This is a genomic window from Arcticibacterium sp. GJ41-1, from assembly GCF_055808875.1.
Genome location: NZ_CM147888.1, coordinates 2716984 through 2832326, shown reverse-complemented (window position 1 = coordinate 2832326; position 115343 = coordinate 2716984). Strand labels below are relative to the sequence as shown.

Genomic DNA, 115343 nt, shown 5'->3' with positions numbered 1-115343 from the left:
AATTCAAGATTTGAACTACATTTTTATGTCGGACGAAGGTCTTCATAAAATTAATCTGGAATACCTCAATCATGATACCTATACAGATATCATCACTTTTGATAATTCTGAAGAAGAGGGAATCATAGAAAGTGATATTTTCATCAGCATCGACAGAGTTAAAGAAAACGCCGAAAGCTTCAAAACCAATTTTGACAATGAATTAAGACGAGTTTTAGCTCACGGCGTACTTCATCTTTGCGGATATAAAGACAAATCTGGCGAAGATGCGAAACTAATGCGTGAGATGGAGGATACCTCTCTAAAGTTATGGAACACGCCTGCCAGTCGGTAGACAGGGACTTCACGGATTAGACATGGATTTAAGGATACTCAATCCGGTAAAAACCTATTATCATTCTTAATTTCTCCCATCACAAAAATGCTTTGAGTACTTCCTATATTTTCTAGGGATGCCAGTTTGTTCATAATGAAGCTTTGATATTCTCTCATGTCGTTAACTACAACTTTTATAAGAAAATCATAATCTCCGGAAATATTGAGACATTCTACCACTTCTGGTAATTCGGTAATTTGTTTGACAAACCTCGCTCCTGCCATTTGCTCATGCTCTTTCAGACGGATATTGCAAAGCACCATAAGGTCTTTTCCTACTTTCTCTCTATCTACCACAGCCACGTATCGCTTAATAACACCATCGTTTTCAAGACGTTTTACACGCTCATAAACTGGTGTTGGTGAAAGGTTCAATCTACCTGCTAGCTCCTTTGTAGTAAGTTTTGCATCTTCTTGAAGATACATCAATATGTCTTTATCTGTCTGGTCAAATTTCATCTGCTACTCTATTTTGACCCAATTTTAGAGAATTCAACAAGAAAAACCTACCTTTTGCAGATAATTTATCTATTCCTAAGAATATTCACCTCGTTTTTTATCTTTTCTTCTATCTTTGCAGGCAGATTTAAAACTAAGTAGGGCTAGCTGGTTTTTACTGGCAGAAGATAGTTCGCAAAATTCGCGACTAAATCTCTCCTATTTTTTGACAAAACCGATAGAATTTCAATAGTATGCCGAATATCAAAGACGAAATCGCGAAAAGAATCCTCATTTTAGATGGTGCCATGGGTACTATGATTCAGCGATATCAACTATCTGACGAAGATTACAGAGGCGAAAGATTTAAAGACTTTCCACATGATGTTAAAGGAAACAATGATTTACTTTCTTTAACAAGACCTGATGTCATTTTGGCTATTCATAAAGAATACTTAGAAGCCGGTGCTGATATTATAGAAACCAACACGTTTAGTGCTAACTGGGTTTCTATGGAAGATTATAAAATGGAGCACCTAGTTAAAGAAATTAACTACGAAAGTGCTGTTTTGGCAAGAAAGGCTTGTGATGAATACACAGCTAAGAATCCAAGTAAACCGCGTTTTGTGGGAGGTTCTATGGGGCCAACAACTAAGCTGGCTTCCCTATCTCCAGATGTAAATAATCCTGGTTTTAGAGCCATTACTTTTGACCAACTGGTAGATTGTTTTAAAGAGCAAGCGGAAGCATTGATTGACGGCGGAGCCGATGTCTTAATTATGGAGACCTCTACTGACACACTGAACAGTAAAGCATCTATTTATGCGGCTAAATTGGTGATTGCCGAAAGGAAAAAAACAGAACCTGATTTTGATATACCTATCATGATTTCAGGAACCATCACTGACCAGTCTGGAAGAACATTGACCGGGCAAACCACAGAAGCCTTTTATAACTCGCTAAAACACGGCGACCTCCTTTCTATAGGACTTAACTGTGCTTTAGGAGCTAGAGCTATGAAACCTTATTTGGCAGAGATGTCAAGAATTGCTTCCTGTTACGTGAGTGTTTATCCTAATGCAGGTTTACCAAACGAAATGGGTGCTTACGACGAATCTCCAGAGTTTATGGGAGAGCAAGTTCGTGAGTTTTTAGAAGAAGGCTATGTCAATATTTTAGGTGGTTGCTGTGGAACTACACCAGAGCATATTGCAGAATTTGCTAGAATAGCTGCCGAATATGAGCCCCGTCAAAAAGCTACGCCTGAAAAACTATTAAGGTTAAGTGGTTTAGAACCAATGACACTGACCAAAGAATTGGGCTTTGTGAATGTAGGTGAAAGAACAAACGTAACTGGGTCAAAGAAGTTCTTACGTCTTATTAAAACAGAGAAGTTTGAAGAAGCTCTTTCTGTAGCCTTAGACCAAGTAGAAGGTGGTGCCAATGTGATTGACGTCAATATGGACGAAGGGATGTTAGACGGCGTAGAAAGTATGACTACTTTCTTAAACCTAATGGCGTCAGAACCTGATATTTCAAGAATTCCAGTTATGGTAGATTCCTCTAAATGGGAAATTATAGAGGCTGGTTTGAAATGTATACAAGGAAAAGGAATTGTCAATTCTATCTCCCTAAAAGGTGGAGAAGAAGAGTTCATACGTCAAGCCACCATTTGCAAAAACTTTGGTGCGGCAGTCATAGTCATGGCTTTTGACGAAGACGGACAAGCCGATACCACGGAAAGAAGGATAGAAATAGCCAAAAGGTCTTATGATGTTTTGGTAGACCAAGTCGGTTTCCCTGCAGAAGACATCATTTTTGATTTAAATATCTTCCCTGTTGCCACGGGAATAGAAGAGCATAGAATTAACGCCATTTCGTTTTTTGAAGGCACAAAATGGGTAACAGAAAATTTGCCACACGCTCACGTAAGTGGTGGCGTAAGTAATGTTTCTTTCTCTTTTAGAGGAAATAATAAGGTTAGAGAAGCCATTCACTCCGCTTTCCTTTACCATGCTACCAAAGTGGGGATGGATATGGGTATTGTAAACCCTGCCATGCTGGATGTTTATGATAACATTCCGAAGGATTTATTAGAGGCTGTGGAAGACGTGCTACTAAATAGAAAAGATGATGCTACAGAAAGATTATTGGACATAGCAGAATCACTTAAAGGTACCAATGTAGAAACCGAAAAAGCTATTCAGGAATGGCGTGGTTTACCTGTTGCAAAACGTATAGAGCACGCTCTGGTTCGTGGTGTGGTAGAATTTATAGAAGCCGACACGGAGGAAGCAAGAGCTTCGTTCCCTTCTCCCCTACAGGTGATTGAAGGTCCATTAATGGATGGAATGAATGTGGTGGGTGACTTGTTCGGTTCTGGTAAAATGTTTTTGCCGCAAGTGGTAAAATCAGCACGAGTAATGAAAAAGGCAGTTGCCTACCTGCTACCATTCTTGGAAGAAGAAAAACTAAGAACTGGAAACACTGCCAAAAATAATGGTAAAATACTCATGGCCACTGTAAAGGGTGATGTGCATGATATTGGTAAAAATATTGTAGGTGTAGTATTGGCATGTAATAATTTTGAAATCATTGACCTTGGCGTTATGGTGGCGGCAGATAAAATATTAGATGCTGCTGTAGAACACAACGTTGACATAATAGGACTGAGTGGCTTAATTACGCCATCACTTGATGAGATGGTTTATGTGGCCAAGGAAATGGAGAAAAGAGGCATGACCATTCCTCTTTTGATAGGAGGTGCTACTACTTCAAGGGTACATACTGCTGTAAAAATAGACCCATATTATTCTGGACCTGCTATACATGTATTAGATGCATCTAAGTCTGTTCCTGTAGCAAGTAGCCTTTTAAGCAAAGGACAAGAAGAACTTTTTAAGGCTAAATACAAAGAGGATTATGCCAGATTTAGAGAAGAATATCTGAGCAGACAAACCGCTAAAACATATATTTCTATTAAAGAAGCCAGAGCCAACAAAATGGCAATAGACTGGTCAAATACTGAAATAAAGAAACCTACTTTCTTGGGTAGGAAAGTATTTGAAAGCTATAATTTAAGTGAAATAGTAGATTATATAGACTGGACACCATTTTTCCAATCATGGGATTTGCATGGCAGGTACCCAAAAATTTTGGAAGATAAAGTAGTTGGCACAGAGGCAAAGAAACTCTTGGCAGATGCCCAAGCAATGCTTAAGAAAATCATTTCTGAGAAATGGTTAACGGCAAAAGCTGTTATTGGTTTTTGGCCATCAAATACCGATGGAGCTGACGCTCAAATAGTTTACGACTTTACAGTCAATGACGAAGGGCACAACAGCTCTTGCTCGCCTCTAACGCACGACCATAAAGTTTACATTCCGAATACCGAAAAGGAATTGGCAACCTTCCATCACTTGCGTCAGCAAGGTAAAAAAGGGAAAAGTATCCCAAATTTATCTCTAGCAGATTTTGTGGCTCCTAAAGAGAGTGGAAAACAAGATTATTTCGGTGGTTTTGCCGTTGGAATTTTCGGTGCGGATGAGAAATCTAAAGAATTCGATGCCGACTTTGACGACTATAACAGCATCATGGTTAAAGCCTTAGCTGATAGATTTGCAGAAGCATTCACAGAATTATTACATGAGAAAGTAAGAAAGCAATTCTGGGGTTATGCAGCGGAAGAAAGCCTAGCGAGTGAGGAACTTATCAAAGAGAAATATGCAGGTATAAGACCAGCACCAGGATATCCAGCTTGCCCAGACCATACCCTTAAAAGGCCTCTATTTGAGCTTTTAGACGTAGAAAACAGCATTGGCCTTACGTTAACGGATAGCTTAGCTATGTGGCCAGCTTCTGCCGTGAGTGGCATGTATTACAGCCACCCTCAAAGTAAATACTTCGGTTTAGGTAAAATCACCAAAGACCAAATAGAAGATTATGTGGCTAAGAAGGGCGTGACTATTGAGGAAGCTGAGAAGTGGTTATCACCTGCTTTGAATTATTAGAGAATGAGTCAAAAGATTCATTATTAAATTTTAAAAGGATTGATTCATATATTATTTGATGGCCTTTGGGCTTCTTATTTCAAGAAATCAATCCTTTTTCTATTCATATTCAAGCCCATTCGGGCTTGCTTAAGACATTGAAAACATTCGAAGTAAACGAACCCCAAAGGGGTTAAAGGTAAATAGAAATTGTTATGTAGGCACCGAATCCGAAACCCTGAAGGGGTTCAACACCACAAACAAAACCCTTTTCATTTAAAGCAAATTAGGCTTCCCTGTTCTATCTAGATTCACTTTCTATTCATTTTCAAGCCCATTCGGGCTTGCTTAAGACATTGATAACATTCGAAGTAAACGAATCCCGAAGGGGTTTAAGGTAAATAGAAAATATAGTCTGGGTAGAGAGCCAACAACCCTGAAGGGGTTGAACACCACAAACAAACTTCTTTTCATTTGAAGCCCGTTAGGCTTCCTTGTTCTCTCTAAATTCTCTTTCTATTCATTTTCAAGCCCATTCGGGCTTGCTTAAGAGATTGAACACATTCGAAGTAAACGAACCCCAAAGGGGTTTAAGGTGAATAGAAAATGTTATGGAGGCACAGAATACGCAACCCTGAAGGGGGTTGACTCTCTATACAAATTTCTTCTTATTTGAAGCCCGCTAGGCTTCTCTAATTCTACGCTAATTCTTTTTCTATTCAACTTCAAGCCTATTCGGGCTTGCTTAAGACATTGAAAACATTCGAAACAAACGAACCCCGAAGGGGTTTAAGGTGAATAGAAAATATTATGGAGGCACAGAATACACAACCCTGAAGGGGGTTGACTCTCTAGACAAATTTCTTCTTATTTGAAGCCCGTTAGGCTTCCCTGTACTCTCTGCAAATTCCTTTTCTATTCAACTTCAAGCCCATTCGGGCTTGCTTAAGACATTGAAAACATTCGAAACAAACGAACCCCGAAGGGGTTTAAGGTGAATAGAAAAATTTGTAATCGCAAGAGCACAACCCTGAAGGGGTTGAAGAACAAATAAAAACCCTATTCATTTGAAGCACATTAGGCCTCCCTGTTCTATCTACTTTCTCTTTCTATTCATTTTCAAGCCCATTCAGGCTTGCCAATAACCAAAGAAACAATCTCCTAAAAGACATTAATCAAAACAAATATTCCTCTTTATATTCAATCTGAAACTCATCTAAAAGCGAAATCAATTCGTCTTTAAAGGATACCTTCTTATGATGCTCTTCTTGATTTTTGACATATTCTATCAAATTATCTTTGGCATCAAGAGAATAGGTAAATGCAGAATAGCCCTCTTGCCAAGATGTAAAAGGAAACAGCTTTTCTTCCTTTATCATTAAAGAGGAAGCCAGTTTTATATCTTTCACCAAAGCAGCTAATGAAATAGTAGGATGTAAGGAGAAAACAATATGAATATGGTCTTCTACACCATTAATTCTATATAAATGACACTTTTTCTCTTTTAGAATACCCCAAATATATTTGAACAAAATAGGTCTACCCTCAGCTTTCAAACTCCTTTCTCTGTTTGTTGTTGAAAACACAAGGTGATATAATATTTGGGTATATGTGCTCATCTCACTTTTCTAAAAGTCGTTTAATCTTATCTCTTAAAACCTCATTTATTTTAACATAAGACTCTGTACTCCAACCAGCTACATGGGGTGTAAGAATTACATTATTTTGACTAGCTAAATAGTCAAAACTGTTTTTTTGCCCTTCTGTCAGCGTTTTAAGCTTTTCGTTTTCTAACACATCCAAACATGCACCTTTGACTTTTCCTGACTTCATGGCATCTACCAAATCTTTCAGGACGGCTATTTCTCCACGAGCTATGTTACAGAATATAAAAGGCTTCTGAAATTTATCAAAAAAGTCAGCATTGACCCATTTGTCAGACTCTTTGGTGAGTGGAATATGTAAACTCACAATGTCTGCCTTTTCATATATTTCGGGCATATCGCACTCTTTAATCACATGAGTGCCAAAACCATATTTATAGCGGTCGTAAGCCAAAATTTTGCAGCCAAAAGCGGCTAACCTTTCAGCAGTAGCTTGGCCATTATTCCCGTAGCCAATGATACCCACTGTTTTACCAAAAAGCTCCTCTCCTCTATTGGCTTCCCTATTCCACTTTCCTTCTTTAACCTCTCTACTTCCCGTATTAATTTTATGCAGTAAAGAAAGTAACATTCCTATCAAATGTTCTGCTACAGCTACTTTGTTAGCTTCATTGGCACCAAAAACTGTTACGCCAGCCTTTTTGCAGGCAGTTAAATCAATCAAGTCTAAACCAGCCCCTGCTCTACCAATAAACTTCAAGTTTGAAGCATGCGATAAAAATGCCTCATTTATGGAAAACTTACTTCTAATAATTAAGCCTTCATAAATCCCCACACGCTCTAATACTTCTTCGAAAGCAATATTTGGATAATAATCTACCTCCAAACCTAAGGCTTTTGGCATCTCCACTATGGAAGGATGCATCTCATCTACTATTAAAATTCTCATTTCTATGGAATAGCCCTTAGGCTAATTTGCTGATGTATCCGTCTAGATTTTCTTCCTAAACGTCACTTTTTATCTTAACTTTGGCAATTTAGACATAACCGCAAAATTTTGCCCTATGGAAGGCGACAACATTCCCAGAATTGGAATTAGTATTGGAGATATTAACGGCATTGGCCCGGAAGTTATAATAAAGGCTTTATCAAGCAGCTCTATTAATAAAATCTGTACACCAGTTATTTATGGTTCAGGAAAACATTTAAGCAAATATAAAAGCTTGCTTGGCTATAATGATTGGCTTTTTTCTACTGTCCAAAACACCCGACAGCTTAACAAGAAGCAGATTAACCTAGTTAACTGTTATAACGGGCCTAATTTCGAGGTAGCCCTTGGTACAGTTCAAAAAGAAGCTGGCCAATTAGCTTTTCAAGCTTTAGATAGAGCTACGCAAGACTTAAAAAGTGGTTATATAGAAGCTTTAGTTACTGCCCCAATATCAAAGGATAATACGCAAGGAGAAGGTTTCAAATTTCCTGGGCATACAGAATACTTGGCTAATGAATTTCAGGCGGAAGAGGTTTTGATGTTTTTAGTAAGCGAAGAGTTACGTTTAGGTGTGGTTACTGGCCATATTCCAATTGAACAAGTCAAAAAGAACATCAATAAAAAGCAAATCAAGACTAAATTAGACTTGATGCTTAATAGTCTAAAAGTTGATTTTAAGATTCAGAAACCTAAAATTGCTGTACTAGGACTTAATCCACATGCTGGCGAAAATGGTTTGCTTGGAAAAGAAGAGGTTGAGATAATTGAGCCATTGATAAATGAGTACCGTAAAAAAGGAACTTTGGTTTTCGGCCCCTTCCCTAGTGATGGGTTCTTTGCTACGCAACAATGGAAACAATATGATGCCGTATTAGCGATGTATCATGACCAAGGTTTAACACCTTTCAAAATGCTCGCTTTTGACTCTGGAGTTAACTTTACAGCCGGTCTATCTGCAGTTAGAACTTCACCAGACCACGGAACAGCTTTTGACTTAGCAGGAAAAGGGGAAGCAGATTCTGGGTCTATGTTACAAGCGATATTCTCTGCTGTTGAAATTTATAAAAACAGAGCTGAATATAAAGATTTGACTGAGAATGCTATTTCGCCTGTAAAAATTCATCGAATCATTAAGTCTAATAAAGAGAAAAAGTAAATTCTCCTTCGTTTAGATTAATATCTTGAATAGGATTTCTAAGCTTACTCACATCTACATTGGCCATTTGATTATAAACAGATGTAGTTTGAAGAAACCTATGGCCTAAGATATATTGCAGTAAGTGGATATCCATTCCCGCCTCTAAAGCATGTACAGCATAACTGTGTCTCAATGTATGCACGGTAGCATTTTTATCTATTCCAGACTTCTTTAAAGCAGCCTGAAAAAACAATTGCACATTTCTAGAGCTATATGGTTTTCCTTTCTCTCCGGGAAAAAGCACAGTCTCTGGTTTACTTTTGACAAAGTACCTTTTCAGATAATCTATAATATTGGGAGCTAGAGATAATACACGACTGCTATCCTCATTTTTATCTACCACCCTAATGGTGCATTTCTCCATATCTAAATCGTCTACCATTAAGTTAATGGCTTCACTGATTCTTAGACCAGAATTATAAATAAGAAGTAAAAGGGATTTGTGCTTGATATTAGTAACCGTGTAAAGAATCTTCTTAACCTCTTCTTTACTTAAAATTTCTGGTAACTTCTGGTCTTTAGACTCTCCAGTAGATTTGATGCCTAGTTTTCTTCCGAAAATAACGTCATAAAAAAGCTTTAATGCTTTCCCCGCTTGAATGGTTTCAGCCTTATCTTTTTTCTCCCCTAAATCCTTTAAATAATCACCTATAAATTCGTCCGTAATTTTGCTTTGCGGCAGGTCTCTCACCTCGTTGTAAAAAACGAAGATGGCTTTTCTATAAGCCGCCACAGTCATACTATTATATTTACCGGATTTCATGTGCTCGGTAAATCGCTCTATCAGGTGGGTCATTTCAGTTTTATCTCGCTATAATTCTAAAACAAAGATAATAGAAGGTTTGACCTTATTAAAATATATGGATTGATAATTTAATGCGAATGTTTACATTTTACCACTCAATCAAGCTTTTGTCTTAGAAATACCCTTTGCTACGTGCCATCCGCCAGTCCAAGCCGCTTGAAAATTGAAACCACCAGTAACAGCGTCAATATTTAAAACCTCTCCTGCCATAAATAAAGTAGGGTGTTTTGTCACTTCAAATGTATCTGGATTTATTTCAGAAAGGTCTACACCGCCAGCAGTAACAAACTCTTCTTTAAAAGTACTTTTTCCGGTAACATCAAACACCATTTTCTTAAGATTATCTTGAAAAAGTTTGAAATGCTTTTTTCCCGTTTCACTCCAATTTTGAAATTCACCTACATTGCTTCTTTTGCACAAAAATTCCCAAAATCGTTTTGACAAATCAAAGAGTGGCGTATTTAAAACCTTCTTTTTAGGGTTCTCTGTTTGATAGTTTTTTAAGGTTTCTAAAACCATTTTATCAGAGAGCTCTGGCAAGAAGTCCATCTTCAATTTGAAAACATAATTCTTCTTTTCTAATTCTCTGGCAGCAAAAGCCGATAACTTCAATATAGATGGACCTGACATTCCCCAGTGTGTTATCAATGCAGGGCCGGTAGTTTCTATGTCTGGAATACTCGCTTTACTATTCAGAAAGCTATTGCCAGCCAAAGCTCTTAATTCTTCGTCTTCTATTTTAAATGTAAATAAAGACGGTACTGGAGCTACCACTTGTAAATCTAGTTTCTTTAAAGTTTCCCAAATGGTTCTATCGCTACCTGTGGCTAGCATCAAATTCCCTGTTCTGAGGCTTCTCCCTTTTTGAAGGTCAATCTTCCAACCGCTTTCGTCCTTTTCAAAATTGCTAACACGGGCTAAGCAGCGTAATTCTATTCCTAATCGCTTTATTTCGTCATGAAACAAATCTAGAATGGTTTGAGAAGTATTTGATGCCGGAAACATCCTGCCATCTGCTTCTTTCTTTATTCCTACTCCCCTATTATTAAACCAAGCTATGGTTTCATTTGGACCAAATCTTTCAAATGGTTTTAAGAGAAACTCTTTACCTCGAGGATAGTTTTTGACAAGTTCCGAAGCTTGAAAACAATCATGAGTCACATTACATCTGCCACCGCCAGATACTTTGACCTTTTGTAGTGCTTCTTTATTTTTTTCAATGATTAAAACACGAAAGTCAGGATTATTAGAAACCGTATTTATAGCAGCAAAAAAGCCAGCGGCTCCGCCACCAACCACCACTAGGTCATAATCTAAATCGGAGATAGGTATTTCTTTGATAAGGCGTTTCTTTGATTGCGTAGCAAAATTATCAAATTTTCAATGCCTTTCACTTCTTGTCCGTATTCAAATGTAACCTTATGTGTACCCGAGCTGTCAGACATTTCAATCCATTCGGCACCACCATCTGCACAGTCTGGACAGCCATGTACATCTTTAAGGCTTCTAAACGTCTTTGTATTGATTTCAGATAGTATCTCTTGCCAGTCTGTTTTTGCTAGCGTGCCTTTAAATATCTTCTTCTCATTCACATTGTCAACATGATATGGCTGCGAAACAAACGATACACTATCATTTTGAGTATTTAGCTCAAAATACTGCGTACACTCCCCTTCACACTCGCCAAAACTTTGCCCGCTAACAATTACCAAATCAGATTCAAGTTTTGGAGAAACTGAGTCACAAGAACTTAAGTAGAATGTGGAAAATAATGTAAAAATGAGGATGACTTTCTTCATGATAATTGACACTTTTGCTATTACAATATCAAATAATATTTCTTCCTAAAAGGTTGTACGCCTCGTAAAGAAATTAAGAACTATGCTTAACAATTCTCAGACTACTTATATAACGCAGACACTTAACGTTTCTTCTAATTCTGTTAACCAAACTATCCAGCTTTTGGAAGAAGGTGCTACCGTACCTTTTATAGCCCGATACCGTAAAGAAAAGACAGGAGGTTTGGACGAAGTAGCTATTGCCGATATTAAAAAGCAGTTTGAAAAGTTTCAAGAAGCCGATAAACGCAGACTTGCCATTATTTCTTCTATTGAGGAACAAGGCAAAATGACACCCGATTTGTTGGCGAAGCTAAACAAAGCATTACACCTTAAAGAGCTGGAAGACCTTTACTTGCCTTATAAGCAGAAACGTAAAACGAAGGGCGTAATTGCTATTGAAAAAGGTTTAGAGCCTTTGGCAAAACGTATTTTTGCACAAAGAGAAAGTAGCCTTGAACAGCTTACCGCTCAATTCTTAAACAAAGATGTCAAATCTAAAGAAGAAGCTCTTCAAGGAGCCAGAGACATCATGGCGGAGTGGATTAATGAAAACCTAGAATCTAGAAATAGGCTTAGAACCATTTTTGAGAGAGAAGCCATTATCTCTGCCAAAGTCAAAAAAGGAAAAGAGACCGAAGGAATTAAATATAAAGACTATTTCGATTTTTCTCAAAGTTTAAGAAACGTACCCTCTCATAGGTTACTGGCTTTAAGAAGAGGTGAAAAAGAAGGTTTCCTTAAAGTGAGTATTGATATTGATACCGATAAAGCACTCAATATATTAGACAGGCAATATGTGCAAGGCATGCCTGCCTGCAAAGAACAAGTAGAACTGGCGATAGAAGATGCTTTCAAAAGACTTCTGAACCCATCTATTGAAAATGAGTTTAATAGTTTAAGCAAAGAAAAAGCCGACGAAGCTGCCATTCAGATATTCGCAACCAACCTAAGGCAGCTGCTTTTATCTGCTCCTTTGGGACAAAAACGCGTTTTGGCTTTAGACCCTGGTTTTAGAACTGGCTGTAAAACTGTGGTGCTGAATGAGTTGGGAGACTTGCTTTACGACACCGTGGTATACCCTACTTTCAAAAAGAATGAAGCGGAAATCGCGATAAAAAAACTGGTAGCTGATTATAAAATTGATGCCATAGCTATAGGAAACGGAACTGCCAGTAGAGAAACAGAAGACTTTGTTAAATCAATAAATACTGGCGTAAAAGGTGTTTATGTGGTTTCTGAGCAAGGAGCATCCATTTATTCGGCATCCACAGTGGCAAGAGAAGAGTTTCCTGACAAAGACATTACGGTAAGAGGTGCCGTTTCTATAGGTCGCCGCTTAAAAGACCCTTTAGCTGAACTGGTTAAACTTGACCCAAAATCAATAGGCGTAGGTCAGTACCAACATGATGTCAATCCGAAATTCCTGAAAGAGAGTTTAGATAGCACTGTAGAGAGTTGTGTAAACTCGGTAGGTGTAGAATTAAATACCGCTTCGAAGCATCTATTGGCTTATGTTTCTGGTCTAGGACCTAGTTTAGCTCAAAATGTGGTTGACTATAGAATGAAGAACGGAAAATTCACTTCTAGAAAGCAGCTTTTAAAAGTGCCGCGATTAGGTGGAAAAGCTTATGAACAAGCCGCAGGTTTTTTAAGAATTCATGGAGCAAAAGACCCTTTGGACAATTCTGCAGTGCATCCAGAACGATATGACTTGCTCAAAAAAATATCAAAAGACAAAGGTGTTACCATCAATACTTTAATAGAAGACGAAGCCATTAGAAAGTCAATTAACCTGAAGGAATATGTTTCTGCAGAAGTTGGGCTTCCTACGCTAACCGATATTATGGCAGAATTAGCAAAACCAGGAAGAGACCCAAGAGAGCAATTAGAGGCTTTTGAATTCGGAAATGTTCATACCATTGAAGACTTAAAAGAAGGCATGGTATTACCGGGTATTGTAACCAATATAACGGCTTTTGGTTGTTTTGTGGATGTGGGCGTTCATCAAGATGGATTAGTGCATGTATCACAACTTGCCAATAAATTTATCAAAGACCCTAATGAAGTTGTAAGCGTTCACCAGAAGGTTCAGGTTAAAGTTATGGAGGTGGATGCAGCCCGCAAACGTATAGCCTTGAGTATTAAGGAGGTTTAGAAATAGTGATAAAAAACTCTTAATCTCGGTCTGATAGCCGGATTCACCTCACTACTAGAAGTCAAGCAAGTTATTTTATAAGGTGTCTCATATTTATGTACTATAGAAAATCCATAGTTCACACCTAACATATCTTGAACAAGATTTTTAACACTAATTCCAGGATAGTCCTGATTACTAGTTATTGCAGCCCCAACTTCAACTCTATTTATTTCTGTTACTGATGGTTGGTTATTCCAAGTAAATGTAGTTTGCTGCCAAGGCGATAGAATTCTTTTAATTAGTAAATCATTTTGCCCGTAATGACCTTGAAATATACTGTATTGCTCAGTTAAACTTTTACTAAAATATAAATCAAGAAAAGCCGAATCGATTATTGCGTTAATTGGAATTGTAGACAAATCGAATTCTATAAAAACCCTTTTAATATTTGAAGAACCATTTTGAGTCCATGCGTACGGGTCGATAAAGTCGTTATTGTAGTGAGCAACTACTTCAGGGCTTATCGAATTTACATCAAGGTCTTTTCCATCAGCAGGTCCGGGTTGGATAACTAATGACCCAAATTTAGGTGAACGTTCACACCCTTCTATTTCTCCTTTAAAAATAGAATTTGCCTTAACCTCAAAGCCAGGTTCAAGTTCAATTAAATTCCCTGCAGAATATAAAATTTTACCATTTTCAATAGTTTCATCCGAACTTATTCTATTAGCACTTTTATAAGTATTATCTCCAGTAATATTCCCAGCTCGATTCAAATTTTCAGGACATAAGTATTTAAAATAAACATTATCTCTAGGACTTTGACTTAGTGTTATCTCGGTATTTACATTTGAATAATTAGTAATCAATAAAATATAAAGTTCTCCAACTTTAGCGTTAGGAATAATGATTAGAGGATTACTCGCCGAATAATCACAAGCTATTGGTACGGTAGAAAGTGCCTGTTGAAAATTATTCAAATCTCCATTTAAAACCTTTCCCCAAATAGCTGCATCTAAATCATAAGCACTTGAGTTACTAAAAGAAATACTGACATCTCCATTTTTTACTATCTCTATCACAAACCAAGATTGATTATCGCTTGATGATAAACAACCTAAGTTTATTGTGGATGCCGAACTATGACAAGCTTCGTTATTGATAACTGAATTAAAACTATATTCATAAGTTTCAACTAAATTACCATGAAATAAACTGGATAATGAAGTACAAGTTGTGCTTAAATTATTCGAAACGATTTTTTGCTCTCTTTTTTTGTTAACCTCTTGCCCTATTGCCATTAAACTGGCAAGACTTAGGAAAAATGCTAGAAACGAAAATTTTACCAATACTTTTAAAGCTTTCATAAAATGAAGAAAACCAAAAGTAAGACTATCTAGCAAATCCTAATCAAAAAATCACCATATTATTTATCAACACAAACTACCAATCAAATTAAAAAAGCAATAAACACGATTTTTGAATTATCCGGAAACAACTATATACTTTAGGAATGAAGTATTAAGGAGGTTTAGATATACTCCAAATCCTCCGAATAGGCTGCTTCATCGATTAATTATCTCTTAAGTAATATTTATTCCTACTTTCGTCCCACTATTCAACCCTATTTTTAATGAATCTGAATCATAAATGCCTCTTGGTATTACTTGCTGGTCTAATTACGGCATGTAATTCCACAGAAACGACTGAAGAAAAACTGGAAATTGCCGAAAAAGAATGGACTATTCTTTTTGATGGCAGCAACACCAATTCTCTTAGAGGTTATGGTTTAGACATCTTCCCTGAGGGTGTTTGGACGGTAGAAGATGGAGCTTTAGTAGCAAATCCTGATACGGCCAATAGAGACTTAGTTTCCAAAAGTAGATACGAGAATTTTGAATTAGAATATCAATGGGCTGTGGATACAGCGGCCAACAGTGGTGTGTTTTTTCATGTACAGGAAATAGCAGCCATGGAGTCTGGAAATGGAAATAGCCCAAACTGGCTTAACAATTTTGAAATACAGGTACTAGACGATTTACATTTTAATGACACGGCTGCCATTCGCTCTGCTGGTTCGCTATATGACGTAATTCCGCCCGTAAACAAAACATTGAAACCTATCGGTGAATATAATCAAGCCAAACTAACCCATAAAAACGGACATGTGGAGCACTGGCTTAATGGTCAGAAGGTCTTAGATTTTCAGATTGGAAGCCCTGAATTAAACGCTCTTTTAGAAAAAGGTAAATTTAAAGAAAACCCTAACTATCACTCCGACAAAGAAGGCCACCTGATGTTTCAGCATCACGGACAAAGAGCTTATTATAAAAACATTAGGGTAAGAGAGATTTAGAGTTATTGACCTGTTCAAATAAAAAACTCCCACCAAATTCATATTTAGTGGGAGTTTTACTTTTATATAAACTTCCTCAGCAGCTCATAAACAGATTTCGTGTTGTTAATTCTGAATTTCGCTACGGTCTTTTTATTTCCTACTTTAATGGTTGTACTAGAATCTGGTAAGTCTTTAAACATAAATTCGTCTGTCCAGTCGTCACCCATCGCTATAATAAAATCAGGTTCCAGATTTGCCAAAAACTTGGTAGACGCTTTTCCTTTATTTACACCACTCACTTTAACTTCAAGTACCTTATCACCTTCCATTATTTCTAAGCTATGGTTTCCTATTAATGGCTGAATGGTGTTTTTAAGCTCATTAGCCCTTGCCTCTCCCAATACTGGGTCTACCCTTCTAAAATGCCAAGCTATAGAATAGTTCTTAATTTCAATTTGTGAACCAGGCGTACGGTCAGTGAAACGCTCCAGAATAGGAAAAATAACAGAGAACCATCTATTATTTACCTGCTCTAGTTGATTCCATTCCGCACCCGCACCATCTTTTTGCCATAAACCATGCTCCGTAATTAAGGTATAAGGCTTACTACCAAACCATCTATCAAAGGTTTCTCTATCTCTTCCAGTGATTAAAACAAGATTATTTTTAGGGTTGGCATGAATTCCATCCAAAATCTCAAATAGTTCATCCCCCGGATAAGCATCTTCTGGTCTATTTTTAAAGGCCGCCAGTGTTCCGTCATAATCTAAGAATAACACCCTAGATTTAGCATCTCTAAAAGACTTAACTATACTTTCCTCTACCTTACCTTTAACTGCCCTAGCCGCCGTTTCTGGCTTCTTAGAAACCACATCTTCTAAACTAACCAAAAACTCATTTGCCCATCGCTCCACATTATATCGCTGAACACGGTCTTTCATAATGATGTTGCCCTTAATCTGGTCTTTTTCAGGCATCACTAATGCCGTTTTAATAGCGTCTGCTATCTGGTCAAGGTTATTCGGATTTATGATTAAAGCCTCATTTAGCTCTTTTGCAGCACCTGCCATCTCGCTCAAAATAAGTACCCCTGTATTATCTACTCGGCTGGCTATGTATTCTTTTGCCACCAAATTCATTCCGTCTCTTACTGGCGTAAGCAATGCTATTTTACAGCTACAGTATAAATCAATAAGGTTTTCAAAAGGCATAGACCTATAGAAATACCAAATTGGCGTCCAGTTAACTTCTGAGAATTTACCATTGACCCTGCCTACCAATTGGTCAATTTCATTTTTCAAATCTTGATACTGCGGCACGTTTGACCTGCTAGGCACGGCCAACATTACTAACCTCACTTTGCCCAGATATTCAGGGTATTTCTCTAGAAAATGCTCAAAAGCCATAATTCTTTGAGCTATACCTTTGGTATAGTCTAACCTGTCAATACTTAAGATAAACTGTGTATCTCCTTTTATTAATTTATGCTTATCTATGCTTTCCTGAACTTCGGATTTCACTTTGGCTTTTGAGTGCTCAATAGCCGCATTATGAAATTTATTAAAATCAATACCCATTGGGAAGGAATCTACCTTCACATTTCTGGTATCATAAAGCACATTATTAAAATCAAGGTCACAAATTAAAAGACGCTGCACCGAGCTCAAAAAGTGTCGCTCATAATCATAGGTATGAAAACCTATTAAGTCGGCACCCATCATTCCTTGTAAAATTTCTTCACGCCAAGGTAAGGTTCTAAAAACCTCATAAGACGGAAAAGGAATATGCAGGAAAAAGCCAATTTTGACATCAGGCCTTTTCTCTTTTACCATTTGAGGAACTAACAAAAGTTGGTAATCGTGTACCCAAACTCGGTCATTGTCTTCAATATTTTCTACAACCAAATCAGCAAACTTCTGATTTACTCTTTTGTATGTCTCCCAATCCTCATTATTAAATTCGGAATATTCCGTGAAATAATGGAACAATGGCCATAATGTTCTATTGCTAAAACCGTAATAGAAACCATCTACCTCTTTTTCTGATAAAGAAACCGATCTGCACTTTTGATTTTCCAGTGCTTTTTCTACATTAGGAGCTAGAGAAGGATTAATCTCTTCTTCTGTGAGTCCGCTCCATCCAATCCAGATTCCGTTACCATCGGCATGAACAGATTTAAGACCAGTGGCAAGTCCTCCAACACTAGGAGTTGCTTCTACCTCGTTTTGGTTTATGTTTAAAGAAAGTGGGAGTCTGTTAGAGACAATGATGGTTTTACTCATAGGAAATTTTTAAGTATTAATAAAAACGCGTTAATGAGAAATTTAGATTACGGAATGATTGGTAATTGTCAAAGTGCCGCTTTGATAAGTAAAAGTGGAAGTATTGACTGGTGTTGTTTACCAAAATTTGATTCACCTTCTATGTTTGCCAAATTATTGGACAAAAACAAAGGAGGAGCTTTTGAAGTAAATGTCGATTCCTCATATGTTATTAGTCAAAAATACATATATAAAACCAATATTCTGGTCACAGAATTCAATAATGGCGAAGATGCTTTTGAATTTATTGACTTCATGCCTAGGTATACTACTGATAATAACATTCTTCAATATCCGGCAGAAATAGTAAGATACATCAAACTTTTAAAAGGTAAACCGAAATTTTCGGTCAATTATAACCCTAAACTGGGCTATGCCAAAGAAGAACAATTGACTCAAGATAAAGGCGAGTACATCAAAACCAAAACCACTTCTGGAAGTTATGATTCGGTATATCTCTACTCTTCTTTTTCGCATAGCGATATTCTAGAAGGTAAAGAACTGACCTTAGAGGAGAACCAATATTTTCTTTTTAGTTATTTCGAAAAGCTACTTCATCAAGATGTGGAGCGTCAGTACCTAAAAATGCAACGAACCAGAGTGTATTGGCTAAACTGGGCTGAAAACACCACCACTTATGATTTATACAATGACGAAATTCTACGCTCGGCATTGACATTAAAAATGCTAACCTATGAGCGTAGTGGTGCCGTTTTGGCCGCTGCCACCACCTCTTTACCCGAAACCATAGGCGAAGTAAGAAATTGGGATTATAGATTCTGCTGGATAAGAGATGCCAGTATGGTAATCAAAGTAGTTTCTGGGCTTGGTCATGAAAAAATTGCAAAAAACTTCTTAGAATTTATTGTCAAAATCATCCCTCAGAAAGATGAGAAAATGCAGATAATGTATGGTATAGATGGGCAAAAGAAACTTACTGAAGAGATTTTAGAGCATCTAGAAGGTTATGAAGGCAGTAAACCGGTAAGAATAGGTAATGCAGCTTATCATCAAACCCAACATGACATTTATGGTATTTTGATGGATGTTTTATATCAACAGTATCTAAGGTTTCAAAACACGCTGTTTTATAGTGAAGAGCTTTGGACTATTACCAAATCAACCATTGACATTGTAAAAAAGAACTGGAAAAATGCAGATAAGGGTATTTGGGAATTTAGAACGGAAGAGAGGCATTTTACATTCTCAAAACTCCTTTGTTGGGTAGCCATTGATAGAGGTGTGAAAATAGCTGAGCTACTTCACAGAACAGACAAGCTAAAAAAATGGAAGGAGTTAAGAGCAGAGATAGAGCAAGACATTAAAACGAATGCTTGGAATGAAGAGAAACAGGCATACGCCCAATCTTACCATTCTTCAGATTTGGATGCATCTACCCTACTCATGGAAAGTTATGGTTTTATTGATGCTAAAGACCCTCGTTACGTCAGTACGGTATTGGCAACAGAAAAAGAACTTTGCCAAGACGGATTGATGTACCGTTACATAAATAAAGATGATTTTGGTACGCCATCTTCTTCGTTTACTATTTGCTCTTTTTGGTTTATCAATAGTCTATTTAAAATTGGAAAGAAAAAAGAAGCCAAGAGACTTTTTGACCAAATCCTTACTTATAGCAATCATCTTGGGCTATTTAGCGAAGATATTGACTTTAAAACCAAAAGGCTTTTAGGTAATTTCCCTCAGGCATATTCTCATTTAGCATTAATAGAAACAGCCGTTAATTTCTCAGGTCAAAGTGACGAAGACCAAGTTATATCTGCTTTATCGCACGAGGCCGAAACCGACGATTCCTTGAATCCCTTATAGGGCAAATGGAACTTAGCTTTAAAATGAAAAAATCCGCTCTAGGCGGATTTTTTCATTTATAAAACTCTAAGATTAAAGCTTATTTCTTTGGCGTAATAATTTTCATCCAAGTCAACATTTTAATTACTGGATAAGTAGGGTCTAGTTCAAACCACTTCTTAGCAAAGTTAATTGACATTGGATGCTTATGATGATTGTTTTGGAACAACTCACCCATCATCAAAAAGTCAAAAAGAAGACTATTTTTTGATTCATCTTTATTGTCAAAGTTTTGATAGCCGTATTTGTGACCACTCCAGTTTACAATAGCACCATGGATAGGGCCCATTAAAAAATGAATAGGTAAAAGGAAAAAGAATCCCCAGTGAACATCAAAGTATAAGAAACCAACCACATAAAAAGCAATGTAACCTATTCCCCAAATGGCTCTTGAAATCCAAGATTCACCAAATTTATCTAGTGCAGTCCACTGCGGAAAGTTTCTATCAAAACGCTCTTCAATTTTTACTTTATAATCCACCAAGCCTGTGTAAAGGTCTTTGGTTTTCCACATCATTGTAAAAAGATTTTTGGTATGATGCGGAGAATGTGGGTCTTTATCAGTATCTGAAAACGCGTGGTGCATTCTGTGCATTACTGCATAAGCACGTGGATTCAAATAAGAAGAACCCTGTGTTACGTAAGTGAAAATATAAAAGAACTTCTCCCAAAATTTGTTCATCGTGAACATTTTATGAGCGGAGTATCTGTGTAAAAAGAAAGTCTGACTAAAAAGGGACAAATACCAATGTCCTATAAAAAAAGAAAGGGCTGCAACCATTAAGTGATTTTTAAATAATAATACTATTTCTACTGCAAGAACGCCCGTTTACGTCAAAAGTTCAATGGAAACTTCCATAATTAATGCAAATGAGCAATTATCTTAAAATAATACCAAGATGGACATTAAGAAAATACAAAACTTAATACGTAGTAAAAGCGAAAGAAACGATGTTTGCACCCATTTGAAGGGCAGAAACCCGTACTGACTCTGGGTCGCCATAAACAGATTGGTCTTCCCAGCCATTTCCTAAATCCGACTCATAAGTAAAGAAACAAACAAGTCTGCCTTCATGAAACAATCCAAAACCCTGTGGGGCTTTATTATCATGCTCATGTACTTTAGGAAGGCCATTCGGAAACTTATATTTCTGGTGATATATAGGATGACTAAAAGGCACCTCTACAAACTCAGACCCAGGAAACACTTTCAGCATTTCTCTCCTTATATATTTGCTTAGTCCGTAATTATCATCCACATGAAGAAAACCTCCTGAAATCAGGTATTTACGCAAATTATCAGCCTCAGCATCTGAAAATATCACATTTCCATGACCCGTCATGTGCACAAAAGGATATTGAAAAATTTCGGAATTACTGGCATCCACAATATCCTCTTCACTGAAAATATTCATCTTCAAATTGGTATTGCAATAAGATATAAGGTTAGGAAGCGAGGTTTTATTGGAATACCAGTCGCCACCGCCACCATATTTCAATCTTGCTATTTTTATAGTAGGAGATTGAGCTGAAACTTCAGCAAACCCTAGTAAACAAAACATTATGAATAACTTTCTCATGCTTTCTTAAATCATATTTAATAAAGTAACCGCCACCAAACCCGCCGTTTCTGTACGCAGCCTTGAATACCCCATACTCACCATTTCAAAACCTGCTGCTTCTGCCATTGCTATTTCTGAAGGGTCAAAATCACCTTCTGGGCCTACCATAATACAAACGCTATCTCCTATATCATTCGTAGTTAGGTCTGTTGATTTTTCGTTTAAATGAGCTACAAACTTCTGTTTTGCAGTTTCAGTTTGCCCGAGATACTCCTTTATAGTGACCAAATCAGATAATTTAGGAAGGTAAGCTTTCAATGACTGCTTCATGGCCGAAACTGCAATTCGGTTTAGTCTGTCTAATTTCAGGTGTTTTCTTTCTGAGTTTTTAGTTAGAATAAAAGATATTTCTGAGATACCTATTTCCACCGATTTCTCCACAAAATACTCCATACGGTCAATATTCTTAGTAGGAGCTATCACCACTTTGATATGCCTTTTCGGCTTTTCAAATTCTCTTTGAGTAGCTAAAATATCGAGCTTAGTTTTCTTTTGATTAGCGTCAGCTATTTGACAGGTGAACAGATTTCCTATTCCATCCGTCACCATTACCTCATCACCTTCTTTTTTTCTTAAAACCCGTATGCAGTGTTTTGAATCTATTTCATCCAAAACAGCATCCTCTTCAAAATTAGCTTTATAAAAAAGTTGCATTTACTCGCCGGCTATATCCTGCTTAAAACTGTAGCGGTCTTTATCTAATTCAAAAGTACCTGCGTTAAATTCCTTTATGAAGTCTTCTATAACCTCTGGGAAAATTTCTTCCACATTGATAGCCACCTCTAGTCCTATTCCGAATTCGAAGTCTTTGTCAATATTTAAAAACTCGCTCACCTTCATTTCATCATCATCTTCCATTTCCATGATGAATTCCTCAATAAGCTCATCAGCTTTAGGATTAATTACATAATCGCCTCCACGCTGCTCTATAGGCACAAAATCTTTATGAATAGCTCCTACTCTTTTTTCCGCCTCGTCTAGAATCATACTGTTATAATGAAGCTCTAAAGTAAAAATAGCGGCATCATAAATCACCTCTTTTCCGTCCTCTGTTTTACCTATAAACTGAAACTGGAAGTACTCTCCACTATCAGAAAGCTCTTGCTCATCTAATACCAAAACATAATTTTGGCCTTCTTCTTCACACTCTTTTTTTAATTGGGCTATTTCGCCTGCGTCAAATCCTGGATTCATCAACATGTAAGTTTATTTCTATCTTTGCCTCAAAGATCACAATTTACTATTGAATGAAAGAAAGAATACAGTTTTTGTTTATATATTTTGGATTTTGGGTAGCGTTTTTTCTTACGGCTAGACTCATTTTCCTAGGTTATCATATCAATGAAACCAAACTATTAACTTTAGAAACACTCTTCGGTATCTTCTGGAATGGCATCCGAATGGATATGTCCATGGCGGGCTACTTCAGTATTTTCCCATTCTTTTGGGTTGCTTTCTCTAATTGGATAAAGAAAAGCATCTTTGAAAGAGGACTTTATGGCTATACTTTAATCTTGGTTTTTGTGGTAACATTAATCATCGTTATAGACCTAGAGGTATATAATGTATGGGATTATAGGCTAGATGCTACACCTTTACAGTATTTAAGTACGCCTAATGAAGCATGGGCATCGGTAAAATCGTCTCCAGTTGTAAGGTTATTCTTGAGCTACATTTTATTAATAATAGTAGCGAGTTTCTTTGTTTACAGAATCATTGGTAAAAAGATTAACACTTGGAAGAGCATTAAAAAATGGCCTTTTATGCCCATTGCTATTTTTATGGCATTTGCTCTAATCATTCCAATTAGAGGTGGTTTTGGCATAGCTCCTATGAATCAAAGCACTGTTTATTTCTCTGATAATAATTTTGCAAACATATCTGCTGTTAACGCCTCATGGAACTTCCTCAGCTCCATTGTCAATAAGAGAAACTTGAAAGTAAACCCATACACTTACCTCCCTAAAGAAGAGATATCGCAAGCCATGGAGCAGCTATATCCAGAAAGTGGACCCTTAGAACAACTCATCAATCCAAAATTAAAGAAGCCTAATGTGCTTTTAATTATTTGGGAAAGCTTTACCGAAAAAGTGGTAGATGAAGCCAGAGATAGTCAAGAGATAACACCTAACTTCAATAGACTAAAAAAAGAAGGTGTTTATTTCTCAAATGTTTATGCCTCAGGAGATAGAACAGACAAAGGCATAATAGCGGTTTTAAGCGGCTATCCTGCCCAGCCAACCAAGTCTATTATCAAAGAACCTAAGAAAACGGCAAGACTCCCAATTCTTACCAAAGACTTTCAAAATGATGGCTATAGAACCGCCTTCTATTATGGTGGCGAAACGGAATTTGCTAACATGAAAAGCTACCTATATGCGGGTGACTTTGAAAAGATTGTAGATTTAAATGATTTCCCAGAAGACCTTTATGTCACTAAATGGGGTGTTCATGATAATGTCATATTTGATAAATATTTAAAAGACCATAGTTACCCTAAGAAGGACCCGTTTTTTGAAACGCTGCTTACATTAAGCAGTCATGAGCCCTTTGATGTTCCTTTAGATTCAGCATTATTTGCAGGTGATGATGAAGAAAGTTTATACCTAAATTCTCTTTATTATACCGACCAAGAATTTGGACGATTCATAGATTCTGCCAAAACACAATCATGGTGGAATGAAACTGTGGTTATAGTGATAGGCGACCATGGGCACCGATTGCCAGACACTGGTAAAAAATCTGACAACTTTAGAACACCAATGCTCTGGACTGGTGGTGCTATTTTAAAACCAAAGACTATTGATGAAATAACATCCCAAATTGACCTTCCAAAACTTCTTTTAGAAAACTTAAATCTACCTTCTGTTAATTATGTATGGAGCAAAAATGTGCTTTTAAAACAAAATAAACCAGAGTGGGCCTACTTCAGTTTCTCTGATGGATTTGGATTTGTACAAAAAGAGAAAGAACTCCTATTTGATAATATAGGGCGAAAAATCATCTCAAAAGAGGGTGATATTAATGAAAATGATAAGAGAAATGCCAAAGCAATGCAGCAAAAGACCTTCCAAGACTATATAGACAAATAGGCCATTTAGAACATACCTATACTTTATTGTATTATTTTAATTTTTTAGAATAAAAAACTACAAAAAAACAGTTTCAGGTATATAATCTATCGACTATTCATATATATTTGTTCTAATATTTTATGATTCATATCATTTACAACAATTAATCACAATCATGGCAAAAATTAAATTAGAGTACATTTGGCTAGACGGTTACTTCCCTACTCAAAACTTAAGAAGTAAAACTAAAGTAGAAGAACACGAAAACTTTAAAGGCACCTTAGAGGAAATAGGAAACTGGTCTTTTGATGGTTCTTCAACGCGTCAAGCTGAAGGTGGCTCATCTGACTGTTTATTGGTTCCTGTTGCAATTTATCCAGATCCAGACCGTATCAACGGATATTTGGTAATGACAGAGGTTATGAATGCTGACGGAACACCTCACGTGTCTAACGGTAGAGCAACGATTGATGATGATGATAATGATTTCTGGTTCGGATTTGAGCAAGAGTATTTTATAATGGATACTGCTACTCAGCTTCCTTTAGGTTTCCCTATTGGAGGATATCCTGCTCCTCAAGGAATGTACTACTGCTCAGTAGGTGGAAAAAACACACACGGAAGAGATTTAGTAGAAAGACATGCAGACCTTTGTATTGAAGCTGGTCTTAACTTTGAAGGAATTAACCAAGAAGTGGCTAGCGGACAGTGGGAATTTCAATTGTTTGCAAAAGGTGCTAAACTTGCCGGTGACGAGCTTTGGATAGCGAGATATCTTTTAGACAGATTGACTGAGCAATATGGTTACTATATAGAGTATCACCCAAAACCATTAGGAAAAGACATGGATTGGAATGGTTCTGGTATGCATGCTAACTTCTCTAATACTACTTTGAGAACATGTGGCGACAAAGAAGTTTATGCAGCTATCTGTGAAGCTTTCAGACCAGTAGTGAAAGAGCATATCGCGGTATACGGTGAGTTTAACGACCAACGTTTAACTGGATTACACGAAACTGCAGCTATCACAGATTTCTCTTGGGGAATTTCTGATAGAGGAGCATCTATTCGTATCCCTCTAATTGCGGTTGAGAAAGGATGGAAAGGTTGGTTAGAAGACAGAAGACCTGCATCTAACGGAGATCCTTACAAAATTGCTGGTAGAATTATCAAAACGGTAAAAAGTGCTAATATTTAATTAGCCTACTACTATATTCTAAACCTCTCAGACTAGCTCTGGGAGGTTTTTTTTGTTTATAGGAAACCAAAAGCGTAAAAATTAACTTCTTACCTTTGTGAAAGAAATGAAGAAAGTAGCATTTTATACATTAGGCTGTAAGTTGAATTACTCAGAGACCTCTACCATCGGTAGAATGTTTGAGGATAAGGGCTACGCCAAAGTTGACTTCTCAGAGAAGCCAGATATATTTATTATCAATACCTGTTCTGTTACAGACAATGCCGATAAGAAATGTAGGAAGATAGTGCGAGAGGCTAACGCCATTAACCCTGACGGTTATGTAGCCATAATTGGATGCTACGCACAACTGAAACCAACAGAAATTTCTGAAATACCTGGTGTGGATGCCGTGTTAGGTGCTGCTGAGAAATTTAGGCTGCTAGACCTTCTTGGAGATTTTGTGAAAGAGCCTTCGGCCTCAAATGCCACTTCTACTGGTAAGGTTTTCGCTTCTGAAATTGACGAGCATGACCTAGATTACCATACCTCCTACTCTTTAAATGACCGTACTCGTACTTTTCTAAAGGTGCAAGACGGTTGTGATTACCCTTGCACGTACTGTACTATACCGTTAGCACGAGGAAAGAGCCGTTCTGACACTGTTGCTAACATTGTAAAGGCAGCTGAGGATATCGCCTCTAATGGCGTAAAAGAAATTGTTTTAACGGGTGTCAATATTGGAGACTTTGGATTAAGAAACGGAATTAGAGAAGAAACATTTTTAGACTTAATAAAGGCTTTAGACCAAGTAGAGGGAATTGAAAGGTTCCGTATTTCTAGCATAGAGCCAAACCTTCTCAGTAATGAGGCCATAGAATTTGTAGCTAAATCAAAACGTTTTGTTCCTCATTTTCACATCCCGCTTCAATCTGGTAGCCCAGAGGTTTTAAGGCTCATGAAGCGACGATATAAGAAAGACCTATACATTGACCGAGTAAAACAAATCAAGTCGCTAATGCCTAACTGCTGCATTGGTGTGGACGTAATAGTAGGGCACCCTGGTGAAACAGAGGAAAGATTCTTAGAAACGTATAATTATATAAACGAATTAGATCTAAGCTACCTCCATGTTTTTTCTTATTCAGAAAGAGCAAATACGGAAGCCGTAGCTATTCACCCTAAAGTGAGCAAGCAAGACAAATCTAAACGTTCCAAAATGCTCCATATCCTATCGGAGAAAAAGAAAAGAGCATTTTACGAAAGCCAACTAGGCAAGACCAAAAATGTCTTGTTTGAAGATGATGTAGAAGAAGGACAAATGCACGGCTGGACGGAAAACTATGTAAGAATTACCGCCAAATATGACCCACTTCTTATCAATACTACCAAAGAGGTTTCTTTAACAGGTTTTAATGATAAAGGACTGGTTGAAGTGTCTGAAACAGACTTAGTTTTTGAGAAGCATTAATTGCCTCTCAAAAACGCTATCTATTCTATTTTATCTGAATACGTCACAAATACTAGTGACTTGCCATCAGCACTCCAAGCATATTTTTCAAAACTTCCTTTACCGCCAAAAAATAAGTTAGGTTTAGTTATCTGTTTTAACAGAGAAGCAAAGAGCTATTTGGCAAATTCTAAAGCTATGTCCTAGCTTTACTTATATAATACTTTAAACGAGCTTACATTTATAGATAGACCGAACGTCTCAAGATAAAAGAATACATTCTTTATGAAAATCAAATAGAGGAATACGCCAATGAAACAAAAACACTTTCCAAAGAACTGGCAAGTTCTGAATAGCTATATAATAAGAAACTACTCACCAAAGGTGAGTAGTTTGCTTTCGGAGTACAACAAAACCACAATAAATTGTGTTTTTGACGCACCGCATACATCAACCTAATTATATTTTACAAATTTTACATTAATCAATATTTTATACCGAACCCTAATTCGATAATTAATAATGCAAATATAGGATTACCCCTTATTAAGCTTAAATAAATAGCTAACTTATAGCTATACAAGGGCACATTTCATCATTTATTAATATATATCTATCAAATAATCAAAACAGGAAGACAATAAAGGATAGAATTAATATTTGGCAATTTATCTAAAACACAAAAGAAACGCAAACAAATAACTCGTATAAACCAAATCTATAATGAGAAAACAAGGCATAAAAAAACCTCACCAAAATGGTGAGGTTTCAATTCCTATAAAATCTATCTATTAAGCTTCAGCGTGTAACCACGACTTCTTAGCTAAAAGTGTTTCTTCATCTTCTACTTTATCAGGGTCTGGCACACAGCAATCTACTGGGCAAACCGCAGCACACTGAGGCTCCTCATGGAAACCCATACATTCAGTACACTTATCTGAAACTATATAGTAAAATTCGTCTGAAACTGGCTCTTGGTCATCTTTGGCATCAATTACGGTGCCATCACCAAAATCTACTTCTTCCAAAGCAGTTCCACCAGCCCAAGTCCATTCTATTCCTCCTTCATAAATTGCAGTATTAGGGCATTCAGGCTCGCAAGCCCCACAGTTTATGCATTCGTCTGTTATAATAATTGCCATAGCAGTTCTGTTGTTATTTCAAATAAAGAACAAATATAAGACTACAAAGTTTCAAGAGCTTAGTAATTTTACAGCGAATATTAAAAAAGGCATTACTGCATATAAAAAATGACATTAGAGAACAGAATAATACTATTTTCTAAATTGGGTGAATTCCTGAACGCGGAGAGTTCTAAAGAAGATTTAAAATATTGGGCCTCTCTATGTAAGGGCGAAAATGGCTGGTTTACGGAAGATAATGTCCTGCTCGCTTTGAAAAACATTGGCCAAGAGTTCCTTAAAAAAGAAGACCTAGTAGCCTTTAGTAAGCATATTAAGGATAATGAACATCCTAAAAAAATTGGTGTAATAGCAGCAGGAAATATCCCCTTGGTAGGCTTTCATGATTTAATGTGCATTCTACTTACTGGGAATATAGCTTTAATAAAGCTTAGCAGCTCAGATAGCGTTTTAATGCAGAAAGTCATTGCTAAACTGATTGAAATTGACCCTGAAATTAGTTCTCAAATAGAAATTGCCGATAGGCTGAATGCAGCAGATGCATTTATTGCCACTGGAAGTGATAATTCGTCACGATACTTTGAATACTATTTTGGTAAGAAACCAAACATAATCAGAAAAAACAGAAGCTCTGTAGCTGTTTTGACGGGAACCGAAAGCCGCGAAGAATTACGAAACTTAGGTTATGACATTTTTCAGTTTTTTGGTCTAGGCTGCAGAAACGTCTCCAAGTTCTTTGTGCCGAAAGGCTATAAGTTCGACACGTTTTTTGAATCTATTGAATATTGGAACACCATACATATTCATCATAAATACAGTAATAATTACGATTATAATAAATCTATATACTTGGTAAATAGAAATCATCATTATGATAATGGATTTCTTCTGGTAACCCAAAGTGAGAATTTGGTTAGCCCTATCAGTGTGGTTTTCTATGAGGAATATGCGGATGAGAATGCTTTAGAAAAGAAGCTAAATGCTCATCAAGAGAAGATTCAGTGCATTGTCGGCAAAAACTATACTCCATTTGGAAAAAGTCAATCTCCCGTTTTGGACGAATTTGCCGACAATGTTAACACTATCGATTTTCTAAATAATCTTTAAATCGGATTGAAGATTATATCTCTATAATCTTTCATAGCTAATTTAATAACCTCTTTGGCCTCGTCTACACCATAATCGTGAGCTATTTCACAGTGTTTAGGCTCGTCAGGGAGGTTTTTATATGTTAAAAAGTAATGCTTAAGACGCTCTACTACGTCTTTAGGCATATCTTTCAAATCTTGGTATTCTCCATAAATATGGTCACCTACCAAGACCGCAATAATCTTATCATCTGCCTCACCTTTATCTACTAAACACAAGCCACCAATAGGTCTTGCCTGAAGTAAAATATCGCCATGAGGAATATGGTGAGAAGAAAGTACACAAATATCAAGTGGGTCGCCGTCTCCTTCTTTGACATTCTCCGCTCCATTTTTTCTTGCAAAGTCTGCTACTCTATCGCCACAGTAAGTTCTTGGTATAAAACCATAAAGAGAAGGAACAATGTTAGAGTACTTTTGAGGTCTATCAATAGACAAGTAACCAGTCTCTTTGTCTATCTCATACTTAATAGTATCAGACGGTACAATCTCTATAAATGTGGTAACAATATTGGGTGCATCTTCGCCGATGGAGATTCCATGCCAAGGATGGGCTTTATAAACAGGTTTCATTTCTTTCATGATGTTATAGCTGCAAAGATAATTAAATACCTTAATCATATTTCAATATTGACCAATCAGCAGATTAGAATAAGGGTATAAAAAAACATAGTTCCCTTATTTTCAAACCTCTAATCAATATCATTTTTTATTAATCTATGAACTTTTCAAAATTTATTCAACTACAAAAGATTCGGCATAAAATGCAGCCCAAGCAAAGGCATAACCTATATAGTTTTCAGGAATTTGTAGCTTTTGACCTTTTTTTTCACCCTCTGTGGCTTCACCAAAAATACTCCAGACATTTCCTTCAGTATCTCTAAATAGTGCTCCTGAAGCTGTTCCGAGCAGTACTTCATCAATTTCTACCTTTACACCGTCGAGAGTTTTGGCTTTAAAAGCAAACATATAGTTGTCTATTATAGAACCAAAGACATAAATATCATCGCCCCCTACAGACCTAGTTCTGAAACCAGTTTCCTCAGCAAAAGCATTAAATCTACTATAAGCAACAACTCCATTATTTCGTATACCCAAAATACGCTCTTTGTTGGGAATATTTTTCAATTTAGCAGGTACCGAATACAATAGATAATCATCATTTGTTTTATAGTTCCCGTATGGGTATCTGTCATAATTTCGACCCACATCTTGGCTTACACTCATCACTTTAGAATCAGGATACCATTTTTTCCATGTAGCCCATGTGGTTTCTATTAATTGATGAAACTCATTTTTTTTGCCCCTTTGTACTCCATTCACAGATTTCAACATCATTTGTGGCCAATTAGAGTCTGTTTCTCTATCGTATAGAATTAAATTAGAGTTAAATAAGAGGCCTGACACTCCAAAAGTGGTCAATTTACTATCAATGTTTCTGTTAAATAAAATGCCAGTTCCTGTTAAAGGGCAATAGGAAATGGAATAACTAAAATCTTCAATGCCATGATTTACAATTTCATGATAATCAAGAATTTTATGAGGGTAAGCAATAGCCGTGTTCCCATATTTAATTCCTAAAACTAATTCTTCATCTTTAAGAAAAGTAGCGGCGTCTCCTTCTACCACCACTGGTGCATCAATAGACCGAATACCGTCCTTCCCTACTCCACCATCTTTTACTTGAGCAAACGGAATATCCCATTCCTCATTTAAAACATTGCCCGTGTTTCCTGCTCTAGCTTTAGGTTCTACATTCTTATTGCAAGCCGAAACAAGTACAACCAAGCCAATGAAAAACACTTTATTTTTGCTCATCATTCTTTCTTTTTTAAATCTAAGACACTATAAAAACTAAGGTTTATTCTATACGTCGGTACATTTTGAAGACCAGAAACCGAGACTAATAAAGGTATGTCTGTAGTTAAATTGATAGATGTTTTGTTAGGCAAAATCCAGTGTGACAAATTTGCTGTTCCTAATACCCAATGACCACCCGTACTACCAACAATCTGCTTATTTATTTGATTTGAATTTACATTCCTTAACCTAGCACCTAGACCTATATTCCAAAGACTTTTAAACGCCAATCCTTGAGCATTAACACCAATCGTAACTTGCTGCTCGTCACCAAATTTATATCCCAAATCTGGTTGGTAATCTTGATTAACCCCTTTATGACTAAGGATTACATTGGAATAGAAATTAATGTTTTTTCGACTGCCAAAGGGGCTAACAAATCGCAATAAAGAAAAAACATCCCATGCACCTGTGCCCGGTTGCATATCAGCATTAAGAACAATTCCTTGATTGTTTTTATTATTAATGCTTCCCGTGGGTGCTTTCAGCCCAATTCCCCCAGAAAACGAAACGGTTGACAATGGTTTCAGAAAACTATAGCTAATCAAAGTGCTTACATCCCCTAATCCACTTGTGGATACAAAATCCTCATTTACCAATTGAACAATTCTCCTTGATTGCTTTATGTAAGGAACAAGCATTTCTATAGACCATTTTGGGGATAAACCAATACCCAATTGCAACATCGTTGTCTGTGTAACACGTGTTCGCGAATCATCATCAATTCTCTCCTTGTCCTGAACTAAAGTGCTTAGATTATTATAATCATAAGACACATTAAACTGAATTGCATTTTTGTTAATAATTGGCAAACCCAGAGAATTTGAAATAGGCACTCCGCCCGAACAGCAGGTTTGAGCATTCGTTTGAAACGAACACAAAAATAGACCAACAATAAAACAGTAAAATACCTGCATTCAAATGATGATTTAAATGAGTTACGAAATCGGTGGCACAAGGGTTTGATTGATAATGCTTAAGCTTATTAACCCTGCCAGGGTCTGTGTATTACTGACCTTTCCAAGCTTAGTCGCCCCTTTAATCGGTATTTATAAAGAAAAACCTTGTAGACAACCCTTAAATAAACCACTATGGACTGAAAGTCCATAGTTTTGAGTCCAGACTGAAAGTCTGCCTATTCGACGATAAAATTAGTATTATTACTCTCATTTGGATTTCTATGATGCTCCAAATACTCGTTAACCATTTCATCGGTAATATTTCCAGTACTCCAACAACCAAAGCCTATTGCCCAGAAATGGCGACCCCAGTAACGCTTCTTCAATTCAGGAAACTCCATTTGCAATTTCCTCGATGAACGTCCTTTTAGCAGTTTAACCAATTGACTTATCGACTGAGAGGGACGGTATTCCAGGTGCATGTGTACATGATCTTTTGAAACGACTCCCTTCAATATTTGAACTCCTTCTGCCTCACAAATCTGTATCAACAAGGTACGACAACGAAGCTTGATATCCCCACTTAGAACTGCATGGCGATATTTTGTTGACCACACTATGTGAACTGTAAGTCTGGAAATACTATGCCCGTTTGATCTTTGAAAATCCATATACCAAAATAGCACATTTTTAGAAGCTGAAAGCGAAATGCAATAAATTGCATAGTTTTAACTATTTCTGAGACCAATAAAAGGTCTACACGGATTTACTAGAGTTTCTTAAATTTTGATTCGAAAGTCTTGTGTCTAAGTATTTTACTTAAGACCCTCCCTGATTTTTAATTGACCGGAAACTAATCGTTTACTACTCCATTTGATTTATCCAGTCTTTAATTAGTTTTAGAGACTCTTCATGAACTGTTTTACGACCTAACTCTGGCATCATAACACCTGGGTCGGTAGAAGCCAAACGACGAACTAAAATGGACTCATCGGCCTTTCCCGGAGTAATATCGGCCACTAAATCTCCTGATGCTCTTCCAGTTGCTACTGGTGCTTTTAAAATACCAAGGCTAGTTGCATCTGTATTATGAATACTAAGATTAAGGCCTGAGGTATTTGCAGGGCCGTCTGGCCTATGGCAGTGAGCACAGTTAATATCTAACCATGCTCGTGCTCTTTCGTTCAAACTGTCATCCGTATCTTGCCAATTTGCTATTTCAGGAAAATTATGATTCTCAGGAATATTCTCTAAAATACCTTTGTCAATAAGCATCTTTAATTGATTCCCTTTTTGATAGGTTTTCAAGGCATTTGAACTTAAGTATGCAGGAATATCTAGTTCTGAATTTAACTGCCTGGCACTAGGACCAATGGGCATTAAAACTTCATCTCTGTTATGACAGCCCTTACATTGATTTAGGTTAGGCACACCGTAAAGGTGCTTTTTCTTTTTACCGTTAATATCCACATACTTCACTTCAAAAGTCTCCCCTGCCACCTCTAAATAGGCTTCAGTCTGCTCTTCATTCCATACATATGGCAGTGCTCGCCAACCTTTTTCATCTCTTATCAAAAGCCTAGTCTCTAAAAGCCTTCTTCCTTTTTTCGGTTTAGTAAAATCATTCGGATAATAAAAAGTTTTGATAAGCGTAGTCCCTATGGGAAAGTCTAAAACCTCGGTAGCGTTATAATCTATCTTAGACCCGTTTGGCAAAACTACAAAACGTAATTTCTCCGCATAATCTGTAAACAAAGGTGTTTTTAAAGAATACGGGTAAACTTCATCAGTAGGTTTTAAATCGCTCAATTCACCTTCGAAGAAGTTATAGTCTGAAAGTTTCATTTTCTCTTTAATAGGCATCTCTTGGCTGCCAGAAAAAACAAAGACTAGTAAAAACAAAAAGCTAATAGGGTGAATATTCATCTGTCTTGATTCAAGTTATAACACAGCACACAAGATTAAAACTATCTAGGAAAGGTGCAAAATAAAATCATTTTAAAAGTGAACATCTTTAACTAAATTAGCGTATTTGCTCTTGACTAGATAACAGACTTGCACATGAAAACCTTGCTTCAAACCCCAACAGGTAACAAATTACTGAGTCACGAATTTTACAGTAAATTAGATTTCAAAACAATTCCTGATAAGAGCTTAGACTTACTCTCTGATGGCAAAATAATTATTGAAATAAACCCTGACAATTTCGCTAGAGCTGGCCTTAAAATCTTTAAACCTAACTGGTCTAAAGAGGTTAAGCTTTTGGGAAACGAATTTAAAGTACATGAGATAGAAAATGGTTATATGCTTGGGAGTCCTTCTGGTATGTGGGTCTATTTAATAGAAGAACGCTTAGCACAGCCAGAAATTGACCATATTTCACCTTCTCTCCTCGGAAAAAATGCCGGCATAAGTTTAGAAAGTCCTGATTTGCTTAGGTCCGAAGAGCTATTTAGAATAATTGGTTTTAAGAAAACACATGAAGGTGAAAACAATAGTTGGATAAGCCTTATAAATGATAATGATTTCAACATCAGCATCATGAAGCCATTCACCTGTCCGCATTTGTTTTTTAACCCTTCAGTGACTTTTTTTAATGGACGAAGAAACGCAGAAATCATTAATAAATTAAGACGTCTTCATATTCCTATAACGCAAGAAGTCACAGCTTTCAACCCTTCTGGCAATGTAGAAAACATTATAATAAAAGACCCAGGAGGTTTAGGCTTTTTCATTTTTAACGACTGACCTATTCTAAAATACCCGTTTCGGCACCGTCGAAACTTTTGGTGTTTTTTTCTTGCCAGTAATCCTTAATCCCATTCCGTCCTTTATTTTCTGCCCATTTTTCCAGAACATCTCTATCTTCCTTAAAGTCCATAAAAGGCACTGAAAATCCACAGGATGTTTGGACAGTTTCTACATCGATTTCATAAACTTGTCTTGCTCCATTGCTAAGCGGGAATAAACCATTTAGTTCTTCCCATTCGGCATCTCTTTCGTGATAGACCTTGGCCGTACCGTAACAGCGAAGTATCATAGGTTTGCCTTCAAAAGCACACCACATAAGCGTAATTCTATTTACTTTTTTAATGTGTGCCGCAGTTTCATTTCCGCTCCCTGTAAGGTTTCGCCACAGTATTTTATTAGGTCCAAGCACTCTCAATGCATCACCTCCTTTTGGGGAAACATTTACCTTCCCATCTTGCATGGCAGTACCTACAAAAAAAATGTGCTGAGCTTCTATAAACTTCTTAAGGTCTTCTGATATTTCTGGATGAATCTTTGCCATGATTATTATTAAGTGAGAGAACAAATTTAGCGGATAGAGTCTCCTAAACCAATTAGCCTTTACTGAAAGCTAATTTAGCACCTAGCCCTATAAATAAGCCTCCTGTTATCCTATCTAGCCAATATTTAATTTTAGGATTTTCTCTGAATTTCTCTGAAAGTTTAGCGGCAAAAATGGCCACACCTATACACCAAATGGAGCCCGTAAAAAGAAAAGTAAAACCCAAAATGAGAAAAGGAATAGCATTTTCGGCGTAAGTTGGATTAATGAACTGAGGCAGAAAAGCGAGGAAAAACAAGGCCACTTTCGGGTTTAGTAAATCTGTTAGTACACCAGACCAAAACACCTTACGCAGACTTTCTGATTTTGGATTTGAACTTAGCTCGTCCAGTTTTGAGTCTTTTGAAAACAAGAGTTTCAAACCTAAAAACAAAAGATACGCCGCTCCTATGTATTTCACTATGGAAAATGCCAAGGCCGACTTTGCCAATAATATAGACAAGCCAAATGCTGCCATTATGCAGTGAATTAAAGCCCCTCCAAGGATTCCTAAAGCCGAATAGATACCAGACTTTTTCCCCTGAGAGATGCTTCTTCCTAGTATAAACATAGTATCTGCCCCTGGGGCAACATTGACCAAGATTCCACTTAAAACAAATGCTCCAAAGTTTATTATTCCGAACATACTTTCTCCATTTTTTATACCATTGAAATAAGTCAATGAAAATTGGAGCAACAAATCAACTTTAGCATTCCTTGAAAATGTTCAAACAATGCTTTATAAACTCTATTAAGTTCGCTTGTAGCCGACCCAAAACGCAATACCCGCTAACACAAAATATGCCAAGACAGCCGAAATGGCTACCGAAACTAGATTATCATCTTGTGGCAAAACATAGAAGTTGAGGAAATTGACCAGTAAAAGAAAACCAACAAAACCAATGGCTAAATACTTCCCTATTTTAGCTTTTTCGGTGGTCTTTTTGAGGTAGTAAATTAAACTCGCAATTAGGAGTATAGCTTCCAAAGCAAAGGTCAACTCTTTGTTTTGCCATAGGCCAAATCCAAATTTTGGTTCGCCATTAATGAGTGGTAAATCAGGTGTATGTACCAGCAAATCTGCAAACCAATGCGACAAAACCCCAAGAGCCATCACCATGGCAATACTTCTTTTGTTAACCTTGTTTTTAGCAAAAAAGAAAAAGTAAAGGGCATAAAACAAGACCGACCAAATTAAGGTCCCCAATAAACCATGCGTATAAGGCATATAGGCTAAGTCAAAGTTATTGACAGCGGTAAAGTTCTCTACTAAATTTAAACGTTCTATCCCGAGAAGAGTTAGCGGGAAAAACAAGATATCTACAAACTGAGTAGCTATAAAAAGCATCCCTAAAGAAGCTCCGTTTTCTTTCCCTTTTAAAGCAAAGGCAGCGGCATAATGACCTACAAACATGACAAGTATATTTTAGTTTTAATGACTATTTTTCACACAATATATACCTAAATGCTTAATTAAGCCACTAATCGCTTCTCATTAAATAGCCTTAATTCAAAATCTGCCAAACTCACTTCTCCTTTTAGCTTTTGACCTAAGTCTATGATGCTCATGTAAACCTCCTTATTTGTAATTTCAGTCCAAGCCAAAACCTTTTCTGCTGGTATTCCCATGGTTTTCTGAATTGACCTATCAATAGGAAAATGTGGCGGTACTTTAATTTCCCCTAAACACCATACATATTTCAGGTATAGGTTTAAGAATTTCTGAGCAATACCAAAAGGCGGCACGTTTTCATCCAAAACACCCGAGTCTTCGAAGAAAGAAGCCAATTGTTCTATATTCTCTATATGCTTTTCAGAAGAGACTGGTTTCTTATAATGTTCATGTTCCAAAACCAAAACATAACTTTTCAACTGACTTTCAAAAAAATCAATATCCGCTGTGAGCAGTGCATCTTTATAAATTTTTACTCGCTGGTAAACACCAGCAATGGTCAAAGACCAAATTTCGCTTTTGATGAATGTGTTTTCCATGATTATAAGACATTTTAGTAATCTCGAACAACTAAAAATATCGAAGAAAAAGCATTACAACAACTATTCTATCAAATAATTAATATTACCAAAATATAATATCACTTAAACGCAAACCAATAGAATCATTACTGGTATAAAACAAGAAGAGGGTTTCAATCTTTATTAAAGATTTGAAACCCTCTTACAACTAAAAATAGGACTAACTATTTTTTTAGTTTACTCAATCCCCAGCCAACACCAAAGATTAACAGCGTACCTATAACCACTACCCAATTTGAATGGATTAATGGTGCTATTCCGAAAAATGGTGTAAGACTAGTAAAAAGTATAAACACAATACCTACGCTTACGGCAATTAAAGCAGATTTTGGTGTAATGTTCTTTATCAAAAGTCCTAATAAGAACAAACCTAAAATACCACCACTAAATATAGATGCCAATGCCCACCAAGTATCTAAAGCACTGGTTACACCATTAAAGGCCAAAGCCACCACAATACTTAATAAACCCATCACCAAAGATGAAAGTCTCAAAAAGCCAATAGATGCTTTTTCGGAAACCTCGGTTTTACTAAACTTCCTATAATAATCAGAAAGCAAAACTGTGGCAGAACTATTAATACTGGTACTTACCGTACTCATCCCTGCTGAGAATATAGCAGCTATTAATAAGCCTGTCAAACCTGCCGGAAGTTGGTTTACTATAAAATGCGGGAACACTTTATCTGCCGCCATTCCTGTAGGTAAGAGTTCAGGAAAAGATTGATAATACACCCAAAGAGCTGTGCCTATCATAAAAAACATGATAGAAACTGGTACATAAAGTAAGCTACCCATCCATACTGACTTTGCTGCCTCCTTATCATTTTTAGCTCCTAAATATCGTTGAATATAGCTCTGGTCAGCTCCAAAATTCTGAAGATTAATGAAGAAACCATAAATCAAGATTAGCCAGAAAGATGAATCTGTGAGACTTATGCCTAATTCCCCGAGACTAAACTTTTTCTGTTCGGAAGCTACTTCCACAAATCCTCCAAAACCACCAGGAATATCTATTATCAAAGTAACCAAACAAATAATAGCACCTACAATAAGCACTATTCCCTGAATTGCATCTGTCCAAACTACCGCTTCTATTCCTCCTAAAGTGGCATACACCATCACCAGAATTCCTGTAAATATGATAATACTTGGAATACTCCAGCCCATTAATGTATGCATTGGCAAAGCCAAAAGATATAAAATAGCACCCATTCTGGCCAACTGTGTCAATAAATAACAAGCTGACGCATAAATTCTAGCCCATGGTCCAAATCGCTCCTCCATAAAAAAATAGGCAGATTCGCTGTCTAATTTTCTATAAAGCGGCACAAAGAGTTTCACCGCAATAAAGGCCGCTAAAGGAATACTTAAACTGAATACTAGTCCATTCCAATCTTTCAAAAAAGCATTGCCTGGTAAGGCTAAAAAACTAATACTACTCACATAAGTGGCAAAAACAGACATACCTAAAGTCCATGTAGGTAACCTGCCCTCTCCCGTGGTAAATCCTTTTGCACTTCTTTTTTTCTTATAAAAAGACAGCCCAAAAGCCAATACCATGAGTAAGTAAACACCAAAAATTATAAGATCAATCGAGTTTGTTTTCATGTCCAATCATTTAAAACTATTCTCAATCTTTCCATATCGGCACTTCCTAAAGCCTGCAAAGGTGGAGCAAGCGTAGGCTCACATAATCCTTTGATAGACATTGCGGCTTTTAAACCTTGTAAATAGTTATTTGGGTTATCGGTCAAATTATACACGGCAGCACTAAAAGCCCTAATCTTGGTTTGTAATTTATCCATTTGGGCTAAGTCACCTTTTTCAAAAGCATTAAAAAGCTCTACATAGAACTTTGGAAAGAGGTTTGAACCACCGTTTACTCCGCCTTTGGCTCCTAACCTCAAAGCTTCGGCTAGTTCTTCTTCAGGCCCAACGTATAAACTAAAACCTGGCTCATCCACTAATTTGCTTACGGTTTCAAAATAACCCATATCGCCAGAGCTATCTTTAAGTCCAATGATATTTGGGTGCTTTGCCAAAACATTGACCGTTTCGGGGGCAATATTAATCTTTGTTTTACCTGGCATATTATACAGGTAAAGTGGCAATTTCACACTATCAGCTATCAGCGTAAAATAACTATTAATCTCGTCTTGACTTAATGGAAAGTAAAAAGGTAAAGTAGCTACTACGGCATCTGCATTACACTTTTCTGCCATTTCGGCTAGCTTTAAAGTGTCTTCTACACAAGAAGAGGTAATACTTATCAAAACAGCTACCCTACCATTAACCTGCTCACAAACCTTCTTTATAACGTCCAATTGGAAGTTTAAACTGAAGCTAGCGAACTCGCCCGTGGTTCCTAAAGGAAATATAGAGCTAACGCCACCAGCTATGGCATGATTGATAATTTTAGCTAAGGCCGCATCATCTAAACTAAAATCAGACTTTAAAGGCGTAACAAGAGGCGTAATAATGCCTGAGAGTTCTAAATTGTTTTTTTCTGGCATTATATTAATCTAATAATTTAGGGTCAACTACAGCGTATCTTACTTTCTCACGATTATAGGTATACGTAAGGTGTACCATTCCGTCCGCCGACTGAATAATAGCAGGATAAGAAAACTCTCCTTTCTGTGTTTCTAAAGTCAAAACCGGTTTCCAGTTTTTTCCATCTGTAGATGTAGCCAACTGTAAAGGCGAACGTGGCCCTCCCCATTTACCTGGGTCATTTACTGTTGGATTATAAATCAAAAGTTGACGTCCGTCTTTTAATGTAACAGCATCTGTTCCTGAATTTGGATTTGGAACATTTGTAATTTCTATGTCAGACCATGTCTTTCCATTGTCGGTAGACCATAAGTTCATTAATCTGCTTTCTTTACTCCTACATATCATTTGAAGGCGTCCGTCAAGGTATGTCAAAATACTTGGCTGAATGGCATTGGTTTTCACACCATCATTTAATGGGCCAGAAATAGTCCAAGTTTTTCCCCAGTCACTAGTTTCCTCTAAATATACTTGCCAGTGGTCTACATCATCTATTTCAACTTCTTTACTAGTAGGACATAATAAACGACCATCAGAAAGAAGGACTGGCTTGTTTTTAATAGGTCCAAAAATATCTTCTGGTAATCTTCTAGCATCAGACCATGTAAGGCCACCATCATTACTCTCAATCATCTCTCCCCACCAAGTTCTTGGCGTAGGCCCCACTTTAAAAAACAATAACAAAGGACCATTAGGCACTTGATATAGCACAGGGTTCCATGTCGGATACCTTTTAGAGCTATGCTGAATGCCATTCGCTACTGAAACAGGAGCCGTCCATTTATTATTTACTAAACGACTAAAATATATCTCTACATCTTTATGTCTTTCGTGGGTGCCACCAAACCATGCTGCCACCATGCCGTAGGGTGTCTCTTCTAATGTAGATGCATGGCAACTAGGAAATGGTGCTTCCTGATAAATAAACTCTGATTTTTGGAGTGCTGACTTTTGGGCTTGCCCGCTTACTGAGGCACAAAAAAGTAGGGCTAAAGCAATTAATTTAGTCTTCATTTTTATTTTTTTTGGATTGAATAGAACGGCAAAGTAAGGCTAGCGTTTAGATAGACTGTCCTATACTTACCAATGCCTTTTATTTTTATTTACAAGCGTGCACTTCGGCATCTCTTGTGATATTTTTAAAATCATTTTCGGCATCTAGGTTTGCAAAGCTCTGATTCTTATTGTCTTTAATGCAAAGTACCATGGCTTCATTATCTAGGTCTTTTATGCCATCCCACTGAATATGAGGCACATCTTTCCCAAATTTAATTACAAACCTATACATTTTACCAAACCTACCCTTTGAGGTGGTTTTGGTAGCTTTTCTCTCATAAATATTGTCACGAATAGTTATATTGGTGGGGTAAGGATAATAGTCTTTGTCATTGATAGGGTTTTCTGTCAAGTAATAACTAATCACCCCTGTTCCCATACTTTGGTTGTTTATAATTCTATTATTGTAAACTTCCACATCAGATGTAGCTAGTATTAGCACACCCGTACCTGGGGGAACCTTCCCTACTATATTTCCTTTCGGGGCAAAATTCTTATAATTATTGTCGTGAATGTAATTGTTATAAACTTTAACATGCCCTCCTTTCTTTTGAACCAAGTCCGGCAAATCAAAAACTAATACGCCGCCCGTATTGCCATAAGCTTCATTATCAAAAACTTCGGCATTAATAGAGTTTTCAATCTCAATTCCTGCCACATTATTTATAGCTTTTGAATTCTTAACAATAATGTTTTTCGATTGACCTACATAAATACCTGCATCAGATGCTCCAATAGCCACACAACCATCAATCATCACACCATCACACATGACAGGGTAAAGACCATAAGCTCCATTGGTAGACTTAGGTTTACCGTCCCAACTTGTTTCTACATTTTTGAAAGTAATGTTTTTGACATTCATGGCTTTGATGTCATCGCCTTTGGCATTTTTGACCGTTAGGTTTTCTACTCGCACATTTTCCATGTTTGAGATTCTTAAACCTTCAGCTCCGTCGGTTTGATTGGCAAAATCAAGAATGGTTTTGTCCATTCCCTTACCTATAATTTTTATATTCTTTTTACCTTCAATTGACAGTGTAGATGTTATCATAAAATGTCCAGCTTCCAGCTCTATCACATCGCCATCTTCTGCCATGATTAGCTCCGTTTGTAATGCTTTTTGAAAGTCTTTTTGCCCAAAAACATTTAGGCATATTAGAGAAACGAGAAAGGTCAAATACTTTTTAGTTGTCATAAGGAACAGGGTTAGTTTGTTAATTTAAAAGTATCAAATTTCTAGATTTAAAACTAGAAGTAACTTTAAGCTTTTTCAAGAAAAACATTGATTACTAAAATCATATTTTGAAACTTTGAAGCGGCTGAAAATTAATTTGTAAATTTATTTTACGAGTACTTCGCACGTTTTCAGCATGGTTTATGCAATCATAAAAAATATTTACGTTTAACGTTTGCATATATCATCCATTTAAAATTTACTTAGCAGAAATTTTCAATACAAAGGCTGTCTATTATGACTCAAAATACTAGCAAACCAAGAGTAATCAAAGATTTTGATAAACTCGAGGAAAACATTCAGGAACAAATTAAGCTTTCATATCCATTCGGATTTGCTGAACATTTGATTCGTTTTACTAATAAAGACGGAGCCTACGTTTCGGCATTACCGTTTGAAACAGACGAGCGTTACTATCTGGTGAGAATGACCGTAGAAAAAGCGGAAGCTATCATTGAAGATGACGACGATTTTGATGATGATGGAAACCTAAAAGACGACGTAAAAGAAGAGTATTCTGATAAGTTTGGAGACTTAGATTATATCAACACGGAAGAAGACGAGGACGACGAAGATTAAGTAGCTATAAACTGGCTTAATCTTTGTAAAGTGACTAGTAGATGAAAATATCGTCTTAATGTCAAACCATAATCGGTATAAATTCCGTTAATGATAAAAATACAAAGACTTCGAATGAAAAAAATTGCTATACTTTCTCTCTTTTTGGCTTTTTCAAGCCTTGTTAGTTTCGCCCAAAGTGGAATCAAGTTTGAAGAAGATGCTTGGGCATTGGTAGTAGCTAAAGCCAAAGCAGAAAACAAACTTATCTTTTTAGATGCCTATACCTCATGGTGTGGTCCATGTAAATTATTACAGACAAGAGTTTTTCCAGATGCTGGATTAGGAAAGTATTTTGGCGAGAATTTTTTGAGCACTAAAATTGACATGGAAAAAGGCGAAGGCCCAGCCATAGCAAGAAAATATAATGTAAGAGCCTACCCTACTCTACTTTTTATTGACCCAGATACACAAAAAGTGGTTCATAAAGTTTTAGGTTACAGGTCTGTGGAGCAATTAAAACAAGTAGCTACTACAGCTTTAGTGCATGCAGATGGTATAAAGGCAAAATCTTCGAAATAAGAACTAAGAGTTAATAGATTTAAACTCCATGAGTTACTCATGGAGTTTTTTTGTGCCTAAGCCAATGCCCAATGTAAAAAATCAGGCATAGCGGCACTCCATGTAGCTTGATTATGCTTGCCGCCTTCTATTTCTAAATAGGCTATATCTTTATTTGCTTCATAGCCTTTTGCCATGAGTTCTTTAATTAAGTCTCTGGTGTCGTCTATAGAATCTATGACGCCATTATTATCCCTATCAGACTTCTCGTCTTCCGTTCCGCATTCAAACCAAAATTTCAAATTTGCCTTATACGCTCCTCCCTTCACTTTTTCATGAATGATGCGGTGCTTGTTATTATTATAGGTTTTTCCGTAGTCTACACTTCGCCACCATAAAGCACCGCTAAAAACACCAACTTTGTCAAAAACACTGGGTGTTTCCCATACTATATCAAAAGCAGAAAGCCCGCCCAAAGAAAAACCGCAGAAAACATGTGCACTTTCTTTCAAGTTATAGTCAACAGCTACATGCGGTATTAACTCCTCTAATAAAAAGCTTTTATAGCGAGCTGCTTTGGCTCCACGTCCTTTAAAATCCGAAACGCCCGCTGTGCCATATTCTGCTAGTCTATCTTGATTACAGTGCACGCCCAAAAAGATGAAGCTTTTACCCGTTTCTTTCCAAAATTTTTCAAGAACCGACTTCATCTTTAGCTTCGTAAAGTCTTGTCCGTCATTCATCACCAAAAGAGGATAAACCTGCTTTTTAGAATAATTTGGAGGCAGTACTAAATCATAGTTAAACGTCCGATTTAGATTTTCAGAAAAGACTTCTAGTCCTTGGTATATTTTCATTCGTATTGGACAAACCAAAAAATCTTTGGTCAGATGGTTCTTTCTAGTTGAATTCAACTAATTTGTTCCAAAATTAACTCATCACACCTAAAAACATATAATAACACGTGCAAGAAAAACACACCTCCTTCTACTCCCACGCCCTAGGGAGAGACTTAGATTTAATGACATACGGCCATTGGGGCGTCCCAATTTTGCTTTTCCCTACCTCCATGGGCGATGCCTATCAAAACAAGAATTTCGGATTGATTGACAGCGTAGCTGATAAAGTGGACCGAGGCGATATCAAGATTTACAGCATAGAGAGCATTGATAATGAAAGCTTTTATGGCAAACATCTTCCTCCTAAATCAAGAATTTCTAATTACGAGCGATACACCAAGTTTCTGAAGGATGAACTTATCCCTTTCATTCAGCGAGATTCTAATACGCACAGAATAGGCATAGGAGGCTGTAGTTTTGGTGCGTATCATGCTGCTAATTTTGCTTTTAAAAATCCTGACTTAGTCGATTTTTTAATAGCCATGAGTGCCTCTTTTAATATCCGAAACTTTTTGGATGGCTATTTTGACGATGATGTTTACTTCAATAATCCTATAGATTTTATGCCGAATGCAGAAAGCTGGGTGTATAATCACATGAAAATAGTTTTAGGCACTTCAGATTGGGATATTTGTAGAGATGACAATATTGCTATGTCGAGACTCTTAGGCGATAAACAGATAAACCACTGGTACGACGAGAAAAAGTGGATAGCTCATGATTGGCCTTTATGGAACAGCATGTTTCCTGAATACCTCAACGCCTTTTTATAAAAGTGTTTGTATTCCTGACAGCATATTCAGACCTTTAAAGCATTAATAAGACCGAGTAAATATGAAGAAAATAGGCATCCTTTTTGGCATGGAAAACACCTATCCCCATGCTTTTATAGATAGGGTAAATGAAATTACCAAAAGAAAGGACATAGTAGCCGAAATGGTGCAAATAGGCCGAGTGGAACAAGCTGTAGATACGGAATATGACGTTATCATTGACCGTATTTCACAAGATGTTCCTTTTTATAGGGCGTACCTCAAAAATGCTGCACTGTGTGGCACTGCCGTTATCAACAATCCTTTCTGGTGGAGTGCTGATGAAAAGTTCTTTAATAATTGCCTGGCGGTCAAATTGGGTATTCCAGTACCTAAAACCATGCTTTTACCTTCAAAAGAAAGACCTACCGATACTTCAGAGACCAGTTTTAGAAACTTAAAATTTCCAATGGAGTGGAATGAGATGTTTTCTACCATTGGTTTTCCTGCTTACATGAAACCACACGATGGTGGTGGCTGGAAAAGCGTTTATAAAGTTACAGGAGAGTCTGACTTATGGGAGAAACATGAGGAAACAGGGCAGCAGGTCATGATGCTTCAGGAAGAGATAATTTTCACGGATTATTACCGGTGCTACTGCCTTGACGGTAAAGAAGTGCTTATTATGCCTTATGCACCAGAAAACCCTGTGCATTTGCGATACGCCACAGAACCCAAAACTACTGGGCCTGCTCACAAAAAACTGATGACACTCATTAAGAAATATGTGTTGGCTCTGAATCAAGCTTTGGGTTATGATTTTAACACGGTAGAGTTTGCCATTAGAGATGGTATTCCTTACGCCATAGATTTCTGTAACCCTGCCCCAGATGCTGATGTATATTCGGTAGGACAAGAGAATTTTGAATGGGTAGTAGAAAAATCCGCCAGAATGGCCATTGCTAAAGCAAAAAGCAATAAACCAGGTGTCAATAACTGTACATGGGGTACTTTTATGCAGTCTTCTATTACGCGGGAGGATATTTTGAAGTTGCGTTCGTAGTTTACCTATGACTTTTGAAGAATAATGTTTCAATGCACCAAGGAGCGAATGATTCAATGGTTCAATGTTCCAGTGATTCAATGTTAAAATATTACAAAGGAGTAAAGGATTCAATTTTTAATGCAAGTTCCACCAAAGATTCGTCTGATAAATTAGAAAGAAAAAAAAGTATTCCATATAAAGCCCTGTACTGTTTGAGCACGGTCAAAATTGTAGCACAAAAGTTAGATTAAAACTTGCTAATTTTCTAAATTTTGAATGTGCGAGTTTACAGGGTTGTGCTTTTTTGGTTCGTTTTTTACACTAAAAAATGAACTCCCCGCCGGAAGGCGAACGAAAGAAAAAGGTTTTTAGCGTCGGTGTTATACCTAAGGCTTACTGAAAAACAATTAAGTAATTTAAAACAAATAGCTTAACATTATTAATCGATTTAGGTCCATGGGTTTAGAAGCAAAAACTGAAAATATCATACATTACTACAAATCGTTTCTTCTTGTCTTGGCAGACTGCCCTTCATTTTTGTTTGGGCAAAAACGAAGCAAAAACCATAACCAAAATAAACTTGCACAGCAACAAATCATTAAACAATAGAAGTATTATGAAGAATGATTTCTTGCCATGCTTCAAACAATATTTTGGCAATTCGGAATTCTCGTTTTATTTTATTTATTCCGAACACTCTATTTAATTCTTTATCAAACTGTTTAAAAGCAGTAAAATATTGTTCTAAAAACTGTCAAAAAACAATGTCATTATTTACCCTAGGCATAGAAGAAGAGTTTCAAATCATTGACCCAGAAAGCCGTGAGCTTAAATCTCACATGTCGCAGATTGTGGACAGAGGTCAGGTGATTCTTCAGGAACGTATCAAACAAGAGATGCACCAAGCGGTGGTGGAAACGGGTACCAATATTTGCCAAAACATAAGTGAGGCAAGAGAGGAAGTACAGTTTTTAAGAAACAACGTTATTAGCCTAGCCGAAGAAAAGAACTTTAAAGTAGCTGCTGCTGGCACACACCCTTTTTCTGACTGGGTAGACCAACTGATTACGGTAGACGAGCGTTACGACGAAATCATCAATGAAATGCGTGACGTGGCTCGTGGAAACCTCATTTTTGGGCTCCATGTGCATGTAGGAATAGAAGACCGTCAAGAAGCCATAAAAATCATGAATGAAGTGCGATATTTCCTTCCGCATATTCATGCACTGAGCACTAATTCCCCTTTTTGGTGTGGCAGAGATACAGGCTTTATGTCGTACCGTTCTAAGGTTTTTGACAAGTTTCCTAGAACAGGAATTCCAGATTACTTCAGTTCTGCAGCCGAATATGATGATTATGTGAATCTTTTGGTAAAAACCAACTGCATTGACAATGGTAAAAAGATTTGGTGGGACATTAGAGTACACCCCTTCTACCCTACCATAGAATACCGCATTTGTGATGTACCTATGCGATTAGACGAGACCATTTGTTTGGCGGCTATCATGCAGGCTCTTATTGCGAAGCTGCACAAAATCAGGCAGGAAAACCTAAGCTTTAGAAGCTACCGCCGAATACTGATAGCGGAGAATAAATGGCGTGCTGCCAGAGATGGCATCAATGCCAAATTGATAGACTTTGGCAAAGAAAAAGAAACGCCTTTCAATGAGCTCATAGGTGAGTTACTACTTTTTATAGATGATGTGCTAGACGACCTTGGATCTAGAAAAGAAGTAGAATATGTGCATCAAATACTAAAGAACGGTACAGGTGCAGACCGACAGCTGGCGGTTTATGAAAAAACAGGCGACTTAAAATCTGTGGTAGATTACATAATAGAGGAGACCAAATTCGGTCTTTGATACAAAATTTGCGACCTTTGTTTTTTGTTAGAATCAAGCCCAAATTAAATGTTTTCAGAAGTAAAAATAGCCATTCTAGACCTTTATGACGGCTACCCAAATGAGGGCATGCGGTGCATAAAGATGCTCATAGGAGATTTTTTGGCACAAGATACCGTCAAAGGAGACTTTGACGTTTTTGATGTAAGAGGTGATGGAGCCTTGCCCAAAATTGAAGATTACGACATTTTCATTTCTACAGGTGGGCCTGGTAGCCCAGTAGTGCAAGGTTTTCAGTGGGAAAAAAGGTTTTTCAACTTCTTCGATAGCCTGCTAGCCCATAATAAAAACCATGAAGACAAAAAGCACATGCTGCTTATCTGTCATTCGTTTCAGCTCATGGTGCAGCACTTTAATTTTGGATTGGTTACAAAAAGAATGTCTACCTCTTTTGGGGTGATGTCTGTTCATCAAACGGAAGATGCTAAAGACGAAATCCTGTTTGAAGGTTTAGAAGACCCATTTTGGGCGGTAGACTCTAGAGATTATCAGGTGATTCAGCCTGACGAAGAAAAACTCAAAGAGCATAATGCTCATATTTTAGCTTTAGAGAAAATCAGACCGCACATTCCGCTGGAAAGAGCCATCATGGGCATAAGACTTACAGACGAGGTGGTGGGCTTTCAGTTTCATCCTGAGGCTGATGCCGAAGGCATGCAACGCTATTTTTTACAGGCCGACAAGAAAATGGCGGTGGTAAACGAGCATGGCGAAGACAAATACGAGGACATGATTTTACAACTAAACGACCCCGACAAAATACTATTGACGGAGTCTGTCATCATTCCCAAATTCCTGAACAATTCTCTTAAAAACATAAGTATACCCACAGAATAATGCACAAAGCGGCACGCGATAAGTTTAACGAGTCTTTTAGTACTGAAAAATACCAAAACCTGGTAGCAGAGATAAATCAAGAATTTCCTGGCAAGCTGGATTTCAGAATAGCAGAGAGTCCTATTTTTATTGATAGGGAACTTAAAACTAAGTTTTTGATGGCTGCTAATGATGTGATAAGCGGCATTAAAAAGAAGGACTTTAAAGAGAAAACCGAAGCGGCTATTCCGCCAGAATATCGTTTTAAAAACGAATCAGAAAATCCGCATTTCTTATGCCTTGATTTTGCGATAGCTAAAGACCAAGACGGAAACTTAGAACCACAGCTGATAGAGCTACAAGGTTTTGCATCGCTGTTTGCTTATCAAAACTATTTGGCGGGTAAATACAAGAAATTCTTTGATGTATCGGCAGCACATTCGCCTTATTTTAATAAGCTGAATGCCTTTACTTACATGAATAAAGTGGAAAAAGTGCTAAAGCCTAATTCCTCTAAAAATACCATTTTGCTAGAAGTATATCCTGACAAGCAAAAGACACGCCTAGACTTTGAAATCACTAAAACCTACTGGGGCATAGAGACCGTTTGCCTGAGCAAGGTATTTGTAAAAGCTGGCTTGCTTTATTATAAAAATGGGGACGACGAAATACAGATTGACCGTGTGTATAATCGTGTTATTTTTGATGAAATTGAGAAACTTTACCCTGAGCTAAAAATCAATATTGATATCTTAAAAGATGCGGATGTTGAATGGATTACGCATCCTCACTGGTTTTATAGGGTAAGCAAGTTTTGTATGCCATTGCTCAAAAGCAAGTATATACCAGAGAGCAAGTATTTGGACAAATTAGACGCGTACCCTGAAGACTTAGAAAACTATGTACTGAAGCCTTTGTTTTCTTTTGCGGGGTCTGGAGTTAACTTAAGCCCAACAGCGGCTGATTTAGACAAAATAGCAGATAAACAGAACTATATACTTCAAAGAAAAGTACAATACGAACCTGTGGTAGAGAAGCCAGACGGCACCTTGATAAAAACCGAAGTTCGCCTATTGTTTACTTGGCCCGAAGGCAAAAACCATCCTGAATTATTGACCAATTTGGCTCGCCTGAGTCAGGGAGAAATGATTGGCGTGGCTTATAATAAAGACTTTGACTGGGTGGGAAGCAGCTCAGCCTTTGTTGAAACAGACTAAAATACTATGCATTTAAGACAACTCTTCTTAGAAAACATGGCTCAAACGAGCGATTTCCCATTGGCACTGGAATTTACCAAAGCCGAAGGGGTTTATTTGATAGATAAGTCTGGCAAAAAATACATAGACCTCATAGCAGGAATAGCCGTAAGTAATGTAGGCCACAGGCACCCAAAAGTGGTGCAAGCCATTAAAGACCAAACAGACCAATACCTGCACCAGATGGTGTATGGCGAATATGTGCAAAGCCCACAAGTGATGCTGGCCAAAGCACTGGCAGATACCCTAGCAGCCTATAAAACCAGCAGCGGACTGAGCATAAACAATGCTTATTTTACCAACTCTGGTACGGAGGCCGTAGAAGGTGCCATGAAACTGGCCAAAAGATATACCCAAAGAACTGAAATTATAGCTTTTCAGAATGCCTACCACGGCAGCACGCAGGGAGCACTCTCTTTAGGAGACGAGGAATTTAAAAGAAACTTTAGACCTACCCTACCCGATATACGCAAAATAGCCCGTGAGAATTTTGAGGATTTAAACCTCATTACTGAAAGAACTGCAGCCGTCTTTTACGAACCTGTGGGTGGCGAAAGTGGTGTAAGACCTGCCACGCAAGCTTATATAGAGGCATTAGGAAAACACTGCAAGGAAACAGGTACTTTGCTGGTTTTTGATGAAATACAGAACGGATTTGGGCGTACGGGTTCTTTCTGGGCTTTTGAGCAATACGGCGTAGTACCCGATATTTTACTGGCTGCCAAAGGCATGGGCGGCGGCATGCCGATAGGTGCTTTTGTGGCTCCCAGAGAAATTATGAGTGTGCTGACCGATAATCCTATTTTGGGGCATATTACCACTTTTGGTGGGCATCCGGTGAGCTGTGCGGCTTCACTGGCCACGGTGAATATCATGCATAATGAAATAGACCACAGCGAAACCCTACGCAAAGGCGAACTTTTTAAAAGCCTACTGGTACACCCAAAAATTAAGGAAGTACGCGGCAAAGGACTGATGCTGGCGGCACAGCTGTCTGACTTTGAATACATGAAAGCGGTGATAGACCGCACCATAGAAAATGGCGTAATAACCGACTGGTTTCTCTACTGTGACAACGCCATGCGAATAGCCCCTCCCCTAACCATTTCCGACGAACAAATCCATGTGGCTTGTGAGGTGATTTTAGAGGCTTTATAGGGTTTTCTTCTTATTTCACCTGAATTTATCAACAACTTACTTCTTGAATTTTTTCTTGTGTTTAAAATGCCTAGTTTAGACCGTTAATTATGCTAAATTCTCATTCTATAACTGCATCTAACGATTAGTAATAAAAAAATGGTAATAAGTCATAGCAAAGACCAAGCAGACAAACTCTTAATCTATCAAAACTCAATTTTAACCTTGGATAAAGAGGATTCATTTACTTTAAAAATTGATAATGAACACTTAAAATATGATATTCATTTCAGTTTTTCAAAAGACGGCAAAAGGTTTTCTACTATTTTTTGGGAAGACCCCGAGAAGCATTTCCTTCATTACCAACTTAACAACTGGGATTCTAATACTTATGTTGAAATGAGCGTACCTGTTGAAATTAAAGTACAAAAAAATGCCCCAAAAGTTTACATGAAATTTAGAAATTATTCTATCGAAGATAGAAATACTAGAAAATTTGAGATAAGCATTTGGAAAGAAATTGTTAAGATCGATGAATAACCCCAACCTTCAAGCCCAAACTGGACCTGATGCTCTAGAACCTGCAAAAAGTAAAGTTGATTTATTTTCAGGTGAACATACGACAACTTTAATTGTGGCTGCTTTGTTCATTATAGTCTTCATAGGTCTAATTTTGTACGTAACTACTAAAGTCGAATATGATAACATTGTACTTAATGGCCTTTTCTCTTTGCTTAGTTTACTTGGAGGTTTTTTCGCAGGTTCACAGATAAATAAAATTAAAAACTAGTAATTGTCCATTCTTCTGGCCTACTAATTAAGTTTGTACAGCCTCTGGTTTGGCATGTAATGACATTTCCCAGACCTCGCTGCAAATCTTTTGACCCTATTAAAGATCAAATAGATTAAAATGTATTTAAGAATCGTTCCCACACCTTTTCGATCAAAAACATTATATTTTAAAAGAACATACTAGCATAAAGGAATGGATAAAGTTATAAACTCAATTATGGATATGCTAAAATTAACTAATAGCGACGCTGTAAACCTACTAGGTTTATCCAAACATAAAATTAATACAAATGGAAACTATAGTTCTAAAGGTTGGCATACTGAAAGGGCTACTTTTGAGATAATATCTCCTCCAAAACAAACTCTGCAGCTTGAAAATTTGGAAGTTGAAATAAAAGAACAAATACATAAGTTTGTCCTATTGATATATCCAATTAAAGCTGGTGGATATGATATCGAAAAGGTAAATTTTATTGCTGACCCACAAATGTCATCAGAAACTGAATTTGTACAATATATAGATGATGAGCAAATAATATCTGACGTATCATTAGCGATGTATTTATTGGAAAGAAAACCGTCAAAATTTTGGTTGGATTATAAGAAAGATAGCTTATGTAAGCCTTTAGAAGATGATATTCGCTCTGAATTTTTCAGGATGCTCGGAATGAAATATATTGTCGGTTCAGAGGAGGAAAGTAAAGCTGGCAGAACCGATTTGACCATTAAATCATCTTCAATTAATAGAAAAATTTTTGAATTCAAAGTGTGGGGTAGAACTGGTTTTAAATCCACGTCCCAGCAGATAATGAAATATATGACTGAAATTGACGATTCTGGTTTTATTATAATGGCAAATGATAGATTAACCAAGAATATTACTTTTTCAGAATATACCCCTATAATAGAGTGCAAAGAATATATATCCAATAGTTTAGAGAGGAATAGGACTAATCATGGTTTGGAATATTTTTCAGCTAAATATGATTTTAACGGAAACAGAAAGAGGATATACCACTTTATTTTGAATCTTAAATAAATCGCTCCGCACTCCTAAGCTTGTAGCTTAGCTTAGGCGTTCTAAAGCCTCTGGCTTGACATCATTATTGCATTTGCCACTCTGTAAGATGTTCTGTCCGCGAATTTATCCGCCGATAGGAGTACAAACTGCTTAGACCTCAAAGGGCGAGGATTCCGTTAAACTTCATTGATAATTTGATATTTTTGATTGAAAGTTTTAAAGTTTGAACTAAAAGAAGTCCGGACAATAAAGATTTAGACGCTACTCGGACGGAAACTTGCGTCTATACAAATGTTAGCGGTTATTAAAAAAAGAAGCACTGCAGAACCAACAACAGTGCTGAATGAGTTACTTAGCTCTAACCCCTGAGACTTACTTCCCCATTGAATTAATATTTAGTGGAGAAGGTTGGATTCGAACCAACGACCAAGATGGAATCTTTATATAACTTAGTTATAAGTATCAATATTGAATTACAAAAGTATAAAAAATGTCAGAATTTGAATCGGAACCATATAGAATTTATGCTGATGCACATACCAGATTAAATAACTATATCAAAATATCAACTGTTGCTGTTGAATATCTTTATAAAGCAAAGGAATCTAAAGAAGATTTGTCGTTGCTTATTAATGCATTGATTGCCGAATCCAAGGAAAGGTGGACACCGAGAATAATCAAAGACCCTAAGAAGGAATTACATGAACTTAAAAATGATTTAACAAAATCAGCAATTATTTGGGTCTATTCGGCATTTGACGTATTTTTTAATCAGGTTGAAGGAATACTTTCCTCAAATTTTTCGGTAGAAAGAAATAACACTGAAAATATAGATGAAGAGAATAGAGAACATAAATTAATTGAGCTTTATACGAAATTGAATTGGGACAAAAATGAATTGGATGATTTGCTTATCATTCTAAAATTTTATGAATCACTAAGACATTGTGTGGCACATAATCAAGGTCTTCCAAGTGGTAAGCTTCTTGCATTTTCAGAAAGTGTTGAATTCAGAAATGCTATAGAAAATTGGAAAACTAAATTTGAAAAGAAATCAATTTCTCCACCGCCAGTAGTTAATGAGAAGAGTATTGAATTAAAGCCACATCATTCAATACTTTATTCCGAAATTTGTTTGAGAATCGCCAGAAAAATAAACATAAACCTATTCGAACAATTAGGAGTAAATCATTTTATAGAAAAAACAATAAAAAAACACTTATTAGAAACAAGTGCCTTGACTAATCCTGTTTGTACAAATTATTCTCGATATTTAATTTATCATCTTAATAATGATTTTAAGATTGAAATAAATCCATATAACAATGTTTACAGCTTTTATGAAAAAGAAGATGAACTTAAGAAACACAAATTAAGATATAACACATTAAAAAACAATCCGCTCTCCTAAGATTGTAGCTTAGGTTAGGCGTTATAAAGCCTCTGGCTTGACCACATGATTAGTACAGATTTAAGAATCGTATATGCCACCTTTAGCTCAGATACACATAGGTTGCTGTAATTCCAAAAGACAGACTAGAAAAAAGCAATGAAGAAAAAAATACCACTATCAATATTAGAAGCTTTACAACCTGTTGCCGACAATAACTTGGACTTAACCAAAACAGTTGAAGACAGCAATTCAATGTTTCACCTAATTGACAAAGACAAAAATTCAGATTTTTATTTTAAGGTATCAAAGCAAGAAGCTCGTAGTGGGAAGTTGAATTATTTGATAGAATTTAAACCCAGAAGCAAGGACAACGTCAATGCTCATTCAACTTGGTTGCCCTCAGAAGGTGTTTTGACAACAATAAAACAATGGTTGGAATTACTTCAATCTTATAATAAAATCCATACTATTTATGACGACCCAATTCTAAAAAGCAATCAAGAGAGATTTGAAAAGCAATTTGATATACTTGAAGATGACGCTGACACTACTACATTTGACCTTGAACAACAAATATTTCTTGACGACTATCTAAATAGTGTAAAATCTAAATTACTAGCACTACAAGAAGGACGACCACAAAATCAAGTTAAAAAATTGGAAGAACTTGCCATTGAAGCAACAGAAATTCAATGCGTTTTAACAATTGAAACTAAAAGGCAAATAGTAAAAAGACTTTCTAAACTTTGGGCAAAGGCACAGAAAGTTGGTTTAGATGTTATAAAAGAAATATTTGTTAGTGTGACAGCAGAACTTGCAAAGCGACTATTAACAGGTGGATGACAAGAGGACTTCAGTAACAGGAATCTGCTCTCCTAAGCATATAACGAGGTTAGACGTTTTAAAACCCCTGGCTTGACCTCATTATTATATTTCCCACTCTGTAAGAGCTTCTTTATCCACCAATACGAGTACAAACTGCCTAAACCTTAAAGAGCGGATTCCATTAGACTTGATGGATAATTTCGATATTTTTGATAAAAAGCTTTCAAATTAGAACTTGAAGAAATCCAGACAATAACATCCCGATAGCTATCGGGAGACGCTACTCGGACAGAAACTACGTCTACACAAATGTTACCATAATTAGAAAATAGAATAATGAAAGTCTTCGAATTCGATGGAAATTGGACAACTGATTATCAGTTTGATGCCTTTCAAGGACTTCAAAATAGAAGAGGTTCATATACGTCAAAATCATCTTCTCAAAAAAGCGACGGAACAATATCACTTACTATAAACGATGACACATCGGAATCTCCAGATCCTTCTCCACATCAAATAAATGCTATAAATTATCTGATTAAACATCCAGAAGAAATAAAAACAGCAATGCGAAAAGGCATTGATTCTATATATGAAGATTTAAAGAAACAATATGGCTATGATGAAAACGAACCTGAAACAAAAGAATGGTTTCCAAAAGTAGATGGACTAAAAGACTACGATAAAGTATTTGGAGTAGGAAATGTTTTCATACAATTGCCTTCAAAAGATCAACATTCTTATGTTGGGATTGAATGTGGTTGTACTTGGGACGAAGAACACGGATTGGGATTTTTACTGCATAAGAATCGTCTTGTAGGAATTGGAGGTGCAGATGAAGCATTCAACTGGAAAGCCTATAAAGACAATGGAGCCTTCCAAGAAGTCCAAAATGCCCTAAAACAAAACTCAAACAAAGAACCAGTAAAGTTTATTCCTCATCCAAAATATGGCAAACTAAAACCTACTCAAAAATCTGCAAATGAAGCGTACGAATCAAATTTGATAAGAAGAGGATTTAATAATAAATTTAAAGAAGAAGTAGAACATGGGGAAATTGAAATAAATGGAATTTATAAGAGCATCGATCAAACATATCTTGAACTTGCAGTCTCAGCTAAGAACCTAGAGTTGATTGACTACTTACTTACTAAAGGTTCAGATATAAGGTATGCGTTTCACCAAACAAGGAAAGATTTAAGTCTAATTGATGCCCTAATTGAAAATAATGGAGATATAAATACATTGGACAAAGGTGAGAATACAATTGTTTATCACGCTGCATTGGGACTCGTGAATCTTTACGATCATAGAAACCAAAGCAAAAAATATAATTGGGATAGAGAGGATGAATTAACGAGCAAGATAAATGAGCAAAAAGAATATATAAAGCAACTTTTACTCAGAGGATCGAATCCATCAATAGAAAACACATATAAGTTTAATTGCTTTAGTGCATCGAGGAATTTACCCGTCAGCCAGCAAGAGGAAATAAATGAATTTATAAGAAGTATTATTAAACCCAAACTACAAATGAAGAACAAAAAGAAAGATTGTAAATGGTGGAAATTCTGGTAAATAAGAGAGGAATAACTATGGGTAGTCGAGTAGATAAGGGGATTTTCACCCCTTACCTCTCACAGAACCGTACGTGAACCTCTCGATTCATACGGCTCTTGTTGTACGGTCTTGGATTTAAGTTCTTACAAACTTGTATCCCAGATGCCAATGGTAGAACAAATATGGGAAGGAGACAATTATTCTTCTCAGCCAGTTTACGGCCTTGATTTTACTGCCTTTGAATCCCTTATATTTGTTCAATATCCATTTGATGATTCGGTGGTGAAGATGGTAGAATACTGGAGTTAAACTCTTTTTGCTCACTTTTCCATAGTAATTAATCCAACCTCTGATTTTCGGATTTAGCATTAATGCCAAATCTTGAATCGTACTTTGACTTTTCTTATGAAAAGCTAATTCTCTAAGTGTTCCAAGTATTCTTTTCTTAGATTTTCTACTCATTTTGCAATCAAATTGCTGGAAACTCCCCCCTCTTTTGAGAGAGATTTGAAGTGGCTGAAAACTAAAGCCTAAAAAATCAAATTGTACGGGATGGCCTTTCAGATTTCTCCCAGATTTCTGGCAGTAAACTATCTTCGTTTTCTCTGGATGTGCTGTAAGTTTACAGACTTCCAGACGATGTTTTAGGCTGCTTAAAACCTCTTGAGATTCTGTATAGCTTCGACAATGTATCACCACATCGTCCGCATACCGTACCATTGGCACCTTGGGATGGAACTTCATTAACCATTTATCAATACTATAATGTAAATACAGATTTGATAACAAGGGGCTGATTACACCCCCTTGTGGCGTTCCTTTCCCTGATGGATACCTATGACTTCCGTCTTCTAGTAGAATGGCACTTTCTAACCATCTCTTTAGATACATTAACACCCACTTTTCTTTGACATGTTTCTCTAATGCTTTCATAAGCAAATCGTGATTCACATTCTCAAAAAACTCTTGAATGTCTAAGTCTATAACCCAGGGGTATTTCCGCACATTTTGACGTACTTCTCCTACTGCATCATGAGCACTCCTAGCTGGTCTATAACCATAAGAGCATTCTAAAAACTCATCCTCCAGTCTTGGCTCCAAGTAAGCTCTCAGCACTTCTTGTGCTATTCTATCACTTACCGTCGGTATACCTAAGGGTCTTTGCTTGCCTTCTCCCTTTGGAATTAGAACACGCTTAACCATAGGCGGAAAATAGCTTCCAGAGGAAAGTCTATTCCAAATCTTATAAAGTTCTTTATTACGAACTTTATCAAAATCTCCCAAACTAACTTGGTCTACTCCCACCCCTTTTCCGTTCTGCCGAATCTTCTTGTAAGCTGCCCATACCATCTCTTTGGTTATGGGTATCGACTTTGCTTTTTCTTCAAAAATCATCCTTAAATTACTTAAGTTGTTCTTAAAAATTAAACTGTACAACTGAAGTCCTTTGCTCCATGCTCATTACAAGCATTTCTTCGCTACTACGACTTCATCCGCCACCTGTTGCAACTTTAGTAATCACCTTGCAGATATTTTCCGCTTGTGTTTTCCTTTTCGTATTTGCAGCAGGCTTCCTGTGGTTCTTAATTAAAGCCTAGGTAGAAGTCATGCCTCCTTAATGACGGTTGCCATGTAATCAGTAATCAGGTAACTTTTACACTTATCTTCGAGACCTCGATATATCTCTAATTTTGACAACTACTTGGTCTTTTCGCCACTTCATCGAAAGGTTCGCTTTCGCTCATCTCTCCTACCCTTACATGACCGATTTTTCGGCCTTTTCTTCTGTCGCTTCATGCACCAAAGTTACCTCTGGCACATCACAGAAGTCGTTTGATAAGTGAACCTGAATTCCCTTACCGGAGGGCCTACCTCCATCTTTAATTAAACTACACAGCACACATTGAGTAGATGGCTGACGGTCAGTTAACCGCCCCAGTACACCTCTCACACCACCGTACGTACGGCACTAGGCCTGCCCGTCTTTATACGGCGGACTAGGCGTCCCCGTTTTGAATCTCGTCTTGTAAGCGTTGATAATAATCCAACATACTTTCGTAACCACGTAACCTTAACTTTTCAAGTGTGATGGTAGTCTTTAATCCCGATAGCTATCGGGAGGGCTTTGAGCTGCCGGGCACGCCCAGTGCATCCTCCCATTCTTGTACGGCTTCACTTATATGCTTGAATATGGTTTACGCCAAATCTGTCGCCTCTCCTGAGCTTCCTCCTAAGCCGGATAAATGCAGCTTAGGCGTTATATTGCCTCTGGCTTGACATCATTATTGTATTCCCCACGCTGTAAGAGCTCCTGTCTCCGCCGATAGCCAGACAAAAGCTTAGATCTCAAAAAGTGGATTGCATTAGACTACATGGATAATTTCGATATTTTTCATAAAAAGTTTTCAAGTTTGAACTAAGAGCAGGCGGAACAATATCATCCCGATAGCTATCGGGAGACGTATCTCTAGCCAAAAAGTAGGTCTACACTAATGTAAGCCACAATTAAAAAATGAATTGAACAAACTGTCTAGAGAAACTAGCGAAATACTGGAAAAAGAATCGACTATCAAATTCTTAACGGCAGATCGATAGTTTATCTAAATGTGGATAATAATAACCTGAGCCAAGAAATCTATTTATCAATTTTACGCTTCCAAGAATAGCTCAAAACCGCTATTTCACCTAATTAATAAGGATAGTCAATTTAATTCTCTAAACTATACGACGGCATCTTTCGTACTTTGAAAGTAATATGAGCTTTAAAGATTCTCTTTTTTATTATTTAACTAATGGGGTCAAGACAAATTTATTTTAAGCAATCCATATAATATTGATAAGCGTCATGAAGAAACATCGTAAAAGGGAAGCCCTGCTGGTATTAGTTGCTCTATTAATCACTTTCCGATTATTCTTACCTACCATAGTTAAAAACTACCTAAATAATGTGCTGGTTGAGCTACCAGGTTATACAGGAGCGGTTAAAGAGGTTGACATTGCCCTTATAAGAGGTGCCTATGTTATTAAAGGTTTGCACCTTTCAGTGGTTGATGCGGGCACAGAAATTCCTTTCATTAATTTGCCAGAGGCAGACATTTCCGTGGAATGGAAGTCTTTATTTAAAGGTCGTATTGTAAGTGAAATAATATTGAATAAGCCTGAGATAATCTATGTCATGGAAGACCAAGAGGAAACTGCAGAGACAGAAGAAGAAGATTGGACAAAGGCACTGACAGACATTGTTCCTTTAGACATTAATCATTTTGAAATACATGATGGCCGTTTAAGCCTCCTTATGGTATCTTCAAAACCTGAGGTTGACTTAGCAATGGAAAACTTAGAGCTTGCAGCTGACAATCTAAGCAACGTAATCTCCTCCGAACGGACTTTACCAAGCCCATTTAATATGACAGCCAAAACGTTTGGAAATGGTACTTTTGCTATTAATGGCGGCATTAACCTTCTTAAAGAAATTCCAGATATGGATATCAGTTTCGAACTGGAAAATGCTAATGTTACCGCTCTCAATGACTTAACAAGTCATTACGGTAAAGTTGATTTTGAATCTGGTATCGTCAACCTTTACGGAGAAATAGCCATTGCAGATAGTTACCTCAAAGGCTATCTAAAACCATTCTTAAAAAATTCAAAACTAATAGGTTCAGAAGATAATTTTTTAGAGACCGTGTGGGAAGGTTTCGTTGGTTTCTTCAAGTTTACTTTTAAAAATCAAAAAACAGACACAGTTGCCATGAAAGTACCCTTTGAGGGAGACTTGTCAGACGTGGAAACGGCCATTTGGCCTACCGTGGGAAGTATAATCAAAAACGCCTGGATAGAAGCTTTTAATAACAATGTGGACAATACCATAGAATTTAAAGACGCATTTCAAGACAAGGAAAACTAAGGCTAATTAATTCACTTCAAAGTGAGATGCTTTTCCCTTAGCATATTGAAAAGCCATTGCTAACAAAACAGAACCGAAAAAATTCTTTTGAGAGACTTACCTCTTTCTAAATATAAGCACCTCTTCATCCAAGAAACTGCCTAAATTCCCTCCTAAGGCGGATAAATGTAGTTTAGGCGTTTAAAAGCCTCTTCCTTAAAATCATTTTTGTATTTCCCACGCTGTAAGAGCTTCTGTCTACGCCGATAGACGGACAAACTGCTTAAACCTCAAAAAGCGGATTCCATTAGACTTCATGGATAATTTCGATATTTTTGATAATTAGTTTTCAAGTTTGAACTAAAAGCAGGCAGGACCATAACATCCCGATAGCTATCGGGAGACGCTACTCGGCCAGCAAATGCGTCTACACTAATTTTGGCGGTAATTAGTGGATGAGCGAACAAATTTGACTTAAGGCAGATTTTGCCTCTTTCATCTTCCTAAGCATAAACCAACCATAGAACATCTCAGGGTACTCAAAGTAATTGAATACGGTGCCATTTTATCTGATTAATATTAACGGCCTTATTATAGGATTCTTAACGAAATACACCTTGTTGCACTTTTAACGTTTAAGGAGTTTCTTTGCTACTATAAAATAACTAGATGCCCCTTTAAATATCTTTTCAGTGTCAATAGTCTGAAAATTTCCATTTGCCATTAAATCATCTAATTCAGAGCTTTTAAGTCTTCTTATAGGAATGGGAATTATTCCAATTTTACACAACATCCGAACAAGCTGAATCTGAATATTAACTAAAAATGACATCTTATCTCGTAGGCAGGGTGTTATGGAAATAAATAGGCCATCAGGTTTTAATAACTCATATATCCTTTCCATAACATCCTGAGGATTAGATACTGTATGCAACATATTGAAAGCCAAAATAATATCAAAAGATTCCTTTTTGTACCTTTTATCAAAAATATCCGTTTGCACGAAATTCACATTCTCAACTTTACCAACAACAGCTTTTTCTTTGGCAATCTCAATCATCTTAGATGATATATCAATGGCATGAATCTCTTTCACATGATTGGCTATTTCACAGGATGTAGTACCAGTGCCGCATCCATAATCCAAGACAATATTGCTGCTGTTGAGATACTTTTTAGTGTTTTCTCTGGACTTACTATGAATATATTCAAAACGCTCTTCTGTTTTGTCATAGTTTTTTGAAGCATTATCCCAAAATTCTTTCGATTTATTCATTTTTTTTGCAGCATTTTAATTAGTACTTAAGGCCCCAATTCTATATAATAATCCAGGCAAGGACTTACACATAAACCCTTTACTTTAAATAATTTGCATGATTTATTTTCCTATAATCCGAAGAACATTATCAATGTCAATTGACCAGTCCGAAATGTATTGGCATTAACTTAACAGAGGTTTCACTGATTCAATTTAAGAGGTGAATTTATATCGGTTTTATACCCATACACATTCATAATCATTTACTTTTCTTTCTCTTTTTGAAATTGTCTTTAGACGAATCATAAGTGAATACTTCATCTAAAGTCACATTAAATACCTTTGCAATTCTAAAGGCCAGTTCAAGCGAGGGCGAATATTTACCACTTTCTATAGCAGCCAATGTTTGTCTAGTAACCCCTACTTCGTCTGCCAACTGTTGTTGTGTCATTTCATCTCTGAAAAAACGCAAGGTTCTAATCTTGTTTTGAATATGGTCTGTGCTCATCTTAAACTTATTTATTGTAGAAGTAGATTTTCCAAACATCAGTCATCACTGCTGACACAAAGCCAAAAATCAAAATGGTTAAAAACATATACTGCACCCCGTATCCCATTGAAAGCGGAACCATTGAAGCAATAAATCCAACCATGGCAATCCAGTGGCTGTATCTATCAGATTTCATTTCAATAAGCTTGTCACGCTCATCAATAAAGTCTAAGTCTTCCTCATCCTTGTTGCCACTTCTCACTTTTTTAAAAATAGCAAACATGATAAACAAGATGATTTTAGCAACTATCATTACCCCCGTCAATTTTAACATAAAGATTCCCCAAAATTGAATTTCCAAGCCCTTAGGAAGGTTGATATCACCATGAATTCCGAAGGTGTAAAACAGAAACCCTCCCATTAATAAGATGGTTGTCAGGAAATTGAAAACTGCTTTTTGTACTTGTATAGACATTATATTTATTTTTGTAAACCAATAATAACACAAAGTTAATAATTACTTACACAATGTAAGGTTTTCTTAACATTAAAAAAAAGAAACGAACTATGCCAAATAGTTATTTAAGAAATGATGGCTTTGAAATTTGACAATATAATTCAAGAAATAATGGAGGGATTAATAGCTACTAACAGCGTTGTCTTCTATAATTAACCTGCTCTCCTATATAACTTAGCTTAGACCTCTTATAAATTCTCTAAGGCCTTCTGATAATAAGTAGTTTAAATTAGAACTACAGGAAGTCTAGGAAATAGATCGCGATAGTTATTGGCAGACGCTACTCGTACAGAAAATGCATGTACACTAATGTAGAACTGCATTTTCGAAACGAAACCAGATAATTACAAATTAACCATCAAATCATTTAAAAAAGTACTGTAATTATTCAACTCAAAAGGAACATCTGCATTTTTTTCCATATCGTGAAAATGATGTGTAGCTAATAATTCCATTCCTGTAAAAGCATTCATTCTGTGAAACCCAAACATAACACCTTCATCTACACTTTTTTGATTAAAAAATTCATTTTCTATTGTAAATGCGGTTTTAGGTGCATTCCAACTTGTGGTAAGTATATATTTTTTCCCGTGCATTAAACCACCAGTGCCGTAATTGATGTTTGGATTTTTTCTGCTTCTTCCATCACTTACATAAATTCCATTTTGATGACCTTCCGTAAAAACTTCATCTATATATTTTTTAAACCCAAAAGGAATTTGAAACCACCAAATTGGAGTATGATAAATCACTAAATCTGCCCACTTAAATTTTTCAACCTCATCTTTTACATTATAATTCTCACCTACTTGAGTAAATTTCACTTCAAAATCATCAAGCTTATCAAAATATGAAATAGTATTAGTGAAAAGTGTTTCGTTAAATCTTCCACCAGAATGTGCAAATGGATGGCTTCCGTTAATTATAAATATATTTTTCATTTGTCTCTTGTTTTATTTGAGGCAAAATTATAGCGATATTTATTATTGTAAAAATAATACAAATCATACCTTTGTATAAATATTATAATAGATATGGTAAATTTAGAATGGTATAGAACATTTAAAGAAATATATGAAAACGGAACTTTAACTAAAGCTTCTATTGCTTTATATTCCTCTCAACCAGGAGTTAGTGTACACTTAAATGCTTTAGAAGCTTATGTAGGCAAAAAACTATTTGAACGTACTTCAAGAAAAATGATTCCAACAGAAGATGGGAAATTTTTATATGAATATATTATTGAATCTTTAAAAAAGCTTGAAATAGCAGAACAGCATTTTAAAAAGACAACGCAAGAAAAAAATCCATCTCTAAACATTGGAATGTGTTCTGAAATGTTTCAGCTTATTATTGAACCCGAAATCCCAAAACTAGACTTTGACCTCGTAGCTAGATTTGGAGCACATACGGATTTAATAAAAGACCTAAACAACGGCATTTTAGATTTAGTAATAACGCCTAAAAAACAGAATGAAAAAAAATCATTAGTTGAGTATGTTCCATTTTCAAAAGAAAGAATCGTTTTAATAGCAGGAAATAAAACGAACATAACTAAAATTCAAAACCACCTGAAATCTAACAACTTAAACAAGTTAGAAGAGGAACTGCTTCAAAATGTTTGGTATAGTTCATCAAACGAAATGGAACATTTTAGACGCTTTTGGTTTGAGAATTTTAATAAGAAACCTGCTTTCAAACCAAACTATATTTTACCAAATATTACTTCTATTATAAGGTGTTTAAAAAATGGAAACGGGCTGGCATTAGTTCCAGATTTTTTATGTCGAGAACAAATTTTAAGAAACGAAATAAATTTAGTTTGGGAAGGCAAAGTACAAACGGAAAACACCTTATATTTTGCATCTAGAACAGATTTGAAATACAAAAAAGAATTAGATACAATTAAGAATATATTTACATCAAAAATGAAATAAACGCAGTACAACATTTTTTGAAGACCCTTTTACTAGTTCTGACCATGCTTCACTTATCCCCTATTGGAGGAATGTTCTGAATAAAAAAAATACTGCTCTGATAGGATTCTGATAGCTGGAAAGGCAAAAACGTTTTCGGAAGGAACATTGCAAATTAAATACCTGGCTACAGTCGAGTTGAAGGCTCCATCCGCTCTCCTAAACTTCCTCCTAAGGCGGATAAATGTAGCTTATCATCAATTAGATTACCATAGATTTAAGAATAGTATCTGCACCTTTTTATTGGATACTGAGTTGTTTAATGTGACAACGGAATTTCTCAGATAATCCTAAGCTAGGAATGGCAACAGACCTAATCTAATTTATATGACAAAACTAAAAGAACTAACCGATGCTAAAATTGAAGCAGGTAGAAAGGCTAAACCTGAATTCATGAAAGGGGTTGATGATATTATTGACAAAGCAAAAGCTTTCCAACAAGGCAGTGACGCAATTAAAGTTGGCCAAAAAGCTCCAAATTTTGAACTACCTAACCCAGAAGGCAAATCTATATCCTTAGAAACCTTATTAGATAAAGGTCCTGTTGTTGTCACATTTTATCGTGGTGATTGGTGTCCCTACTGTAACCTTCAACTTAGAGCTTTACAAGCTAAACTAGATGACATTCATGCATTAGGTACTACTTTAGTTGCTATCAGTCCACAAGTACCTGACGGTTCCATGACTAAAAGTGAAATTAGTAATATGGACTTTACGGTATTGTCTGACCAAGATGCCAAGGTGGCTTCACAGTATGGAGTTGCATGGGAAGTACCAGAGTTTTTGATGGAACATATGCGAGTAGATAGAAATCTTGATTTAGAAACAATCAATAATGGCAATGGTAACATTTTACCTATTCCAGCCACATTTGTATTAAATTCTGACGGAGTGGTTACCTGGAACTATGTCAATGTTGATTATAGAACTCGTTCTGAACCTGATGAAATTATTGAAGCTTTGAAAAAGTTATCTTAAGAAGTAGCTTAGAAGAACTATTTTAAGCCAAAATGGATGTACATTTTTCTATTCCGTAAAACCTTTACTAAAGCTTGCTGCAACACATTAAAAACTGAGCTAAGCTATTAATTAAATAATGAGAGTCTTTATACCATTCATACTGATTTTGACATTGTTTTCATGCGATTCTGCACCAGAACCAATTGTTGAAAGTATGGAGCGGGGTGAAATTATTGACAATTGGACCTATGAGTTCTTTTTAGAAGGTAGAGACCAAAACGCATATAGATTATGGGTTCCTGAAAACACCACTGTTAAAGCTATTTTAGTACTGGCACCCGGAGGTGCGGGTAACGGAACTATATTCGCCAATTCTAAAGCTTGGCAAGAATATGCTAGAGAAGAAAACCTAGCACTTTTAGGCGTCCATGTAAATTCGCCTTTAGCTTCGGCAGCATCTAACTTATTATTTGCATTAGAACAAATAACTAAAGCTAGAGACCTAGGTTATATTACAAGTTTACCATTTTTATTACGAGGTTATTCCCACGGAGGAAGATTTAGCCAAGAATTTGCGTCCACTTATGCCGACAGGACAATAGCATATGCAAATATTAAAGGGACTATAATACAAACAGGAAGTAAATTACCTCCTAGTTTGTTAATTTCAGGAGGTGATGATTCACCCGGTAGAAATCTAGCCATTACCACAGTTTTTTTAGCTCAAAGAAAGCTTAAGACCTTCACTTGTTTTGCCCAACAACCGAATGTAGGACATGAGCTAGGAAATTCAGATGTTTTAGTAAAGGCTTTTTTCAGTTCTATTTTAAAAGAAAGGCTTAAAAATGGAGAATTAATCACCTTAAACGAGAGCAATTATCTTTTAGGGAATAACTCAAATCTTGAATATTCGGCCTACAATGAATTCCAAGAAACTATAGAAGAAGCAAGCTGCTTGTTTGATGCCGAGTTCGCCTCCGTTTGGCAAAGTTTTGCCGAATAATTCTCTGTGATTTCTGCTAAATTTCAGCACTTTGGGGGCTTTCAGTTCGCTTTTAAAATTCTTCACTCCTAAGCTTGCTGCTTAAGTTAATCCTCTAGCCTAGTATCAAATAGAATTTCAGATGCCTAGGCTGAAAACCATTTGACGGTCATTAAAAATGGATTAGCTTAGTATTGATTTAAGCATAGTATCTGCACCTTTTGGTGTGGGGACAGACCTTTGTCAATCATTTTAAAAACATAAAATAGTTAAAATTGGAATATTCCGAAGTCAACAGATTATCTAGACTAACAGCAATCTTAATTCAGTTACAGACAAAACGCATTGTTACTGCTTCCGAATTAGCCAGTAAATTTGGTATCAGTAAAAGAACCATCTACAGAGACATAAAAGCATTAGAACAATCAGGTGTTCCTGTATTGACAGAAGAAGGGAAAGGCTATACCCTAATGGATGGATATAGAATTCCACCTGTTATGTTCACCGAAAAGCAAGCAAATGCCTTAATACTAGCAGAACAGTTAGTACTCAAAAGTAAGGATGTCTCATTTGTACAGGATTATTCCGAAGCCATTGATAAAATAAAATCAATTCTAAAATATAGCATCAAAGACAAGGCAAATTTGCTTGCCGATAGAACGCAGTATAATCAAGTAAAAAATCAAGAGAGAAATAGTAATAATTTATCTGATTTGCAAAATGCCCTTACCAATTATAAGCTTGTCAAAATAGAATATATCAACAAGGAAAATTCGGTAAGCAGCAGACTTATAGAGCCATTTGCCATATTAAACTCTGAAAATTGGTATTTAGTAGCCTACTGCCGTTTGCGTAAAGAATTTCGCTTTTTTAGACCAGATAGAATTCGAAAAATGGAAATTCTGTCGGAGAACTTTGAACCTCACAATATGACTTTACAAGAGTATTTTGACAAATATCATTAACTCTTTTTGACCCTTGCCATAAGGCTGTCACCGCTCCATTTTACGTTTGCATCATATTAATTTTTAAACAGAAAAAAGAATGACAAACGTAATTAACGCTGGACCTAATCTAAGCGAATTTCCAAAACCAAGTATGATTTCGGTCAATGGCATTGAACTCGAAGTTTTTGAAGCAGGTCAACAAAATATTGGGAAACCTCTAGTGCTCTGTCACGGTTTCCCTGAGCATGCCTTTTCTTGGCGTCACCAAATACCCGCTCTTGTCAAAGCAGGCTACCATGTTATTGTACCTAATCAGCGTGGTTATGGTAACTCTTCTTCTCCAAGCGAAGTAGACCAATATGACATTAAACATTTAACTGGTGACCTTGTGGCACTTCTAGACCACTACGGTTATAAAGATGCCACTTTTATTGGTCATGACTGGGGAGCAAACGTTGTTTGGAGTCTAGCATTATTGCATCCAAATCGCGTAAATAAAATAATAAACTTGGCTTTACCTTATCAAGTTCGTGGAGAAAAACCTTGGATTGAATGGATGGAAGAGATATTTGGGCAGGATAACTATTTTGTTCACTTTAATAGACAGCCGGGAGTTGCAGACGCTATCTTACATAAAAACACATCTCAGTTTCTTAGCAATTTATTCCGCAAGAATGTTCCTTTGGCACCGCCTGAGCCAGGAATGTTGATGATTAATCTTGCAAAAGCAGAAAAGGCACTGGGTGAACCCATAATGAACGAAAGTGAGCTTGCCGTTTTTGTTTCCGCTTTCAAAAAATCAGGATTTACCGGAAGTATAAATTGGTACAGAAACCTTGACAGAAACTGGCATTTACTGGCAGATGTAAACCCAATCATACCCCATAATACGCTTATGATATATGGCGAGCAAGATATGATTCCTAAGTTTGAAGGCTTAACAGATTTTGTCCCTAATGCAGAGGTGATGAGTCTTGATTGTGGTCATTGCATTCAACAAGAAAAGCCAGAAGAAACTACCCAGGCTATTCTAAAATGGTTAAAACAGCCATAATGTGTAAAAAGGATATATAAAAATAGCGTATACCAAGTCAAACAGATTGCCGGCAATGATTAGAAAAAAATCATCACTCTAAATAGTCTGTTTGACTAAAAACGTTCCCAAGTTCTTTCATTCCTTAGAAGACTTTGACCTTTCATTTTCTTGTTAGTTCTTAGACAGATACTGATATCGCTGAATCTTCACAATTTTAATAAATAGCTAGAAACCTAAGTTTGGATGAGAAAATAGGTGCCAATTCTAAGAAAAATAACCAAAAGCGGCCTTAAGACTGTTATAAATTACTTTAGAAAGGCTTTAAAACCATAAGAATATCCTCTGACACTAATCATAAGTAGGCAAATATGTTGACAATAATTGTAGTTTCTTAGAATTTGTATTTACTCAACTTTCCTAACCTTTAGGGTAATATTTGGTTTCACATCAACTGTCAATTCATATACCAAGCCACAAAACCATTTGACGGTCATTAAAAACCTATTAGCTTAGTGCAGATTAAAGAAAAATATCAGCACCTTTTGGTGCGGGTAAACCAACCATTACCATTAAAACTCACGGAAACAGAAATTATGAAAATTAAGATTCTTCCCATTACTCCCCTTATCTTACTAATTCTCAGTAGTTGTTCCAACAAAAAAGAAGAAGCCCAAAAACCAAACATCATTTATGTTTTGGTAGACGATATGGGATATGGAGATGTTTCTGCAAATAATGAAAACAGTAAAATTCAAACGCCAAACATAGACAGATTAGCCTCTGAAGGCATAAGATTTACAGATGCACACACCTCATCGTCGGTCTGTACTCCTACCAGATATGGTATTTTAACAGGGAGATATAATTGGCGAAGCAAGCTAAAATCTGGCGTACTTACCGGCAATTCTAAAGCTTTAATCTCTTCCGAAAGAACTACGGTGGCTTCCTTATTAAAACAAAAAAACTATAACACGGCTTTTATTGGTAAATGGCATTTAGGATGGGATTGGGCACAAAAGAATCCTGAAGTTTCTGGTGGTGCAGGTTGGGACCCAAAAGACTTTGATAATATCGACTTTTCAAAACCCATTCAGAATGGCCCTAAAGAATTAGGATTTACTTACTCTTATGGCCACAGTGGCTCCTTAGACATGGCACCTTATGTATATGTGGAAAATGGTATGCCCACTAAAATACCCGACACCATATCTGTTAATAAAGGTAAATATTCGTGGTGGCGAGAAGGACCTACTTCTAGTGATTTTATCCATGATGATGTTACACCTAATTTCTTCCGTAAATCATTTGGATACATTAAAGAAAAATCCAAAGAGGAAAACCCATTCTTTTTATACTTAGCCCTCCCCTCTCCACATACGCCAATTTTACCAACAGAGGAATGGCAAGGCAAGAGTGGATTAAATCCTTATGGCGATTTTGTGATGATGGTAGATAACTACATGGGGCAACTAGAAAAAGTGGTTAAAGAAGCTGGTATTGAGAATAATACGATTGTTATTTTCACAAGTGATAATGGCTGCTCACCTGCAACACACATGGAGGAGCTAGAAGAAAAAGGTCACTACCCAAGTTACATTTACAGAGGGCATAAGGCTGATATTTTTGAAGGTGGACACCGTGTACCTTTTATAGTCAAATGGCCGCAAGAAATAATGAAAGAAACGCTGTCTGAGCAAACCATTTGTACCACCGATTTGATGGCAACAGTTGCTAGTATAGTGGGGTATTCACTGGCAGACAATGAAGGAGAAGATAGCTATAATATCGCACCTTTATTTAAACTTGATGAACCTATTAGAGAAGCCATAGTGCATCATTCTATCAATGGGAGTTTTGCTATCAGAAAAGGCGACTGGAAACTTATTATGTGTCCTGGCTCTGGTGGCTGGAGCTTTCCAAAACCAAATAATAAGGCGGTTATTGATTCATTACCAAAATATCAACTATATAATCTAAAGAGCGACCCGGGCGAAGCCACCAATTTATATCCGAAAAATACTGAAAAGGTAGAGGAGCTAAAAACATTGCTTATTAATTACATAACTGAAGGTAGAAGTACACCCGGCCTACCTCAAAAAAATGATGGCATTGATTCTGAATGGAAGCAAATAGAGTTTGTTAATTAGTAGATAAGAAGGTTTTAAGAATGAAAACGATACTTTCAAAGAAACTATTCAGAAAAGAATGAATTCGAAAACTGCGATTAAAATAATGTTATGGATACTTACAGCAGTAATACTTTTTCATTTAAGTATTATCCTGAAAATAATACCATACGACATCACTTGGGGAGGAAGATTAAAAAATGACACTGAGATGTATGTTTTTGAAACTGTTTCTATTTTGATAAATCTGTTTTTATGTTTTATCCTTTTAATAAAAGGGCAATACATAAGAGCGTTTTTGTCAATGAAAGTTGTCAATATTACGTTATGGATATTCGTTATAATATTTGGATTGAATACTATTGGGAACATTTTTGCAAAAACCAATTTCGAGAAATACTTCACGCTATTGACATTAGCTTCTGCCATTCTAATTTGGATAACTCTGCGTAAAGGGAAGACACAACGGTAGTATGGGAAAATAGTGCTTTATTGAAAATAAGCACTATTCTTCAGCAAGTTTTGCAAGCTGCAAACCTTAGCCTCAAACTAACCAGGCAATCAATCATGTCTTTAAAGCCATTTTACTTAAAAAAATATGCAAGATAAAGTCAAAGCCATTATCGCCTCAGTTGCCCCTATTTCTAGCAAATCAATAGATAAAATTCTAGCTCTGATTCAATTCATAACTCTTGAAAAGGGAGAATTATTAACTAAAGAAGGCCAAAGAAACAACTTGGAATACTTTGTAATAGAGGGTGTTTGTAAAAGCTTTCTTTATAACCCAGAAGGTGAAGATATCACCCTATCTTTCTTTATGTCAAACTCCATCATATCTCCTTTTACCACCAGGAACAAAGACAATAAATCTATACTAAACATCCGCTGCCTGCAAAATTCACAGTTAGCATGCATGAATGCTGAGGAGTTTGAAAAACTAATGATTGATGACCCTGAAGTTAGACATTTTGGCAATACAGTCTTAAGGAATGAATTAATGGAAAAGGTGCAAAAGGAAATTGCTTTAGCTTCACTTCCTGGAAAAACAAGATTACAAATGTTAAGAACTAAATACCCAAACATAGAGAACCTTATTCCCCACGCTGACATTGCCTCTTACCTCGGAATTACCACCATTTCTTTAAGCAGGTTACGAACACAATCTTAAGCCTTATCATTTGTTAATGGAATTCTACTTTGTGATAAAGACCTTTGGCTTTTAATCAGAATAGAATCAAAATGCTTTTTTTAAATCGTTTAATTTCGAAAACAACTTCTGTAAAGTCTGTATGCTCCTTATTGGTAGCGAGTCAGGTAGTTTTACTCCTGATGATGACTTATACATTTCCCATAATCAATAGTCAAATTGGCACTAAAGCTTTTGATTTACAAAGCTTTGGATACTCCGTTTCAGAAGCTAGTTCCATCGTAAATAATATAAACGAAGAAACCAGAAACCTTTATCTCTTTCCTCAATTAACCTTCTTAGACCTATTATACCCTTTCTTACTAGCTCTTTTCTTAAGCAGTTTATTATTCAGACTAATTGGTCTTACCAAAACCAAAAATGGTCTAAATTCGATACTATTGATAGTTCCATTCTTAGCCATGTTATTTGATTACTTGGAAAACATCTGTATCATTTTAATGATTACAAAATCGGTGGACATATCAACTTCTTTTGTTCTCATATCTAGCTCATTTACGCTTTTAAAAGGCTTGTTAACTACCCTTGCTTGGTTAAGTATTTTAGTTTTCTCTATAAAATGGTTGATAAGCAAACGTTTACCAAAAGCCAAACTCTCTTAAAAAATGATAGAAAAAAATGTGTTCAAAAACGCCTATTTTAAAAGCTATCATCTCATAGAATCTTATCTTTGGTACTTGGCACAATTAATTCTGACCTTCAAAACTAGCATTATAGCTGTACCCAATTGAAAATGAAAAACTTATTACTATTAGCAGTCATAACATTAGTTGGATGTAAACAAACTACAGAAAACTCATTAAATAAGGCAGTACCTCAGGAAGAAATGGAGTCAATTTTCAATGAGATTAAAACTCCCTATAAATATGGGGTCGTTCTTCAGCATCCAGATAGCACAAAATTGGTGGATAGCCCTACTATATTCAGAAAAGACAATGTTTGGTATATGACCTACATTGTTTTTGATGGTCAAGGCTATGAAACTTGGTTATCTCAGAGTAATGATTTGCTCCACTGGGAATCAAAAGGGAAAATATTGTCGTTTACAGAAAACACTTGGGATGCCAATCAAAAAGCTGGCTATGTATCACTTGTTAATACAGAATGGGGCGGTGATTATTCTGTAGAAAAATATCAAGATAATTACTGGATGACCTACTTGGGTGGAAATACAGTAGGCTACGAAGCTGGTACATTAAAAATTGGCTTGGCTAATTCCACTACGCTAACAGAAACTGACGAATGGAATACCAACAATGCCCCTCTTTTGTCTCCAGAAGATGAAGATTCCCGCTGGTTTGACAACAAAACTATTTACAAAAGCTTGGTGATTCGCGACAAGAGCAATCATACGGGGCATCCATTTGTGATGTATTATAATGCTAAGGGTGATACGGCAAACTATGAAAGCATAGCCATGGCTGTATCTGACGATATGCGTACCTGGAAACGATATGGTGAAAATCCTGTAATTACGAAAGGAAAGGGTATTTGCGGCGACGCACAAATTACAAAGATTGGTGATACTTATGTTATGTTCTATTTTGGAGCATTCTGGAAACCCGGAGCATTTGAACGATTTGCCTGCTCCTACGATTTAATAAATTGGACGGATTGGGAAGGAGAAGACTTGATAGCCCCTTCAGTAAATTATGATAAGAAGTATGCCCATAAACCCTGGGTAATAAAATGGAATGGTATCGTTTACCACTTTTATAATGCCGTAGGCGATAGCGGAAGAGTGATTGCATTGGCTACATCTGAGGATTTAAGAAAATGAATTATAGGTCTGACCATTAGGTTCAGACCAAAAGCCTAATCCAAAAAATAATTATCGAAAAGTGTAATAAATCTTGTTCAAACTAATCTAAAGGGTAAACAACAAGTAAAAAATGAAGAACTTAGGCTTCAAAAAAATAATCATCGCTGGCTTATTATTCATGTCGGTTACACAAATTGCTCATCAGTTTATGAAAATATCAGACCGGGTTTATGGAGGACTGATTGGAATAGCTTTAGGAATAATGCTACTAGGTATATTCAAAATTCTAAGATCAAAAAAGCTCAGTACAAATAGCTAATGAAATAGAGCCTTACATGACGAATAAGAAGGTAGAATTCAAAAATGTTTACGAAAACTCAAAAGATAAAATCTATAGACTTTGCTTGGGTTTTACTGGAAACAAAATGGATGCCGATGACTTATTTCAAGAAGTGTATATAAAGGTTTGGAATAATTTAGACAGTTTTAAAAATAAGAGTAAAATAAACACTTGGATTTATAGAATAGCGACCAATACAACAATTGTATTCGTGAGCAAACGAACTGCTTTAAATAAGAAAATCAATCAAGTTGATATTGATAACGAAACATTTATTATTGACCATAGTGAGAGCATTAATTCTGACAAAAAAGTTATGAGGCTATATCAAGAAATATCAACGCTAAAAGAGAAGGATAGAATTATCATAAGCTTACTATTAGAAAGGAACAGTTACACTGAGATAGCAGAAATTATTGGAATGAATACATCTAATGTAGGTGTCAAAATAAATAGGATAAAAAAAACCTTAACTAAAAAAATGAACAGTTATGGAAAATGAAATGAATAATTGGGAGAACATATGGCACCAACAAAAAGCAAATAATCTTGATATTGATATATTATCAAAGCAGTTAAATAGACTGGAAAAAATCACTAAGTTCCAAAAACTCCTTTTTCTTTCTGTTTCAATATTTGCAGTGTATTCAATGTTTACACACCTTTCTCTTAGCAGTTATAATATACTATCGTTTATCTTATTACTTATAGGTTTTTTAATCATTCTTGTTCCTCTTTTCAGAAACAGCGTTAGTGCGAGTAATGCTAACACTAACCTATTTATTGAACAGCAAATTGAATATTTGAGAAAAAAAATGCTACTTATAAAAGTTAACGTAATGGTTTTTATAATCCTCTTTATTTTAGCTTTAAACATTGCTTTTTTAGGTGCATTTAATGAATTAGCAGGTTTCTATAGCGTCTTACTTCATTTTTCCACTATCATCCTTTTTATTGTTTTATTTGTAGCTAGAAACATGGGAATAAAAAATCATGAAAGAGAATTACTACCATTAATTAATGCCTTAGAAAACATAAAAAAAGAAAAGTAGCCTGTGTCTAGGTTTGTGGGTGTTTAAAGGTTTTGAAAATTCAGTGCTATTCTACTTAATTGAGAGCTTATCGCTTTTTACTATCCGAATAACCATATCCAAAACTTAGGCTCAGCCAAAACTCGAACTTAAGATTTAATAAAACATAATGTTATTAAAAGCCATGAAAATCAATTACGCTTTATATTGCACATCCCTCCTATCTCTTCTAACAATATTTAGCTGTACCAGCCCTAATAGAGACGCCGCAAAGCCCAACATTCTATTTATCTCCATAGATGACCTTCGGCCTACTTTGGGAGCTTATGGAGACCCCGTTGCCATTACTCCAAATATTGACCAACTAGCTTCTGAAGGAATGACTTTTAGACAAACCTTCTCTCAAGTAGCCGTTTGTGCCCCTTCACGTGCAAGTTTAATGACAGGTTTAAGACCTGATTCTACACGTGTTTGGCATCTTGGAGATAAGTTTCGCGAAATCAATCCAAATACGGTGACCATGCCGCAGCATTTCTCTAAATTTGGCTATCATACCGTTAACATTGGTAAGATTTTTCATAACTATATGCCTGACTCCATTTCTTGGGATGAGCCAGATTTGCGTCCTGCCCAATATGTACAAGAAGATTGGTTAAATAGAGATGGAGAAACATTTTACATAAGCGAAGAAGTAAATCGCTCACAAGCTATTAAGAGAGATTCATTATTGAAACTCAGACCTGTGAGGTACGCGGACGGATGGAATACTGGACCAGCTTGGGAAGCCGCAGCCGTTAACGATACCATGTATTATGACGGAGCACAAACCGAACTAGCAAAAAAAACACTTACACGTCTGGCTAAAGAGGACAAACCTTTTTATATGGGTCTAGGATATTTCCGACCACATCTTCCTTTTGCGGCACCTAAAAAATATTGGGACCTTTACGACCCACAAAAAATCCCATTGGCTGCAAACCCAAACGTACCAGAAAATGCTCCGGGTTATACCATGAACTCGATGTATGAATTACGACATTATGAAGGATTCAACCACATCGGTCACCCTCAGTCTTCCTTCCGAATGAATGAAGACACTTCACGGATTTTGAAACATGGCTACTACGCAAGTGTCAGTTATGTGGATGCATTACTTGGAAATCTCATTGCTCACATGAAAGAAATCGGGATTTATGAAAACACCATTATTATAGTATGGGGTGATCATGGTTGGAAACTTGGCGACCATAATAGTTGGGGCAAAATGAGCAACTATAATATTGATCTTCAAGTTCCGATGATTATTCGATATCCAAACCAAGAAAACCGAGGGGCTCAAACTTTTGAAATAACTGAATTGATAGACATGTTTCCTTCACTTTGTGAAATAGCAGGAATAGAGGCTCCTGATTACATGCAAGGAACAAGTTTTGTTCCCTTGATAAAGGACCCTAAACGTCCATGGAAGGCTGCTGCATTTAGTCAGTTTCATCGTAGACCACAACATTCGGCTGATGGAAGTAGGTATATGGGTTATTCCTTAAACACCAAAAAATATCATTACATAGAATGGTACACATGGAACCATAATACAGGAACCAGAGGTGAGTTGAAAGATATAGAATTATTTGACAGAGAAAATGACCCGAATGAAACGGTTAATATTGCTGGTCATAAATCTCTTAGCAAAACCATGGAAAACTTGTCTGTAAAACTTGCTGGCGGTTGGGAAAGTGCATTACCGAGTCAGCTGGAATAATTCCCAATTTACAAAACCTACCAATAGCGGAAAAAGTAAGGCCTAGTACAAAAGTTAACAGATAACACAGCACTTAAAAAAGAGCTGTTTCAGCACAAGCCATAAGGTTTGTGCTTTTTTTATTATTTTCGATTTAAGCTAGAAGTTAGCATTCTCAAACAGGCTTCTTCTTATCTACTAAACAATCTAATTAATAAAAAACTTTTACAAAATGAATCTAATCCCAACAGAAGCTGTAGGAAGTGTTCCTCGCCCAAAGGAATTACAGGAAGCAATGGCAGCCTTTTCAAAAGGTAACTTATCCGAAGTTAAAATGAATCAGCTTTTTGACGAAGTGGTTAGGGATACCATAACTCGTATGGAAAAAACTGGATCGCCAATTGTTTCTGATGGAGAACAAACCAAATCTAGCTTTGTTACCTATCCACTAGATGGACTTACAAATTTAGCCGATGATGGAATTTCAATTCCTTTTGAAGACGGCCATGCTCGCCAACTACCTAAACTAACCGCAGGTCCTTTTCAATATTCAACGTATGCTGGTAGTTACCTTCCTAGAGCAAAAAAGTTTTCAACCCGTCCTTTAAAACAAGCGGTTATTTCGGCATCGGCCATGAGTTTATTGTATCCACAAGAAGGCATTCCTAATTATACACAAGAACAATTTATAAGCGATTTGACAAATCAAGCTGCGGCCGATATCAGAAGTTGCTTTGATAACGGTGTACATCATGTTCAAGTGGATTTTACAGAAGCTAGATTAGCATTAAAACTAGACCCTTCAAAAGCTCTTTTAAAACAATTTATCAACTTAAACAACGAAGTATTAACTCGTTTTACAGAAGGAGAACGACAGCGAATAGGATTTCATACCTGCCCAGGAGGAGACCACGACAGTACGCATAGTGCGGATGTTGATTATGCAGAACTGATTCCACTTTTCTTAACGCTAAATTCTGGAAACTTTTACATGCAAATGGCAAATGAAAAAAATCCTTCAAAAGCCTTGAAGCATATTGGTGAAAATATTCGCCCTAATCAAAGAGTTTACGTTGGAGTAATTGATGTCATTAATGCAGAAATAGAGACACCAGAAATGGTTTATGACAGAATTATGACTGCAGCAGAATACATTCCAGTAAATCAATTAGGTACAACCGATGATTGTGGTTTTTCTCCATTTAGTGATGATTTAGCTACAAGCAGAGATACCGCTTTTGCAAAAATAACGGCACGAGTAGAAGGCACTAAAATGGCTTCCGAAAAATTGAAACCCAATTCTTAATAAGTCTACTGGGAAATAATAAGACGTATAATTAATGGCTATTTAAAGCTGCATATCTACCCCATATAATTAGGAAGTGAGTAGTTCGAATTTGTCATTAATTATACTGAATAAGAGCTTAAACAGTTTTCTAACTAACAGTTAAGGATAAAGCTGATTCTTGAATAATTTGACCAACAAATTAGAAACAAACACATTTATTTCTGACAATCTTCCAAACCCCACTTATCCAGACTTCTCAAAATATTTTCAAGTGATTTACCTCTAATGCTTAAACTGTATTCCACTCTAGGAGGAACTACAGGAAAGACTTTTCTAGAAATAAGCCCATCTTTTTCTAAATCTCTTACTGTTTGCGTAAACATTTTATTAGAAATGCCCGGAATTTTCTTTTGTAACACTCCTGAACGTAAACCGCCATCTAATAAATGAAATAGAACTAAAGGTTTCCATTTTGTCCCTATTAAATTCATTGTATAATTTAATGGACAACTAATCTTTTCATTCAAAATATAAAATTTATATAGTTGATAATCATTATTTTACTCGTTTTAGTAACTATACTACTTTTCGGTAAGTTATTGCCAACAGGGTAAATATAGTCTAATTTTGAATTCTAAAATATAAATTATGACATCTAACAAAGATTATCCAAAATCATTTTCACATATAGGAATAACGGTTCCAAATATAAATGAAGCCGTAAAATTCTACTCAGAAGTAATGGGCTGGTATATTATTATGGAGCCCTCAAAAGTCAAGAAGGAAAAAGAAACTGCCATTGGTCAAATGTGCATTGACGTTTTCGGAAATGATTGGTCAGAATTTGAAATAGCTCATTTAGCCACTTCAGACGGAATTGGAGTAGAACTATTTTCTTTTCCGAATGGCATCAAAGAAGCACCTGAATTTAATCCTTTCAATACTGGCCTATTTCATTTTTGTGTACAAGACCCGAACATTGAAGAACTCATTGATAAAATTGTGGCTTATGGAGGGAAACAAAGAATGCCAATCAGAGAATACTATCCGAATGACAAGCCTTTCAAAATGTGCTATGTTGAAGACCCTTTTGGAATTGTATTTGAAATCTATACGCATAGTTATGAATTGACCTATTCTTCCGGTGCTTATTCAAAATAAATATGAGAGGAACCAAGTAAAACTAATTGCTTGGTTCCATCTACTCAAGAAATCTCACGCGAATTCTTATCCGCCCGAAACTTATTGGGTTTAGTGGAAATTTATCGCTTTTCAGTACCTTACACTGTCTACAATTAAAGCAGAATCATAAACACTGATTTTAAGCTCGGATGACAAGCCTGGATAGCGAAAAAATGACTCCTAATAAATACATGGAAATAGACCAAATTCTTGATAATATATATCCACTAAGTATTGAATCAAAAAACTTAATAAAGGAGTCAATAACTGAAACAGCGTTTCCAAAAGGGCATATTTTATTTAAAGCAGATAAAACTGAAAGAAGTATTTATTTCATCAAAAAAGGAATAGCAAGAGCTTATGCATATTCCGATGATAATCAAATCACTTTTTGGTTTGGTAGAGAAGGAAACCCTATAGTTTCCATGCAAAGCTATGTCAATAATAAAAAAGGGTATGAAGATGTGGAATTATTGGAAGATTGCGAACTCTACGAATTAAAAACAGAACAACTTCAAAAGCTCTTTTTAGAAGACATTCAAATTGCAAACTGGGGGCGTAAATTTTCAGAATTAGAACTTATTAAATCAGAAGAGCGACTTATTTCTTTACAATTTGATACCGCAACCGAAAGGTATTTAGCACTTCTCAAAAATTATCCTAGTATTATTCAGCGTGTACAATTAGCCCATATAGCATCCTATTTAGGCATTACCCAAGTTAGTTTAAGTAGAATTAGAGCAAAAATAAGATAGGTTTCGTTTTTATCATTTGTTAAATGGTTTCTTCATAATGTTATGGACTTTTGCACCGTAGCATTATTCTTTATTGAACAGCTAAAACTGTTTCAATCTTCTAAAATGAAGAGAATAATCTAAAACTTTATTTTCAAATAAATTTAGATACATCAAATTATGATAAAAATTAAAGCTCTCCTTGTTCTATTCTTGTTTGCGGTTATGTTTACAGGCTGTAATAGTGAAACCAACTCTACAAAATCAACGGTTACAACAGAAGCAAAAGCATTAAAAAAGATACTCTTTGTAGTTACAAGTCATAGCGAAAAAGGAGATACAGGAGAAAAAACAGGTTACTATCTCGGAGAAGTTTCTCATCCTTGGGATGTATTACATACTGCCGGTTACGAAATAGATTTTGTAAGTCCAAAAGGTGGAAAAGCACCTGTAGATGCATTTGATATGACTGATTCTATCAACAAGAAATTTTGGGATAACGACATTTATCGTAATAAAATTGAAAATACAAAAAAGCCGAGTGAAGTAAATCCGGATGATTATGTAGCCATTCATTATGCTGGTGGGCACGGAGCGATGTGGGATTTTGCCGACAATACTGAAATTGCTGCAATTGCAGCGAAGATTTATGAGAACAATGGTGTTGTGAGTGCTGTATGTCACGGCCCTGCTGGCATTGTCAATATTAAACTAAGCAACGGAGCATACCTTGTGGATGGTAAAAAGGTAAATGCATTTACCAATGAAGAAGAGATTAAAGTAAAACTAGAGAATGTTGTTCCTTTTTTATTAGAAGACAAGTTAAAAGAACACGGAGCTATTTTCGAAAAGTCGGCTCCCTTTACCCAACACGTAGTGACAGACAAAAGACTAGTTACTGGTCAAAATCCACAATCTGCTTGGAGTGTAGGAAAGGCCACCTTAAATGAATTAAAAAAACTAAGTAAAAGTGCACAATAAAATGAGTGGAGAAACAAACTTAGAGACGCTTTTAAAGTCAATGAAGCCTAAACACAATGCCGGTGAATTTGTATTTTGTAAAACAGAAAATTTGGAGCAAATAAATTTGAGCCAAATCATAATGACTTTTAAAGAAGAAAAAAGCATTACCCTTATCACTGAAAAGGAAGTTGCAGACAAACTCAATTTAGAATACTCTTTTGTGGCATCCTGGATTACACTTACCGTGCATTCCTCTTTAGAAGCAGTTGGTCTCACGGCGGCATTTTCAAATGCATTATCCAAAAATGGAATAAGCTGTAATGTAGTTGCGGCATATTATCACGACCATATTTTTGTCGATAAAAAAGACACAGAAAAGGCAATGGACATCTTAAATGAATTTTCGAAATAAAGAGCTTGCTGTTGCTATAATTGTCCATTAAAAAGCTGATAATCAGCAAAAAAAATAACAGAAATGGGAAATACACAAAAGGAATTAATGACAAATGAAGTGGATATTATTAATCATTGCAGGGCTTTTTGAAGTTGCCTTTGCAGCATGCCTTGGAAAAGCTAAAGAGGCTGCAGGAACTGAATCAATATATTGGTACAGCGGTTTCATACTTTGCTTAGTCATCAGTATGTCTCTTCTTATAAAAGTGACCAAACAACTACCCATTGGTACGGCATATGCAGTTTGGACAGGTATTGGTGCCGTAGGAACAGTTTTGGTCGGGATTTTCATTTTTAATGAACCCGCCACATTTTGGCGTTTGTTTTTCATTACCACATTAATTTTCTCCATTGTCGGACTGAAAGTAGTTTCGCATTAAACGGGCTATAATTGAGTCAATAAGCAGCCTCAAATGCTACCTTGAACCTATTCTTAATACCATCAACGTTTTTGGTTTTTTGAATTAATCTCATATTTGAGTCGATTAACCCTCAGTGAGTCTCTAGGTTCACAATAAACCACTTATTTTCAATCGGCTCCGGATAAATACCAAGCAATTTCATATCCCTAGAGCACTATTCCTATGGCTTGTGAGCTATCTTTGACAATTATAACCAAAGAAAACTTGACGAAAAGAAACTGAAGAGTTCTTCAAAGCAATAGCATAATATATGATTATCAAACATTTTACATTCGGTATTTCAATAGCATTTATATCTTGGATAGTAGGGATGATTTTAAATGCTCTTTTGATGAAAACGGAATACTACAAAAGCATTTCGAACCTGAACATCATAGAAAGCAAAACGCTTAATAAGAATATTGGAATTGGTGCTTTTAAATGGATTGTAAAGAACACCCCCTTCAAGTTTTTTAATCAAAAGCTTCAAATAAAAACCAAAATTGGACTTCCAGAGTTAGAGGCACTTAGAAAAGAAATGACAGTGGCTGAGATAAGCCATTTAATCGGTTTTGTTTTCGTGACCATTTTCGCTCTAGTAAAAGTATTCAATGGCAATTATCTATTCGCCCTGATTATTATGTTGGTCAATGTATTGATGAACTTATATCCATCATTATTACAACAGGAGAACAAAAGACGCATTGATAGATTGATAAAAGTGGCTGGTCGCAAAGCTTAAAACCAGTGAGGTTTTAAACACTCCTGCTTAACTTAACCACTAGCTCAAAATTATTTCATTGAAGAAAAAAAGTCTTTAAATTTGATGGAGCATAAGCTAGAATACTCAGTACACACAACAGAATGATAAGACAGTTAATAGGAATAATCTTAATTCTCTCAGGCTTCGTTCTAAAAACCTTTTACGGACATTTAATACTACGCTGGGGCAACATAGAAACGTTTAGCCTTATATTCTTCGCAATTGGGCTCACCACCTTGTTTTTTAGATTTACTAGCAAACTAGAAAAAAACATAAAAGGAATCTCTTTTAAACAAAGTCCCTTATTATGGATTATCAAAGGCCCTCTTTGGGTCTATTTAGCTACAGTTGCCATCATCATATCTTTGTTTTGGATTAGTAATAATTTAAACACCAAACTAAAAAACTACGCTCTAAAAAACAGCCCAGTAAGAACCACAGCGACCTTCCTTGGTTTTGAAAGCCAATCTTCTTTGGCTGGCAGATTTAGTAAAAAACATAAAGAGTTTGCTATTTTTCAGTTTATGACAAATAAAGGGCTCATCACCCAAGGAATACCACTGGAAGAGTTAAAACAAACTAAAAACTCTTTCCGCTTAGAAAACAGTAAAGAATATCAATCTTCATCCCCTCAAAATCAGAAGAAACAAACATTCAAGATTATCTACGCCGAAAGCCATCCGACTTTCTTTAAAATTCTATAAGTAACTACATACACCCTAACTCTTTGCTACAGCTGGCCTCGTTTTATTTGCGGCAAAAATGGGCATGGGCAGGAAGTTTGTTCTGATAGTTGGTCTAAAATGGCGACTACATTACTATGCACACCTAAACGAGATAAAAGCGTCTTCTTTATCTTTTGTAAGTCAATACTCAATAATTGGAACGGTAGGAACAAATGGGAATGCAGCAGGAAAACCTCCACACTTGCACTATTCTATTTTTACTGTAATTCCCTACATCTAGAGAATGGATTCAGATATTTAGGGTTAGATGAAAATGTTTCATCTGAACCAATTGAGTATTTCAAAAACTAGCCGACAATATAGTCAAAAACACCTGTTTCGCCAGCCTTCTCAAATTTGACATTACCCACACCTTAACTCTTCGTTTCTCCCAAAAAAGAATATATCGATTCCATCTTTTTTTGTAATTTGTGAACCAGATCTAACTACAAAAAGCCTAAATTTCTTAAGATAAAAGACTCCTAATGACAGAAAAAGAACTATCCGAATTAACAGACGAAGAGCTGTTAGCCAAAGCAAAAAAAATGAAATCAAACTCTATCATGAACGCCGCCCTTATCGGAGTTATGATTGGAATCACTATTTACGGTGTTATCAAAAACAATTTTGGACTATTCGCCATAATCCCATTGTTTTTCTTGTTCAGAGCATTTAGTAATCCTAAAAACAAAGCCTTGAAAAGCATATTGAAGGAAAGAAATTTGGAATAAATAGGAACGTTAAAAGTGCATATTACCACGTGCTAACCTTTATGAACAACTCCCCTATATTATGAAAAACCTTCTCACTTTCTTTAATAATACTATCCCTCTTTCTGAAAAGACTTTAAGTATGATGAGTGAAGTTTTTGTTTCTCAAGAGCTTAAAAAGGGAGACTATTTTGTAAGAAAAGGTCAATTTGCTAAAGAAATCGCCTTTTTAGAAACTGGAATTGTAAGAGCTTATTATATTAATAATGCTGGGAAGGAGTATAACAAGCATTTTTTTTCTGCTCCTTCAATTATCGGTTCTTATGCATCTCTGATTAGTAAACAGAAAAACCAAGTAGCCCAACAAGCCCTTACTGATTGCAAGATTTGGAAAGCATCTTATGATAAAATTGAAAAATTTTCGGAGGGTAATTATGAAATAGAACGATTAAGAAGAATCATTGCAGAAAACTATTTCTTGAATTACGAGAAAAAAGAACTTGAAATGGCCATGCTAGATGCTGATAAGCGTTACTTAATATTTCAGGACCAATATCCAAAAATTGAATTAGAAATCCCTCAATATCATATTGCATCATATCTAGGAATCAGCCCTACCCAGTTAAGTAGAATTAGGAAGAAAATGGCGTCCAGTATTTAATTACATATGTAAATGCACCGTTATTTTTAGTACGCTTTATTTGCAATATAATTTTTAAACAAAACTTATATTCCAATGAAAAGCAAAGAGCTTACTATTTTTAAAATATTCTTCCTGATTGCATCCTTATGGAATCTAATAGGTGCTTTTTATGGCTATTTTAACACCGCCTACACTTTTAATGGACTTTTCGACAGAGAATTAACCGACCCACTCTTTTATGCCATTTATCAAGGTGCTTGGGGCACTACACTAGTCTATTTCGTAGGTTATGCTATAGTGGCTTACAACCCTATAAAACATTACGGCATCGTGATTGTAGGTGGAATTGGTAAAATTGGTTTTGCAATTTCCTTACTAAACTTTTACCTGGCCGGACTGGCAAACTCGCTTGTATTCATTATCATCATAGGTGACTTCATCTTTTCACTTCTATTCTTGTATTATTTCTTCCGACTTTACAAAGCAAGTAAAAGCACCATTTGATATATGAATCCATTTAAATACATGAATTCAATAGTCCTTATCTGCTTACTTCTACTGACCTCACATCATGTTTTTTCACAAAATTCATGGGAAATTGATAAAGATAAGGAAGACATAAAAGTCTATACAAGGATGGAAAAAGACTCCGATTTCAAATCTTTTAAAGCTGTAATGATGCTCACCGCCTCACCAGATGAAATACTTAAAATCCTAAAGAATGCTGATGCTTATACTAAATGGTACGGCTTCACTAAAACATCACAGCTCCTAAAAGAAGAAAAGGCTATTCAATATAATTATGTGGAAACAATATTTCCATGGCCTTATAATAATCGAGACATGGTCTATAAAATGTCAATAGACCCCACTACAGCCAATGGAATCAGAATAGCTCTCAATGGAATACCCGACTACATACCAGAGAAAAGAGGAATAGTACGGATGAAAAAAGCAGAAGGATATATCTTGTTAAAACCATCAGGAAACAGTACGGAAATAACTTATGTATTCCACTCCGAACCTGGAGATAATATTCCAGTGTGGCTAGCAAACAATTCAATAGCCGAGTTGCCTTTCACAACTTTGTCTGGATTAAGGAAAGTCCTCCAAGAAAAAAAGTAATTTTTGAGCCTCATTCTCAACTCTTAAATCAGGTATTCCTTACTAAATACAGCCAAGCATTCAATTTAATTTGAAACATCTGTCAATATTTGGCAGATAGCTCTTTAAATTATTTCAAATATTGAATCAAAAACGCTATCACCACACTCACAGCAAGTCCAATATTTACTTTACCGAAATCTTTGGCAATAATGATGTACGTGTATTTGATTTTTGACTTGTTTAGTAAATAGGTGATGGCTAACTCCCTACCTGCCAAAATGCCCATAAACACCCAAGTAGTACTCATTGGGATGGAATTTATATTCCCAAATACAAACAAAAAGATACCATAAATCAAATCGATAATGGTGGCAGAACGAATATTCTTCGTGTTTGATTTTTGATTGACTATTTCCTGAATTTTCCCTCCTCGTTTCCTGAAAATGTATGCCATAATCAGTAAAATACAGCTTATAGCCAAAATAAGCTGCTCTAAAGAAAGCTTCCTTGGCAGAAAAACAAAGATGTTAGCAAAATCCTGAATCAACCATTGAGACCAAAGGAAACCCGTAGAAAACCACTGAGCCACCAACCAATAATGCTTCTTGGCTTGCTTGTCGAGCTTATCTAAGGAAAATTTAGACTCTAACCTTCTAGAAATAAGCACATACACCGAAATGGCAAAAACAAAAGCAATAGCGTAACCATATATCGATTTTAAAATCATCTTTTCTATAATCACGCTAGATGAAAATATACTAAGAATCATAAATGTGGTACTCACGGGCACACCTACACGTGTGATGACCAACAAGGCAATGGGGGCTAACAAGTACCACCACTCTAGCTTTTCAGGTAAAGGTATATTGGCTAATCTGCCGTAAGACACATCGCCGTCGTTCATATACCAACCATAGCAAAGAGTTGCTGTTAGAATACTAATGGCAAAAAACCAAAGCCACCACCACTTTACTTTAAAATTTGAAGATATGAATGTACCAAGCGTTTGAATAACATCGTTGGCTATCACCGAATAAGCCGATATTATAAAACCTATATAAGCAATGACTAATTCCATAAATATGTTTGTAAAAATTCGTCAAATGTAATGGTAATTAGGCTTCAATAAATGCAAGAATCTTGCATTTATTTTTAATAAAATTCTATCGCAGATAATTAAACTTAAACAGAAAAAAGACAAACAAAGCAAGATTAATGTACTAGAAACAAAACCACTAACTTTCGTTTATTTTCGTTATAATTGTATTTACTTACATTTACCAGCCTAATCGAAACTAATCGAAACCCTATGAAATTCTCAATTTCCCCTGCCCTTGCCTATTTAAGAACAGGTTTTAAGCCACTTGCTGCTCAGAAGGAGTCTTTAAATCATTTTGTCCAAAAATTAACTAAACATGAAGAACTGACTTACCAAATTGATTGTCTGTCAATTAAAATCTCAAAATCTTTTAGATATAAGCAGACAAGCATATTAGCTATAGCAATAGCCTGCATGTTTGTGTTTCAGTCTTGTAGCAGCGAAACCTCCTCAGAAATTACCTCCACAGAGAAGAAACCACGTGTTATTATCACAAGCGATGGTGAAATAGACGATGAGTGCTCCATGGTAAGATGCCTCCTTTATGCCAATGAGTGGGATATTGAGGCCATAGTTACCACCAGTTCCCAATACCACTGGCAGGGTCATGACTGGGCTGGCGACCATTGGATTGAGCCTTATTTGAAAGCTTATAAAGAGATATATCCTAACTTAATAAAACATGATGCTAGCTATCCTAGCCCTTCGTATCTATATGACCGTTATCGCATGGGAAACATAAGTGCCGAAGGAGAAATGGAAGAGGTTACAGAAGGTTCACAGCTAATTGCAGAAGTGTTGCTGGATAACACAGACGATAGTGAAATATGGATACAAGCTTGGGGTGGCATTAATACCATAGCAAGAGCATTAAAAACCATAGAAGAAGAGCATCCTGAAAAAATGGAGGAAGTAGCTAAAAAAATGCGATTCTATTTCATTTTTGAGCAAGACTCTACCTACCAATCTTACATTTTGCCTAAATGGGGGAAATATCAAATTCCTACTATTATTTCTGACCAATTTGAAGCCTTGGCTTATCGCTGGAAAAGAATTCAACCAAAAGAAAACCAGGAGTACTTTGAAGCTCCATGGATGAAAGAAAACATATTAGAAAATCATGGACCGCTATGTTCGCTTTACAAAGCTCATAATGGTGAAGACACAACTTACCTTGTGGGCGACTTTAGAGCCGAGGGCGATTCGCCTGCATTCCTTCATACCGTTCCTACTGGCCTAAGAAGCATGGAGTCTCCCGACTGGGGAGGTTGGGGTGGCAGGTTTGTTAAAATTCGCGATAATACGTGGATGGACCCTGCCCCTTATGAAGGCTATGTACACCCAGAAGGACGCTATTACAAGACCACGGTTTGGGGAAGAAAGGTCTTAAACGAAGGAGACTCCTACATAACCAATCCAAATTTGCTGTCTTTTTTCAAACCAATGTGGCGTTGGTCTGTAGCTCAGCAAAACGATTTTGCAGCACGTGCAGATTGGTCTGTCAAATCCTTTGAAGAAGCCAACCACGCTCCTATTATAAAACTTGAACATGAGGATGATTTGACCGCCAAAGCGGGTACTGAAGTAAAACTAAGTGCTCTAGGAACTACCGACCCTGACGGTGACTCTTTATATTATAATTGGTGGCAATATGATGAGGCTGACACCTATCAAGGCAATGTAGATATCATAAATTCCAAGCAAGCCAAAGCATCACTGACCATACCGCAAAATGCTAAAGCAGGAGAAACCATCCATGTGATATGCGAAGTAAGTGATTCAGGTAGCCCGACACTAACTAAATATGCTAGAATAGTCATTACAGTAAACTGATTGGCCTAAAAGTTCTCTTCAAAAAATAATCTCAACCTAAACTTTAAAATAAATATGTATTCAAAATCTAAAACAAAACTGTCCTTATTGATAATGCTGGGCATGCTTAGCTCTATGAGCTTTGCTCAAATACAACCTATTCCAAAGGATGCAGGCAGTGGACTAGACGGACGCTACTGGAAGTATACCAATGGGCCAATGGTTAAACTTGCAGGTGACGTAATGGCCACCATAAACGAGCGACCTGCCGATGCCACCTTTAAGGCTAGCAAAATGAAATACCAGAGAAACGACATCTCATTACTGGTAGATTGGCTTGGAGAAGATGGAGCCAGTGTTGTTTTTTCAAACAAACCTAAAAGCCCAGATGTAGATGGTAGTATTTTTAGCTTCACAGGCTTAATAGCCATTCCAGAGGCTGGCGAAGTAAACTTTAGAGCTGCTTCAGATGATGGCTGTTTGGTCTGGATTGATGGACAAAAAGTTATCAATAACGATGGTCACGGAAATGCTCCAGGTAAAAACCCTGATGGAAAAATGACTTTCAAAAAGCCAGGTCTTTACCCGATAGAAATTGTCTATTACAATGGAAGTTGGAGAGATTACTTAAATAGATATGGCGAAGGTGTCTTTAGTTTCGAGGTAAACGGTGCTCCCGTTAAAACGGAAAGCCTTTATTCGTCAAGTTTGCTGAATAAAACATTAATATTTCCCTCAGCAGCGGAGAAAATTCCAGCAGAAAAAGGTACAGGCTTAGTTGGTCGTCTTTGGAAAAGATCAGGAAACCCACTTTCAGGTTTAGCTGGCGAAGGAATACATATAATGAAAACTACCCCGTCACATGGCCTTTTTACTGCTACTAGATTAAGTTATGCAGGAAATGAGCTTACGCCAATGGTGAAATGGTTAAAAGAAGATTCTACAAGTTTGGCCATGTACTATGAAACAGAATTTGCGAACATTGACGAATGTCTTTTTAGCTTCAATGGATACATTGCTATTCCAGAAAAGGGAGAAATAGAATTTAATATCTCTTCTGATGATGGTACCATACTAAGCATTGGTGGTCAAAAAGTGATAGTTAATGACGGTTACAGGGCAGCACCGGGTCTTGCTCCTAAAGGAACAGCCGTTTTCTTAAAGGCAGGTCTTTACCCCATAGAAATCTTGTATTACAATGGTGCCTATAAAGACGAAGAAGCGGGCACTAGAGGGGAAGGTATTATGAAGTTTTTTGTCAATGGTAAAAATGTAAACCCTGACCTCTTATACCCAACATCAGTTAGTAATTAAACTCTACTTAATTAAATAGCCTAATTTCAATTTTTAAAACCGCTTTTCTAAGCTCAAACTTAGGGGAGCGGTTTGTTTTATTTCCACTTCCGCCTTCTACATCAAACGCCTCATAAAACTGTCAATTATATACAGTTTCAAAGTGTATAATTCAGACAAAATGGCCGTCTATTAGCCTTCTTTAGCTAAATTTCATTTGTTTTGCTTAAAATCTTAAAAATGATTAGACATTGGAAGTCTCTAAGCTACACTACTAAATTCTCAGCCCTTGCTTTTGCCATATCTGCAGTATTGGGTCTTGTGAGCATGGGAGCTATGGGCGGAGGACTATATTATCCAGTGTCATTTCTATTTAAATCATATCCTAGTCTTAATGACTGGCATGGTGATTGGGTTTGGCCTGCCATGATAGTTTCGGGTATGTTCTGGTCACTCGGCTTTATTTGGGGAGGTATTGCTTGGCATTATCTTCATAAACTTACTACTTCCAAAATACTACTTAGAATAATTTATGCCTTTATTCTATGGCTTTGGGCTGCTGTAATATGGTATATTTTAATCTTGAATAATGTAACACCATTATAGCACACAAACTTTTAGCTTGTTAAAAGAATATAGAGGCGAGGCCCCCTTCTTAGCAATTTAGCCTACTACATCCCTGATTAAAACCACTCGTATAATTTCAAGGCAATCTAAAACCCACGGTCTTGACATTTACTCTAAAAGCTGCTAGCTTGCTAATACTGTAACCATAAAGGGAAAGCACCTTAGCCTGAAAGCTAAAAATGAAACAAGCAAAACGCATACTCCGAATTCTATTTATTCTAGCCAGCATAGGCTCTTTATATTTTGTACCCTGGATTTTGGTCAAAGCTTGGATATTACCCCTACCAAACACCGTTCAAGAGCAGGTAGACGCAGCAGTTGGTTATGGTTTTGATGGAATGATAGTATATGTAGACCAAGCAGGAAAACCACCAGCATTTTACGCAGCTGGTTATAAAAATAGGGCAGATAAAACTCCCGCAGACCCAAAATCTTTATTTAAGATTGGTAGTATAAATAAGCTGTATGTTGCTGTGGCTATTACCAAATTGGTTAATGCCAATAAGCTTTCATTAGATAAAACCCTTGCAGATTACTTTCCAGAGCTTGTAGGCAGAATAGAATATGCTGACGAAATCACTTTGAGAATGATGGTTCAGCACAGGAGCGGTATGCCCATTTTCACCAACCATCCTGGTTTCTGGGACCAGCCACAAGATAGTACTAAAGATGTACTCGAATATGCATTGGACTTACCAGCCAACTTTAGACCAGGGGAAGATTATGAATACTGTAACACGGGTTATCTATTGCTTTCCAGACTCATTGACAAAGTAGTGGGTTACAGCCATAACCAATTTATCAAAGAGGAAATATTGATACCACTTGGTCTTAAAAACACGTTCAGCTCCCTTAGTGAAATCAATATGGATGATCTTATGAGTGGCTATTACGTAGGCTATGAGGAAGATTTAAAGACCAATGATTATGGTGCCATGATAGCTACAGCAGAAGATGTGGGCATTTTCTTGCGAGCATTAAATGATGGCTCCGTCTTTAAAGAAGGTGAACAAGAAATATACTCCTCCATATACGAGTATGAACACGGCGGTCTCCTTCCGGGCTATCAGTGCCTTTCAGAATACCATAAAGACATTGACACCGTAGTGGTTCAGTTTATGAACACCACAGACTTTAATGGGTACAACTGGAATTTATCTGAAATATTCATTAACCGCATTGTCAAAATTATCAAGAAAGAAAATAAATAAGTTTCGAGAGCCAAGCATGAAGAAATACATTGCTTTCATTGGTATACCAGCATTTCTAATCATTGGGTACTTAATTGCCGATAGTTTACTTTTTACTGGAATTAAACCACTTATTGTAAATCAAGACAGTTTTCAAGCCAACTACTTTGCTAAAGAAAGCACCAAAAGTAAAACAACTGTTGTTCTAATTGGCGGTGGAGAATGGGGTGACTACTGGGCTCAAGAGTTTGCTAAGAAAGGAATGGTCGGCTTGTCAATACCTTATTCGGGTAGAGACGGATTACCAAAATTGCCTGAGGAAATTGAATTAGAATACTTTGAGAACGCCATTAACTGGCTCAAAAAACAGCCCGAAGTTGACCCTAATAGAATAGTAGTAATGGGTGCCTCAAGAAATGCCGAACTAGCATTAATTCTTGCTTCTACATTTACAAAGTCTATTAGCGGAGCGGTGGCTTATGCTCCCAGTGCTGTTTCATGGTCAAATACCGTTTTACCTTACAATTCCGACCAACTGAAAGCTAGCTGGAAATATAAAGGTCTTGATATTCCATATGTACCTATGGCTAAAATCAAGGGAAGCGATTCTAAGAAAATTGAAATGTTAGACTATTGGAAGACTGGTTTATCAAAAACCGACTTGGTAGCACAAGCGGCTATCAAAGTTGAAAATATTAATGGGCCTATTTTGCTATTTTCTGGCAACGATGATAAAGTATGGCCATCATCACGCATGGCAGATATGATAGCACAGCGTTTGGCAGTAAACAGCTCTAAAAATTCCTTTCAGAATATTAAATATGATAATGCAGGGCACAATATTTCAACAAATCCTGAGTCTCATTCAAATTATAGCACTAACACCATTCAAATTGATGGAAAAGCTTATGAGTATGAATTGGGCGGAACAGAGCAAGGTAATTTCAAAGCAAAGCAAGATGCCAAAATCAAATTGATGGACTTCTTAACTAAAATCTAAAACACAATATTGAGGCTTATTAGTTTAATTGTAATTTGCTCATCAAAAAGGCAAGTAATAATCTAATAGCTGCCTTAAATAATCAGCATGAAAAAAGCCTTAAAAGTTGGTTTAGTAATTCTAACCGTTCTATTTATTTCTTATCTATACATTAGGCAGGATTTTAAGAAAACGCCCCCTACCCTATATTCAAATGGCCATATAATCACATTAAACCAAAATCAAGCATTTGCAGAAGCCATGTTTATTGAAAATGGGAAAGTGATTGCTATTGGTTCTAATAAGGCCCTTGAACACTATTTGTCAAAAAGTGAATCTCACGTAGATTTGAAAGGTGCTACGGTAATGCCTGGCTTTATTGACCCTCATACCCACTTTTCCATCAGTATGTTTATGTCTGAAATGCATGACTTATCTGGATTTAAATTTAAGTCAAATGATGAAGTCTGGGCAGAATTTGAAAGCATTGTCAAAAAGAGTAAAAAAGGAGAATGGATTGTCTGTAAAGGAATTGACCCAATTTTAGTACCTGACTTAATACCCCCATCCATTGCATACTTAGACAAAATTGCTCCAGAAAACCCTGTTCTATTCTTTAGTCAAAGTTTACACAGTTATTGGGCAAACACTAAAGCTTTCCAGCTGGTGAAAATTGACAAAACGACACCAAACCCGTCTGAAAATAGCTATTATGGTAAAGACCAAGATGGAAATCTTGATGGCTCCATAGTAGAACAGGAGGCCGTAAAACCTTTTTTCGACATCTTAAAAAGTGAAGTTTTAACACCTAAAAAACTGAGTGCTGCCGCATCTAAAGTGATGGCAGATTATGCTAAAAATGGCAATACCACCATTGTGTCTGCCGGAATTACCATTCAAGACGAAAAGCCACTCATGCTTTTCAAAAATCTATCCATTGATAGACCAAGTTTGCTTGGAAGTTTTTTGGAGAAAGTTGGTGTTTTCCCTAAAAGACAGCAAAGACCAAGACATTTTATGTACATGAGACATGATATGGAACACTTAATGCCAGAATACGCCCAAGAGAGAAACGATTTCTATGATGTTATAGGTATTAAACATTGGTATGACGGCTCTCCGTACATTGGTACTATGTACCTAAATGCCCCCTACCTAAACACGGAGCTTACTAATGTGAAACTGCATATCCCCATTGATAGTAAGGGTACGGCCTTAATCAAAAAGGATAGCTTAAAGGCCTTTATAAAGGGAAATCATTTAAAAGGCTGGCAAATTGCGATTCATACACAAGGAGATGCGGCTATAAATGAAGTAATTAATGCCTTTGAAGAACTTGAAGAGGAACTTGATTTCTCAAAGTCTAGGCATAGATTAGAGCATTGTTTATTATTTCCTTCAGAGAATCTAGCTCGATTAAAAAGGTTAAACCTTACTCCTAGTTTTCATATCAATCACTTGTACTACTACGGTGATGCTTTAAAGTCTGACATTTTAGGTGAGAAAAGAACAGAAACCATCTTGCCTTTAAACACTGTAACCGCTAACGGCATAAAGTATTCTTTACATGCCGACCAGCCCATGTTTGAAAGTAATCCTTTTAGCTTAATCCAAACTGCTGTGGAGCGTAAAACCACCTCAGGTGATACTATAGCAGCAAATCAAAGCATAAGCATACTGGAAGCCATACAAGCTTTAACCATAAATGCGGCCTGGCAAATTAATATGGAGGATAAAATAGGCTCTCTGGGGAAAGGGAAATATGCCGATTTCATAATCCTAGATAAGAATCCATTAAAGTCAAAGCCTAGTGAATTGCGTGATATAAAATGTTTAAAAACGTATATCAGTGGGAATTTGGTAGTGAAGCAAACGGAGCAAAACTAATTTCAAAAAAAGGCTCGGCACGAAAACGCTCGTAGGTTTTCTATTCTCACGGCATTAGTTATATTAAACTTTTGACAAGCTATATTTCAGTTCAAGCGTTCCTAACATAAAGCAAAAACAACCATTGAATAACATCCCAAATTTATCATTTGACAGTAGCGAAGGTGCCACTGATTTTGAATTCATACGTTTAGCCGAGTTGTTCCCAAGAATAGAGGAAAGTGGCAGCCACGACCCTTTACAGCCACACCGTATCTCTTTTTTCGCTTTATTGATTGTGACAGAGGGCACAGGTGTTCATCAAATTGATTTGAAGAATTATGAAATACAGAAAGGCTCAGTGCTTAAAATAGCGAAAGGTCAAGTGCATGCTTTCCAAGAAAATCCCCAATACGATGGTTTCTTAATAGTTTTCACTGAGGATTTTGTTCTTAATTATTTCTCAAAAACTTCAATAAGTTTAATTTCTCACTTCTATAACTATCATATTTCTGCACCTATTGCAAATGATAGAGCACTTAACGAAGCATTTTTAACAGACCTTACCCAAGAGCTGACAGTGGAAAACACTTATGCTCAAAAAAACATAGTAGCTTCCTTATTAAACTTATACTTATTAAGACTAGAACGTAAGTCTCAAAACACCGAATTACAAAACAATAATTCAAAACAGTATAGTACTTTTTTACAATTCAAAAACTTGGTCGAATCTAATTATACTACTACACGAAATGTAAAGGACTATGCTGATATCTTGCTTATTTCCACAAAGCATTTAAACCAAGTGGTGAAGAGTTTTACCATTAATACGGCAAAAACATTTATAGACGACTATGTGGTCTTAGAAATTAAGCGTGCCATTGTAAGTACTAATAAAAGCCTAAAAGAGATATCTTTTGACACTGGATTTGACGAAGTAACCAACTTTACTAAATTTTTCAAAAAGAAAATGGGCGTTTCTCCAAAAGACTTTAGAGCAAAAAAAACATAACACTTCCCACATTTACCATTTTTACATTCATTTTGATAAGCTAAGCCGTTTTGTGTTTTTCCACCTTTGCATTGTAATAAAAAACACGAAACAAATGAAATATTTAAAATTAAGTTTATTGGCCATCTTAACACTGGCTATCGCAATTACATCATGTTCTAATGATGATGATACCATTTCACCATTAACCGTTGATTTTGGAGAGGCACCTTCTAGCTCATTGATTACAACAGGAGTTGTAAATGTTATCACAGAAAACACCGTAAGGTATCACACGTTTGATTTTGCAGCAGCACCATATACTGTTACCATAGTAGAAACCGAAGACAATGCGATAGTGGTAGACCTAGGACCTGCACCAGCTTTTGCAGCTGAACTAAAAACTTACTTTGACGCCATTAACAAGCCTGGAGCAGTAATTATCACGCATAACCATGGCGACCATTATGGAGGTGCTGGTAGTTTTACTAATTTAGATTTTTACGCTGAAAGTACCGTGGCAGAACAATTAAACAATACCGCAGACTTTACGAGCATGTATCCTAATACTGTTATTGGAGTTACAGGCTCTAAAGAAATAGGAGACCTCACGTTTACTTTTGGCAAAGTATCAAAAGCCGAAACTGGCGAAAATGGGTACTTCTACAATGAAGAGCACAAAGTCCTTTTTTCTGGCGATTTGATTTACAACCTTACACATCAATACCTTAGAGAATATACGCCAAAGGACTCTGAAGATGAGTTAACAAATTGGATTGCAGGATTAAATGTTCTAAAAACTAATTTCTCAGACTACAATCACCTATTCGTTGGTCATAATGGCTCTCGTTCAGATGTTGGAACAGTAATCGATGAAAATATCGCTTATCTAGAAACAGCACAAGCTATTATTAAGGGAACCAAAACTATCTCTGGAGGTGAAAAAGCCTCAACTCAACAGCAGGTAGTGGATGAGCTTCTAATGTTATATCCAAACTATAAGGAAGGTGGCCTATTGTTATCACTTCCTGATGCATTTTTCCCTGGCGATACAGGAGCAGATTGGTTTTAATACTTCAATAAGATTGAAAGAAGGAATATCGACTTCGTCGGTATTCCTTCCTTAAGTAAAACTAAATAGCTAAAGCAATGATAACAAGTACAATAAACGAACTATTTAATGATGCTAAACATGATGGACTTAAAATCATGAAAGGCTTCGCAAAAAGCATTCTAAGACCCATTAATCCCACCGATTTTAAAGATGCTTACCTATCAATCTCTAAGGAACAAGGGAAAGATTTAGTACAGCTAATAAGAAATAATAATCTTAAGAATGTTGTCGAGTTCGGTACCTCTTTTGGTATTTCAACATTGTTTTTAGCTCAAGGTATGCGTGAAACTAAAGGAAAAATTATCACCACAGAATTAATTAAATCCAAAGCAAAAAAAGCAATTGAACACTTTAAAAAAGCTGGAGTAAACGACCTTATTGAAGTCAGAATTGGTGATGCAACGGACACATTAAAGAACTTCAATGAACCCGTAGACCTATTGTTATTAGATGGCTGGAAAGACCTTTATTTACCTATATTCCAAATGCTTGAAGGTAATTTCCATGCTAAAACACTTATTTATGTAGACAATGCAGATATGGGAGAAGCTAAAGACTTTTTAGCTACTGTAGCCCAAAATGAGAAATATCAATTAGAGTCTCAATATCAGGGCAAAGTGGTATTGATTAGTGTGCTGTAACTATTCGCCAAAATTAGAAATCTCAAACCAAGATGATGATACAAAAAACAAACCTAAACTACCTAGCCTATTTCATAGGTTTTGCTTGCATAATAGGAATGACAAGTTGCTCCAAGAAAGTTGTTTACAAAGCTCCTACCGCACTTTCAAATGATTATATCTCTAGTCTTCCATATGAAAAGCAATTGGCTTATAGATTTGTAACAGCACCTAAAATTGAAAGCCTTGAAGCTGACACGCTTTTAAGCAATACATTTTATAGTAGAGACCAAAACTGGGGCGGCGAAAAAGAAACTTATTTAAAAAGAAGGAATTCGGATTTAAGCTTTTCTCAGATAGAACCCATCAGAATTCTACAAGACGACTCTTTAGTGGCTATTCATAGTCGAATGATTGGAGATACCTTACGTTTTAGATGGGATATTATGCTCATTGAGCAAAAGCAAATTCAAAAACATTGGAGTAATTTCAATGACTCATTGGGTGTAAACCCCGATAATCATTCAGAAATAGACGGACCTACCATTCCAAGTCAATTGGAAAAAACAGCCGACAATCGTGCTCTCATTACAAGATTTATAGACCAATGCATGATAAGAGAAGATGGTGGTGCTTCCAAGTTTTTCAACTTCGGGCTTTACATTCAGCATAATAGAGATGTGGGTGATGGCGTAAGCGGATTGCTATGGGGGATGTTAAAAATGAAACGAAAAGGCGAAGTCATAAAGTTTAAAAATAACTATCATGTAATTGCAGAGGGTAACCTAGTACTCAGTGCTACAGAAGGTTATGTGGCAGATAAAAAAGTTGCTTTTTATGACCTTTTTCGTATTGAAAAAAACAAGATTGTAGAACATTGGGATATCATAGCACCTGTAAAAACATTTTTAAACACTCCAGAATAAGGAAGACCTAAGAGTAACTTGAACTGAATTAATTGAAAAGGACTAAAAGTGAAAACGATGAAAATAAATCAACTGTCAAAGAGAATTATTCGTAATATGAATAGATTTCAAAGCATTAAATTATTTACTGTGTTTGTAATAGGATTTACCTTTTTGCAAGCATGCCAAAATACGACTGAAACGAGCAATTTTAAGGAGCAAGAACATCCTAACATCACAAAATTAAAAGGGCAATCTGCTGAATTCACCCCCGAAATAATTCAACTAAACGAAAGCGTCTACGTAGCCGTAGGATATGACGGGTCAAATGCCTCTATGGTTGTAGGAGAAGATGGAGTGGTAATTATTGACGCACTTCGAGCTCTAGGTGCTGCAGAAAAAGTGGCTGAAGAATTCCAGAAAATAAGTAGCAAACCCGTAAAAGCAATAATATACACACACGGACATGAAGACCATACTGGTGGTGCTTCTGCTTTTGTTGGTTATAACAAAAACGTTAAAGTCATAGCTAGAGAAGGCTTTAAAGAGGAATTACAAGAACACTCGCCAGTAGAACCTATATTAAAACGAAGAAACGGAAGGCAGTTTGGACGAGATTTACCAGCAGAAGATGTCATTAATAGAGGTGTTGGTCCGGGTAACACATCCGCCGATAGAGTTGGCGAAGGCTACATTGAACCAAACATTTTGTTTAAAGATGTTAAGACTCTACGTCTTGCTGGCATAGATTTCGAACTTCATGCAGCTAATGGAGAAACCAATGATGAGCTATTTGTATGGATTCCTAGTTTAAAAACACTATTCACTGGAGATAACTATTACAAATCATTTCCGAACCTTTATGCAATTAGAGGTTCACAGTATAGAGATGTGAAAGCTTGGGGCGAATCAATACAAAAAATGAGCACCTACCCTGTTGAGTTCCTTGTTCCTGGTCATACCAGACCACTTACAGGACAAGCACTTGTTCATCGTAATCTCAAGAACTACTCAACTGCGATATTAAGCGTCTATCAACAAACTATTGACGCTATGAACAAAGGATATACACTCCAACAAACCGTTGATGAGGTTAAATTGGCCGATTCACTCATTAATCAGCCCAATTTACAAGAGTTTTATGGTTCAGTTCCTTGGGGAGTTCGTTCTGTATTCTTGCACTATGTTGGTTGGTTCGATGGAAACCCTACAAACCTCTCCCCTCTCTCTTCTATACAGGAATCAAAACATATGATTGCACTTGCTGGAGGTGAAGCTAAAATCTATGAGCAAATGAAAACGGCTTTAGACAAAGGCGATTATCAATGGGGATTACAATTGTCAGACTATTTACTCCAATCAGACTTTGAAAAACAAAAAGTCATTGAGACTAAGATAAAATTATTGAGAGCTCTGGCTGCACAGCAAATCAATGCTCCGGCTAGAAATTATTATTTGTCTTACGCATATGAACTGGAAAATAAACAAAAGGAAGAACTTTAGCGACCTAGTGAACAGCATGATATAACCTTGAAAGTGATTTATTTAAAAGCTTCGATGCTTTGGATATGTAAACATAGGTCTCAGATTAACCATTTTAAGCATCACATTTACCTTTCAGAGATTGAATATTGTGAACAAATTTGTAAATAAAAGAAATTATGAGCCTAGTATCCATTTGCCCTACATGCGGCAGCAAGTCAAAAGTAAAAGATAATAATGGAGAGCTTTCATATGAAGCTATTCAAGATGATGAAGCCTTAAAAAAAGTAGGTCAACTCAAAAAAGCAATGGAAAAATTCAAGGCTAAAGCCGAAGCCCTTGAGAAGGAATTAGAAACATTAAAAGGAAGTAAATAATATGAGTTTTATCAAAAGAAATTATGGTTGGATGATTGTCGCCATATTAGCCATACTCCCTTTAGCAGTGATTTTTAATATGATAGATATTAACTTCACTAATGGTTTTTCTATTTCTCTAATAGATGGTGCAGGAAGTGAGGGTAAAGACACTTTAGAAATGTTATATCATGTTTCGGGAGAGTTTGCCATTCGATGGATGACCGCGGTGCTAACCTGCACCCCATTTTTTATTCTCTTTGGTGTTACCAATCTTTTTGTAAGGCAAGCCATGGGAATTGCAACGGCTGTATGGAGCATATTACACTTTATCATTTTTATTTGGGCAGAAGGTTTTCAGGAAACCTTTACTCAATTTAACTACATAGCTGGCTTTGTTGCTGTTTTAATATTGATTCCACTCCTTTTTACTTCGAACAGGAAATCGATGAAGTGGCTTAAATCAAAATGGAAAAAGCTGCAAAGTCTGGCTTATGGAGCCATTTTCTTAAGCATATTACATGTAGCTATTTTAGAAAAGACATGGATAATATATGCTGTAATAGTGGGCGTGGGTTTTGTGATTAGAATACCTACCATAAAAAGCTACTTCATTAAAAATCGTAAAAAGAGAAGAACAATCCCTGCTTAAGGAAATAGGTATTAGCAAATAGTATAAGACTAAAAATCTTTGATTTTGGGAGCTACTTGCCGCAGAAGAATAGTAAAATAAGATGACAGAAGCATTTAAAAAGGACGTAGAAGCGGGCTTAGACGCTAAGCCAAAAACGCTCCCTTCAAAATATTTTTATGATAAAAAAGGTGACGCTCTTTTTGTAGAAATAATGAATTTACCAGAATATTATCTGACTCCCTGCGAGATGGATATTTTTCAAAATAAAACCCAAGAATTAATTAATGAATTAGGTTTAAAACCTGAATCCTATTTTGAGCTAATAGAATTAGGTGCGGGTGATGGCACTAAGACTAAAGAGTTACTTCGCTCTTTAGATTCTCAAAATTATTCCTTCGACTATTTCCCTATCGATATCTCTTCAAATGCTTTAGAATTATTAGAGAAAGACCTGAGTCAGGAATTGCCAAACGTAGCTGTACAAACTAAACAAGGTGATTATTTCACAGTTTTGGCTTCATTAAAAGTGAGCAAAAAGCCTAAAATCATTTTGTTTCTTGGTTCCAATATAGGAAACATGACCGACGATTTAGCCGCAGAATTCATTTACAATTTAGGGGCAAACCTCCAAGCCGGAGATAGGTTATTATTAGGCGTAGATTTGATAAAATCAAAAGAAATTGTTCTTCCTGCCTACAATGACCCTAATGGTATTACCGCAAAATTCAATCATAATTTGTTGAATAGAATTAATAATGAATTAGAAGGTAATTTCAACCTAAACGACTTTGAACACCGACCAGAGTATGATGAAAAAGAAGGCATAGCCAAGAGTTTCATAGTGAGCACAAGCAATCAAACGGTAGAGATTAAAAGCATAGGAAAATCTTATCATTTTATTAAAGGAGAAAAAATTCATACTGAAATTTCCAGAAAATATAATGATGAACTTATTGAAAAAATTATTGAAAATACGGATTTTATAATTCAAAGCAAGATACTAGATAACAAAGGCTATTTTGCCGATTATATACTCGCAAAAAAGAACCAAATCTAAATAAAAGACAATGAAAATAGCAGTAACATCAGCAAGCGGACAATTAGGTGCCGCCATTGTAAAAGCATTAATAAAGGAAATTGGAAAAGAAAATGTAATAGCCATAGCCCGCACCACCTCAAAAGCCGAACACCTAGGTGTAGAAGTTAGAAAAGGCGATTATACCAAACCTGAGGATTTTGAAATTGCTCTTAAGGGTGTAGACAAAGTCTTATTGGTTTCGGGCATGGATGAGCCAAAGAAAAGAATTCAACAGCACAGAAATGTCATAGACGCTGCCCTGAACAATGGTGTAAAAAAGATAGTGTACACCAGTATTGTAGGTGATGAAGAAAATACAGCTTTTAGTCCCGTAGTACAATCTAACCGCCAGACAGAAAAAGATGTCATAAACTCAGGTCTTGACTATGTGATTGGCCGCAACGGCATATACATTGAACCAGATTTAGAGTATATAGACACCTACGTAAAAGACGGAGAAATTAGGAACTGTGCCGCTGACGGAAAGTGTGGCTACACCAGCAGAGAAGAGTTAGGTTTTGCATATGCCAAAATGTTAACAGAAGATGCCCATAACGGAAACACTTACAACCTAGTAGGCGAAGCCATCACACAAACGCAATTGGCAGATTATATAAATCAGGTTTATAAAACAAGCCTCAAATACACTTCTGTCTCTGTTGAGGAATATAAAAAAGAACGTCAAGCTGCTTTAGGCGATTTTATTGGAACCATCATAGCCGGTATATATGAGGGCATTAAAAATGGTGTAAATGATGTGCCTTCTGACTTTGAAAAAGCAACAGGAAGACCACATAATTCGCCACTATCCATGATAGAGAACTATTTACAAGAACACCCACAAAACTAGTTTAATTTACCAGTGAGCATACTAGAAAAAATCCTAAAATCAGTAGTTTTAGACGAGGCTACTATTACAGAAAAAGTTGTACTTTCAGCGTCTGTTTTTAAAATTCGACTGCAATGTGATAGCATTAGAAAAACCAATTTCATACCTGGTTCTTTCTTAAGAATGGGGATTGGCATAGGCAAAGACGATGTGGCTATGAAAGACAAAATAAGAAGCTACAGCATATGGGACATAAATAAGTCAGAAGGCTTTTTAGATGTAGCCATAGCCACGCACAGTAATGGAATTGGCTCAGAATGGGTTAAGGCATGTAAAGTCGGCGACGCTGTTTATTTTAAAAACAAAAAAGGAAATTTCTTGGCAGACGACACTGCCGACAGCTATATCATGGTGGGCGACCTTTCAGCCCTTTCGCATCTATACATGATTAACCGTAATATAGGAAAGGATAAACAAGTAGCCAGTATAATTTACAGCCAGCAAAAGAGTGAACTATTCCCTGATATTGACGGGAGTTCTCCTTTTGATTTTTATGAATTAGAACAAAATCCAAGTGATGAAATCATTGCCAAGATAAAAGAAATCGTACCTACGCTAAAAGGGAAAAAGATGGTTTACATTGCTGGTGACAGCAGACTGTGTGTGGCTTTAAACCAATTTTTCAGGAAAGAACTAAACTGGGAAACTAAGCAGATTAAAACAAAACCTTTTTGGAATCCGGAAAAGAAAGGACTGGAATGATAGTACCTTCAAAACTGCAATTTTAAATGAAAACTAAAGCATAATGCTTTTCATATATATTAGTCTAGTTTTGCAAAAAAAATAGAGACTTTCTCAATGCAAATTTTAAAAACGCATTATCATCCTGAAGTAAAAACTTTAGATAATAAATCAATATTCACACGACTAGCCACTAGAAGTATAGCCATTTCAGGTAGTTCCATTTTACTTCTTTATACCGAAAGGTATGAAGACTACAGCCTTCCTGGTGGTGGCCTAGATATTGGCGAAGATAAAATCACTGGAATGATGCGTGAGCTTAGTGAAGAAACAGGAGCTGTAGACATCAAAAACATAAAACCCTTTGGAGCTTACGAAGAGTACAGACCTTGGTATAAGCCAGAATATGACATCCAACACATGATTTCTTATTGCTACACCTGCGAGGTAAATAAAGAACTTGGTATTTCCAGAATGGAGTCTTACGAGACTAAAAACGGCATGAAGGCTGTTTGGACCAATATTCATGAAGCTATAGAGCATAACATAAAGACTATGGCCACCAGCGAAAAAAAAGGAATGTCTATTGAGCGGGAAACATTTCTATTAAAACTTATTGCAGAGAGTAAACTTTAGAAAACCCCAAACATCTCTACTTTAGCATAAACAACTGATTATCTTCAACTTAAACCCACCCAATATAGCTTCATAGAATCTATTGATAGTGATATGTGGGTCACGCTATCTCTGTAGTGTCTAATATTTTCTTTAAAATAGAAATCCATATCTAGCTCTCAATTCTTTTTCCAGCATCAAAAAAACCTTAGATTGCTGTGTTGTCAAGCGAAAAATGCCTTAAAACTGACTATATACCATAGTTGACCACTATTTATTGAATGAACATTTTCCCAACCAAAAAGCGGAAATTTAAGTTAAACCAAGATCAAGAAGATACACTTCATCTATTGATTCGGAGAACGGAGAAATCCGAAAATATGACCTCTAATTATACTGATAAATCATTTCGCGGAATGGTAGAAGGAAATAAATTCAAAATAATTTCTTCCGAGGTAGTTAAGGGTCCTTTTTGCGTAATGACTGGGGAAATAAATGCCGAAACCGGATTTGTAAAAGTTGAAATCAATAGTGTTTTTAGAACTTTATTAGGAATCGTTTTTTGTTTTCCCTTAATCGGAATGTCTATTTTACTAACACAATCTGTTCCACTTCAGGTGGTTCTAATTGCTTTAATAACTCTATTCATAAGATATGTCCTAATAGGTCTTGCTTTTAGGTTTTTATCAGAGGAAAGTTTGGGAACACTAAAAGATGTTTTGGATTTAGAATGGCAAAAGAATTGACTTGTAGCGTAAAGCCGGCTCTTCAGAAAACTTCGCTTTAGCCGCAGAATTACCGACCAAACAATAGCATTTCTCCTCATTAGCTATTCAGAACTAAGTACCCATATTTTTTCCAACATCAAAAAACTATTAGCTTAGTTGCGGCTATTAATTAGCATTATATCAAACCCACTCCTAAAAGTGGTTTGCAACAGACCATAACCTATGAAAACATTATTACTTACATTTTTTTCCGCAATAGCCTTAGTTGCCTATCCACAATCCGAAAAAGTAAAAGGACGCCCTGAGTTTAAGGAATTATTTACTGCAAACATACCTGCCAGAATATCCTGTTATAGAATACCTGCCCTTATTACTGCAGAAAATGGTGATTTGATTGCCGCCATTGACCAAAGGGTACCTTCATGTGGCGACCTAAAATGGAGCAATGACATTAATATAGTTATGCGTCGAAGTACCGACAATGGCGACACCTGGTCAGAAATTGAAACTATTGTTGATTATCCTTTAGGAAAATCAGCATCAGACCCATCCATGATACTTGATAAAGTCACTGGAGCTATTTTGCTATTCTTTAACTTCATGGATTTAGATAATGAAAAAGATGTCTATTATTTGAAAGTGACAAAAAGCACTGATAATGGTAAAACATGGAGTAAACCAATTGATATAACTTCACAAATATCAAAACCTGAATGGCACCATGACTTCAAATTCATCACATCAGGACGAGGTATACAAACTAAAACTGGCAAACTATTACACACCATTGTTAATTTAGAAAAAGGTCTTCATGTTTTTGGAAGTGATGACCATGGTGAAAGTTGGTATTTGATTGACACTCCTATTTTACCGGGAGATGAGTCCAAAATAGTAGAACTCATGGATGGTAGCTGGATGATAAATAGTCGAATAAATGGAAAGGGAATCCGATTCATTCATACCTCAACCGACGAAGGAGCTACATGGCTTTCTATACCCGATTCTTCACTCACAGACCCCGGTTGTAATGCCAGTATTATTCGATATCCATCAAAAGATGGTCAAAACATTTTACTCTTTTCAAATGCTAATTCAACCAAAGAACGTAACAATTTAACCATAAGATTAAGCTATGACGAAGGGAAAAACTGGACAAATGGAAAAACCATTTATGCAGGAAGTTCTGCCTATTCATCCATGACTGTCTTATCTAATGGCGACATAGGTTTGTTCTTTGAAAAAGATAATTATCAAAAAAATGTATTCGTCCGTCTCACATTAGAATGGTTAACTGATAGTGATAATAAATTGACTTTACCTTCGCTTGATTAAAGTTTAAAGAAAGCACATCTATTCAAATCAGACTATCAAAAAAATGGAATACCAATACTACAATCAGTTTATCAATAAAGAAACAAAAGGCAGGTATGACGTCACTCCTATCTTTGAAAATCCTGAGGTATTTTCAAATTTACTAAAAGACCTCTTAGAGCCTTTCAATGGTATTACCTTTGAAAAAATAGCTGGACTTGATGCTCTAGGTTTTATTATTGGAGCAGCTCTAGCTCAAAAGAAAAGCCTTGGGTTAATTTGCATTAGAAAAGGTGGAAAACTCCCTGGAATTAATAATACCGTTCTTAATTCATCGTCATTTTCTGATTATACAAACACCCAAAAATCGCTTGAAATAAATAAATCTTCCATAAAAAAAGGAGACAAAATACTTCTGGTTGACGAATGGGTTGAAACTGGCACTCAAATGAAAGCCGCAGTGAGCCTAATTGAAACATTAGGTGGGGAGGTTATTGGAATATCTTCCCTTTGTTCTCACAGAAATAAAAAAACTGAAATTCTATTTAAGAAATATAACCTTAAAGCAATAGAGGTAATTGACGAAAGGTAACGGATACCCCTCCTCTTTCACCCGTCTTTTTACTCTGCCCTCTATAGCTCCTATAAAAAATGCTAGATGTCACATTGTAATAAATATTTAAAAAAAAATGTTTTGCTTATCAATACATTTAGTAAAACTCTATTTTAAACTAGTCTTTAAGCAAACATCCGTAAAGATTATCAAGGAAAAAACCTCATTGAAATTCCAAGCATTTTATAAAAATAGAAGAAAGGCTAATTTGTATTAATAACATGTAGCTAAAATGGTTGAAAGGATGTACACTCCTTAATTCCGCATCAATATTTATTTTCAAATTTATTGATTAGTATTTCCTAATATACTGAGCAGTATACAGTTTACCGTTCTTGCTAAAAAAAGTCTTCTTTATTCAAAAAAAACGTTTTAAAACCTATTACTTTGTGGTTTCCGCAAAGAAATTAAAATGAATCTGATTGGTCCTGATACAAATCTAGCCAAAGTAGTTAGAGACAACCTTCTGAAATCTGCAGCAAGGGCTACGATAACTTATTTACCTAAAGGCGAGATAAATAAAGCGGTTTCAATGTCAGGAGGTGAGCTACATAAAATTGTTTGCGATAAAGCATATACAATTCTGCAAACGACATCCTTTTTACAAGAGAAAGAGCGGCCAATTATTCTTGCAATGGCTCCTGGTTTAGAATTTATCACTACCCTTTTTGCTTGCATTTATGCAGGAGTAACAACAGTAGTTGTACCAGTATCAAAAAGCCGAATTGCCCTCAAAAGATTAAAAGGAATTATTCATGATTGCGGTGCCACCAACATATTAACTGATCATATTGGAGACAGTGTCTTTAATACCCTTACTCACTCAGATAACCACAGCCTAAGTATTCATAATCTCTTCTTGAAAAATAAGATTGAATATCCAGCCATTAAAGAAGATAAACTTCATGGCTTTTCGAAAGACTACTCAGAAAATACCTTTATTCAATATACATCAGGATCTTCTAAGAGCCCTAAAGGAGTTGTTTTAAATGATTACAACATCCTTCATAATTGTTTCTTAGTGGCTGATTTATGGGGACTAAATGAAAACACTATACAAGCAAGCTGGTTGCCACATTATCATGATATGGGATTGATGTCAATTCTTTATCCTATTCTAAATGGTGGTCGTTTGATATTCATGTCTCCAATTTCTTTCCTTAAAAAACCCATTAGATGGCTTCAAATGATTTCTGCCTTTAAAGCTACATCAAGTGGGGCTCCCCCTTTTGCATTCAATCTGTGTTTAGCTGAAAAAAATGAAGAGGAATTGAAAAATTTGGATCTTTCCACTTGGAAGACTAGTTTTTGCGGTGCAGAAACGGTTTTCAGAAAAGTCCTTGACGATTTTAAAGTAAAATTCAAAGTATTTGGTTTGGTCCCTCATGCTGTATTTTCCTGTTATGGTATGGCCGAAATCGCCTTGTTTGTGGGAGGGCAGCCAGAGAATAATTCTAATGAAATAGAGAGTGAGGCTAAAGGGCTGGTAGCTCCATGCTTTCTTTCTAAAAGATCTTCTAATTCAATTCGTATTGTAGACCCCTCAACCCTAAAGTTGCTTGAAGACGGAAAAAAGGGAGAGATATGGCTGCAATCTGACTCATTGAGTAAGGGATACATACTAAATAAAGGCTCTTTACCATTAGATGTTAATTCCACTGAATTTTCTTATTTGCATAGTGATTTAACAGGAAAGTGGTTCCGAACTGGTGATTTAGGAATAAAAATTAATCACCATCTTTATGTACACGGCCGTTTGAAAGATACCATAATAGTAAATGGTATTAATATTTCTGCATCAGACATCGAATGGTATGCAGGGGAGGTTCATCCAGAATTAAATGGTTTAGCTGCTGCTGCATTTAGAAGTACAATTAATAAAGAAGGTAGAGCCCGCTTACTTATAGAGATAAAAAAGTCTAAAGTGAAAGATGTGGACTTTCATGAGATAGAAAATGTAATTCGATCTAGAATACGATATCATTTTTCTGTAGACTTAGATGAGATTTTAATCTTAAAACGAGGTTGTTTGGAACGTACAACTAGTGGTAAAGTAAGACGAATGGAAATAGCAAAAAACTTCGAGAAGTTGCATTACAAATCTTCTATTTTAAATAATTGAAACAGGAAAACCTACAATGAAGAGAGTCCATATTATTGAAGAGATAGATTTAGCCAAAGAGGTATTCACAAGTACTGATGTGATTTCTGAGGGTGCATCTATGGAGTCCTATATTAACGAGGTTCAATTGAAATGCAACATTGACTTGAGTAATCTATCATGTGTAGTTCGTAATTTCCCTTTCTTTATGGAAGGAAATAGGCACACCATTATTCGACAAAAAGTCCTGAAACACATAGGAACGAATGCGAAACTAGCTTCTTGGGAGCCCTTTATTGATAAGTCACTAAATGAAGCATTAGACAACATAAAGTCTAAAAAGCAGATTGATTTATTAGCCGATTTTGTTAATCCTTTTTTGCAAAAAACTACGTGTACCCTTTTAGGTATACTTACAAAAGATCCAATTAAATTTGACAAGTGTACAAATTTGGCGGAAGAGTTGCTTAACCCATTATTACCTATTAGAACGCTAAAAAAAATGGATAGTGCTTTTACCGAATTCTTGGAAGAGGTACTTTCAAAAGAGCCTGCAAAAGAAATAGATGGTAATATTCCTTTATTAACCGCCTTACTAAAAGAACCTATTGAAGGATTTTCAAGAAAAGACATTACAGCACTGGTTCTGGTAATCTACGCAGGGACTATAGCTCTTAGACATACATTAGCTAATATTATTTTTCGCATTTTAACCAGTACCAAGACTATAAAACAAGCTGCTGCTCGTAGCGAGTGGGTACACGCTAATCTAGATTACCTCATCCGTGAATCAGTCGCGGTCAAAAAGGTATCAAGATTATCCAAAGAGCCTTTCACTCTAGGTAGTTTGAATATCAAAAAGAATGACAAACTTATCATAGACTTACAAGCAGTACATCATGGAACTAGTGGTCAATGCCCACTCCATAAAAATATCAATTTGAAAAATGAAAACCTTAAAGATAATTCACATTTGCCTTTTGGAAGAGGTAGCCATTTTTGTTTAGGAGTCAATTATTCAAAAATCATTCTTGAGAAAATCATTCCAATACTTTTTAAAGAATATCCAAATTTAGCACTTCAAAGTGTCCTTCCAGACCTATTTGAGCACTCTCAAATGTTATCCGTAAAGACATTGCATTGTCATTTAGGAGACTATTAAATTAATATGAAAATAGACTACAATTATCTCATCGACTTTCTTTCTAAGAAAATCTCATCTCATTCAAATACCCCTTTAGCTTCACTAAGTCCAGATATTTCAATGGAAAATATCGGTTTAAGCTCATTAGATGTCGTGATTATTTCGGGAGAAATAGAAGATGAATTTGAGGTTGAAATAGAACCTTCGGTAATTTTCGAAAGTAAAACTATCAATGATGTTGCCCATAAATTACTTAAGTTAATTAATGAATGAAAGATTGTTATTTAGGACTTTCTACATCTGGCCATGATCCAGCTCTTGCTTTAGTTGATCAATCTGGGAATGTAATTTTTGCAGAGGCTACGGAACGCCATGTTCAACTAAAAAGAGCTTGGGGTATTTCTCCAGATCACCCAGATCACTTAAGGAGCCTATCGAAGTTAATAGATAGAAAAACTAATATTCAAATTTCTAGGACTTGGATGGCTGCGAAAAGTTTACCGGGAAAAGATGCTCATGAAAATTCACTTTTCCCGCCTACAGACTTCAATTGGTTATATAAGCATCAGAATAGAGCTTTTGATGATGCCGGAATTCATGTAGCTCAATTCCAGGGAAAGGATATCAATAAAATAAATGACTTTGACCATCATTTATGCCATGCCGTGAATGCTTCTTACAATGCCCCTTTTGATTCAGGGCTTTGCATTGTAATTGATGGGGAAGGAGAAGTAGGAAGTTTGAGCATTTTTTTACTAAAAAATAGAGAACTTAAAAGAATCGGAAGAGCATGGGGCCCGGGAAGTTTTGGAAGTTATTACAGCTGGTTAACTCAACTTTGTGGTTTTGACTGGCGTTTAGGAGAGGAGTGGAAAGTCATGGGATTAGCGGCTTTTGGATGTCCAAATGAAGAGATTGTGACATTGTTTAAAAAAACAATTCAAATAAAATCTGGAAAACCTTATCCTCCTTCGCAGCTTACGCTACATGAACTAACGCTGGCTGCTAAAAAGTTTATGAGACTCCCAGGAGAAGATATAATGAAAGCCGCTGACCTTGCAGCAAGCGGCCAAGCGGTTTATGCTTTTTGGATAGATGAAATTCTCAAATACTGTCAAAAGTATGAACAGGAAAACTTAATTCTCAGCGGTGGTTGTGCACTAAACTCTTCATATAATGGAACTATCAAACATCGTTTCCAATACAAAAATATTTTTGTACCATCAGCTCCAGCAGATGATGGTAATGCTTTAGGCAGTGCTTTACTATCATGGATGAAGGATAGCCAGACTCAAAAAATACCAAGCTCAAACGGCACTCCCTATCTAGGAACAAATATTAATAATAATAAACTTGAGAAAAAAATATCCCATATCGCTAAATACGGCGGTTTCTCTAAAATAACAGATATAGGTAATAAATCTGCAAGTATGGTGGCTAAAATGCTATCAGAAGGTAAGATAATCGGTGTTATTCGGGGAAGGGCAGAATTTGGTCCTAGAGCATTAGGAAATCGTTCTATTCTTGCTGATCCAAGAAGCCCTCAAATAAAAGAAATAATAAACGAAAGGGTTAAAGGTCGAGAAGCCTATAGACCTTTTGCTCCAATAGTGCCTGACAATCGTGTAAGTGATTATTTCCTCAATGACCAACCTTCTCCATATATGTCCTTTACACTACCTTGGAAAGGAAAAATGCTTAATCAAATCCCTGGAGTAGTTCATAAAGATGGAACTGGTCGTCTTCAAACTGTAAACTCTAGTTCTAACCCTTGGTTAAACGACCTTTTACTAGAATTTGAAAAAATCACTAACACACCAATCCTTCTAAATACTAGCTTTAATGTAATGGGAAAGCCCATAGTACACTCTATTGAAGATGCAATGGCAGTATTAGTAACCACTGGCCTAGATGCAGTTTTAATAGAAAATGTTTTAATAGAGAAGTAGCCCCATTCATGTCATTTACCTCAATTAAATTCATATTCATTTTCCTCCCAATTGTCTTATCATGCTACATATACATCAATAAAAAGCATCCAAATTTTGAGGTCTATTTTCTTCTCTTGGTATCTCTTTTTTATTGTGCCTATATCGATATAATTGCAGCTAGTATCTTATGTTTCTCTATTTTCGTCAATTACTCAATTGCCTTAATTATAAGACGTTTAGAAGAAAAAAGTCATAGGAAAGTATTAGTTACTTCAGGGATTTGTGCAAATGTCTTTTTACTATTTGCCTTTAAGTTTTCACTTGAAAATTCCCTTGGTGTATTGCATAATACCGTCGAAAATCAAAGTGTTTTTTTAGAAATAGGCATACCCTTAGGACTTTCATTTTACACATTTTATCAAATATCATTTCTGGTGGATACATATAAATCAGAAACTAAGCTTCTGGATTTTTTTAAGTATTCTTTATCGGTATCATTGTTTAGCCAACTTACCGCAGGCCCAATACTAAATTATCGTGATGGGTTTTCTCAATTTGATCAAATTGGCAAAAAGCCTTTTGATTATGAAAACTTGTCTAGGGGTATCAGTTTATTTACTGTAGGATTATTGAAAAAAGTTCTTTTGGCCGATTCTCTTGCTACCATTACCAGTCAGCTTCATCATGCCATAAGCATGGGAAAAGAACTAAACACTCTAGAGTCAATAGGAGCGACTTGGGGTTTTCTTCTTCAATTATACTTTGATTTCTCTGCTTATTCAGACATGGCTTTAGGTCTCGGACTGTGCTTTGGCTTTACTTTCCCTATTAATTTCAACTCTCCTCTAAAAGCCACCTCGTTCAGTGATTTCATTTCCAAATGGCACATGTCCCTTATTAATTTTACGCGGAATTATATTTTCTTACCAATCTCAAAATATGTAAAGAAAAAAGCTAGGGGTAAAGCTGTCAGAAGGCAATTTATAGGTTGGGCTGTAGGTCTTCAAGCTTCTTTTTTAGTAATAAATATCTGGCACTCACCAACCCTTATGCTAGTTTTACAAGGCCTCGTTCTTGGTTTATTTCTCATAATAGTGAATGTCATCGGTAAATCAATTAGCAGAATTTCCATAACGCCAAAAAAAACTTCAATCAGAATTAAAAGACTAAAGGCAGTCTTGGGACATTTCTTAGTTCTTTCTGCTGCCTCAATTTTTGCCACATTTCTCAGAATTAGTAATTTCAATGAATTAAGTACATTGTTTCACGGCTTTTTTAGATTACCCAAATTGGAAACTGATAATACCCTTTTAATTGAAACAACAAGCCATTTCGCTTATCTGATTTCTGACAGATTGGTGCCGTCCATCCAAGAGCCAATTACATTATTGGGATACCAAACGCTTACTATTCCTACTATTCCTTTTCTTTTACTCCTAACTCTAATCGGAATATTTGGTCCAAATACGATGCAAGCCTTTGGTATGGTAGTTCACTTAGAAAAGAAATGGTACCAAAATTTCCTCTGGAGGCCTAGTTTAAAATGGGGGATATTTATAGGCTTAGCTTTGGCATCTTATCTTATGATAGCAGAAAATACTTCATCACTTAAGTTTTTATATGAATAATTATAAGACTAATAGAAAACCAAATAAAAAGTTCTTTTTAGGAATATTTTTGAGTTTTGTTTTACCAGTAATCTTCGTCGGGCTTTTTAATTATATAATTAATCCTTATCAGCTAACGAATAGAAATTTATTTGGAGATATCAACAAAAAACATTTTATAGAAGAATCTATTATAAAAAAGACATTCAAAGATAATTCGAAAGGTGACAAAGCTAAAATTAGCCTAGTTGGCACATCGCACGTAATACACGGCATTTCAATTTGTAATAAACCAGACTTTGAAAAATTTGCTTTATCTAGACTAATAATGGAAGAGGCAATAACTTTTATTCAACTCATCATTCAAAATTCAAATGTTCCTAAGACTATCTTAGTAGAATTATCAAATGATAAAAACTATTATCTTTTAGAGAATATACATCACAGAAGACTGCACAAATTTGACTTTCATGAACGCTTTTTGCATGCAAGAACCCTGCGTGCATCCTTAATTCACTTCAAAACAATTTTGAAACCATCAGATGCCTTATCTGACGAGTGCAATTCCACTCTTGAAGATACCCCACTTCCAAATTTTCATAATTTAGAAAAACTAAATCATGAGTTTACTATTCAACTAAATTCAAGTCTCAAGTTTTTAAAAACTCTAACGAGTTCATTAACAAATGACAAAGAATATTTGAATCATAAAATTGTTTTTTACTCACCCCCACTTCCTTACAGTATAGTGGATACTTTTAATTTGGCTCCCCATATAAAGGCTAGAAACAACGAGCTTCAAAATATCATTTCAGAAATAAATCAAAAAAGCCCGAACATTAAATACTCTTTTGAGGACCTGTTGAATTCGGAACTAGGAAGCGAATATATTCCTTGGACCCCAAGTTTTAATAAAGGATGGTATGATACTGACCATTTTAAACCAGTTATTGGTGAACATGTTTTAAGACGATTGCTACCAGAAGGAAAATAATTGCTTTTCTAACATAGCCCCAAATTGAATACCAAACAGATTATAAATTTTGTAACCTTTCTTCCTAATTAAACCCACCTTCCCCTTACTTTCGCCCGTCTTTTTTAAAAGAATACCACACCATTTATCAACGATTCTATTTTGAAGTTTCATTCCTTCAAAAAATGAGTGCATATTTACGGCAAAGAAGGCTTACCACGTTTCGGTAGGTAATGTTCGCTTCAAGATTTAAGGATTTAAGACAAAGTATGAAATCATCTGACATTAGTAAGTATACCCCATTTAAACCAATAGCTTTAAAAGACCGTGAATGGCCTAATAGAACACTAACACAGGCTCCAATATGGTGCAGTGTAGACCTCAGAGACGGAAACCAGTCTCTCCCAGTACCTATGAATATTAACCAAAAGGTTACTTTATTCAAACAATTAGTGGCCATTGGTTTTAAAGA

The 115343-nt window shown here is 36.2% G+C and carries 113 protein-coding genes and 1 pseudogene (2 of these 114 only partly in view); 79 read left to right on the top strand and 35 right to left on the bottom strand.

Translation table 11 applies throughout. The features are described from left to right. A protein-coding gene (ybeY, locus tag AC0L6O_RS11780; RefSeq protein ID WP_473302563.1) for an rRNA maturation RNase YbeY crosses the window boundary here: on the top strand, window positions 1–334 show its 3' portion. 98 nt of this gene lie to the left of the window's left edge; the window shows 334 of its 432 coding nt (coding positions 99–432); its start codon lies off the left edge, out of view; it ends in the stop codon at window positions 332–334. A 38-nt stretch (window positions 335–372) separates the two neighbouring features. Here the strand turns inward: ybeY and AC0L6O_RS11775 are convergent, their stop codons facing one another. Then, window positions 373–834: an Lrp/AsnC family transcriptional regulator gene (locus tag AC0L6O_RS11775; protein WP_111370095.1), complete on the bottom strand. Its 462-nt coding sequence runs from the start codon at window positions 832–834 to the stop codon at window positions 373–375. A 233-nt stretch (window positions 835–1067) separates the two neighbouring features. On the opposite strand from AC0L6O_RS11775, the gene metH reads away from it, so the two are divergent. Continuing rightward, the gene (metH, locus tag AC0L6O_RS11770) at window positions 1068–4823 is read left to right on the top strand and encodes a methionine synthase (RefSeq protein ID WP_473302562.1); all 3756 of its coding nucleotides are present in this window, start codon (window positions 1068–1070) and stop codon (window positions 4821–4823) included. A gap of 1154 nt (window positions 4824–5977) precedes the next feature. On the opposite strand, the gene tnpA (AC0L6O_RS11765) is transcribed toward metH, so the two are convergent. Then, entirely contained in the window at window positions 5978–6421 is a 444-nt protein-coding gene (tnpA, locus tag AC0L6O_RS11765; protein WP_473302561.1) for an IS200/IS605 family transposase, read from the bottom strand. Window position 6422: 1 nt separating this feature from the next. Further along, complete coding sequence (locus AC0L6O_RS11760; RefSeq protein ID WP_473302559.1) at window positions 6423–7355, bottom strand: NAD(P)-dependent oxidoreductase; 933 nt, start codon at window positions 7353–7355, stop codon at window positions 6423–6425. Window positions 7356–7470: 115 nt separating this feature from the next. On the opposite strand from AC0L6O_RS11760, the gene pdxA reads away from it, so the two are divergent. Beyond that, window positions 7471–8553, top strand: a complete 1083-nt coding sequence (gene pdxA, locus AC0L6O_RS11755; RefSeq protein WP_473302558.1) for a 4-hydroxythreonine-4-phosphate dehydrogenase PdxA — start codon at window positions 7471–7473, stop codon at window positions 8551–8553. On the opposite strand, the gene AC0L6O_RS11750 is transcribed toward pdxA, so the two are convergent. From AC0L6O_RS11750 to AC0L6O_RS11740, 3 genes are all read right to left on the bottom strand, one after another. After that, complete coding sequence (locus AC0L6O_RS11750; protein ID WP_473302556.1) at window positions 8534–9391, bottom strand: tyrosine-type recombinase/integrase; 858 nt, start codon at window positions 9389–9391, stop codon at window positions 8534–8536. The two genes, pdxA and AC0L6O_RS11750, sit on opposite strands and share 20 nt — an antisense overlap. Window positions 9392–9499: 108 nt before the next feature. Continuing rightward, complete coding sequence (locus tag AC0L6O_RS11745; protein WP_473302555.1) at window positions 9500–10702, bottom strand: aminoacetone oxidase family FAD-binding enzyme; 1203 nt, start codon at window positions 10700–10702, stop codon at window positions 9500–9502. An 11-nt stretch (window positions 10703–10713) separates the two neighbouring features. Then, complete coding sequence (locus tag AC0L6O_RS11740) at window positions 10714–11199, bottom strand: hypothetical protein (protein WP_473302554.1); 486 nt, start codon at window positions 11197–11199, stop codon at window positions 10714–10716. Between the two features lie 82 nt (window positions 11200–11281). Between AC0L6O_RS11740 and AC0L6O_RS11735 the strand changes: the two genes are divergently transcribed. Then, window positions 11282–13396 (top strand): Tex family protein, encoded by a 2115-nt coding sequence (locus AC0L6O_RS11735; RefSeq protein ID WP_473302552.1) that lies wholly within the window; start codon window positions 11282–11284, stop codon window positions 13394–13396. On the opposite strand, the gene AC0L6O_RS11730 is transcribed toward AC0L6O_RS11735, so the two are convergent. Further along, the gene (locus AC0L6O_RS11730) at window positions 13393–14745 is read right to left on the bottom strand and encodes a DNRLRE domain-containing protein (RefSeq protein WP_473302551.1); all 1353 of its coding nucleotides are present in this window, start codon (window positions 14743–14745) and stop codon (window positions 13393–13395) included. The two genes, AC0L6O_RS11735 and AC0L6O_RS11730, sit on opposite strands and share 4 nt — an antisense overlap. A gap of 266 nt (window positions 14746–15011) precedes the next feature. Between AC0L6O_RS11730 and AC0L6O_RS11725 the strand changes: the two genes are divergently transcribed. Beyond that, entirely contained in the window at window positions 15012–15734 is a 723-nt protein-coding gene (locus AC0L6O_RS11725; RefSeq protein WP_473302550.1) for a 3-keto-disaccharide hydrolase, read from the top strand. Between the two features lie 62 nt (window positions 15735–15796). Here AC0L6O_RS11725 and AC0L6O_RS11720 read toward each other — a convergent pair whose 3' ends face one another. Further along, window positions 15797–17998: a bifunctional alpha,alpha-trehalose-phosphate synthase (UDP-forming)/trehalose-phosphatase gene (locus tag AC0L6O_RS11720; protein WP_473302548.1), complete on the bottom strand. Its 2202-nt coding sequence runs from the start codon at window positions 17996–17998 to the stop codon at window positions 15797–15799. A gap of 33 nt (window positions 17999–18031) precedes the next feature. Here AC0L6O_RS11720 and AC0L6O_RS11715 point away from each other — a divergent pair, with 33 nt between their 5' ends. Further along, window positions 18032–19867 (top strand): glycoside hydrolase family 15 protein, encoded by a 1836-nt coding sequence (locus AC0L6O_RS11715; protein ID WP_473302547.1) that lies wholly within the window; start codon window positions 18032–18034, stop codon window positions 19865–19867. Window positions 19868–19946: 79 nt separating this feature from the next. Here the strand turns inward: AC0L6O_RS11715 and AC0L6O_RS11710 are convergent, their stop codons facing one another. From AC0L6O_RS11710 to AC0L6O_RS11695, 4 genes are all read right to left on the bottom strand, one after another. Continuing rightward, complete coding sequence (locus AC0L6O_RS11710) at window positions 19947–20687, bottom strand: acyl-CoA desaturase (protein ID WP_473302546.1); 741 nt, start codon at window positions 20685–20687, stop codon at window positions 19947–19949. A gap of 142 nt (window positions 20688–20829) precedes the next feature. After that, window positions 20830–21486, bottom strand: coding sequence for a DUF4159 domain-containing protein (locus tag AC0L6O_RS11705; protein WP_473302544.1), 657 nt, complete (start codon window positions 21484–21486; stop codon window positions 20830–20832). A 6-nt stretch (window positions 21487–21492) separates the two neighbouring features. Then, entirely contained in the window at window positions 21493–22182 is a 690-nt protein-coding gene (locus AC0L6O_RS11700) for an RsmE family RNA methyltransferase (protein ID WP_473302543.1), read from the bottom strand. Further along, on the bottom strand, window positions 22183–22722 hold the full coding sequence (locus AC0L6O_RS11695; protein WP_473302541.1) for a hypothetical protein: 540 nt from the start codon (window positions 22720–22722) through the stop codon (window positions 22183–22185). A gap of 53 nt (window positions 22723–22775) precedes the next feature. On the opposite strand from AC0L6O_RS11695, the gene AC0L6O_RS11690 reads away from it, so the two are divergent. The 3 genes from AC0L6O_RS11690 (at window position 22776) to mtaB (ending at window position 27250) form a co-directional block, all read left to right on the top strand. Next, window positions 22776–24620: an LTA synthase family protein gene (locus tag AC0L6O_RS11690; RefSeq protein WP_473302540.1), complete on the top strand. Its 1845-nt coding sequence runs from the start codon at window positions 22776–22778 to the stop codon at window positions 24618–24620. 157 nt (window positions 24621–24777) lie between these two features. Then, entirely contained in the window at window positions 24778–25800 is a 1023-nt protein-coding gene (locus AC0L6O_RS11685; RefSeq protein WP_473302538.1) for a glutamine synthetase beta-grasp domain-containing protein, read from the top strand. Between the two features lie 106 nt (window positions 25801–25906). Then, window positions 25907–27250 carry a tRNA (N(6)-L-threonylcarbamoyladenosine(37)-C(2))-methylthiotransferase MtaB gene (gene mtaB / locus AC0L6O_RS11680; RefSeq protein ID WP_473302537.1) on the top strand — a complete coding sequence of 448 codons (1344 nt, stop codon included), beginning with the start codon at window positions 25907–25909 and terminating at the stop codon, window positions 27248–27250. A 770-nt stretch (window positions 27251–28020) separates the two neighbouring features. Here mtaB and AC0L6O_RS11675 read toward each other — a convergent pair. Then, complete coding sequence (locus AC0L6O_RS11675; protein WP_473302536.1) at window positions 28021–28371, bottom strand: 4Fe-4S dicluster domain-containing protein; 351 nt, start codon at window positions 28369–28371, stop codon at window positions 28021–28023. A 108-nt stretch (window positions 28372–28479) separates the two neighbouring features. On the opposite strand from AC0L6O_RS11675, the gene AC0L6O_RS11670 reads away from it, so the two are divergent. Beyond that, window positions 28480–29478 (top strand): acyl-CoA reductase, encoded by a 999-nt coding sequence (locus AC0L6O_RS11670; RefSeq protein ID WP_473302535.1) that lies wholly within the window; start codon window positions 28480–28482, stop codon window positions 29476–29478. Here the strand turns inward: AC0L6O_RS11670 and AC0L6O_RS11665 are convergent. The 5 genes from AC0L6O_RS11665 to AC0L6O_RS11645 form a co-directional block, all read right to left on the bottom strand. Beyond that, window positions 29475–30092, bottom strand: a complete 618-nt coding sequence (locus AC0L6O_RS11665) for an inorganic pyrophosphatase (RefSeq protein WP_473308523.1) — start codon at window positions 30090–30092, stop codon at window positions 29475–29477. The two genes, AC0L6O_RS11670 and AC0L6O_RS11665, sit on opposite strands and share 4 nt — an antisense overlap. Before the next feature lie 162 nt (window positions 30093–30254). Then, window positions 30255–31340, bottom strand: a complete 1086-nt coding sequence (locus AC0L6O_RS11660; RefSeq protein WP_473302534.1) for a DUF3179 domain-containing protein — start codon at window positions 31338–31340, stop codon at window positions 30255–30257. After that, entirely contained in the window at window positions 31337–32296 is a 960-nt protein-coding gene (locus AC0L6O_RS11655) for a hypothetical protein (RefSeq protein WP_473302533.1), read from the bottom strand. Before AC0L6O_RS11655 ends, AC0L6O_RS11660 begins: the two co-directional genes overlap by 4 nt. Before the next feature lie 218 nt (window positions 32297–32514). After that, window positions 32515–32949 carry an IS200/IS605 family transposase gene (tnpA, locus tag AC0L6O_RS11650; protein WP_473302532.1) on the bottom strand — a complete coding sequence of 145 codons (435 nt, stop codon included), beginning with the start codon at window positions 32947–32949 and terminating at the stop codon, window positions 32515–32517. Between the two features lie 193 nt (window positions 32950–33142). Beyond that, window positions 33143–34204 (bottom strand): SO2930 family diheme c-type cytochrome, encoded by a 1062-nt coding sequence (locus AC0L6O_RS11645; RefSeq protein ID WP_473302530.1) that lies wholly within the window; start codon window positions 34202–34204, stop codon window positions 33143–33145. Between the two features lie 135 nt (window positions 34205–34339). On the opposite strand from AC0L6O_RS11645, the gene AC0L6O_RS11640 reads away from it, so the two are divergent. Beyond that, a complete protein-coding gene (locus AC0L6O_RS11640; RefSeq protein ID WP_473302529.1) occupies window positions 34340–35026 on the top strand; it encodes a hypothetical protein in 687 nt (228 codons plus the stop codon). 1 nt (window position 35027) lies between these two features. On the opposite strand, the gene AC0L6O_RS11635 is transcribed toward AC0L6O_RS11640, so the two are convergent. The 8 genes from AC0L6O_RS11635 to AC0L6O_RS11600 form a co-directional block, all read right to left on the bottom strand. Then, window positions 35028–35570 carry a pyridoxamine 5'-phosphate oxidase family protein gene (locus AC0L6O_RS11635; protein WP_473302527.1) on the bottom strand — a complete coding sequence of 181 codons (543 nt, stop codon included), beginning with the start codon at window positions 35568–35570 and terminating at the stop codon, window positions 35028–35030. A gap of 52 nt (window positions 35571–35622) precedes the next feature. Next, window positions 35623–36255: a LysE family translocator gene (locus AC0L6O_RS11630; RefSeq protein ID WP_473302526.1), complete on the bottom strand. Its 633-nt coding sequence runs from the start codon at window positions 36253–36255 to the stop codon at window positions 35623–35625. 105 nt (window positions 36256–36360) lie between these two features. Continuing rightward, window positions 36361–37023 (bottom strand): hypothetical protein, encoded by a 663-nt coding sequence (locus AC0L6O_RS11625; protein WP_473302525.1) that lies wholly within the window; start codon window positions 37021–37023, stop codon window positions 36361–36363. Window positions 37024–37082: 59 nt separating this feature from the next. After that, on the bottom strand, window positions 37083–37601 hold the full coding sequence (locus AC0L6O_RS11620; RefSeq protein ID WP_473302523.1) for a hypothetical protein: 519 nt from the start codon (window positions 37599–37601) through the stop codon (window positions 37083–37085). A 206-nt stretch (window positions 37602–37807) separates the two neighbouring features. Beyond that, a complete protein-coding gene (locus AC0L6O_RS11615; protein ID WP_473302522.1) occupies window positions 37808–39253 on the bottom strand; it encodes a sodium:solute symporter family protein in 1446 nt (481 codons plus the stop codon). After that, window positions 39250–40158 (bottom strand): dihydrodipicolinate synthase family protein, encoded by a 909-nt coding sequence (locus AC0L6O_RS11610; protein WP_473302520.1) that lies wholly within the window; start codon window positions 40156–40158, stop codon window positions 39250–39252. Before AC0L6O_RS11610 ends, AC0L6O_RS11615 begins: the two co-directional genes overlap by 4 nt. 4 nt (window positions 40159–40162) lie before the next feature. Continuing rightward, window positions 40163–41212, bottom strand: a complete 1050-nt coding sequence (locus AC0L6O_RS11605) for a sialidase family protein (RefSeq protein WP_473302519.1) — start codon at window positions 41210–41212, stop codon at window positions 40163–40165. Window positions 41213–41297: 85 nt separating this feature from the next. Further along, the gene (locus tag AC0L6O_RS11600; RefSeq protein WP_473302517.1) at window positions 41298–42452 is read right to left on the bottom strand and encodes a parallel beta-helix domain-containing protein; all 1155 of its coding nucleotides are present in this window, start codon (window positions 42450–42452) and stop codon (window positions 41298–41300) included. 276 nt (window positions 42453–42728) lie between these two features. Here AC0L6O_RS11600 and AC0L6O_RS11595 point away from each other — a divergent pair, with 276 nt between their 5' ends. Further along, on the top strand, window positions 42729–43070 hold the full coding sequence (locus tag AC0L6O_RS11595; protein WP_341225216.1) for a hypothetical protein: 342 nt from the start codon (window positions 42729–42731) through the stop codon (window positions 43068–43070). 114 nt (window positions 43071–43184) lie between these two features. After that, on the top strand, window positions 43185–43631 hold the full coding sequence (locus AC0L6O_RS11590) for a thioredoxin family protein (protein WP_473302516.1): 447 nt from the start codon (window positions 43185–43187) through the stop codon (window positions 43629–43631). 56 nt (window positions 43632–43687) lie between these two features. On the opposite strand, the gene AC0L6O_RS11585 is transcribed toward AC0L6O_RS11590, so the two are convergent. Beyond that, window positions 43688–44467 carry an alpha/beta hydrolase gene (locus AC0L6O_RS11585; RefSeq protein ID WP_473302515.1) on the bottom strand — a complete coding sequence of 260 codons (780 nt, stop codon included), beginning with the start codon at window positions 44465–44467 and terminating at the stop codon, window positions 43688–43690. A 107-nt stretch (window positions 44468–44574) separates the two neighbouring features. Here AC0L6O_RS11585 and AC0L6O_RS11580 point away from each other — a divergent pair, with 107 nt between their 5' ends. The 12 genes from AC0L6O_RS11580 to AC0L6O_RS11525 all read left to right on the top strand — a co-directional run bounded on the left by AC0L6O_RS11580 (window position 44575) and on the right by AC0L6O_RS11525 (window position 57025). Further along, a complete protein-coding gene (locus tag AC0L6O_RS11580) occupies window positions 44575–45282 on the top strand; it encodes an esterase family protein (RefSeq protein ID WP_473302514.1) in 708 nt (235 codons plus the stop codon). Between the two features lie 61 nt (window positions 45283–45343). After that, on the top strand, window positions 45344–46324 hold the full coding sequence (locus AC0L6O_RS11575; RefSeq protein WP_473302513.1) for an ATP-grasp domain-containing protein: 981 nt from the start codon (window positions 45344–45346) through the stop codon (window positions 46322–46324). A 746-nt stretch (window positions 46325–47070) separates the two neighbouring features. Continuing rightward, the gene (locus tag AC0L6O_RS11570) at window positions 47071–48168 is read left to right on the top strand and encodes a carboxylate-amine ligase (protein WP_473302512.1); all 1098 of its coding nucleotides are present in this window, start codon (window positions 47071–47073) and stop codon (window positions 48166–48168) included. A 48-nt stretch (window positions 48169–48216) separates the two neighbouring features. Continuing rightward, a complete protein-coding gene (locus AC0L6O_RS11565) occupies window positions 48217–49044 on the top strand; it encodes a type 1 glutamine amidotransferase (RefSeq protein ID WP_473302510.1) in 828 nt (275 codons plus the stop codon). Then, complete coding sequence (locus AC0L6O_RS11560; protein ID WP_473302508.1) at window positions 49044–50240, top strand: hypothetical protein; 1197 nt, start codon at window positions 49044–49046, stop codon at window positions 50238–50240. Before AC0L6O_RS11565 ends, AC0L6O_RS11560 begins: the two co-directional genes overlap by 1 nt. A gap of 6 nt (window positions 50241–50246) precedes the next feature. Next, window positions 50247–51437: an aspartate aminotransferase family protein gene (locus AC0L6O_RS11555; RefSeq protein WP_473302506.1), complete on the top strand. Its 1191-nt coding sequence runs from the start codon at window positions 50247–50249 to the stop codon at window positions 51435–51437. A 138-nt stretch (window positions 51438–51575) separates the two neighbouring features. Next, window positions 51576–51956, top strand: coding sequence for a DUF6864 domain-containing function (locus tag AC0L6O_RS11550; protein WP_473302505.1), 381 nt, complete (start codon window positions 51576–51578; stop codon window positions 51954–51956). After that, the gene (locus AC0L6O_RS11545) at window positions 51949–52206 is read left to right on the top strand and encodes a hypothetical protein (RefSeq protein ID WP_473302504.1); all 258 of its coding nucleotides are present in this window, start codon (window positions 51949–51951) and stop codon (window positions 52204–52206) included. Before AC0L6O_RS11550 ends, AC0L6O_RS11545 begins: the two co-directional genes overlap by 8 nt. 195 nt (window positions 52207–52401) lie before the next feature. After that, window positions 52402–53247 carry a PD-(D/E)XK nuclease domain-containing protein gene (locus tag AC0L6O_RS11540; protein ID WP_473302503.1) on the top strand — a complete coding sequence of 282 codons (846 nt, stop codon included), beginning with the start codon at window positions 52402–52404 and terminating at the stop codon, window positions 53245–53247. Window positions 53248–53719: 472 nt separating this feature from the next. Further along, window positions 53720–54640 (top strand): hypothetical protein, encoded by a 921-nt coding sequence (locus AC0L6O_RS11535; RefSeq protein ID WP_473302501.1) that lies wholly within the window; start codon window positions 53720–53722, stop codon window positions 54638–54640. A 138-nt stretch (window positions 54641–54778) separates the two neighbouring features. Beyond that, entirely contained in the window at window positions 54779–55465 is a 687-nt protein-coding gene (locus AC0L6O_RS11530; RefSeq protein ID WP_473302500.1) for a hypothetical protein, read from the top strand. A 318-nt stretch (window positions 55466–55783) separates the two neighbouring features. Beyond that, window positions 55784–57025: a DUF6985 domain-containing protein gene (locus AC0L6O_RS11525; protein WP_473302498.1), complete on the top strand. Its 1242-nt coding sequence runs from the start codon at window positions 55784–55786 to the stop codon at window positions 57023–57025. 117 nt (window positions 57026–57142) lie between these two features. Here the strand turns inward: AC0L6O_RS11525 and ltrA are convergent, their stop codons facing one another. Both ltrA and AC0L6O_RS11515 read right to left on the bottom strand, forming a co-directional pair. Further along, window positions 57143–58402, bottom strand: coding sequence for a group II intron reverse transcriptase/maturase (gene ltrA, locus AC0L6O_RS11520; RefSeq protein ID WP_473302496.1), 1260 nt, complete (start codon window positions 58400–58402; stop codon window positions 57143–57145). 361 nt (window positions 58403–58763) lie between these two features. After that, window positions 58764–58958 (bottom strand): hypothetical protein, encoded by a 195-nt coding sequence (locus AC0L6O_RS11515; protein ID WP_473302494.1) that lies wholly within the window; start codon window positions 58956–58958, stop codon window positions 58764–58766. 894 nt (window positions 58959–59852) lie between these two features. Between AC0L6O_RS11515 and AC0L6O_RS11510 the strand changes: the two genes are divergently transcribed. Continuing rightward, window positions 59853–60914 carry a hypothetical protein gene (locus AC0L6O_RS11510; protein ID WP_473302492.1) on the top strand — a complete coding sequence of 354 codons (1062 nt, stop codon included), beginning with the start codon at window positions 59853–59855 and terminating at the stop codon, window positions 60912–60914. Between the two features lie 607 nt (window positions 60915–61521). On the opposite strand, the gene AC0L6O_RS11505 is transcribed toward AC0L6O_RS11510, so the two are convergent. The 4 genes from AC0L6O_RS11505 to AC0L6O_RS11490 all read right to left on the bottom strand — a co-directional run bounded on the left by AC0L6O_RS11505 (window position 61522) and on the right by AC0L6O_RS11490 (window position 64099). Then, on the bottom strand, window positions 61522–62169 hold the full coding sequence (locus AC0L6O_RS11505; RefSeq protein WP_473302491.1) for a class I SAM-dependent methyltransferase: 648 nt from the start codon (window positions 62167–62169) through the stop codon (window positions 61522–61524). A 241-nt stretch (window positions 62170–62410) separates the two neighbouring features. After that, entirely contained in the window at window positions 62411–62659 is a 249-nt protein-coding gene (locus tag AC0L6O_RS11500) for a helix-turn-helix transcriptional regulator (RefSeq protein ID WP_473302489.1), read from the bottom strand. 7 nt (window positions 62660–62666) lie between these two features. Further along, complete coding sequence (locus AC0L6O_RS11495; RefSeq protein WP_473302487.1) at window positions 62667–63116, bottom strand: hypothetical protein; 450 nt, start codon at window positions 63114–63116, stop codon at window positions 62667–62669. A 386-nt stretch (window positions 63117–63502) separates the two neighbouring features. Further along, window positions 63503–64099 carry an NAD(P)H-dependent oxidoreductase gene (locus tag AC0L6O_RS11490; RefSeq protein WP_473302486.1) on the bottom strand — a complete coding sequence of 199 codons (597 nt, stop codon included), beginning with the start codon at window positions 64097–64099 and terminating at the stop codon, window positions 63503–63505. A 93-nt stretch (window positions 64100–64192) separates the two neighbouring features. Here AC0L6O_RS11490 and AC0L6O_RS11485 point away from each other — a divergent pair, with 93 nt between their 5' ends. The 14 genes from AC0L6O_RS11485 to AC0L6O_RS11420 all read left to right on the top strand — a co-directional run bounded on the left by AC0L6O_RS11485 (window position 64193) and on the right by AC0L6O_RS11420 (window position 78569). Beyond that, window positions 64193–65095: a LysR family transcriptional regulator gene (locus AC0L6O_RS11485; RefSeq protein ID WP_473302484.1), complete on the top strand. Its 903-nt coding sequence runs from the start codon at window positions 64193–64195 to the stop codon at window positions 65093–65095. Between the two features lie 366 nt (window positions 65096–65461). Next, a complete protein-coding gene (locus tag AC0L6O_RS11480; protein WP_473302482.1) occupies window positions 65462–66112 on the top strand; it encodes a peroxiredoxin-like family protein in 651 nt (216 codons plus the stop codon). Window positions 66113–66230: 118 nt separating this feature from the next. Continuing rightward, window positions 66231–67097, top strand: a complete 867-nt coding sequence (locus tag AC0L6O_RS11475) for a hypothetical protein (protein ID WP_473302480.1) — start codon at window positions 66231–66233, stop codon at window positions 67095–67097. 254 nt (window positions 67098–67351) lie between these two features. Further along, window positions 67352–68041 (top strand): helix-turn-helix transcriptional regulator, encoded by a 690-nt coding sequence (locus tag AC0L6O_RS11470; RefSeq protein WP_473302479.1) that lies wholly within the window; start codon window positions 67352–67354, stop codon window positions 68039–68041. 79 nt (window positions 68042–68120) lie between these two features. Next, on the top strand, window positions 68121–69077 hold the full coding sequence (locus tag AC0L6O_RS11465) for an alpha/beta fold hydrolase (protein WP_473302477.1): 957 nt from the start codon (window positions 68121–68123) through the stop codon (window positions 69075–69077). 575 nt (window positions 69078–69652) lie between these two features. Beyond that, window positions 69653–71206, top strand: coding sequence for a sulfatase family protein (locus tag AC0L6O_RS11460; RefSeq protein WP_473302475.1), 1554 nt, complete (start codon window positions 69653–69655; stop codon window positions 71204–71206). A 58-nt stretch (window positions 71207–71264) separates the two neighbouring features. Next, entirely contained in the window at window positions 71265–71657 is a 393-nt protein-coding gene (locus AC0L6O_RS11455) for a hypothetical protein (protein ID WP_473302473.1), read from the top strand. 126 nt (window positions 71658–71783) lie between these two features. Beyond that, window positions 71784–72353 (top strand): Crp/Fnr family transcriptional regulator, encoded by a 570-nt coding sequence (locus AC0L6O_RS11450; protein WP_473302471.1) that lies wholly within the window; start codon window positions 71784–71786, stop codon window positions 72351–72353. Between the two features lie 71 nt (window positions 72354–72424). Beyond that, window positions 72425–72994 carry a hypothetical protein gene (locus AC0L6O_RS11445; protein WP_473302470.1) on the top strand — a complete coding sequence of 190 codons (570 nt, stop codon included), beginning with the start codon at window positions 72425–72427 and terminating at the stop codon, window positions 72992–72994. A gap of 131 nt (window positions 72995–73125) precedes the next feature. Continuing rightward, window positions 73126–74172, top strand: coding sequence for a glycoside hydrolase family protein (locus tag AC0L6O_RS11440; RefSeq protein WP_473302468.1), 1047 nt, complete (start codon window positions 73126–73128; stop codon window positions 74170–74172). A gap of 317 nt (window positions 74173–74489) precedes the next feature. Next, window positions 74490–74996 carry an RNA polymerase sigma factor gene (locus AC0L6O_RS11435; RefSeq protein ID WP_473302466.1) on the top strand — a complete coding sequence of 169 codons (507 nt, stop codon included), beginning with the start codon at window positions 74490–74492 and terminating at the stop codon, window positions 74994–74996. Further along, window positions 74986–75546, top strand: coding sequence for a hypothetical protein (locus AC0L6O_RS11430; protein WP_473302464.1), 561 nt, complete (start codon window positions 74986–74988; stop codon window positions 75544–75546). Before AC0L6O_RS11435 ends, AC0L6O_RS11430 begins: the two co-directional genes overlap by 11 nt. A 163-nt stretch (window positions 75547–75709) precedes the next feature. After that, entirely contained in the window at window positions 75710–77284 is a 1575-nt protein-coding gene (locus tag AC0L6O_RS11425) for a sulfatase (RefSeq protein ID WP_473302462.1), read from the top strand. A gap of 211 nt (window positions 77285–77495) precedes the next feature. Next, window positions 77496–78569, top strand: a complete 1074-nt coding sequence (locus tag AC0L6O_RS11420) for a uroporphyrinogen decarboxylase/cobalamine-independent methonine synthase family protein (RefSeq protein ID WP_473302460.1) — start codon at window positions 77496–77498, stop codon at window positions 78567–78569. Window positions 78570–78766: 197 nt separating this feature from the next. On the opposite strand, the gene AC0L6O_RS11415 is transcribed toward AC0L6O_RS11420, so the two are convergent. Next, window positions 78767–79042 carry a winged helix-turn-helix transcriptional regulator gene (locus AC0L6O_RS11415; RefSeq protein ID WP_473302458.1) on the bottom strand — a complete coding sequence of 92 codons (276 nt, stop codon included), beginning with the start codon at window positions 79040–79042 and terminating at the stop codon, window positions 78767–78769. Window positions 79043–79199: 157 nt separating this feature from the next. On the opposite strand from AC0L6O_RS11415, the gene AC0L6O_RS11410 reads away from it, so the two are divergent. The 12 genes and pseudogenes from AC0L6O_RS11410 to AC0L6O_RS11355 all read left to right on the top strand — a co-directional run bounded on the left by AC0L6O_RS11410 (window position 79200) and on the right by AC0L6O_RS11355 (window position 86250). After that, window positions 79200–79712 carry a VOC family protein gene (locus AC0L6O_RS11410; RefSeq protein WP_473302456.1) on the top strand — a complete coding sequence of 171 codons (513 nt, stop codon included), beginning with the start codon at window positions 79200–79202 and terminating at the stop codon, window positions 79710–79712. Between the two features lie 194 nt (window positions 79713–79906). Further along, window positions 79907–80488: a Crp/Fnr family transcriptional regulator gene (locus tag AC0L6O_RS11405; RefSeq protein ID WP_473302454.1), complete on the top strand. Its 582-nt coding sequence runs from the start codon at window positions 79907–79909 to the stop codon at window positions 80486–80488. 159 nt (window positions 80489–80647) lie between these two features. Then, on the top strand, window positions 80648–81448 hold the full coding sequence (locus tag AC0L6O_RS11400) for a type 1 glutamine amidotransferase domain-containing protein (protein ID WP_473302452.1): 801 nt from the start codon (window positions 80648–80650) through the stop codon (window positions 81446–81448). Window position 81449: 1 nt separating this feature from the next. After that, window positions 81450–81842 carry an ACT domain-containing protein gene (locus AC0L6O_RS11395; protein WP_473308522.1) on the top strand — a complete coding sequence of 131 codons (393 nt, stop codon included), beginning with the start codon at window positions 81450–81452 and terminating at the stop codon, window positions 81840–81842. A gap of 94 nt (window positions 81843–81936) precedes the next feature. Further along, on the top strand, window positions 81937–82263 hold the full coding sequence (locus tag AC0L6O_RS11390; protein ID WP_473302451.1) for a DMT family transporter: 327 nt from the start codon (window positions 81937–81939) through the stop codon (window positions 82261–82263). 292 nt (window positions 82264–82555) lie between these two features. Next, window positions 82556–83026 (top strand): glycosyl-4,4'-diaponeurosporenoate acyltransferase CrtO family protein, encoded by a 471-nt coding sequence (locus AC0L6O_RS11385; protein WP_473302449.1) that lies wholly within the window; start codon window positions 82556–82558, stop codon window positions 83024–83026. Between the two features lie 122 nt (window positions 83027–83148). After that, a complete protein-coding gene (locus tag AC0L6O_RS11380; protein WP_473302448.1) occupies window positions 83149–83751 on the top strand; it encodes a hypothetical protein in 603 nt (200 codons plus the stop codon). Between the two features lie 40 nt (window positions 83752–83791). Beyond that, window positions 83792–84013, top strand: a pseudogene (locus AC0L6O_RS11375) (M23 family metallopeptidase); the annotation flags it as partial. A 244-nt stretch (window positions 84014–84257) separates the two neighbouring features. After that, window positions 84258–84503, top strand: a complete 246-nt coding sequence (locus tag AC0L6O_RS11370; protein WP_473302446.1) for an FUSC family protein — start codon at window positions 84258–84260, stop codon at window positions 84501–84503. Between the two features lie 61 nt (window positions 84504–84564). Beyond that, window positions 84565–85143 carry a Crp/Fnr family transcriptional regulator gene (locus AC0L6O_RS11365; RefSeq protein WP_473302444.1) on the top strand — a complete coding sequence of 193 codons (579 nt, stop codon included), beginning with the start codon at window positions 84565–84567 and terminating at the stop codon, window positions 85141–85143. A 75-nt stretch (window positions 85144–85218) separates the two neighbouring features. Then, complete coding sequence (locus AC0L6O_RS11360; protein ID WP_473302443.1) at window positions 85219–85629, top strand: hypothetical protein; 411 nt, start codon at window positions 85219–85221, stop codon at window positions 85627–85629. A 21-nt stretch (window positions 85630–85650) separates the two neighbouring features. Beyond that, window positions 85651–86250, top strand: a complete 600-nt coding sequence (locus AC0L6O_RS11355) for an START domain-containing protein (RefSeq protein WP_473302442.1) — start codon at window positions 85651–85653, stop codon at window positions 86248–86250. Between the two features lie 109 nt (window positions 86251–86359). On the opposite strand, the gene AC0L6O_RS11350 is transcribed toward AC0L6O_RS11355, so the two are convergent. Further along, window positions 86360–87310 (bottom strand): hypothetical protein, encoded by a 951-nt coding sequence (locus AC0L6O_RS11350; RefSeq protein WP_473302441.1) that lies wholly within the window; start codon window positions 87308–87310, stop codon window positions 86360–86362. A 231-nt stretch (window positions 87311–87541) separates the two neighbouring features. On the opposite strand from AC0L6O_RS11350, the gene AC0L6O_RS11345 reads away from it, so the two are divergent. The 27 genes from AC0L6O_RS11345 to leuA form a co-directional block, all read left to right on the top strand. After that, window positions 87542–89164, top strand: coding sequence for a DUF1593 domain-containing protein (locus AC0L6O_RS11345; protein WP_473302440.1), 1623 nt, complete (start codon window positions 87542–87544; stop codon window positions 89162–89164). Window positions 89165–89218: 54 nt separating this feature from the next. Further along, a complete protein-coding gene (locus tag AC0L6O_RS11340) occupies window positions 89219–90457 on the top strand; it encodes a PA14 domain-containing protein (RefSeq protein ID WP_473302439.1) in 1239 nt (412 codons plus the stop codon). A gap of 219 nt (window positions 90458–90676) precedes the next feature. After that, window positions 90677–91042, top strand: coding sequence for a hypothetical protein (locus AC0L6O_RS11335; RefSeq protein ID WP_473302437.1), 366 nt, complete (start codon window positions 90677–90679; stop codon window positions 91040–91042). 200 nt (window positions 91043–91242) lie between these two features. Next, a complete protein-coding gene (locus AC0L6O_RS11330) occupies window positions 91243–92274 on the top strand; it encodes a serine hydrolase domain-containing protein (protein WP_473302436.1) in 1032 nt (343 codons plus the stop codon). Window positions 92275–92290: 16 nt separating this feature from the next. Further along, the gene (locus AC0L6O_RS11325) at window positions 92291–93253 is read left to right on the top strand and encodes an acyl-CoA thioester hydrolase/BAAT C-terminal domain-containing protein (RefSeq protein ID WP_473302435.1); all 963 of its coding nucleotides are present in this window, start codon (window positions 92291–92293) and stop codon (window positions 93251–93253) included. A gap of 87 nt (window positions 93254–93340) precedes the next feature. Then, window positions 93341–95119 (top strand): amidohydrolase, encoded by a 1779-nt coding sequence (locus tag AC0L6O_RS11320; protein ID WP_473302433.1) that lies wholly within the window; start codon window positions 93341–93343, stop codon window positions 95117–95119. 124 nt (window positions 95120–95243) lie between these two features. After that, window positions 95244–96110, top strand: a complete 867-nt coding sequence (locus tag AC0L6O_RS11315; protein WP_473302431.1) for a helix-turn-helix domain-containing protein — start codon at window positions 95244–95246, stop codon at window positions 96108–96110. A 94-nt stretch (window positions 96111–96204) separates the two neighbouring features. Then, window positions 96205–97161 (top strand): MBL fold metallo-hydrolase, encoded by a 957-nt coding sequence (locus AC0L6O_RS11310; protein ID WP_473302430.1) that lies wholly within the window; start codon window positions 96205–96207, stop codon window positions 97159–97161. Between the two features lie 77 nt (window positions 97162–97238). After that, window positions 97239–97844 (top strand): O-methyltransferase, encoded by a 606-nt coding sequence (locus AC0L6O_RS11305; RefSeq protein WP_473302428.1) that lies wholly within the window; start codon window positions 97239–97241, stop codon window positions 97842–97844. 32 nt (window positions 97845–97876) lie between these two features. Continuing rightward, on the top strand, window positions 97877–98749 hold the full coding sequence (locus tag AC0L6O_RS11300; protein WP_473302427.1) for a nuclear transport factor 2 family protein: 873 nt from the start codon (window positions 97877–97879) through the stop codon (window positions 98747–98749). Between the two features lie 96 nt (window positions 98750–98845). After that, a complete protein-coding gene (locus tag AC0L6O_RS11295; protein ID WP_473302426.1) occupies window positions 98846–100231 on the top strand; it encodes an alkyl sulfatase dimerization domain-containing protein in 1386 nt (461 codons plus the stop codon). Window positions 100232–100389: 158 nt separating this feature from the next. Continuing rightward, the gene (locus AC0L6O_RS11290; protein WP_473302424.1) at window positions 100390–100587 is read left to right on the top strand and encodes a hypothetical protein; all 198 of its coding nucleotides are present in this window, start codon (window positions 100390–100392) and stop codon (window positions 100585–100587) included. 1 nt (window position 100588) lies between these two features. Further along, complete coding sequence (locus tag AC0L6O_RS11285) at window positions 100589–101218, top strand: ferric reductase-like transmembrane domain-containing protein (RefSeq protein WP_473302422.1); 630 nt, start codon at window positions 100589–100591, stop codon at window positions 101216–101218. 82 nt (window positions 101219–101300) lie between these two features. Continuing rightward, on the top strand, window positions 101301–102257 hold the full coding sequence (locus AC0L6O_RS11280) for an L-histidine N(alpha)-methyltransferase (protein ID WP_473302420.1): 957 nt from the start codon (window positions 101301–101303) through the stop codon (window positions 102255–102257). Window positions 102258–102267: 10 nt separating this feature from the next. Next, a complete protein-coding gene (locus tag AC0L6O_RS11275; RefSeq protein WP_473302419.1) occupies window positions 102268–103128 on the top strand; it encodes an SDR family oxidoreductase in 861 nt (286 codons plus the stop codon). 12 nt (window positions 103129–103140) lie between these two features. After that, a complete protein-coding gene (locus tag AC0L6O_RS11270) occupies window positions 103141–103869 on the top strand; it encodes an SIP domain-containing protein (RefSeq protein ID WP_473302417.1) in 729 nt (242 codons plus the stop codon). Between the two features lie 96 nt (window positions 103870–103965). After that, window positions 103966–104484, top strand: a complete 519-nt coding sequence (locus AC0L6O_RS11265) for an NUDIX hydrolase (protein ID WP_473302416.1) — start codon at window positions 103966–103968, stop codon at window positions 104482–104484. 359 nt (window positions 104485–104843) lie between these two features. Next, window positions 104844–105209 carry a hypothetical protein gene (locus AC0L6O_RS11260; protein WP_473302415.1) on the top strand — a complete coding sequence of 122 codons (366 nt, stop codon included), beginning with the start codon at window positions 104844–104846 and terminating at the stop codon, window positions 105207–105209. Window positions 105210–105413: 204 nt separating this feature from the next. Continuing rightward, a complete protein-coding gene (locus tag AC0L6O_RS11255; protein WP_473302414.1) occupies window positions 105414–106523 on the top strand; it encodes a sialidase family protein in 1110 nt (369 codons plus the stop codon). Window positions 106524–106566: 43 nt separating this feature from the next. Continuing rightward, window positions 106567–107094, top strand: coding sequence for a phosphoribosyltransferase family protein (locus AC0L6O_RS11250; RefSeq protein WP_473302413.1), 528 nt, complete (start codon window positions 106567–106569; stop codon window positions 107092–107094). Between the two features lie 433 nt (window positions 107095–107527). Then, window positions 107528–109237, top strand: a complete 1710-nt coding sequence (locus AC0L6O_RS11245; RefSeq protein WP_473302412.1) for an AMP-binding protein — start codon at window positions 107528–107530, stop codon at window positions 109235–109237. A 16-nt stretch (window positions 109238–109253) separates the two neighbouring features. After that, complete coding sequence (locus AC0L6O_RS11240) at window positions 109254–110378, top strand: cytochrome P450 (protein WP_473302411.1); 1125 nt, start codon at window positions 109254–109256, stop codon at window positions 110376–110378. Between the two features lie 6 nt (window positions 110379–110384). Beyond that, window positions 110385–110633: an acyl carrier protein gene (locus AC0L6O_RS11235; protein WP_473302410.1), complete on the top strand. Its 249-nt coding sequence runs from the start codon at window positions 110385–110387 to the stop codon at window positions 110631–110633. Then, a complete protein-coding gene (locus tag AC0L6O_RS11230; RefSeq protein WP_473302409.1) occupies window positions 110630–112309 on the top strand; it encodes a carbamoyltransferase family protein in 1680 nt (559 codons plus the stop codon). Before AC0L6O_RS11235 ends, AC0L6O_RS11230 begins: the two co-directional genes overlap by 4 nt. Window positions 112310–112632: 323 nt before the next feature. Beyond that, window positions 112633–113919 (top strand): MBOAT family O-acyltransferase, encoded by a 1287-nt coding sequence (locus tag AC0L6O_RS11225; RefSeq protein WP_473302408.1) that lies wholly within the window; start codon window positions 112633–112635, stop codon window positions 113917–113919. Continuing rightward, window positions 113912–114892 (top strand): hypothetical protein, encoded by a 981-nt coding sequence (locus AC0L6O_RS11220; RefSeq protein WP_473302407.1) that lies wholly within the window; start codon window positions 113912–113914, stop codon window positions 114890–114892. Before AC0L6O_RS11225 ends, AC0L6O_RS11220 begins: the two co-directional genes overlap by 8 nt. A 248-nt stretch (window positions 114893–115140) precedes the next feature. Beyond that, window positions 115141–115343, top strand: partial view of a 2-isopropylmalate synthase gene (gene leuA, locus AC0L6O_RS11215; RefSeq protein WP_473302406.1) — the beginning only. 1480 nt of this gene lie beyond the right edge of the window; the window shows 203 of its 1683 coding nt (coding positions 1–203); its start codon is at window positions 115141–115143; its stop codon lies off the right edge, out of view.

Excerpts from the sequence above, each read along its gene's own strand:
- AC0L6O_RS11705 (WP_473302544.1), bottom strand. The coding sequence starts at position 21,486 with ATGAGAAAGTTATTCATAATGTTTTGTTTACTAGGGTTTGCTGAAGTT.
- AC0L6O_RS11445 (WP_473302470.1), top strand. The coding sequence starts at position 72,425 with ATGCTTTTTTTAAATCGTTTAATTTCGAAAACAACTTCTGTAAAGTCT.
- AC0L6O_RS11400 (WP_473302452.1), top strand. The coding sequence starts at position 80,648 with ATGATAAAAATTAAAGCTCTCCTTGTTCTATTCTTGTTTGCGGTTATG.
- AC0L6O_RS11730 (WP_473302551.1), bottom strand. The coding sequence starts at position 14,745 with ATGAAAGCTTTAAAAGTATTGGTAAAATTTTCGTTTCTAGCATTTTTC.
- AC0L6O_RS11245 (WP_473302412.1), top strand. The coding sequence starts at position 107,528 with ATGAATCTGATTGGTCCTGATACAAATCTAGCCAAAGTAGTTAGAGAC.
- AC0L6O_RS11490 (WP_473302486.1), bottom strand. The coding sequence starts at position 64,099 with ATGAAAAATATATTTATAATTAACGGAAGCCATCCATTTGCACATTCT.
- AC0L6O_RS11720 (WP_473302548.1), bottom strand. The coding sequence starts at position 17,998 with ATGAGTAAAACCATCATTGTCTCTAACAGACTCCCACTTTCTTTAAAC.
- AC0L6O_RS11380 (WP_473302448.1), top strand. The coding sequence starts at position 83,149 with ATGATAAGACAGTTAATAGGAATAATCTTAATTCTCTCAGGCTTCGTT.
- AC0L6O_RS11700 (WP_473302543.1), bottom strand. The coding sequence starts at position 22,182 with ATGCAACTTTTTTATAAAGCTAATTTTGAAGAGGATGCTGTTTTGGAT.
- AC0L6O_RS11535 (WP_473302501.1), top strand. The coding sequence starts at position 53,720 with ATGTCAGAATTTGAATCGGAACCATATAGAATTTATGCTGATGCACAT.
- AC0L6O_RS11575 (WP_473302513.1), top strand. The coding sequence starts at position 45,344 with ATGAAGAAAATAGGCATCCTTTTTGGCATGGAAAACACCTATCCCCAT.
- AC0L6O_RS11590 (WP_473302516.1), top strand. The coding sequence starts at position 43,185 with ATGAAAAAAATTGCTATACTTTCTCTCTTTTTGGCTTTTTCAAGCCTT.
- AC0L6O_RS11605 (WP_473302519.1), bottom strand. The coding sequence starts at position 41,212 with ATGAAGACTAAATTAATTGCTTTAGCCCTACTTTTTTGTGCCTCAGTA.
- pdxA (WP_473302558.1), top strand. The coding sequence starts at position 7,471 with ATGGAAGGCGACAACATTCCCAGAATTGGAATTAGTATTGGAGATATT.
- AC0L6O_RS11365 (WP_473302444.1), top strand. The coding sequence starts at position 84,565 with ATGAAAAACCTTCTCACTTTCTTTAATAATACTATCCCTCTTTCTGAA.
- AC0L6O_RS11485 (WP_473302484.1), top strand. The coding sequence starts at position 64,193 with ATGGTAAATTTAGAATGGTATAGAACATTTAAAGAAATATATGAAAAC.
- AC0L6O_RS11295 (WP_473302426.1), top strand. The coding sequence starts at position 98,846 with ATGAATAGATTTCAAAGCATTAAATTATTTACTGTGTTTGTAATAGGA.
- AC0L6O_RS11465 (WP_473302477.1), top strand. The coding sequence starts at position 68,121 with ATGACAAACGTAATTAACGCTGGACCTAATCTAAGCGAATTTCCAAAA.
- AC0L6O_RS11475 (WP_473302480.1), top strand. The coding sequence starts at position 66,231 with ATGAGAGTCTTTATACCATTCATACTGATTTTGACATTGTTTTCATGC.
- AC0L6O_RS11550 (WP_473302505.1), top strand. The coding sequence starts at position 51,576 with ATGGTAATAAGTCATAGCAAAGACCAAGCAGACAAACTCTTAATCTAT.
- AC0L6O_RS11455 (WP_473302473.1), top strand. The coding sequence starts at position 71,265 with ATGAATTCGAAAACTGCGATTAAAATAATGTTATGGATACTTACAGCA.
- AC0L6O_RS11740 (WP_473302554.1), bottom strand. The coding sequence starts at position 11,199 with ATGAAGAAAGTCATCCTCATTTTTACATTATTTTCCACATTCTACTTA.
- AC0L6O_RS11325 (WP_473302435.1), top strand. The coding sequence starts at position 92,291 with ATGAAGAAATACATTGCTTTCATTGGTATACCAGCATTTCTAATCATT.
- mtaB (WP_473302537.1), top strand. The coding sequence starts at position 25,907 with ATGAAGAAAGTAGCATTTTATACATTAGGCTGTAAGTTGAATTACTCA.
- AC0L6O_RS11570 (WP_473302512.1), top strand. The coding sequence starts at position 47,071 with ATGTCATTATTTACCCTAGGCATAGAAGAAGAGTTTCAAATCATTGAC.
- AC0L6O_RS11690 (WP_473302540.1), top strand. The coding sequence starts at position 22,776 with ATGAAAGAAAGAATACAGTTTTTGTTTATATATTTTGGATTTTGGGTA.
- AC0L6O_RS11310 (WP_473302430.1), top strand. The coding sequence starts at position 96,205 with ATGAAATATTTAAAATTAAGTTTATTGGCCATCTTAACACTGGCTATC.
- ltrA (WP_473302496.1), bottom strand. The coding sequence starts at position 58,402 with ATGATTTTTGAAGAAAAAGCAAAGTCGATACCCATAACCAAAGAGATG.
- tnpA (WP_473302561.1), bottom strand. The coding sequence starts at position 6,421 with ATGAGCACATATACCCAAATATTATATCACCTTGTGTTTTCAACAACA.
- AC0L6O_RS11620 (WP_473302523.1), bottom strand. The coding sequence starts at position 37,601 with ATGGAAAACACATTCATCAAAAGCGAAATTTGGTCTTTGACCATTGCT.
- AC0L6O_RS11545 (WP_473302504.1), top strand. The coding sequence starts at position 51,949 with ATGAATAACCCCAACCTTCAAGCCCAAACTGGACCTGATGCTCTAGAA.
- AC0L6O_RS11450 (WP_473302471.1), top strand. The coding sequence starts at position 71,784 with ATGCAAGATAAAGTCAAAGCCATTATCGCCTCAGTTGCCCCTATTTCT.
- AC0L6O_RS11275 (WP_473302419.1), top strand. The coding sequence starts at position 102,268 with ATGAAAATAGCAGTAACATCAGCAAGCGGACAATTAGGTGCCGCCATT.
- AC0L6O_RS11750 (WP_473302556.1), bottom strand. The coding sequence starts at position 9,391 with ATGACCCACCTGATAGAGCGATTTACCGAGCACATGAAATCCGGTAAA.
- AC0L6O_RS11250 (WP_473302413.1), top strand. The coding sequence starts at position 106,567 with ATGGAATACCAATACTACAATCAGTTTATCAATAAAGAAACAAAAGGC.
- AC0L6O_RS11335 (WP_473302437.1), top strand. The coding sequence starts at position 90,677 with ATGATTAGACATTGGAAGTCTCTAAGCTACACTACTAAATTCTCAGCC.
- AC0L6O_RS11355 (WP_473302442.1), top strand. The coding sequence starts at position 85,651 with ATGAATTCAATAGTCCTTATCTGCTTACTTCTACTGACCTCACATCAT.
- AC0L6O_RS11560 (WP_473302508.1), top strand. The coding sequence starts at position 49,044 with ATGCACAAAGCGGCACGCGATAAGTTTAACGAGTCTTTTAGTACTGAA.
- AC0L6O_RS11390 (WP_473302451.1), top strand. The coding sequence starts at position 81,937 with ATGAAGTGGATATTATTAATCATTGCAGGGCTTTTTGAAGTTGCCTTT.
- AC0L6O_RS11655 (WP_473302533.1), bottom strand. The coding sequence starts at position 32,296 with ATGCAGGTATTTTACTGTTTTATTGTTGGTCTATTTTTGTGTTCGTTT.
- AC0L6O_RS11435 (WP_473302466.1), top strand. The coding sequence starts at position 74,490 with ATGACGAATAAGAAGGTAGAATTCAAAAATGTTTACGAAAACTCAAAA.
- AC0L6O_RS11760 (WP_473302559.1), bottom strand. The coding sequence starts at position 7,355 with ATGAGAATTTTAATAGTAGATGAGATGCATCCTTCCATAGTGGAGATG.
- AC0L6O_RS11230 (WP_473302409.1), top strand. The coding sequence starts at position 110,630 with ATGAAAGATTGTTATTTAGGACTTTCTACATCTGGCCATGATCCAGCT.
- AC0L6O_RS11425 (WP_473302462.1), top strand. The coding sequence starts at position 75,710 with ATGAAAATCAATTACGCTTTATATTGCACATCCCTCCTATCTCTTCTA.
- AC0L6O_RS11290 (WP_473302424.1), top strand. The coding sequence starts at position 100,390 with ATGAGCCTAGTATCCATTTGCCCTACATGCGGCAGCAAGTCAAAAGTA.
- AC0L6O_RS11305 (WP_473302428.1), top strand. The coding sequence starts at position 97,239 with ATGATAACAAGTACAATAAACGAACTATTTAATGATGCTAAACATGAT.
- AC0L6O_RS11600 (WP_473302517.1), bottom strand. The coding sequence starts at position 42,452 with ATGACAACTAAAAAGTATTTGACCTTTCTCGTTTCTCTAATATGCCTA.
- AC0L6O_RS11735 (WP_473302552.1), top strand. The coding sequence starts at position 11,282 with ATGCTTAACAATTCTCAGACTACTTATATAACGCAGACACTTAACGTT.
- AC0L6O_RS11695 (WP_473302541.1), bottom strand. The coding sequence starts at position 22,722 with ATGAATCCAGGATTTGACGCAGGCGAAATAGCCCAATTAAAAAAAGAG.
- AC0L6O_RS11715 (WP_473302547.1), top strand. The coding sequence starts at position 18,032 with ATGAGAAATTTAGATTACGGAATGATTGGTAATTGTCAAAGTGCCGCT.
- AC0L6O_RS11280 (WP_473302420.1), top strand. The coding sequence starts at position 101,301 with ATGACAGAAGCATTTAAAAAGGACGTAGAAGCGGGCTTAGACGCTAAG.
- AC0L6O_RS11710 (WP_473302546.1), bottom strand. The coding sequence starts at position 20,687 with ATGGTTGCAGCCCTTTCTTTTTTTATAGGACATTGGTATTTGTCCCTT.
- AC0L6O_RS11260 (WP_473302415.1), top strand. The coding sequence starts at position 104,844 with ATGACCTCTAATTATACTGATAAATCATTTCGCGGAATGGTAGAAGGA.
- AC0L6O_RS11385 (WP_473302449.1), top strand. The coding sequence starts at position 82,556 with ATGATTATCAAACATTTTACATTCGGTATTTCAATAGCATTTATATCT.
- tnpA (WP_473302532.1), bottom strand. The coding sequence starts at position 32,949 with ATGGATTTTCAAAGATCAAACGGGCATAGTATTTCCAGACTTACAGTT.
- AC0L6O_RS11555 (WP_473302506.1), top strand. The coding sequence starts at position 50,247 with ATGCATTTAAGACAACTCTTCTTAGAAAACATGGCTCAAACGAGCGAT.
- AC0L6O_RS11430 (WP_473302464.1), top strand. The coding sequence starts at position 74,986 with ATGGAAAATGAAATGAATAATTGGGAGAACATATGGCACCAACAAAAA.
- AC0L6O_RS11565 (WP_473302510.1), top strand. The coding sequence starts at position 48,217 with ATGTTTTCAGAAGTAAAAATAGCCATTCTAGACCTTTATGACGGCTAC.
- AC0L6O_RS11635 (WP_473302527.1), bottom strand. The coding sequence starts at position 35,570 with ATGGCAAAGATTCATCCAGAAATATCAGAAGACCTTAAGAAGTTTATA.
- AC0L6O_RS11530 (WP_473302500.1), top strand. The coding sequence starts at position 54,779 with ATGAAGAAAAAAATACCACTATCAATATTAGAAGCTTTACAACCTGTT.
- AC0L6O_RS11320 (WP_473302433.1), top strand. The coding sequence starts at position 93,341 with ATGAAAAAAGCCTTAAAAGTTGGTTTAGTAATTCTAACCGTTCTATTT.
- AC0L6O_RS11660 (WP_473302534.1), bottom strand. The coding sequence starts at position 31,340 with ATGATGAGCAAAAATAAAGTGTTTTTCATTGGCTTGGTTGTACTTGTT.
- AC0L6O_RS11340 (WP_473302439.1), top strand. The coding sequence starts at position 89,219 with ATGTATTCAAAATCTAAAACAAAACTGTCCTTATTGATAATGCTGGGC.
- AC0L6O_RS11500 (WP_473302489.1), bottom strand. The coding sequence starts at position 62,659 with ATGAGCACAGACCATATTCAAAACAAGATTAGAACCTTGCGTTTTTTC.
- AC0L6O_RS11540 (WP_473302503.1), top strand. The coding sequence starts at position 52,402 with ATGGATAAAGTTATAAACTCAATTATGGATATGCTAAAATTAACTAAT.
- AC0L6O_RS11665 (WP_473308523.1), bottom strand. The coding sequence starts at position 30,092 with ATGAAACCTGTTTATAAAGCCCATCCTTGGCATGGAATCTCCATCGGC.
- AC0L6O_RS11610 (WP_473302520.1), bottom strand. The coding sequence starts at position 40,158 with ATGCCAGAAAAAAACAATTTAGAACTCTCAGGCATTATTACGCCTCTT.
- AC0L6O_RS11410 (WP_473302456.1), top strand. The coding sequence starts at position 79,200 with ATGACATCTAACAAAGATTATCCAAAATCATTTTCACATATAGGAATA.
- AC0L6O_RS11420 (WP_473302460.1), top strand. The coding sequence starts at position 77,496 with ATGAATCTAATCCCAACAGAAGCTGTAGGAAGTGTTCCTCGCCCAAAG.
- AC0L6O_RS11640 (WP_473302529.1), top strand. The coding sequence starts at position 34,340 with ATGAAAACCTTGCTTCAAACCCCAACAGGTAACAAATTACTGAGTCAC.
- AC0L6O_RS11350 (WP_473302441.1), bottom strand. The coding sequence starts at position 87,310 with ATGGAATTAGTCATTGCTTATATAGGTTTTATAATATCGGCTTATTCG.
- AC0L6O_RS11460 (WP_473302475.1), top strand. The coding sequence starts at position 69,653 with ATGAAAATTAAGATTCTTCCCATTACTCCCCTTATCTTACTAATTCTC.
- AC0L6O_RS11480 (WP_473302482.1), top strand. The coding sequence starts at position 65,462 with ATGACAAAACTAAAAGAACTAACCGATGCTAAAATTGAAGCAGGTAGA.
- AC0L6O_RS11405 (WP_473302454.1), top strand. The coding sequence starts at position 79,907 with ATGACTCCTAATAAATACATGGAAATAGACCAAATTCTTGATAATATA.
- AC0L6O_RS11775 (WP_111370095.1), bottom strand. The coding sequence starts at position 834 with ATGAAATTTGACCAGACAGATAAAGACATATTGATGTATCTTCAAGAA.
- AC0L6O_RS11415 (WP_473302458.1), bottom strand. The coding sequence starts at position 79,042 with ATGAATTTAATAGGGACAAAATGGAAACCTTTAGTTCTATTTCATTTA.
- AC0L6O_RS11510 (WP_473302492.1), top strand. The coding sequence starts at position 59,853 with ATGAAGAAACATCGTAAAAGGGAAGCCCTGCTGGTATTAGTTGCTCTA.
- AC0L6O_RS11360 (WP_473302443.1), top strand. The coding sequence starts at position 85,219 with ATGAAAAGCAAAGAGCTTACTATTTTTAAAATATTCTTCCTGATTGCA.
- AC0L6O_RS11595 (WP_341225216.1), top strand. The coding sequence starts at position 42,729 with ATGACTCAAAATACTAGCAAACCAAGAGTAATCAAAGATTTTGATAAA.
- AC0L6O_RS11685 (WP_473302538.1), top strand. The coding sequence starts at position 24,778 with ATGGCAAAAATTAAATTAGAGTACATTTGGCTAGACGGTTACTTCCCT.
- AC0L6O_RS11670 (WP_473302535.1), top strand. The coding sequence starts at position 28,480 with ATGACATTAGAGAACAGAATAATACTATTTTCTAAATTGGGTGAATTC.
- AC0L6O_RS11625 (WP_473302525.1), bottom strand. The coding sequence starts at position 37,023 with ATGTTTGTAGGTCATTATGCCGCTGCCTTTGCTTTAAAAGGGAAAGAA.
- AC0L6O_RS11300 (WP_473302427.1), top strand. The coding sequence starts at position 97,877 with ATGATGATACAAAAAACAAACCTAAACTACCTAGCCTATTTCATAGGT.
- AC0L6O_RS11630 (WP_473302526.1), bottom strand. The coding sequence starts at position 36,255 with ATGTTCGGAATAATAAACTTTGGAGCATTTGTTTTAAGTGGAATCTTG.
- AC0L6O_RS11370 (WP_473302446.1), top strand. The coding sequence starts at position 84,258 with ATGACAGAAAAAGAACTATCCGAATTAACAGACGAAGAGCTGTTAGCC.
- AC0L6O_RS11265 (WP_473302416.1), top strand. The coding sequence starts at position 103,966 with ATGCAAATTTTAAAAACGCATTATCATCCTGAAGTAAAAACTTTAGAT.
- AC0L6O_RS11440 (WP_473302468.1), top strand. The coding sequence starts at position 73,126 with ATGAAAAACTTATTACTATTAGCAGTCATAACATTAGTTGGATGTAAA.
- AC0L6O_RS11675 (WP_473302536.1), bottom strand. The coding sequence starts at position 28,371 with ATGGCAATTATTATAACAGACGAATGCATAAACTGTGGGGCTTGCGAG.
- AC0L6O_RS11505 (WP_473302491.1), bottom strand. The coding sequence starts at position 62,169 with ATGAATAAATCGAAAGAATTTTGGGATAATGCTTCAAAAAACTATGAC.
- AC0L6O_RS11395 (WP_473308522.1), top strand. The coding sequence starts at position 81,450 with ATGAGTGGAGAAACAAACTTAGAGACGCTTTTAAAGTCAATGAAGCCT.
- AC0L6O_RS11235 (WP_473302410.1), top strand. The coding sequence starts at position 110,385 with ATGAAAATAGACTACAATTATCTCATCGACTTTCTTTCTAAGAAAATC.
- AC0L6O_RS11525 (WP_473302498.1), top strand. The coding sequence starts at position 55,784 with ATGAAAGTCTTCGAATTCGATGGAAATTGGACAACTGATTATCAGTTT.
- AC0L6O_RS11330 (WP_473302436.1), top strand. The coding sequence starts at position 91,243 with ATGAAACAAGCAAAACGCATACTCCGAATTCTATTTATTCTAGCCAGC.
- AC0L6O_RS11615 (WP_473302522.1), bottom strand. The coding sequence starts at position 39,253 with ATGAAAACAAACTCGATTGATCTTATAATTTTTGGTGTTTACTTACTC.
- AC0L6O_RS11585 (WP_473302515.1), bottom strand. The coding sequence starts at position 44,467 with ATGAAAATATACCAAGGACTAGAAGTCTTTTCTGAAAATCTAAATCGG.
- AC0L6O_RS11645 (WP_473302530.1), bottom strand. The coding sequence starts at position 34,204 with ATGAATATTCACCCTATTAGCTTTTTGTTTTTACTAGTCTTTGTTTTT.
- AC0L6O_RS11725 (WP_473302550.1), top strand. The coding sequence starts at position 15,012 with ATGAATCTGAATCATAAATGCCTCTTGGTATTACTTGCTGGTCTAATT.
- AC0L6O_RS11255 (WP_473302414.1), top strand. The coding sequence starts at position 105,414 with ATGAAAACATTATTACTTACATTTTTTTCCGCAATAGCCTTAGTTGCC.
- metH (WP_473302562.1), top strand. The coding sequence starts at position 1,068 with ATGCCGAATATCAAAGACGAAATCGCGAAAAGAATCCTCATTTTAGAT.
- AC0L6O_RS11495 (WP_473302487.1), bottom strand. The coding sequence starts at position 63,116 with ATGTCTATACAAGTACAAAAAGCAGTTTTCAATTTCCTGACAACCATC.
- AC0L6O_RS11240 (WP_473302411.1), top strand. The coding sequence starts at position 109,254 with ATGAAGAGAGTCCATATTATTGAAGAGATAGATTTAGCCAAAGAGGTA.
- AC0L6O_RS11285 (WP_473302422.1), top strand. The coding sequence starts at position 100,589 with ATGAGTTTTATCAAAAGAAATTATGGTTGGATGATTGTCGCCATATTA.
- AC0L6O_RS11220 (WP_473302407.1), top strand. The coding sequence starts at position 113,912 with ATGAATAATTATAAGACTAATAGAAAACCAAATAAAAAGTTCTTTTTA.
- AC0L6O_RS11345 (WP_473302440.1), top strand. The coding sequence starts at position 87,542 with ATGAAATTCTCAATTTCCCCTGCCCTTGCCTATTTAAGAACAGGTTTT.